This window comes from Aurantiacibacter rhizosphaerae, from assembly GCF_009807005.1.
Classification (GTDB): domain Bacteria; phylum Pseudomonadota; class Alphaproteobacteria; order Sphingomonadales; family Sphingomonadaceae; genus Alteraurantiacibacter; species Alteraurantiacibacter rhizosphaerae.
The window spans coordinates 224,303-339,645 of record NZ_WUBR01000001.1; the positions used below are offsets into that span (position 1 = coordinate 224,303).

The following is a 115,343-nucleotide window of genomic DNA, read 5'->3' on the forward strand; positions in this document are numbered from 1 at the left end:
ATCAGCGGGCCGACGGATGGCACGATGCCAATGCCCGCCACCACCGCATCGCAGGGGATCGTCTCTCCATTTGCCAGCGTTACGCCGGTAACGCGGGTTTCGCCTTCCAGCCGTTCGACATTGCAGCCCAGGCGCACGTCCACGCCCTGCCGCCGATGTTCCTCTGCAAAGAAGGTGGAAAGATCTTCCCCCGCAACGCGCGACAGCAGGCGATCCATCGATTCCACCAGCGTGACTTCGCAGCCCAGCTTGCGCAGCACCGCGGCGGCTTCCAGCCCGATATAGCCGCCGCCGATCACCACGAATTTCTTCGCGCCGCTTTCCAGATCGGCCATCAATTGCTTCACATCGCGCTGATCGCGCACGGCGTGAACGCCCTCCAGATGGGAGCCGGGGCAGGACATGCGCCGCGCATCGCCGCCGGCAGACCAGATCAGCCTGCCGTATCCAATGCGCTCTCCTGATGCCAGGTGCACTTCCTTGGCCTCTGGGTCGATCTTGCTGACCGTTTCGCCCAGCGTAAGGCCGATATTCTTGTCTTCCCAGAACTGCACCGGGCGGATCATGATGCGTTCGAAGGGCTTGTCTCCGGCCAGATATTCCTTCGACAGCGGGGGGCGCTCGTAGGGAGGCTTTGGATCGCGGCCGATCATCTGGATCGACCCTTCAAAGCCATTCTGGCGCAGGGCAATGGCCGCCTGCGCGCCTCCATGCCCCGTGCCCACGATCACTACATCATAGTTGCTCATACTGCGGAGCGATGACCACAATACCCCTATGCGTCAAGCGCAAGGCGACCGCGCGCATCACCCCTGCAGCAGGTTGCGCGCCTGACTGGCCACTTGTGCCAACATCGCAGGCGCGACGGGCGTTGCCGCCTGTGCACGCGCGATCATCCGGCGGAATTGCTTCACCGGCATCGCGTTTGCCTCTGCCCAATCATCGATCAGCGCCATTGGATCGCCAGCCGATTTGCCCCGCTTGCGAGCGAGGCCACGCAGGAATTCAAAGCGCATCGCCTGGAAATCGCGGGCAAGGCCAGCCACCAGCAGCCGTTCCCACGGATCCGATGGAGACATAATGGCCGCGCGCGATTGCGCCCAGTCGATGCCCAGCAGCGATCCCAGCTTGATGAAGGCATTGGCCAGTTCGATCGGCTGGGTATCCGTTTCCGCAGCAAGGCGAGCGATCCCGATGGCCCCGTCGATAGCGAACAATTGCGCCACCCTTGTGGCCAGCTTTTCCGGCGCGCCTTTTTCCACCATGCGCGCAGCGATGCCTTCCACGTGCCTGCGGGCCTCTTCACCCAGCAGCGTATCGACTTTGGCCGTAAGTTCTTCCACTGTGTCGCCCACTTCTTCGCGCAGGGCAGAAGGCGACATTGCGCCGCCGCCTGCACGCAGCAGGTCTGCGATATGGCCACGCAGCGCCAGTGCAGCCTGATCGAAGAGCATCAGGCGGGCCGTTTCCGGCATCTTCGTGGTATCCAGCGCGGCCCAGATTTCCTCCATGCCCAGAAGCTTGCTGGCAGCGACGAAGCCGCTGCCCACGGTATCCAGCCCGGCACCCTCTTCCTCAGCCAGTTCGAAGGGGTGCAGCATGCCCATGCGGTTCACGATCTGGTTGGCCACCACGGTGCCCACGATCTCGTTACGCAGGCGGTGATCCAGCAATTGGTTGCGGAAGTTTTCCTGCATCTGCGGCGGGAAATCGCCCAGCACCAGCTGGTCTGCCGCCTCGTCCTTCGCCAGCGGGCTGTCTTCAACGGCATCCTGCAACACCAGCTTGGAATGCGACAGCAGCACGGCGAGTTCGGGGCGGGTCAGGCCGCGCTCGTCTCCGGCGCGGCGCTTCAGGTCCTCGGCATCGCCAAGCCCTTCGTTATCGCGATCGAGGCCGCCCAACTCTTCCAGTGTTTCAATCAATCGCGCCTGCGCGCCAACCGTGCGGCTGCCGCCCTGCTCCGCGATGGACAGCGCCAGCGCCTGGAGCCGGTTATCCTCCAGCACCAGCTCGGCAACTTCCTCTGTCATGTCTTTCAGCAGGGCATTGCGCCGCTCTTCCGAAAGGCGACCGGCCTGCCGCGCGGCGGCCAGCGCGATCTTGATGTTCACCTCGTTATCAGAGCAATCGACACCGGCGGAATTGTCGATGAAATCGGTGTTGATCCGCCCGCCTGCCAGCGCAAATTCGATGCGCCCGGCCTGCGTCACGCCCAGATTGGCGCCTTCGCCCACCACCTTTGCGCGCAAATCCTCACCGTTTACGCGAAGCCCGTCATTCGCCGGGTCGCCCACATCTGCGTGGCTTTCGTTCGAAGATTTAATGTAGGTGCCGATGCCGCCAAACCAGATAAGGTCATTGGGGCTTTTCAGGATTGCGGAGATCAGGCTCTCGGGGTCCAGCCCGCCATCCTTCACATCGTCTTCCGCAATTCCCAGCGCGGTGAGAGCAGCCTTGGAAAGCGAAATCCGCTTCATGGTGCGCGGGAATACGCCGCCGCCCTTGGAAATCAGTTTCTCGTTATATTCGGCCCAGTTGGACCGTTCCATCTCGAACAATCGCTTGCGCTCTTTCCAGCTGGCGGCCGGATCGGGATCGGGATCGATGAAGATGTGGCGATGATCGAATGCGGCGATCAGCTTTATGGATTTGGACAGCAGCATGCCGTTGCCGAACACATCGCCCGACATATCGCCGCAGCCCACCACGCGCACGGGATCGGTCTGCACGTCCACGCCCATTTCCAGGAAGTGGCGCTGCACGGAAATCCACGCGCCCTTGGCGGTGATGCCCATTTCCTTGTGGTCGTATCCGTTGGAGCCGCCGCTGGCGAAGGCATCGCCCAGCCAGAAATCCTGCTCCATTGCGATGGCATTCGCCGTGTCGGAGAAGGTGGCCGTGCCCTTGTCCGCGGCAACCACGAAATAGGGATCGTCGCCATCGTGGATCACCACGTCCTGCGGGTGGATCACCTTGTCACCTTCGTAATTGTCGGTGATGGACAGCAGGCTGCGGATATAGAGCTTGTAGCTTTCCTTGCCTTCCGTGAACCACGCATCGCGGTCCACCGCGGGGTTGGGCAGGCGCTTGGGATAAAAGCCGCCCTTCGCGCCGGTTGGCACGATCACGGCGTTCTTCACCTTCTGCGCTTTCATCAGGCCCAGCACTTCGGTGCGGAAATCATCGCGACGGTCTGACCAGCGGATGCCGCCGCGCGCCACCGGTCCGGCGCGCAGGTGCACGCCTTCCACGCGGCGCGAATAGACGAAGATCTCGCGCCACGGCACGGGCTTTGGCAGGCCGGGCACCTGCGAAGAATCGAATTTGAAGGCCAGAGCCTCTGCCGCGAAGGGTGCAAAGGCGTTGGTGCGCAGGATGGCGCGCATGGTGATCCAATAGAGGCGCAGGATACGGTCATCATTGATGGCCGTCACTTCACCAAGACCGGCGCGGATTGCATCGTCCAGCGCCTTGGTCGCCTTGTCACGGTCACCCTTGGCGGCGGGATCGTGCAGCGCGGTGAACAGGTCGATCAGGCCGCGCGTCACCTTGGGCGCACCGGCCAGCGCATCGACAACGGTATAGATGGTGAAGGCGATATTGGCCTGCCGCAAATAGCGGTAGAAGGCGCGCAGCCAGTCCGTTTCCTTGGCCACCAGGCCGGACACGATCACCAGCCGGTTAAACACATCGTCCTCCGCCCGCTCGTTCAGCACGGCGGAGATGGCTTCCTCGATCTCGGTCGCGCGTTGCAGCACCTCGTCATGCATCATGCCCGTGGGCAGGGCGACGGTGAAATCGTGGATCGTGCCGGCGTCCTCCCCCTGCAGGCGGGATGGAATTTCGGACAAAACGCGGAAGCCGAAGTTTTCCAGCGCGGGCACCGCGTCAGAAAGCGGCAGGCTGCCGTGGTGCTGATACACCTTCAGCCGCAGCAGATCGTCGCCATCGGCATCGGAGTGATACAGGCGAACGTCGCGGCCTTCCTCGCTGTCTTCCGCATTGGCGGCAAGCTGGCGCAGGCGGGCGATATCGGCGGCTGCTTCGCTTGCGCTGTAGGTGTTGCGATAGAAAGTGGGGAAGCTATCGGCATAGCGCACGGCCAGCGCGGCGGCGCGGCTTGGCTCCTCGCTCTGCAACAGGGCATCCTCCACCGCATCGGGCCAGCCGCGCAACATTTCGCCAAGGGCTGCATCCACGGCGGCGGAATCGGCGGTGGTGCTCTTGCCGCGGAAATCCATGACATAGCGCAGCAGGGCAAGGTTGCCGCCCTCCACCATCAGGCTCCAGTCCAAGGTGGTGGCGCCGGTCTGCGTCTCCAGCATGTCCTGCACCTGCAGGCGCACGGCGGTGGAGAGCATATCGCGCGGCAGCCAGACGAAGCCGAACACATGGCGGCCAAGCGGCGCTGTTACCAATGTGGCGCGCGGGCGCGGACGGTCCGCCAGCCCCATCATGGCGGTGGCGACGCGGGTGATATCATCGTCGGAAAAGCTGATGATCACATCATGCGGCAGCGCGGTAAGCGCATGGACCAAAGATTTGTAATCATGGCTGCCGGGTTCGAAATCCAGCCGATCCATGATAATCTTCAACTGCTGGCGCAGCACGGGCACGCTGTCGGGCGAGGCGACCAGTGCCGCGCTTGTCCAGATGCCGGCATGCACGCTGAGCGCCTCGACGCGGCCCTTCTCCACCAGTGGCACGATGAAGATATCCAGCGGCACGCGGCGATGCACCTTGGACAGGCGATTGGCCTTGATGATCAGCGGCGCGCGGCCCTTGTGGCTCCCCGTGCCTTCGCCATCACCATCGAACCAGGCGAAGGCCTTGTCGAAGGCATCGTCTGCCAGCAGATCAGGCGTGGAGCGGCGGCAGATGCCGAGCGCGTCGGTCGTCTTGCCATCGCGGGTGCGGGTGACATGGCCCAGCAGGGTCATCATGCCATCGCCCAGCCAGCGCAGCAGCGCCGCGCCTTCGGCATCGGGCAGGCGATCCGCATCGGCGGCCATCGTATCGCGCATGTGGGACCAATCGGCCACGGTGGCGCGCACATCCAGGATGGCGGCCCTTAGTTCAGCCTCAAGCTCGCGGCGTTCCTTGGCATCGACGCGCGCGGTCTCGATATAGACCCAGCTTTCCTTCTTTTCGCCGGTGGCGTCGCCCTCCGGCACGTCCACCAGCGCATCGTCGCGTCGGCGCACGGGCAGGATGGGATGAACCAACACATCGATTGCCAGCCCGCGCGCGGCCATGGCAGCGGCAATGGAATCCACCAGGAAAGACATGTCCTTATTGATGATGGCGATGCGCATGTAACGCCTGCCATCCGCTTCGGAGCGGATCAGGATGGCCGGATTGCCGTCTTCCCGCGTGCGCGCGGCTTCCACCACGAAGGCAGCCGCTTCATCCAGGCGGGCCCCGTCCAGCAGCTTTTCACCGGGCAACAGGGAATCGCTGATCCTGTCTTTCAGCACGGCGGCGAAGCCCTGCTCCTGCTTGGTCAGTTCCTTGAAAGCCGCGGATTTGCTGCCAGTTTTCGCCATGCTTGTATTCTCCTCTAGAGCAGCGGTCCCACACCTGGCCCCGCGACTCCCTCTTCCAGCGTTATCGCATACCGGAAGTTCCCGCGCGCCTCTAACCTTGTGAATGCGGGGATGGAAGAATTTTGTTACATCGGTAACTATTTGTGTTTCATGCGCCGACCTCCGTCGGCGCGTCCTCGGTGCTGTTCGCTCCGCTTCGCTGCGCGGCACCTGCGGGCTGCGCATTCGCGCGCTGTCGGTCGCTGGTCGCGACCGATATGCTGCCGAATTTAACACACCGCGCAGGACACGGTCCGCGCCTAGCGGACCGCAAGGCCGACTGGCCGCCCGCAGCGGGCGCAGCTTGCTGCGCATCTAGCGAGGACGAAGCCGCGGAGGCGGCTTCGCAAAACAAACATTACCCCGCCACCGCCTCTGCAACCAACTTCAACGATTCCCGCCGTGCTGCCGGATCATGCGTTGCGCCTGACACGATAATCTCGTCCGCTTTCGTGCGATCGACGAAGCGCCCGATGGCCTCGCGCACGGTGGCGGGCGAGCCGACGGCCTTGGCCACGTCCAGGCTTTCCATCATGGCGCGGGCCTGCGGCGGCAGCGTGTCGCGGTAATTGGGAATGGGCGGCGGCAGCTTGCCCGGATCGCCGCTGCGCAGGCGCACGAAGGCTTGCTCCTGACTGCTGGCGAGGGTCTTCGCCTCCTCGTCCGTCTCGGCGCACATCACGCTCATCGCGGCCATGACATGCGGCTTTTCCAGCGCGGCGGAGGGGCGGAAATCCTGTCGGTAGATGCGCAGCGCCTCGTCCAGATGCATGGGCGCGAAATGGCTGGCGAAGGCGTAGGGCAGGCCCAGCTTTGCCGCCAGCTGCGCGCCGAACAGGCTGGAGCCCAGCATCCACATCTCCACATTCGCACCCAGGCCCGGCGTGGCGGTAATCGGCAGGTCCACATCGCCGGTCAGCAATGCGCGCAGTTCCACCACGTCCTGCGGGAAATATTCCGCCGCGCGCTGCAAATCCTTGCGTAGGGCCTGCGCGATAATCGGTGCCGAACCGGGCGCGCGGCCAAGGCCCAGGTCCACGCGGCCCGGAAAGAGTGCATCCAACGCGCCGAACTGTTCGGCGATCACGAAGGGGTTGTGATTGGGCAGCATGATGCCGCCCGAACCGATGCGGATGGTGCTGGTGACATGGCCGATATGGCTGATGATCACGGCAGCCGGGCCGCCCGCGATGCCTTCGCTGGCGTGATGCTCTGCCACCCAGAACCGCTTGTAGCCTGCTGCTTCTGCCGCCTGCGCCAGCTGGCCGGCCTCTGCAATCGCTTCTGAAACATTGCTGCCTTCGCGGATGGGCACAAGGTCGAGTACGGACAGGTCTATCATAGAATTTCCATCGTTTGCAGGAGCAGGGCAATATCGCCCTCGCGGCTAAGCCTGTGATCGCCGCCCTTGATCAGCGTTACCTGCACATCCGTGCTGGTGAGCGCGCGGGCAAGGCGCAGGGATGTTTCGGGCGGCACATCGGTATCATCCTGCCCGTGTATCAGGCGCACCGGCGCATCGATGCCAATTGCGCCATCCAGCAGCCTGTTCGCCTCCGCATCCTTCCAGAACAGGGCGTGAGTGGGCGTTGGATCATAGCCGTAATTGTTTTCACGATAGATGGTGGTGCCCGCGCGCAGGCTTTCCTTTTGCGTATCGGTGAAGCCCCAGTCGGAAAAATCGGGAGCAGAGGCGATGCCGATCAGCGCGTGCAGCCTTTCACCCAGCGCCATGCCCACCAGCAGCATCAGCCATCCACCCATGGAGGAGCCGATGATCAGCACCTTGTCGCTCGTCACCTTCGCATCAATCAGGGACAGCACTTCGTCCCGCCACTGGCTGAGCGAGCCATCGGCAAAATCGCCGTCGCTCTCACCGCAGCCCGAATAATCCAGCAGCAGGCATTCGCGCCCCTGTTCCACGCATCGGTCGAACACGGCGGTCGCCTTGCCACCTGCCATGTCCGACATGTAGCCGGGCAGGAAGATTACCGCCGGCCCGCTGCCTGCATTGTGGCGATAGGCGATCCGCTGGCCGCCCGTTTCGTGAAACTGCGTGGTCATCATCTAAGAATGGGCGCGAAAAGCGTCGCTACAAGGTGCATTGCAGACTTGGCGCACGGCCCCATCCGCACTAGGTGGCATTGCCATGACCGAATTAGTCCAGATCAGCCTTCCCGATGGTTCCAAGCGCGCGATGGAGCCGGGCAGCACACCCGGCGATGTTGCCGCCGCCATCGGCCCCGGCCTTGCCAAGGCCGCCCTCGCCGCGCGCGTGAACGGAGAGGTGCGCGACCTCAACCGCCCGTTCGATTGCGACAGCGAGCTGGAACTCATCACCGCGCGTGACGAGGATGATGCGCTGGAACTGGCGCGCCACGATTATGCGCACGTGCTGGCAGAGGCGGTGCAGTCGCTGTGGCCGGGCACGCAGATCACCTTCGGCCCGGCAACGGACGATGGCTTTTATTATGATGTGAAAGCGCCCGACAATCGCCCCCCCTTCTCCATGGACGACCTGCCCCAGATCGAGGAGCGGATGCGCGAGATCATCAAGGCGGACAAGCCCTTGGTGCGCGAGGCGTGGAGCCGCGAGCAGCTGATCGAAAAATGGGAAGCCGAGGGCGAGAGCTTCAAGGCCGAATGGGCGAAGGAACTGCCAGAGGACGAGGAACTGACCGTCTACTGGTCGGGCGAACCCAATTCCGACGGCGCGTGGCTGGATATGTGCCGCGGCCCGCATCTGCCCAGCACCGGCAGGCTGGACCCGCAGGCTTTCAAGCTGATGCGCGTTGCAGGCGCATACTGGCGCGGTGACCAGAACAACGCGCAGCTGACGCGCATTTACGGCACTGGCTGGCTGAACAAGAAGCAGCTGAACGCTCACCTCACCCGGCTGGAGGAAGCCGCCAAGCGCGATCATCGCAAGCTGGGCCGCGAGATGGACCTGTTCCACCTGCAGGAAGAGGCGCACGGCAGCGTGTTCTGGCATCCCAATGGCTACAAGATCTGGCGCGAGCTGGAAGCCTACATGCGCCGCAAGATGGATGGCGCGGAATATCGCGAGATCAAGACGCCGCAGGTGATGGACGCGCGCCAGTGGGAGCAGAGCGGCCACTGGGGCAAGTACCGCGAAAACATGTTCGTGATCCCTGACGAGACTCCGAACACCGAGGACGAGGGCGAGCTGGTGTCCAAGGATGCCGACTGGATGGCGCTGAAGCCGATGAACTGCCCGGCGCATGTGCTGGTGTTCAAACAGGGCATCACGTCCTACCGCGACCTGCCGATCCGCCTTGGCGAGATGGGCTGCTGCCACCGCAACGAACCCCACGGCGCGCTGCACGGACTGATGCGCGTGCGCCAGTTCACCCAGGACGACGCGCACATCTTCTGCACCGAGAAACAGGTGGTGGAGGAAGTGCGGTCCTTCATCGAACTGGCCGACAGCGTCTACAAGGATTTCGGCTTCACCTATGCCATCAAGCTGGCGCTGCGCCCCGAACAGCGATTCGGCAGCGATTCCGACTGGGACAAGGCCGAGCAGGAAATGCGCGACGCCGTGGCCGAGGCCGGGATGATGAACGAGGAATACGGCTGGGAAGAACTGCCCGGCGAAGGCGCATTCTACGCGCCCAAGCTGGAATGGCACCTGACCGATGCCATCGGCCGCACCTGGCAGGTGGGCACGATCCAGGGTGATCGCGTGCTGCCCGAACGCCTCGATGCGACATATATCGGCGAGGATGGCGACAAGCACCGCCCCGTGATGCTGCACCGCGCGATTTTCGGCTCGTACGAACGCTTTATCGGCATCCTGATCGAGCATTTCGCCGGGCGCCTGCCTGTGTGGCTGGCCCCGGTGCAGGCGGTGGTGGCCACCATCACCTCCGATGCGGATGGGTATGGCGAGGACGTGATCGCCAAGCTGAAAGCAGCGGGCATTCGCGTGGAAGGCGATCTTCGCAACGAGAAGATCAACTACAAGGTGCGCGAACATTCGCTGGCCAAGGTTCCGCATATGCTGGTGGTGGGCAAGCGGGAGGCCGAGGAAGGCACCGTTGCCATGCGCACGCTGGGTGAGAAGGAGCAGAAGTTCCTCTCTCTGGATGAAGCTATCGCGTTCCTGAAATCCGAGGCGACGCCGCCGGATTTGCGCGACTAGGCGCGGGCGCGGCTGGCTCTTGGAATTTCTCGCCGGATTCAGCGCGCTCCAGATTACGGTCGCCGCCATCGCCACGCTGGGAGCGGCCTTCATTCGCGGGCTGACCGGCTTTGGCTTTGGCATATTGCTGGTGCCGGTTCTGGCGCTGGCAATTACGCCGGTGGAGGCGGTGCTGGCGCTGAACATCATGGCCGGGCTGCTGGCCCTGAGCGAGATCCGTTATGTGCTGCGGGAGGCGGAACGATCCGCGCTGACGATTGGCGCGCTGGTGTTGCTGGCCACTTTGCCGGGGTTCATGCTGCTGGATGCAACGCCGCCCGCCATCGCCCGCCTGCTGATCGCGCTGGTTGCATTGTCCGCCTTCGTCGCCGTGCTGCTGCCGCGCCGCGGTGCGCATCTGCCGGGGCGGCTGACGACCGGGCTGACGGGTATCTCCGCCGGATTGCTGACGGGCTTTGCCGCCATGCCGGGGCCGCCCGTGGTCCCCTATTACGTGGGCCGCGATATCCCGCGCACCACGGCCAAGGCGAGCATGATCGGCATTTTCGGCGTGGCGGCGATGGCCGGTATCGGTTCAGGCGCGGTGGTGGGCGTGCTGCAATGGCGGATCGTAATCCTTGGCCTTGCGCTGTTTCCGCTGGTGATGCTGGGCAACTGGCTGGGTTCGCTGGCCTTTGGCAGGGTGGGTGACAAGGCGTGGCGCATATTCGTGGGCGTGGTGCTTGCGGCAGCGGCCGGTGCCGCGCTTTTCAAATTGTTGTAGCCCGGTTCGATCAGGCTGGCTGGCACCCTGGCTGGCACGTTGGCGTGGAGCCTACTGGTTTTCGGCCCCCGGCAATTTCCCCACCTTTCGCGCACCATCCATTGTGGTGACGAGAATATCGTCACCGTCTACCACGATCACCACATCCTTCAGGCCGATGGCGGAAACCCTTGGCCCATCGCTGTCGACATACACGTTCTCGCAATCCACAAGATCGGCATCGCCGCGCACGAGATTTCCGGCATGATCGGCTTCCTGCTCATCATACAGCGCCTTCCAGTTGCCGATGTCAGACCAGCCCATGTCGGCGGTGACCGTGGCGGCCTTCTGAGTTTTTTCCATCACGGCGTAATCGATCGAATCGCCTTCGATCTTCAGAAAGGGTTCGGCAGCCGGGTAGAAAAGATTTCCATCTTCGCGCCCTTCGGAAACGGCCTGTTCCACCAGGCTGACGATGTCTGGCCGGAACCGACGCAATTCATCCATGTAGGCGCCGGCTTTGAAAACGAAGATCCCGCCATTCCAGCTGAAATCGCCTTCAGCCAGAAAGGCCTTCGCCCGTTCAAGATCCGGCTTCTCGACAAAGCGTTTCACCTTATGGCCATGCGCAATTTCATTACCGTGCTGGATATAGCCAAAGCCTGTTTCCGGCGCAGTGGGGCGGATCCCTATGGCCACGAGTTGACCCTCGCCGGCGATCTTCGCTGCCGAGACGATTGCCGCGCGAAAAGCTTCTGTATCCTGGATATGATGGTCGCTTGAGCAGATAAGCATCATCGCATCTTCAGGCTGGCGCGCAGCCGCCAGGGCGATCGCAGGGGCGGTGTTCCTGGCACCAGGTTCCACGATAACTGATCCGCCATCGGACAATTGCGCGCGGATGTGCTCGATATGCGCCTCCCCCGCCACAACTAGCGGCGGCGCAAACATGGCTTTGTCAGCACAACGGGCCAGCGTGGCCTTGAACAGGGTGCTGTCACCCAGAAGAGGCAGGAACGGCTTGGGCTTTGCCTTGCGGCTGCGTGGCCACAGGCGGGTGCCATTCCCCCCGCACATTACCATCGGAACAATCTTTGTCATGGCTGCTCTCCATCCATGTGACGTCCGGCCACTAGGCAGACCGATCCTGCCTGAAAACCAATTTCGTCGATATTGGCTGCCAAAGCGCACTCGCCCGGCATAATCGTGTTTCCATTAACTTGTATGAATCCATTCGCCGCGCCGGGTGCATTTCAGATGGATTCCAGAACTAGGAACTCAGCATCTTGATGGCGGATACAGCCAGCATTGCGGCCAGGGCATAGCGCACGAGATTTTCGTTTATGAAACCACCAACCAGGGAGCCGACGACAATTCCCGGGATGGAACCGATCAACAGGCTTGCCAGAAGCCAACCATCCACATTGCCCAGAAAACTGTGCCCGGTGGCGGCGACAATCGTAAGCGGCACGGCATGCATGATATCGGTGCCGACGATCGACTTGGTGCTCAATCGTAGCGGATAAAGCATCGCCAGCAACACCGCCACCAGCGCCCCTGCACCGACGGAGGTGAGCGTCACCAGCCCGCCGATCACCGCGCCGCCCGCCACTGTCAGAACAAGCTGTTGCGATCGCATTCCCGGACCAATCCGATCTTTCAGCCTGCGCAGACCGGGCTGAATATGCGGTTTCAGCAGCATGAGGACGGACGTCAGCAGCAATGCCGCGCCCAAAAGATGCAGCAGGAAGGCGCTTTCCAGCCTTCCGTCCTGCATCAGCCACAGCCACAGCAAGGTGAGAACGGCAACCGGGATACTGCCTGCGGCCAGCCTGCGGACCAGGTGCCAGTCCACGGATCCGAGGCGATGATGAACGCCGCCGCCTATCGATTTCGTGATGGCGGCAAACCAGAGATCCGTGCCCACCGCAACGGCGGGATTGATGCCAAACAGCAGGATCAGGATGGGGGACATCAGCGACCCGCCGCCCACGCCGGTAAGGCCGACCAGAAAACTGACCAGGAGCCCCGCCAGGGAGTAGCCCAGGTCTATACCGCCCAGCATTGGGTCAGCCCGTGGCCAGATCCTTCACTTCGGCCAGCACCTTTTCCGCCCATTCGGGGCGGCAGATCAGCAGATCGGGCATATAGGTATCGCGCTGGTTGTAGATGAGCGGCGAGCCATCGATACGCGAGCAGTGCAGGCCGTGTGCGGCCGCGACTGCGGCGGGCGCGCAGCTATCCCATTCGAACTGGCCGCCCGAATGCAGATAGATTTCCGCTTCGCCCCGCACCACGGCCATGGCCTTGGCCCCCGCACTGCCCATGCCCACCAGCTCTCCGCCGATGCGTTCTGCGACGGCCACGGCTTCGGCAGCGGGCCGCGTGCGGCTGACGACGAGGCGGGGTTTTTCTGCCGCAGCGCCCAGCGGGCCGGGCTGATCCGTGCGCAACACCTTGCCAAGGCCCGGCAGCGCGACAGCGCCGATTTCGGGCTTGCCGTCGATTGCCAGCGCGACATGCACGGCCCAGTCGCTGCGCTCCTCGCCATATTCGCGCGTGCCATCCACGGGATCGACGATCCACACACGCTCCTTCGACAGGCGTTCTTCGGTGTCCTTGCTTTCCTCGCTCAGCAACCCGTCATCGGGGCGCTGCGCGCGGATGGCGTGGACCAGGAACTGGTTCGCAGTCTCGTCCCCCGCCTTGCCCAGTGCTTTCCCCTCGAACATGCCGGAGGCGCGCACTTCAAGCAGGATACGACCGGCACATTCGGCCAGATGGGCGGCAAGTTCGGCGTCTGTCATTGCAGATGTCATGGGTGCAATACTCACTTAAGGGGCAGGATTTGCTGAATGATGTAATCGGCGGCCTCTTCCGGCGTCATCTCCACCGTGTTGACGGTGATTTCCGGGTTTTCGGGCGCCTCATAAGGACTGTCGATGCCGGTGAAGTTCTTCAGCTGTCCGCTGCGCGCCTTTTTATAGAGGCCCTTCACATCGCGTTCTTCCGCCACTTCCAGCGGCGTATCCACGAACACCTCGATGAATTCGTGATCCTCCAGCATGGATCGCACCATCTGCCGCTCGGCACGGAAGGGGCTGATGAAGGCGGTGAGGACGATCAGGCCGGCATCGGTCATCAACCGGGCCACCTCGCCCACGCGGCGGATATTCTCGATCCGGTCCGCCTCGGTAAAGCCAAGGTCCTTGTTCAGGCCGTGGCGCACATTGTCGCCATCCAGCAGGAAGGTGTGGCGGTTCATCAAGGCCAGCTTTTTCTCCACCTCGTTGGCGATGGTGGATTTGCCAGAGCCGGAGAGGCCGGTGAACCAAAGCACGCGCGGCGTCTGGTTCTTCATGCCCGCGTGATGTTCGCGGGTGATGTCCGTCGCCTGCCAATGCACGTTCTGGCTGCGGCGCAGGCTGAAGTTCAGCATGCCTGCGGCGACGGTAGCATTGGTGATCTTGTCCACCAGGATGAAGCCGCCCATGGTGCGGTTATCGGCATAGGGTTCGAACACCAGCGGCTTGTCCGAATAGACTTCCGCCACGCCGATATCATTCAGCGACAGGGTCTTTGCCGCCAGCTCGTCCATGGTGTTCACATCGACGCGGTACTTGGGCTGCTGCACCGTGGCAGACACGGTCTGCGTGCCCAGCTTCAGCCAGTAGCCACGGCCGACATGCATGTCCTCGTCATTCAGCCAGACCAGCGTGGCCTCGAACTGGTCGGCGGTTTCTGGCGGATTGTCGGCCACGCACAGCACATCGCCGCGCGAGCAATCGATCTCGTCTTCCAGCGTGATAGTGACGGACTGTCCCGCCTGCGCCTCGTCCAGTTCGCCATCGAAGGTGACGATGCTCTTCACCGTGCTCGTCTTGCCAGATGGCAGCGCGCGCACTGTATCGCCGGGCTTTACCTGCCCGCTGGCGATCAGGCCGGAGAAGCCACGGAAATCCAGGTTCGGGCGGTTCACCCACTGCACCGGCATGCGGAACGGCTTGTCCGCCGCCACGTCAGACAGCACTTCCACGCCTTCCAGGTGATCGACAAGGCTTGGCCCGTCATACCACGGGGTATTCTCGCTGGAGGCGGCGGTGATGTTGTCGCCCTTGAACCCGCTGATGGGCATGGCGGTGAAGCTCTCGATGCCGATTTCCTCGGCAAAGGCGGAATATTCGGCCACGATCTTGTCAAACGTGGCCTGATCGTAATCCACCAGGTCCATCTTGTTCACGGCCAGCACGATATTCTTGATGCCGATGAGGTGGCACAGATACGAATGGCGGCGCGTCTGCACCAGCACGCCCTTGCGCGCATCCACCAGGATCACGGCGAGATCGGCGGTGGAGGCGCCTGTCACCATGTTGCGGGTGTATTGTTCGTGGCCGGGGCAATCGGCGACGATGAACTTGCGCTTTTCAGTGTTGAAGAAGCGATAGGCCACATCGATGGTGATGCCCTGTTCGCGTTCTGCGGCCAAGCCATCCACCAGCAGGGCGAAGTCGATTTCCTGCCCCTGAGTGCCCACCTTCTTGCTGTCGCTGCTCAGCGCTTCCAACTGATCTTCGAAGATCATCTTGGAATCGTACAGCAAGCGCCCGATCAGCGTGCTCTTGCCATCGTCCACGCTGCCGCAGGTGATGAAGCGCAGCATGGTCTTGTGCTGGTGGGTTTCCAGATAGCTATCGATATCCTCTGCGATCAGGGCATCGGTCCGGTAGACGGAATCGGTCGTTTGTTCGGTCATCAGAAATACCCCTCCTGCTTCTTCTTCTCCATGCCAGCGCCGCCGGCATCCTTGTCGATCACGCGGCCCTGGCGTTCGCTGGTGGTGGTGAGCAGGGTTTCCTGGATCACTTCGGAAAGGGTGGACGCCTCGCTTTCAACAGCGCCCGTCAGCGGGAAGCAGCCCAGCGTGCGGAAGCGAACGGAGCGGGTGGTGATTTCGGGCTTCTCGCCCATCACCTCTTCCAGCCGCTCGATATCGTCGGCCATGAACAATCCGCCTTCGTAGATGAAGGTGGGACGCGGCGCGGAGAAATAGAGGGGGACGATCTCGATATTCTCAAGCTGGATATATTGCCACACGTCCAGCTCGGTCCAGTTGGAGATGGGGAAGACGCGGATGCTCTCCCCCTTCTTCTTTTTCGCGTTGTAGAGGTTCCACAGTTCCGGGCGCTGGTTCTTCGGGTCCCACCCGTGGCTGGCCGTGCGGAAGGAGAACACGCGCTCCTTCGCGCGGCTCTTTTCCTCGTCACGCCGCGCGCCGCCGAATGCTGCATCGAAGCCGTAATGGTTTAGCGCCTGCTTCAGCCCTTCGGTCTTCCACATATCGGTGTGCAGCGGGCCGTGATCGAAGGGGTTGATGCCGCGCTCTTTCGCCTCAGGGTTCTGGTAGACCAGCAGTTCCATGCCCGCATCCTGCGCGGCCTTTTCGCGCAGCTCGTACATCGCCTTGAACTTCCAGGTGGTGTCGACATGCAGCAGCGGGAATGGCGGGGGCGAGGGGTAGAATGCCTTCTTGGCAAGGTGCAGCATCACCGCGCTGTCCTTCCCCACGGAATACAGCATCACGGGCTTTTCAGCCTCTGCCGCCACTTCGCGGATGATATGGATCGCCTCTGCTTCAAGGCGCTGGAGATGGGTGAGCGTCGCGGTCATTTGGCAAACTTTCGTATTTCTTCGACTCGCCTCATAGGCAGATCTACGGGGCTTTGACTTCCCATATGGGAGGTATAAACAAAGTAGTCATGCGAGTACCCAATCTTGGTGAGACGGAATTGTTGGTCCCCCTGCACGAAGGCATGTTCGAAATGCCCATGTGGGACACGTTCCTCAAAAGGCTGAAGCAGGTAACCGCCTGCGACAGCGCCAGCCTGCTGATCCACGCGCCCGATGCCGTTTCCGCTATCCAGCTTTCCGCAGGCTCCGCCACGCCCGCGCCAGGCTTGCAACAGCTGTTCGATGCGCGCCTCGATTCGGGACGGGATTCGGGACGGGATTCGGGACAAGATGCGGGACGGGGTGGGGCAGAACCGATGCGCGCGCGATCCATGCGCGAAGGGCGCGTCTATAGCCTGGCGGAGCTGCTGGACTTGGGGGAGGAGCAGCGCGATTTTGCGCGCAAGGTGCTGGATCCGCTGGACCTGCGGCATATGCGATCGGTGCGGCTGGGCGATCCCAGCGGCCTTGATGCCTGGCTGGTGCTGACATCGGCGGAGGAGATTGCCCCGTCCGCCAGCGCATTGCTGACCGCGCTCCTGCCGCATATGCGGGTGGCGCTGCGCGTGCTGGCCCGGCTGGAGCAGGAGAAGGCGCGCGCATCGATGACGGCGGGCGCGTTCAGCCACATCGATTTCGGCTGGATCGCGGTGGACCGGCGGTGCCGCGTGGTGGATATGGATGAACAGGCGCAGCGCTTCCTCAGCCGGTCCGCCGCGCTGCGGCAGGGGCCCTATGGCAGGCTGACCCCGCTATCGCCCGCGATTGACCGGCAATTGACGATACTGGTGAAATCCTTTGCGGAAAAGCCCGACGCCCGGCCGCGCGCGGTCAACCTCAGTCAGGACCCGTGGATCGACATTCTCGTCTCACCCGTGCGGGTCACGTCGCTGTCAGTCGGGGGGAAGGCGGTGGCCGTGGTGTATTTCCGCGGCGATCAAAGCTCTTCGGCAGACAGGTGCCAGCAATTGATCGACATGTTCAAGCTGACGCAGAGCGAGGCGCGCTTTGCATGGTCCATCGCGCAGGGCATCTCGATTGCCGACGCCGCCGAAAAACACGGCCTGACGATCGAGACCGCGCGCAATTATTCAAAGAAGATCTACGCCAAGACGGGTGCGCGCGGCCAGGTGGATTTCATGCGCCGCGTGCTGACCAGCGTGGTGGCCATCACGGTGCACTAAATTGTAAGCAAACCTCAGGCGGCGAGGATAAGGGCCAGCCCGCAGCCGCACACGATAATGCTGCGCATCAGATCCATCGGATCGGAGAGCGTTTCGCGTGTCAGGGCAAATGCGTGGGCCATGTTCAGCAGACTAGGCGCCAAATCCTAACAAATTGTTAATTAAGCCATAGGGACATGCTGGCTGGCGCAATGGAAGCTGCCGCCGCCCGTCAGCACGGCATCCGCACGCAGGCCCACTGCTACGCGTCCGGGGAAGAGATCGCTCACGGCGGCCACGGCATCATCATCATGCGTGCTGCCATAGGTGGGCACTACCACCACATCATTGCAAATGGCAAAGTTCATGTAGCTGGCAGGCTCTGCCTCGTCGCCTTCGCCCATCCAGCCGGGGGAGGGGATGTCACGCACCTCCAGCCCGAAATCCTGCGCGCGGGCGCGAGCGTCTTCATATACGGAAGTGTTGGGATCGTCAGCCGAAGTGGCGCGGGGAATGGCGATAACCCCTTCGCCCACCATGCGCGCCAGATTATCGACATGGCCATCGGTGTGATCGCCCGCCAGCCCATCACCCAGCCACAAGATACGATCGAAGCCGAGATCGCGCTGCAAATTGGCCCAGATATCCTCGCGGGTAAGCGAGGGGTTGCGATTGGGGTTCAGCAGGCATTGCTCCGTCGTCACCACCAGCCCGGTGCCGTCGCTCTCCACCGCGCCGCCTTCCAGTATCCAGTCGGCGCGTGAATAGGACAGGCCGCCCGCTTCGGCCAGCGAAGGTCCGGTATCCTGGTCCCCCTCCAGCAGGTACTTGCCGCCCCAGCCGTTGAAGCCGAAGCCCTGCGCGCGGCGCTGGCCATCGGGGCCGAGCACGGTCAGCGGGCCGGTGTCGCGGATCCAGATGTCGCCATAGGGGTGTCGCTCAAATTTCACCGCACCCGAAACAAGGTCTTTCGCGCGCATTTCGGCGGTCGCATCGCGCACCACCAGCCGCACCTGCTGCCCGGTTTCGGCAACGGCATTGGCGAAGGCTGCCATCTGCTCCTGCGCAGGGGAGAGGTTCTCCTCCCACAAGTCGCCATGGGCGGGGAAGCCGATCCAGATCCAGTCCTGCTTCGCCCATTCGGCGGGCATACGAAATGTCATGTGGTCAGCAGCCTTCTTCACTTGCAGCACAGCTTGCCTGACGCACGGCGCGGAATTCGTCACCCTCGTTCCATTCGGGCCAGTCGGTGGTGCTGCCCAACGCGCGGGCGAGGCGGTAATAGAGGTCCAGATCCTGCATCAGGCCGGACCAGTCCCAGTTCTCGTCATATTCATCGTCGGGCGCGTGATAGGCGCTGGCGCGGTATTCGGCTTCCAGGGCCTCCCCGCGCGCAGTGCCGCCGTCCACGAGGTCCAGCCCCGATTTCACATAGAACATCGGCACGCCGCGCTTCACCAGCGGGAAGTGGTCGGATCGGTAGTAATAGCCAGCTTCGGGTGCGGGATCGGGCGAGGCGGTGCGCCCCTGTGCCGCCAATGCGGCAGCGAGGTAATCGTCAAGCTCGCTTTTGCCGCCGCCGCGCACGTTTACATCGCGCGTCTCGCCGCGAACGGCGATGCCATCCATGTTGATGCCGCCCACCGTCTGGCTGAGCGGGTAGACCGGGTTGGCGGCATAATATTCCGCGCCCAGCAGGCCCGATTCCTCCGCCGTCACGGCCAGGAACACCAGGCTGCGATCCAGCGGAGGCGATTGGTGCTGCGCCTGCGCCAGGGCGACCAGCGCAGCGGTGCCCGTCGCGTTGTCGACCGCGCCGTTGCAGATATCATCGCCCGCATCATTGGGAATGCAGCGGCCAAGGTGATCCCAATGCGCGGTGTGCAGCACGATCTCGTCAGGCCGCGTGGCCCCCGGCAGAATGCCGATCACATTGTTGGAGGTGTAGCGGCGGGATGAATTGGTGAAGCTGGTGGCAACGGGCATACCGAGCGAAACCGCCTTGAAACCGGGCTGGCTGGCGGCTTGCACCATTGCGCCAAGGTCCATGCCTGCCGCCTGGAATATCGCGGCGGCGGTGTCGTTCGATACCCAGCCGTTCATCGCCGTCTGGTCCGATCCGTCGCCGCCGGTATCGGTATAGGCCTGCGCGCCGGTCCAGCTGCCTTCCACCACGTTCCAGCCGTAGCTGGCGGCGAAATCCTCATGCACGATCAGCGCGGCGGTGGCGCCCTGCCGCGCGGCTTCCTCGTATTTGTAGGTCCAGCGTCCGTAATAGGTCATCGCGCGGCCGTTGAAGGGGCCTTCCAGCGTGTCCTCCGCGAAATCCGCGTCGTTGATGAGGATCAGCGCGGTCTTGCCCGTCATGTCCACGCCGGCATAATCGTTCCAGCCGCGTTCGGGCGCGTTGATGCCGTATCCCACGAACACCAGCTCACTATCCGCGATGGTGGTGGCGGGTACCTGCCGATAGCTTACGCCGACCCAGTCCTTGCCATGCTCGAACGAAAGATCGCCCACGGTCAGCGGGGCGAAATCGCTGCCGGTGATTTCCACCAGCGGCACCTTTTGCAAATAGCTGTCGCCATTGCCCGGCTGCAGGCCTGCGGCGGCGAATTGCTGCACCAGATAGTCTACCGTCTTCTGTCCGCCGGGTGTGCCTGGCTTGCGCCCTTCGAACGCATCGGAAGACAGGGTGCGCACGTTTTCCTGCACGGTTTCCAGCGATATCGGGGCTGTCGGCGTGCCGGCAGGAACGGTGGCGCATGCGGCCAGCGAGAGCACTGCAAGCGGGCTTGTGAAACGGAGCATCTATTTCCTTTCAGGCGAAATCATTGCCCATGTGGCATTGGCGCAGCGCCGGAGCAAGCATCACGGGGCTTGAAGCAGGCAAGGCACGAGGGCAGGAGCCGTAGCGATGACATTTGACTGGCAATCCGCCCTGAATCGCGCCCGCGCGCACTCGCCCTTTCTGAAACGCGCGATGGAAAGCCGCGCCGAACTCGTATCGCTGATGGGCGATGGCAAGGGGGCAGAGGCGCTGGCGCTGGCAAAGGGCGCGGGGGAGGGGATCGAGGATACCGGCGTGGCCCTGCGGCGCGAGCGGCTGTCGCTGGCATTGGTGCTGGCGGTGGGCGATCTTGCCGGGGCGTTTGACCTCGACATGGTGATGGCAGAGCTTTCCGGCTTTGCCGACCGCGCGCTGGATGCAGCGATGCTGGCCGTGGTGCAGCGCCGGGTGGAGGGCGCGGACACCAGCGGCTTTTCCGCGCTGGCGCTGGGCAAGCAGGGCGCGGGCGAGCTCAATTATTCGTCCGACATCGATCCCATCCTGCTGTTCGATCCCGCACGGCTGGCCCGGCGGGAGCGGGACGAGCCGGCGGAGGCCGCGCAGCGCTATGCCCGGCAATTGGTGGAGCTGCTGGGGCAGCGCACGGGAGAGGGTTATGTGCTGCGGGTTGACCTGCGCCTGCGCCCGGCCAGCGAGGTGTCGCCGCTCGCCATCCCATTCAACGCGGCCATCTCTCATTACGAAAGCAGCGCGCTGGCGTGGGAACGGGCCGCCTTCATCCGCGCGCGCGCTGCGGCGGGTGATGTGGCGGCGGGGGAGCATTTCCTCGATGAAATCCGGTCCTTCGTGTGGCGCAAGAGCCTGGATTTCACCGCTATCGAGGAAGTGCGCCGCCTGACCATGCGCATCCGCGAGGCTTACGAGGGCACGCGCGAGGTTGGCCCCGGCTTCGATATCAAGAAGGGTCGCGGCGGCATTCGCGAGATCGAGTTCTTCGCCCAGACGCACCAGCTGATCTACGGCGGCCGCAATCCCGCCCTGCGGCGGCGCGGCACGCGTGCGGCGCTGGATGCCTTGGCCGAGGCGGAGATTATCGCCAGCGAGGATGCCCGCGTGCTGGGTGAAAGCTACGATGCCCTGCGCATCATCGAACACCGCCTGCAAATGGTGGACGACCGGCAGACCCATTCCCTGCCCGACACCGCGGAAAAGCTGGACAATGTCGCGCAATTGCACGGCCTGCCCGATGGGCCTGCGCTGGTGCAGCATGTGCACGCCATTTGCGAACGCGTGGCCGCGCGATACGACGATTTGCTGGGAGAGGACGAGGAGCAGACCTCCACCAGCGTCACCGTGCCGGCCGAGCTGCGCGAACGCTTCGATGCGCGCACACAGCATTGGCGCGGTTCGCTGCGGGCGCTGCGTTCGGAAGAGGCGCGCATGGCTTTCGATGCGATCAGCGACGATCTACTGTCGGCGCTGGCCGGGGCGCCCGATCCAGATCACGCGATGACGCGGTGGGAAACGCTGCTGGAACGCCTGCCCACCGCCATCAACCTGTTCCGCCTGTTCGAACAGCGCCCCGGCCTGCTGGACCGGGTGCTGCGCATTCTCACGCTGGCGCGCCCGCTGGCCGATGCGCTGGCGCGGCGTCCTGAACTGCTGGATGCGCTGATCGATCCCAATGCGCTGGACCTGCCCGGCCCGGTGGGCACGCTGGCCCAGCGCATGCAGGCGAGCGAGGACAGCGATTACGAATCGCGGCTGGACCGGCTGCGGCAGGTGGTGGGGGAGGAACGCTTCGCCCTTGGCGCGCAGATGGTGGAATGCCGCCACGATCCGCTGAACATCGCCGAAGGCCTGTGCCGCGTGGCGGAGGCTGCGGTGCAGACAGGCGCAGATGCCGCCATCGCCGATTTTCGCGCCAAGCACGGAGAGATCCCCGGCAGCGAGCTGGTGATCCTGGGCCTTGGCCGATTGGGCGGCGGTGCGCTGACCCATGCGTCAGACCTCGACGTGGTGTTCCTGTTTACCGATCCTGAGAAGAGCGGCGTTGAATCGGACGGCGATCGCCCCTTGTCGGTGACGCTGTATTACAATCGCCTCGCCACCCGCGTCACCGCCGCGCTCAGCGTGCCCACGGCAGAAGGAGCCTTGTATGAGATCGATACGCGGCTGCGCCCGCAGGGGAAGCAGGGTCCGCTGGCGGTGGGGTTTGAATCCTTCCAGCGTTACCAGCGCGAATCGGCCTGGACGTGGGAGCATATGGCGCTGGCCAGAGCCCGCCCGATTTACGGCAGCGATGAAGCGCGCGACAGATTGTCCGGCCTGATCCGCGATGTCCTGTGCGAAACGCGCGATCCGCAGGTGCTGAAGCAGGACGTGCTGCATATGCGCGGAGAGATGCTGAAGGCAAAGCCGCCGCGCGGCCCGCTGGATGTAAAGCTGATGCGCGGCGGATTGGTGGATTCCGAATTTCTCGTCCACTACCTGCAATTGCGGGAAGGGCTGGGCTTCAACCCCGCGATGGAAAAGGCGATTGCCACGCTGGCAGAACACGATCTGCTGCCGCAGGATTATGCCGGCCACCACCTTGCCATCACCCGCTACCTTGTGGCCGTGCGCCTGTTCGCGCCCGATGGTACGGAACCCGCGCCCGCCACGCGCGCCGTGCTGGCGCAGGCCTGCGGAGAAGACAGTTACGAGGCCCTGTTGCAATCGCTGGCGCAGGCACGCCAGGGCATTGCCGCGCAATGGGCCAGGCATCTTGGCGAAACACTGGAGATTTAAGACATGAGCGAGCAGCAATTACCGGGCGAAGGCGACATGATGCCGGACGTGGCGATGGAAGGCGCCGATGGCGCGGCCATCAAACCGTCGGACTATCGCGGGCAGAAACTGGTGCTGTTCTTCTACCCCAAGGACATGACGCCGGGCTGCACCACCGAAAGCGTGGAATTCAGCGCGGCAAAACCGGAGTTCGAGGCGGCAGGCACCGCCGTGGTGGGCGTATCCAAAGACCCCTACGCCCGGCATGAGAAGTTCATCGCCAAGCACGACCTTGCCGTGCCCCTTGCTTCAGACCCGCAGGAGGATGGGCTGGCCGATGCGCTGGGCATCTGGACCGAAAAGAAGATGTACGGAAAAACCTTCATGGGCATGGTGCGCACCACGTTTCTGGTGGATACCGAAGGCCGCATCGCGCGCGTCTGGCGCAAGGTGAAGGTGAAGGGGCACGTGGACGAAGTGCTGGCAGCCGCCCAAGCTTTGTAGAGCCCACCCGCGTGGCTGACCTTTCTGAGGCAATCCGTACTGCCCTGCTGACAGGCGACAAGCGCGCCAAGGTAATGGCCACGCGCGCGCTGGTGCGTGACTGGCGCAAGGGCAGGCTGCCCGGCGGCTTTACCGTCAGTATGCCTGATAGCCCGGCATGGCCGGATGGGCTGGAGGTGTTGCCGCCGGGCCGGATGCCAAAACGCGGGAAGGGCGGCAATGCGCGCAATCGCATCGCCTTGTGGCACAGCCTTGCGCATATAGAATTCGTCGCCATCGATCTGGCGCTGGATATCGTGGGCCGCTTTGGCGCCGAGATGGGCGATGCCTTCATCGCCGATTTTCTTGGCGTTGCGGCGGATGAGGCGATGCATTTCGCGCTGATCGATCGCCACCTTGCCACCATGGGGGCAGGCTATGGCGATCTGCCGGTGCATGACGGGCTTTGGCAATCGGCGATGGATACAGCGCATGATGCAGCGGCGCGGCTGGCCATCGTGCCCATGGTGCTGGAAGCGCGCGGACTGGACGTAACGCCCGCCACGCTGAACCGGGTACGATCGCAGGGCGATTCGCGCGGTGCGGCGATTCTCCAGCGAGTCCTTGACGACGAAATCCGCCACGTTTCTGCGGGCGCAAGCCATTTTACGAAGGTGTGCGTGCAGCGCGGCATAGAGCCGAAAAACCACTGGAAAAGGTTAGTAAAAACTTACTTTCGGGGGGTGCTGAAACCACCGTTCAACGACTCGGCGCGTCTTGCAGCCGGTCTGTCGCGCGATCTCTACGCTGGTATTGCGTAGTTAAGGAATCCCATCATACCTCACAATTATCGAGACGGCGGATGGTTCCGGGGGTCTCGGCAAAAAACAGATGCGAAGCGCCATTTGGGCCAGCTCGCCGCAAAATTGTAGGGCGCTTGAACAGCGCCTGACGAAGCAAAAGGGATCGTATGCTCGTCAAGATAGCAACCATTCTCGCCCTGGGCACTGCGGCTGTCGCCAGCCCTGCCATGGCTGAAGAAACAGGCGTGATCAACGCGGCAATCGTGGCTCAGACCCCTTTGGGTGATGCCAGCGAATTCAACGAACTTTTCGCCAGCTGGGAACAGCTTGAAGATGGTGGCCGCGTTACCGCCACCGGTGAAATCATCGCAGCGCCGCGCACCGCCGTTTCGGTTCCCTCGCGGATGCCGGTTGACGGTGTGAAGCTCACCAGCTCCTTCGGCATGCGTAACCACCCGATCCTGCGCCAGCGCCGCCAGCACAACGGCGTCGATCTCGCCGCCCCGCGCGGCACGCCGGTGTATGCCACGGCTGATGGCATGGTTGAAATGGCCCAGTACTATGGCTCTTACGGCAATTATGTGCAGATCGGCCACGGCGGCGACGTGGAAACGCGTTATGCCCACCTGTCCAGCTACACCGTTCAGGATGGTGAGCAGGTCCGCAAGGGTGACCTCATTGGCTATGTCGGTTCCACCGGCCGCTCCACCGGCCCGCACCTGCATTATGAAGTCCGCGTCTCCAGCGAGCCTGTGAACCCCATCCCCTACATGGTGGCTCACATCGAAACTTCGGATGACGAACAGGCTGCACGCGGCGGTCCTGAATAAGACCCACGCCAGAAGCGGCGCCTGTTACGGCGCACTCGACAATCTGAATTCGTGAAGCGGCTGCTAGTTTTCTAGCAGCCGTTTTGCCATGGCGCGTACATCCGCGCCCATATCCTCACGCTCCAGCGCCAGCGCCAGCGTGGCTTCCACGAAGCCCAGCTTGCTGCCGCAATCGAAGCGGCGGCCTTCGAATGTCACGGCGTTGAAGGGCTGCGTGCCGATCATCTTCGCCATCGCATCCGTCAGCTGGATTTCACCGCCGGCACCCTTGCCCTGGTTCTCCAGCGTACGCATCACTTCAGGTTGCAGGATATAGCGGCCCGATACGATCTTGTTCGAAGGTGCCTCGTCCACGGGCGGCTTTTCCACCAGCCCCTTCACCTCGGTCAGAGCGCCATTCGTTTCGCCGGGATCGATCACGCCATAGCTGGACACATCTTCATGCGGCACTTCCAGCACGGAGATCAGGTTTCCGCCAACCTCGTTATAGGCCTCTACCATCTGCGCCATGCATCCCGGTTCACCCACCATCATCTCGTCCGGCAACAGGATGGCGAAGGGTTCATCGCCCACGATGGCGCGGGCGCACCAGATCGCGTGGCCCAGGCCCAGCGGAACCTGCTGGCGAACGGTGATGATATCGCCCGGCGTTGCGCGGGTCGGGTCCAGCACGCTCATATCCTTGCCGCGTTCGCTCATCGTGGCTTCGAGTTCGTAGGCGACATCGAAATGTTCGACGATGGCGGTCTTCCCGCGGCCGGTGACGAAGATCATCTGTTCGATCCCCGCCTCGCGCGCCTCGTCCACGGCATACTGGATAAGCGGGCGATCCACGATCGGCAGCAATTCCTTGGGAATGGCCTTGGTGGCCGGAAGGAAGCGGGTGCCAAGTCCGGCGACGGGGAAAACGGCTTTGCGGATGGGTTTGCGTTCGGTCATGCCGGTTTTGTGCAGTGCGGCAGTCCCGTGGTCAACCGCCATTGGCATCGCAAATATGCAGGTCGTCTTATTCTGGAGCAATTGTGCAGAACTTAACTGCGGTCCGTGCGTTGAAAGGGAAAGGAAAGGATAAAGCCAATGCTTATCAAGCTCGCTGCACTCGGTGCCCTCGGATATGCCGGGTATCGCTATTATGAAAAGACCACGCGCCAGGACCGTAACGAGGCATTCGCCGCGAATCAGGCCGGTGGATCGAACCACCAGCAGATCCGCAACGCTGGCCCCGGCGCGATGGCCGATTCGCCCAAGAAGGACACCTGGGACGAAGTTGACGAGGAGCTGGACGAAAGCTTCCCCGCGAGTGATCCGCCAGCTAATTACTGATAAGGCTGATTACTGATCAGACCGTCGGCGCAAGTCGGCGACCAGCCACAACCTGATGGCTGTAGCGAGGCCGGGCGGATGCTCGGCCTCGATACGTTCGGCGTCTATTTTCGCCACCAGCGCATTTACCGGCAGCCCCGCACGTGCGGATGCCTCATGCAGCATGTCCCAGAACAAGGGCTCCAGACTGATGGAGGTCTTGTGCCCGGCAATCTCGACAGATCGCTTTCGCGGTGGGTGATAGGGCGTGTCGATCATGGATAACTCCCCTAGCCCGATCCGCGCCCGCTGACGAACCCGTGACCTACGAATTATTTGGGGTAGCTGCACCGCGCCCCGCGCCGTACCCCTTGCTGCATGTCACACGGGTACGAGGCATTGTCCGACAAGGAGAAGGAGACGCTGCGGCTGATCCTGAACAGGCACGATGCAAAATCCATGGCGCGGGAACTCGCGCTGTCGGTGCACACCATAAACGAACGGCTGCGCAGTGCGCGGCGCAAGCTACAGGTTACCAGCAGCAAGGAAGCCGCCCGCCTGCTGTTGCAGCAGGAGAGGCCGGTGCCTGCCAAAACCCTTGGGTACAAGCATTTGGGGGATGAACCGGTACATGCCTCTGCGGCAGACGATGGATCAGCAAGGGCGCGGAATGGCCGCGGCCTGATGATTGGAGCAATCCTGATGCTGACGACACTGGCGATCCTCACCCTCACCACAACGCTTCCCGCAAACCTTCCTGTAACGCAGGATGCCGCGCCCCACGCGGTTGCCGCCGATGACGCGGAAAAGGAGAGCGCCGCCCGCGAATGGCTGGCGCTGACTGACGCATCAGACTGGCAGGGCAGTTACGATGCCACAGGCTCCGCTTTTCAGGAGCTGAATACGGCAGAGGTGTGGGAGGCGGTTTCACTGGAAGCGCGCGCTCCGCTGGGTGCGGTCATCCGGCGCGATGCAATCAGTTTCCAGCATCTTGCCGCACCGCCGATGGGATATTGGCAGGTGCGTTTCAGCACCGATTTCGCAGAGCGGCAGGACGTGATCGAATCGGTGACGCTGGAACGGGAGGACGGCGCATTGCGCGTTGTCGGCTACATCATCGAATGATGCGGCCTCAAAAAGGGGGCGCCGCGAACACGGCGCCCCGCTTAATCAATACATGTGCTGCCCGCCATTGATGCTGAGCGTGGAACCGGTGACGAAAGCCCCCTGCTCGGAAGCGAGGAAAGACACGCCCCGCGCGATTTCGCTGGCCTGGCCAAGCCGGCCGACGGGGATCTTGGCTACGATCTTTTCCAGCACGTTCTCCGGCACGGCGGCAACCATGTCCGTATCGATATAGCCGGGCGCAATGGCGTTCACGGTGATGCCGTAACGCGCGCCTTCCTGTGCCAGCGCCTTGGTAAAGCCGTGGATGCCGCTTTTGGCAGCGGCATAGTTCACCTGGCCGTATTGGCCTGCCTGGCCGTTGATGGAGCCGATGTTGATGATGCGGCCCCACTTGCGATCCTTCATGCCTTCGAAGGTGGCCTTGGCCATGTTGAAGCAGCCGCCCAGGTTCGTGCGCATCACGTCCGACCAGTCTTCATAGCTCATGCGCATCAGCGTGCCGTCACGGGTGATGCCGGCATTGTTCACCACGACATCGATCGGACCCACGTCGCTGGCGATCTTTTCGCACGCGGCCAGTGTTGCCGCGTGATCGCCCACGTCGAACTTGTATGCGGCGATGCCGGTTTCGTCGGTAAAGGCACGCGCCTTTTCATCATTACCGGCATAACTGGCGACGACGGTGAATCCGTCCTGTTTCAGGGATTCGCAGATAGCGCGGCCAATGCCGCGCGTTCCACCGGTAACAATTGCTACGTGTGCCAAATCAGTCTCTCCAGCTAGTTTGTTAAACCCGGCCTCACGTTAGACACGGCTTGTGTCATCCGCAAAACAAAACCCCGCCGAAGCGGGGTTGAGTAAAACAAAATGTCTTGCAGGATCAGAAGCGGAACTGGGTGCCGATATACACGGCCTGGCTGTCCTGCTGTTCCAGATCCGGAACGGGAAGCAGATCGCGATCCTGTTCGTAACGAACACCGGCGGTGATATCCAGATTACGGGTCAGGCGATAGCTGCCTGCCACATCCAGCATCTGATCGGTGAGCGTTTCGCCGGAAACGGCCACATCGTCTGCAGCGCGATCTTCGTCCAGTTCGATCCGGGCGGCAAAGCGGCTGGGCTTGTCCTTGGTTGCAGCGCGCGGGGCGAAGTCCGAAAGATCGGGAATGCGTGCGCGCGAAAGATTGCTGGACAGATCCGGCGTGGCGATCTTGCGCGCCGGTGCCGCGCCCTGCGATGCAACCTGCGATTGGGCAAAGCTGGAATAGCCGCGCGCAAGGCCAAGATTGTAACGCGTGGATGCCACGCGGAGCCCGGCGGAGCGGTTGGCTTCGCTACGCTGCGAACCGATCGTGTTGTTGGCGGCAAGAGCATCTGCCGTCTGCTGGTCTACCCGAACGGCCACCGTGACGGAGCGCGCGCTGGGCGAATCGTCAGACCCGGCGGGCGTGAAGCGCATCATGCGCGAATCGCCATGCTGCTGCGCGATGAATTCTGCCAGCCGCGGATCGGCATTGGCGGGTGTGAAGGAGAGGAAGGTGTCCGGCACATCGACGGCGGCATTTTCTGCCAGCGCGCCAAAGGCGAAGCCTGCACTGGGAAGCGCGACGGCAAGCAGCAGTGCGGACGCGCCAAACGCCGCCTTTCCTGCCAGTGCTGTGCGCTTCTTTGTCATGTGTCCTCTTTTATCCCCATCCTGATGGACGCCGAATGAATACGGTGGTTCCCCGTTTTTGGCGAGTCGCATCGATCACTTCCATTGCTACGACTGAATTGTACAAAACGCCAGACATCGCTTTGCAACCCAACGGCTTTTTGCAGACTGTTGCAGCTTCTCCACAGCACGTGTCACGCATTGGCACGCTATCTGTCGCCATATTAAGCGGGTGTTCACGGCGATTCGCGGCATTTGTGCCCCCTTAGAAGGCCTCTATACAATGCTTCGCCTTGCCGCGGGCATCTTGCCCGTTATAGAGGCTGCTTGCAGCGACTTTTCGTGTTTACAGGACCAATGATGGCAATTTCCCCCGTTCGCAAATTTTCCCGCCAGCTTGCCGGTGCCGCCATGCTGGGCACGGCCTCGCTTGCCCTTTCCGCATGTGGCGGCGGCGATGATCAGCGCCTGCGCACCGATCTGGCCGCGGCGCAGGTCACCTCCATCGGGGTGAATTCCTACCTTTGGCGCGCCAGCCTGGAGACCTTGTCCTTCATGCCGCTGACGCAGGCAGACAGTTCGGGCGGCGTGCTGGTAACAGACTGGTATGCCGATCCCGCCAATCCCAATGAACGGGTGAAGGTATCGGTCGCCATTCTGGATCAGAACCTGCGCGCCGATGCGCTGCGCGTTGCTGCCAGCCGCCAGGTTCTGCAGGGCGGCACCTGGGTGGAGGCACCCGTGCAGGCCGCCACGGTGCAGCGTCTGGAAGACATCATTCTTACCAAGGCGCGCGATCTCCGGCGTTCCGCCATCGGCTAAACTCCCCTAGGGGCACAAACCATGACAGCTGAACGATTCGATCCGTCGAGCGCCGACGGTCGCTGGCAAGCCGCGTGGGACGAAGCCAAGTGCTTCGAAGCCGACAGCGCCAGCGACAAGCCCAAGACCTATGTGCTGGAGATGTTTCCCTATCCCAGCGGGCGCATCCACATCGGCCACGTGCGCAATTACACGATGGGCGATGTGCTGGCGCGCTATCACGCGATGCGCGGGCGCGAGGTGCTGCACCCCATGGGGTGGGACGCGTTCGGCATGCCGGCAGAGAATGCCGCCATGGAAAAGGGCGTGCATCCCGGCGGCTGGACCTACGATAATATCGCCACGATGAAGGCCCAGCTGAAACAGCTGGGCTTTGCGCTCGACTGGTCCCGCGAATTCGCCACCTGCGATCCTGAATATTACGGCCACGAACAGGCCCTGTTTATCGACCTGTTCGAGAACGGCCTGGTCTATCGCAAGGAGAGCGAGGTCAATTGGGACCCGGTCGATATGACCGTGCTGGCGAACGAGCAGGTGATCGACGGCAAGGGCTGGCGTTCGGGCGCGGAAGTTGAGAAGCGCAAGCTGAACCAGTGGTTCCTCAAGATCACCGATTTCGCCGAAGACCTGCTGGACGGCCTCGGCACGCTGGAGGATTGGCCTCAGAAGGTGCGGCTGATGCAGGAAAACTGGATCGGCAAGAGCCAAGGCCTGGAATTTTCCTTCGACCTTTCCAGCGGCGACAAGCTGCCCGTCTACACCACGCGGCCCGATACGATCTTCGGCGCCAGCTTCGTGGCCGTGGCTGCCGATCATCCGGTGGCACAGGCCGTGGCGGCGGATGATGCCACGGCGCAGGAATTCATCGCGCTGTGCAAGCGCGGCGGCACCACCGCGGCAGAGCTGGAGACGGCGGAAAAGCTGGGCTTCGACACCGGCATCACCGCGCGCCACCCGTTCACCGGGGCACAGCTGCCGCTGTTCATCGCCAACTTCGTGCTGATGGATTACGGCACCGGCGCGATCATGGCCGTACCGGGGCATGACCAGCGCGACTTCGAATTTGCGACCAAGTATTCGCTGCCCATCCCTCGCGTGGTCGCGCCTAGCGTGGACGAGGCGGGCAAGCCTTTCGATGGAGAGGCCGAGGCGGGCGAGGGCGTTCTCGTCAATTCAGATTTTCTCGATGGCATGGACGTGGAAAGCGCCAAGGCCGAGGTAATCGCCCGCGCTGAAAAGGGCGGCTGGGGCAAGGGCACCACGGTATGGCGCCTGCGCGACTGGGGCGTTTCGCGCCAGCGTTACTGGGGCACGCCCATCCCCTTCATCCATTGCGATGCTTGCGGCGTTGTGCCCGTGCCGAAGGATCAGTTGCCGGTAAAGCTGCCGGAGGATGTCTCTTTCGAACAGCCGGGCAATCCGTTGCTGCGCCATCCCACGTGGAAAGACACGACCTGCCCCAAGTGTGGCGGCAAGGCCGAGCGGGAAACCGACACGCTCGACACTTTCGTCAATTCCAGCTGGTATTTCCTGCGCTTCGCCAGCCAGCCGGCGGACAAGCCCTTCGACGCTGCCGAAGTCGCGCAATGGATGCCGGTAGATCAATATATCGGCGGTATCGAGCACGCGATCCTGCACCTGCTTTACGCCCGCTTCTGGACGCGCGCTCTCGCCCATTGCGGCAAGCTGGATGTGAAGGAGCCCTTCGCCAGCCTGTTCACGCAAGGCATGGTGACGCACGAGACTTACAGCCGCAAGGACGGCCCGCGAGAGGTGTATTACACGCCTGCCGAGGTTGATCGCTCAAGCGAAGGCGCGGTGCTGAAGGACGATGGCCAGCCGGTGCAGATCGGCAAGGTCATCAAGATGTCGAAGTCGAAGAAGAACGTCGTCGATCCCGAAGACATCATTCGCGATTACGGTGCCGATGCGGTGCGCTGGTTCATGCTGTCGGACTCTCCGCCGGAGCGGGACCTGCCGTGGTCCGAAGCCGGGATCGAAGGCTGCGGCCGTTTCGTGCAGCGCCTCTGGCGTCTGTTCGGACAATTCGACGATGGAGCGTCCGGCGAGGACAAGGATCTCGCTCGCAAGACGCACCAGACCATCGCCGCAATTGCCGAAGACATCGAGGCGTTGGCTTTCAACAAGGCGGTGGCGCGGATCTACGAACTCACCAGCGCGGCGGAAAAGGCCAAGCCATCGGCGGATCGCAACCACGCCATCCGCTCGCTGTTGCTGATGGCCTCCCCCATGATGCCGCATCTTGCCGAGGAAGGCTGGCACGCGATGGGCGGCACCGGACTTGTTGCCGAAGCAGATTGGCCCGAGGTCGACGAAAGACTGCTGGTAAATGACGAAGTCACTATTGCGGTGCAGCATAAGGGCAAGCTGCGCGATACGCTGACAGCGCCCGCCGATGCATCGAAGGATGATCTGGAGGCGCTTGCACTTGCCAGCGAGAAGGTTCAGCGTTCGATCGATGGTGCAGAAATTCGCAAGGTGATCGTGGTGCCCGGCAGGCTGGTGAATATCGTTACATGATGCGCGTTGCCGCCCTTACCCTGGCCCTTGCGGTGCCTTCCCTGTCCCTCACCGGGTGCGGGCTGCAACCTATCTATGCAGGCGGCGGAAACGGCTTTGTCGCGCGCGAACTGGCCGCCATCGACGTGCCGCCGATCCCCGGCCGCGAAGGCTGGCTGGTGCGCAATGCGCTGAATGATAGGCTGGGCCGCGGCGCAACAGGCAGCACCTCGCAATACCGCCTCGACATCGTGCTGGATGATGACCTGGAAGGCCTCGGCCTGCTGACCGATGATACCATCGGCCGCCAGCGCCGCATCCTGCGCGCGCGGTACCAATTGGTAGACGTTGCGACGGACACGATCCTTGTCGATGCCACCGCCGGCTCCGACGCGGGTATCGACGTTGTCGGCTCCGAATTCGCCACTATCGCGGCAGAGCAGACTGCGCTGGAAAACCTTGCACAGGAAGTGGCGAACCAGATCGTCACCCGCGTCACCCGCACCCTGCGCGAAACGCAGTGAGTCGCGGTGTGAGAAGCCACCCGTGAAGGCGACCCAGCGCGACTATGCGCAGGCCGCGCAAAAGGCAGGCAAGGCCCTGCGCATTTGCTTCTTTTGCGGCGCTGACGAAGCCGGTGCCTCTGCCGCTGCGAAGAAGGTGATCGCTACGTTGGACGAACCCGGAGAACGGGTGGAGCTGTCCGGGCAGGACCTGAAATCGGACCCGTCCCGCCTCCTCGACGAAGCGCGCTCCACCTCGCTTTTCGGCGATTCCCGCCATATCTACGCCCGCGTTTCCGGGGAGGATGCGCATGAGGCGATCAAGACCTATTGCGAGCTGGCCGACCTCGGCGATGCCGCTGGCGCGTGGCCGATCTTCATCGTCGCCACCTCCGCCACGGACAAGTCGCGCAGCGCCAAGCTGCTGATCAAGCGCGCCGATGCACTGGTGGCGATCTTCTACCCGCCAGACCTCAGGTCCGTGACCGCAGATGTGCGCGCGATGGCCGATGCGGCAGGTATGCGTCTCAATGGCAATCTGGCGGAACGTATCGCCCATGCAGCGGGCCTGGACGTGCGCCTCGCACAGTCCGAGGTCGACAAGCTGGCGCTCTATCTCGATGCCTCTCCGCAATCGCCGAAGCAGGCGAACCCGGACGATTTCGACATGATCGGCGCGTCCACCGAGGAAGACGGCTTCATGCCGCTGGTAAATGCCGCGCTGGGCGGCGAGGTGCGCAAGCTTCCGGGCGAATTGCGCCGCATGCGTGAGGTTTCGCTCAATCCCGTTGCCGTGACCCTGGCGCTGGAGCGTCGCGCGGCACAGCTGGCGCGGCTTTCGGCCAATCTGCGTCCCGGTGACGACATGCAGCAATTCCTGAAATCGCAAGGCGTGTTCTTTCGCGAACATCGCGAGATCGGCGACCAGTTGCAGCGCTGGAGCGGCGGCAAGCTGGAGCGGCTGGTGCCAAGGCTGACGCAGCTGCATCGGTCCTTGCTGGCCAACAGCCAGACGGCAGAACTGATCCTGTCGCAGGAATTGGCGCAGATTGCCCGATACGCCGCGGCGCGTCGCTAAAACTGGTAAAAAATACGTAAAATCAATGGCGCTGCGCGGATCGCTGCGCGGATCGCTGCGCGGGATAAGCGCATTCCAGTGTTGCAGCCTTGCGGCAGTATGTCCGACAATAGCAAGGCTCTACCGCACTTGCGAACGAACAGGCTGGATTTCAGGAACGATTTTGCTAGGTAATATTTCGTAGTTAAGGGCTGCACCCGTTGCAGCGCACAAAGCGGGGTGTGAAAAGTGGATCTGAGCCGCGGTGATCCGAATGTGATTCATGCCGGTGATGCGGCAGAAGTCACGTTCGACACAGCAGATCTGCAGGCGACCCGCAGGCATCCGATTGCGCCGACAGACGGGCTGGTGGGTTCGCTGGAGCGCAAAAGACTACAAATCTATCTTTTCCTGATCCTGGCTGACACCGCCGTTCTTTTCGGCACATTCCTCGCAGCGACTGCCATCTATTACGGCAGCGCGATCGATATAAACTTGATTCAGGATGGGCTTTTGCCCGCCTTCCTCCTGTTGCCGGTCTATCTGACGGTCGCCTTGTACAACGGCACCTATTCGCAATCATGCCTTACCGACACGAACCGTTCCGTGGTCCGCATGATCGCAGCCATGCTGATAGCAGCGGCATTGGTGAACTTCCTCGCCTTTTTTGCCAAGATGAATGCCGAGTTTTCGCGCGTGATCTTTACGGCTGGCATGGTTGGCGCGACCACCGCGATGGCGCTGGTTCGCTTCGGCACCTCGGCCTGGATTACCAGGCTCTGGGGGCCAAAGCCTGTAAACCAGCTGGTGATCCATGCAGGCGGACCGCGATTCACGCTGCCTTTCGCCTACCATATTGACGCGGAGACCCACGGTCTGAGCCCGGACATGAATGATCCGACCCAGCTGGATCGCTTTGCCAAATATCTCTGCAACATGGATGAGGTGATCATCAGTTGCGAGGACAGCGCTCGGCTGATGTGGGCAGAGATGTTGAAGGGTTCGGGCCGCCACGGAGAAATCATCTCGGAATTCACAAGGGCGATCGGCGCGCTTGGGGTGGTCCACCACGATGATGCCAATGTCAGCGGACTGCTGGTGTCCACCGGCCGCCTGGGCATGCGCTCGCGCGTGTTGAAACGCCTGTTCGATATCGCGTTGTCCTCTGTCGCATTGCTGGCGCTCAGCCCGGTGATGGCTGCCGTGGCCATTGCCATCAAGCTGCAGGATGGTGGTCCGATTTTCTTTCATCAGCGGCGCGTGGGCAGAGGCAACCGGTTCTTCAATATCTACAAATTCCGTTCGATGAGCGAATCTGATGCCAGGGGTGACCGGTCGGCGTCTAAGGATGACGATCGGATCACACCCATCGGTCGGTTCATCCGCCGTACCAGTATTGATGAGCTGCCCCAGCTCATCAATGTCGTAAAAGGCGACATGAGCCATCAACCCTGGATTACCCGCTGCGCAATCAGACGATCCTATGCGCAGGGGCCGTCTTCATCGTCCTGCTGGCCACCAACCGTAGGGCCGCGCAATGATCGCCCGCGTCACCATTGCGGGCCTGGCCCTGCTGATGGCGATCGTCGCCTGCTTTGCACAGCTTGATCAGCAATCGCGCCTTGATCCTTCATATGCGCTGATGGTGCCCGATGCCTTCAGCGGGAATGCGGCCCGCGAACGCGCGAAGATGGAGTTGCAGCTTGGGCAAGGGCAGGCCGCCCTCGCCAGCGCGACCATGCAGATAAAGCATCGCCCCTTACCCGCAGAGAGCCTTACGATTCTTGCCCTGTCCGCAATCAGCGCTGGTGAGGAAGAACCAGCGACCGATGCGCTATCGGCCGCCAGCCGCCGCGGATGGCGAGAGCCGATTGCGCAGTTGGCGAGTGCCGAATCTGCACTGAGCCAGGGCCAGTATCAGGGCGCCGCGCAAAGGATCGCCGCGCTGATGGCTATGGGAACGCTTTCCGCTCCGACGGAGGAGCTGCTGGGCCGTTTGTTGCAGACGCCAGAGGGACAGCAGGCATTTGCAGAGCGTCTGGCGGCGTTTGGCCGTTGGCAAAACAACGCGCTTCTCACCGGCTATCGTGCAGGCGGTGCCAGTGCATGGGCAAGCACGCTGGCGCGGGCCAATGAACTGGGCGCGGACTTCAATTGTAACCGCCTGGGTCTATTGGCCAAGAAATACGGCGGACATCAGAACGCGGCAGATCTGGCCAAATTCTGGCCGGGTGACTGCAAGAGCAGTTGAACGTCCGGCGTTTCAGCGAGCCCGAAAATCGTGCTGACCCGTATGCGGCCGACCGCCTTAATTGCTATCCGGAACGGCGAAAGAACCGGAAACCCGGCCGCGTTGTCCGCTGGCGGTATTGCCCGCGCCGTCCACGCTGGAGAGGCCTGAATTGAGATCAATCACGAGGCGGCCGCCATCCAGAGTATCGCCGCCGCGACGCAGGGCGACATTGCCGGAAAGCACGATCACGCGGCGGTTGAAATCATAGACTGCTGCATTCCCGCTGGCACGCTCATTCCCGCGTACAACGGTTACGCCGCCGGTCGCATCGATCCGCTGGATGCGCAGCGTGCCGGCGTCGGTATAGGCCACAGTCGTGCGGGCCGCAGTCAGTCGCAGATCGCCCTGCGTGATGACAACATCGCCGGACAGCACGACGCGGTTCTGCCTGTCCTGCAGCTCGATCCGGTCCGCTGCATAGCTGACCGGCTGATTGGAATTGAAGCCTGCGATGGATTGCGCACCGGCCACGGAGCCGAAGGACAAGGCGGCAAGGCCGCCAGCCAGCAGGCCACCGGCCAGCCCGCGCAGGGCCAGTTTGCCAAGGCCGAAGCCGGAAGGCGCAGGGCGCGATCGCTCGGTGGAATTCATCACTCGCTCCATCATTGCATCTCAGCGGGCAGACGCAGGCGTCCCGGCACCATGCGCAGCCGGGCATTGCCTACCAGGGAAAAGGTGCGGTTCTCCAGATCGGCACGCATGGAATTGGCGGAGAACGTGCCTGCCGGGATCTGGCCGTTCACCTGGCCTTGGCCCAGCAAGGTGCGCGAGGGCATGTCGATCGTCACGTTGCGGGCGACAAATTCATAGCCATCGGCAGCGGTGAACTGGACGATGCCGGGAATTGCCACCTGCTCGTCATCAATATCGTAAACGCCTCTGGGAGCGGTCAGCACGGCTGGCCCGCCCGACAGCACGATGCGCGCCGTCATGCCCTGCATCTCCACCTCCGGCACGGTGTTGCTCTGCTGCACGGCTTCGCCTGCCACCAGCGAGAAAGGTCGGCCTTCGCCGTCCTGCCCGCGATACATGGCGTTATCAACGCGCAAGCGGTCGTCAGCGATGGCAACCTTATTGCGGTCCAGCAGGAAGCTGATTTCTCCGCGCGGGGAAAGCGGGGTGATCAGCATCATCGCCGCGATCACGCCTACAAGTGCGGGCAGGCCAACCGCCAGCAGGCGCACGATCCGGTCGAGCGAACTGCCCGGAGCGGCGAATGCCTGGCGCCTGTTGCGCATCCTGTCGGCGGCTTTGGTCATCGAACTTGCCTAACGCACGAGATCATGACTCGTGGCTGAAAATATCCTTGTCTGCCCATCCGGCAATATCCAGCCGTGCACGGGCGGGCAGGAATTCGTAACACGCCTCTGCCAGCTCCAGCCGGTCCTCCCGCTTCAATCGCTCGATCAGGATCTCGCGAAGGCGGTGCAGGTATCGCACATCGGATGCGGCATATTCGCGCTGCGCATCGTTCAGTGTGGGCGCGCCCCAGTCGCTCGATTGCTGCTGCTTTGACATGCTTTCGCCCAGCAATTCTTCCGTCAGGTTCTTCAGGCCGTGGCGATCGGTGTAGGTGCGCGTCATTTTGCTGGCGATCTTGGTGCAAAACACCGGCGCTGCCACCACGCCGAGGTAATGTTCGATGGCGGCCAGATCGAACCGGGCGAAGTGATAGATCTTCACCCGCGCCGGATCGGCCAGAACTGCCTTCAGATTGGGCGCATCGTAATTGCTGCCCTTGGCGAAGCGCACCAGATGCTCGTCCCCCTGACCATCGCTGATCTGCACCACGCACAGCCTGTCACGCGGGGTTACAAGGCCCATGGTTTCGGTATCGACGGCCACGGGGCCATCGGCGAGCACGCCTGCGGGCAGGTCTTCTTCATGAAAATGTACAGTCATCGCCTGTCGCCTTAGGCGGATTGGGGATGGGAGGGAAGGGCTCACTGGAACTGCATCCGGCAAGCCCGTATCGCCGGGCGAAAGGATGGCGAGCGACGCATGACAGATTCGATACCCGATGCATGGGCACCCGTGCTTGCCCCGGTGCTGGACACACCGCAATCACGCCAGCTGGGCGGCTGGCTTCGGGCAGAGGAGGATGCGGGCAAGGTGATCTTCCCCCCGCGCGGCAGCCGCCTTCGCGCGCTGGAGCTAACCCCGCCGGACGATGTGCGCGTGGTGATCCTGGGGCAGGATCCCTATCACGGGCCGGGGCAGGCGCATGGTTTAAGCTTTTCGGTGCCTGCAGACGTTCCGCCGCCGCCTTCGCTGAAGAACATCTTCAAGGAGATGGAGAGCGATCTTGGCCTCACCCCGCCTGCTGCCGGCAATCTGGAAAGCTGGGCGCGGCAGGGTGCGCTGCTGCTGAACAACACGCTAACGGTGGAGCAGGGGCAGGCGGGTAGCCATGCGGGCAAGGGGTGGGAGGCCATTACCGATGCCTGCGTCGCCGCCATTGCCGCGCGGGCGGAGCCGACGGTGTTCATTCTGTGGGGCAGCCATGCGCAGGGCAAGGCCGCGCGCATTCCCGAATTGCGGGAGGCGGACCGGCACCTGTTGCTGAAAAGCCCGCATCCCAGCCCGCTTTCGGCCTATCGCGGGTTCTTCGGGTCCAGACCCTTCTCGCAGGCCAATGCATTCCTTGAAAAGAGCGGGCGCGGCACGATCGACTGGCGATTGTGAAATTTTGACAGCGCGCTGCGTGTGAGACACCTTGGCGGGCGATGACCGAGGATGACGCCCGCACCGTGCTGAGAGAGCGGCTTGCCGAACTGGCACGGCTGGACGCGCTGAGCGAGGAAGGCCGCGCGCCTGTAACCTTGCAGCAGGACAGCGTCGGCCGCCTCAGCCGCATGGATGCGATGCAGCAGCAGACCATGGCGCAGGCGGAGGAACGCCGCCGCAACGCCGAACGAACGCGGATCATCGCCGCCCTTGCGCGCCTGGACGAAAGGGAATGGGGCTATTGCGGCACATGCGGGGAGGAGATTGCGGAAGGCCGCCTGCGCAACGATCCCAGCGTGGTGCAATGCCTGCAATGCGCTTCCGCACGCGGCTGACGCGCATCCGCATCCGCGCAGTTTCCCCATTTGCCGGGAACGGTTCTTAAACCCTTCTGACCCTATGGTTGCCGCTGAATTAGGCAATCCGTGCGCCACCTGTTGGCAGCGCGCGAACAGGGATGACACATGTATATCAACCAGACGCATCTGGCCGACAGGAAAGGCCATGCCGAGGCAAGCGATGCGATGGTGGATCGCTTCGATGTGGCGATGATCGGCCTTGGCTATATCGGCCTGCCGACCGCCGCGATCATCGCGCGCGCCGGCCTCTCGGTGCGCGGCGTGGATATTTCGCGCCGGATTGTCGATCTCGTCAATCAGGGCGAAGTGCACATCCAGGAAACGGACCTTGATGCACTGGTTAAAAACGTGGTGACCGACGGGATGCTTACCGCATCCACAGAGCCGCCGGTGGCCGACATTTACCTGATCGCCGTGCCCACTCCGCTGGCAGAGGGCAACCAGCCCGATATTTCCATGGTACTGGACGCCGCGCGCCTGATCGCTCCGGTTCTGCCTGTGGGCGGCTGCGTGATCCTGGAATCGACCTCTCCCGTGGGCACCACGCAGCAGATCTGCGCCGTGCTGGCCGAATTGCGGCCCGACCTGTCCATTCCCGGGCACTGCGGCGACAAGGCGCCGGACGTGCATATCGCCTACTGTCCCGAACGCGTCCTTCCCGGTAAGATCATCGAGGAACTGGTGGCGAATGACCGCGTGGTGGGCGGCATGACACCCGAATGCGCGCGGCGCGCGCAGGCCTTCTACACCCGCTTCGTTCGCGGCGACTGCATCACCACCACCGCGGGCGTCGCCGAAATGGTGAAGCTGACTGAAAACAGTTTTCGCGACGTGAACATCGCCTTTGCCAACGAGCTTTCACTGGTGGCAGAGCACATGGGCATCGACGTGTGGGAAGTGATCCGGCTGGCCAATCGGCATCCGCGCGTCAACGTGCTGCAACCCGGCCCCGGCGTGGGCGGGCACTGCATCGCGGTGGACCCGTGGTTCCTCGTCTCCAGCGCGCCCGAACAGGCCCGCGTGATCCGCACCGCGCGCGAGGTTAACGATGCAAAGCCCGATCACGTGGTCGGTCGTCTGTCCGCCATGCTGGAAGGCAGCCCGGATGCAAAGATCGCGTTGCTGGGCCTCGCCTTCAAGCCCAATATCGACGATTTCCGCGAAAGCCCCGCGCTGGAAATCGCCGAGAAGGTGGCCGCGAAATATCGCGACCGTGTGCTGGTGGTGGAGCCATTTACGAAAGAACTTCCCGGATCGATGGCCAACAGCGGCGCTCGCCTGGTGAAATATGAAGAGGCGATGGCAGAAGCAGACCTCGTCGGCGTGCTGGTGGATCATGATGCATTCCGCTCCGCACCGCGCTATCTCAGTGCTGACAAGTTGGTGTACGATACCAGGGGCATGTGGGCACAATGAGTAAAACGGATACGGCGTTGCCGCGTATCCTCGTCTGCTTCGGCACCCGGCCAGAGGCGATCAAGATGTTTCCCGTGGTGCATGCCCTGAGGGCGCACGGCGGCATGGATGTGCGGGTGGCGGTGACGGCGCAGCATCGCGAAATCCTGGATCAGGTGCTGGAGATCGGCGGGATTGTGCCCGATATCGATCTGGACCTGATGCGGCCCAACCAGTCGCTCGACGAACTATCGGCGCGCATCCTCACCAAATTCGGTGCCGCTCTCGATGAATGGAAGCCTGACCGTGTGCTGGTGCATGGCGACACGCTGACCACCATGATGGTGACGCTGAGCAGCTATTTCCGCAAGATACCGGTCGGCCATGTGGAGGCAGGCCTGCGCAGCGGCAATATCTATTCGCCCTGGCCGGAAGAGGTGAACCGCAAGGTGGCAGGCGCAGTCAGTGATCTGCATTTCGCACCCACCGATGGCGCCGCCGCGGCGCTGCGCGCGGAAAACGTGCCGCAAAGCGCGATCCATGTCACCGGCAACACGGTGATAGACGCGCTGTTCGCCACGCGGGACAAGGTGGCGGCACAGCCCGCGCTGGCCGCCGGGCTGGACGACGTCGCGCAGCGATTTGCAGGCAAGCGCATCATCGCGCTGACCGCGCATCGACGCGAGAATTTCGGGCAGGGCATGCAAGATATAGCGCAAGCCATCGCCGATCTTGCAGACAGGCCGGATGTGGCGGTGATCTTCCCCGTGCATCCCAACCCCAATGTGCGCCCGGTGATGGAAGCCGCGCTGGGCGGGCGTGGCAATGTCGCCCTGATCGAACCGCTGGATTACCCGCATTTCGTGCGCCTGATGGAAATGGCGGACTTGCTGCTGACCGATAGCGGCGGCGTGCAGGAAGAGGGGCCGAGCTTTGGCAAGCCAGTGCTGGTGATGCGCGATACGACCGAGAGGCCGGAGGGCATTGCCGCGGGAACCGCGAAGCTTGTTGGCACAGATCGCGGGCTTATCGTTTCCGAAGCCACACGTTTGCTGGATAACCGGCAAGCTTACAAAGCGATGGCGCAGGCGCACAATCCCTATGGCGACGGCAAGGCGTCACAGCGGATTGCCAGCGTTGTTGCCGCGGCGCATGGTGCGCAGCGGCAGTCATAACCCGCGCACAGCAAACGGGCTGGCAGTGCCAGGACTGCCAATCGCCGGGTCGCCGTTTTGTTCAGATCAGAAAGGGCGGAACACGCTCAACAGAGGGACCGTCCGGATAATGTCGCGGAAGGTCTGGCGCGTCTGCGACCCGTCGACCACGATGATATCGCCGCGATAGATTGCCGGGTCAGGTTCCTGCCCGCGGCGGATCGATGTGAGGTCGAAACCTGCTGCCATGCGCTGTCCATCGATCTGGCGGAAGACGATGACGGTGCCCGCATTCGCATTCTCATCCAGGCCGCCGCCAAGGGCAATCGCCTGGATCAGGCTGATTTCCCCGAAGGTGGGGTAAATGCCCGGCCTGTTGACGGAGCCTTCGACCGTGACGGAACTGCCGGTCGCTTCCATGACACCCACGGTCACGTCAGGATCGCGCAGATATTGTTCTGAAAGGGCGGCGGTGAGGATTTCCTGGAATTCCACCGTGGTCTTGTCAGCCGCAGAGACGCTGCCGATCAGCGGCATCGCGATGTTACCGGTCAGATCGACCTGGTATTCGCCGGACAGTTCATCCACCTGGAAGACGCTGATCGACAGCTTGTCGAGCGGAGCGATACGATAATCGGGTGTCAGGCGGTTCATGGTGGGGGCATCGGGCCTGCCGAACCCTGCCGTGTCGTAGGAAACGTAATCGCTGCGCGAGTTTCCGGCGCAGGCGGACAGTGCCAGTGCAGCGCCCGCGAGAGCTGCCCACTTCACTGATCGCAAGGAAGCAGATTTCATACGACCAATCATCAAATTATTCTCCATTAAGGCACGTGTTTTCGCTTAGATAACGGCTCCCCGCAACCCAAAAATCACCCCTGTGGCCAAGAGTGGCCACTTATGGGGTGAATGTGGATGAGACCGCGTCATTCCTGTCATGCCAGTGAGGCGGTCGATGACAGTTTCGGCTTTGCCCTGCGCTGAACACCCGCCGGGGGCTAGGCCTCTTCAATGCAGAGGAAGCTGGCCAGCGGATAGCGCCCGATCTCGGCATCGTTGCAATCAAGCACGGTGATATCCTGCGCCAGGTGCAGCCGTCCGGTGCCGATTTCGCTGGCCGCGTAATGGCGGGCCACCGTCTTTGCGACGAGGCCAACCACTGTTGCGTCAGGCAGGTCAACACGCAGTTCCCGCGTCCGCCTGTTGCCGCGTTCGAGATAAAATCGGAAATCCGCCATGAAAGTCCCTTCGCATGGGACTCACAGCAATGGCATTACGGCTTGATGACAATCGTGATGCCCATCGGCGAGTAGAGTTTTACAGGCTTTGCGCTAAGGCAGCCGTATGGCCGCGCTTGGATGCTTGCTGTTTCTGATCTTGCCCATTCTGGGGCTGGTGCTGGGCGGCTGGCTGGCCGGGCCTGATGGCATGATCTGGGGTGCTGGCGGCGGGTTCGCCATTGCGCTGGGGATTACAGGCGTGATGTTTCACGCTCTGAAGCGCGCACGTCAAAGATAGGTGATGCGCTTCCAAGTCAGGAGCTGTCGCCCGCCGCAGAGAAACCGATGATCGAGTTACGGGCTGCCGACGGCTGAAGGCAACGACGGCGAGCAATCATCCAGATCAGTAGCTACGTGTACCTAGATCGGCAGACTGGTCGGAATCAGCTTTTCCTCGGCGCAACGCCTTCTTGGCCATGGAAACCACCGGTTGCGGAAGATGATCGCGAGCCGTGCGCTTGATCGCGCCCCAGTTCAGCTTGCCGCTAGCCAGTTCGAACAGTTCCCAATCGTGCGGTGGAAGATCGCCGACATCGCTGTGCCAGAGATTGCCATAAAGCTGGGTGCGCTGTCCGTCGAGATGGTCATAACGAGCGCGCACGGCGTGCATCGTATCATTGCCCGGAGCGAACAATACGATCGAATTGTTCTCGGGCTGGGTCTTCACCACGTCGCACCAATCCCAGGGAACCCAGCAGCGTTCCTTCTCCAGGTTTGCATCCCAGAACTTGCGGACGTGGGAATGCTCATCCTTCAACTGCAGATAGTGCGTATGGTGATCGCGCTCCTCCGAATCTGCGTGAGGGTTTATATTCACCATGAAGGTTGCAGCCTTGCGGCGAATATCGGGATGGGGACTGATTTCGTACCCGTCCAGATATTTCTGGATTCCATTATCAACCTTGCAATTTTCGAAGTCGAGATCGAATTTTTCCGCCAATGCCCGGTTGAATGCATCGCTGGAAAGGAAGGAAATCAATTCCTCAAGTATCGGGGTAGAAGGATTGTAAAGCCTTAGGGTCATGCCAAAGCCTTCACACGCCGAATGCACATACCGCTGCGACTTGCGGCTGCGATGCCAATCCATGTATTCCTGTTTGTTGGTAATGCACCCAGGAAATTGAATGGGTTTGTAGCCCTTTTGCTGCAGCACTTCGAAAAGCTCGCCATCACTGCTGACGGGCTCAACATTGATTTCAGGCGATTTCGTGATCGCCTTGAAATCCTCTTCGAGCAGAAAGTCAGTGATATAGACATGACGGAAGGGATGATCGAGAAAGTCCGCCTTGGAAATTTTCTCAATCAGATAATCAAATCGTGACATAACAGTGCCCCCTGAGTTTGGTCCTTCCTAGCGCGCAGACGGACTAAGTTAAACTACCTATATGAGCTTCGGCCAAGTGCGAATACGCCTCGCCCGCGGCGAAGGGGCTAGTTGAGCGGAACCTTGCGCATTTCCACGATATCGCCGCGAAGGCCGAATAGAAGGCCGTCATCGGTCTGGCGCAAAACCGATCCTGTCAGGTCTTCCACGCCAAAATCATTCGGCGTCAGAACGAAGCGCAGGCCGGGTTTGTGGCCGTCGAGATCGAAATACGCAGGGCCGATGTCGTGGATCGGCTCTTCCAGCAGGATCGAAACCGGCACCTCGCATTCACCAGGTACAAGGTTCCACCCGTCCGACTGCGTATAGTGAGAGATCCGCTTGCCATCGGCGCATTGTAACGTGAAATCGATTCCCTGGATGCCCTCTCCATTGGGCCAGCTTACGAACAGGAAGGGGGCGCCTTGCTCAGCATTGCTGTCGACCTGCTCGAAAAGCGGAGCCACGGGTTTTGGCGAAGTGGTGAGGACGACCTCGCCATCGCCGATCTGCCACGTGCCAACAGACCGGCGATCCAGCGCGCCGACCGAGAGAGCCCATTCATAGCTGCCGTCAGCATTCAGGCGCAGGCCGTGGAACATCTCGAAACTGCTGCGGTCGCGATATTCGCCCACCCAGCTTGCCCTCGCCTCTGCGCCGCTATCGGTTTGCGCAGGCGCGGCAATATCCTGCGCCAACCCCGCATCGGCAGGGGCGGCGACAGACATAGCAAGCAGCGTAGCCAGCAGGATGCGGGCTTTGGCTCCCACGTTTCTTAACGCTGCAGTTCGGTAACGCCCATCAGCGCTTCATCGACGGAAGCGGCGCACTGGCGGCCTTCGCGGATGGCCCAGACGACCAGCGACTGCCCACGGCGCATATCGCCGCAAGCATAGATCGACGGGTCAGACGTGCGGTAATCCTTCACATTGGCATCCACATTGCCGCGATCGGTCAGTTCCACGCCGCTCTGCTCCAGCATGCCCTGCTTGCGCGGATGGACGAAGCCCATCGCCAGCAGGATCAGGTCTGCGGGCAAGGTGAATTCGCTATCTGGCAATTCGGTCAGCTTGCCGCCGGACCAGTCTGCCCGCACGCACTTCAGGCCGGTTACGATCCCGTCTTCGCCTACCACTTCCTTGGTAAGCACGGCCCAATCGCGTTCCACGCCTTCTTCATGGCTGCTGGAGGTGCGCAGCTTCATCGGCCAGTCGGGCCAGGTCAGCAGCTTGTTCTCCTTTTCGGGAGGCTGCGGCATGATCTCGATCTGGGTCACGCTTTTCGCGCCCTGACGATTGCTGGTGCCCACGCAATCAGAGCCGGTATCACCGCCGCCGATCACGATCACGTGCTTGCCCGTTGCCGTCAGCGTGCCGCGCGGCGCGGCACGGTTCTCATCGTCGCCGGCATTGCGCTTGTTCTGCTGGGTAAGGAATTCCATTGCCAGTCGAACGCCGGGCATTTCTGCGCCCGGAATTTCCAGCATGCGCGGATGTTCGGAGCCGCCGGAGAACACGATAGCGTCGAAATTCTCCTTAAGGTTCTTCACCGAGATATCGACGCCCACTTCGGTGCTGGTGCGGAAGGTGACGCCTTCGGCCTCCATCTGCACGGCGCGGCGGTTGATCTGGCTCTTCTCCATCTTGAAGTCGGGAATGCCATAGCGCAGCAGGCCGCCCACGCGGTCGCTCTTCTCGAACACGGTTACGGAATGTCCGGCGCGCGCCAGTTGCTGCGCACAGGCCATGCCCGCCGGGCCGGAGCCGACCACGGCCACGCTCTTGCCGGTCTTCTTCTCCGGCACTTGCGGCTTGACCCAGCCTTCCTTCCATCCACGATCGATGATCGCGCATTCGATGCTCTTGATGGTCACCGGCTCGTCAGTGATGTTCAGCGTGCAGCTTGCCTCGCATGGGGCGGGGCAGATTCGGCCGGTGAATTCGGGAAAGTTGTTGGTGGAATGCAGCACTTCCAGCGCGTTCTTCCAGTCGCCCTCGTAGACGAGGTGGTTCCAGTCCGGGATGATATTGTTCACCGGACAGCCGTTGTGACAATAGGGAATGCCGCAATTCATGCAGCGGGCGGCCTGGTTCTTCAGGCCATCCTCGCTGTGCGGAATTACGAATTCCTTGTAATGCTTCAGCCGTTCTTCCGGCGCGTCATACCCGCGATCCTTGCGCTCGATCTCGAGGAAGCCTGTCTCTTTACCCATGTCTGTAGCCCTTATTCCGCCGCGACCGAGGCGGCCTCTTCGCGCTCAGCCTCAAGCTGCTTTAGCGCGCGTGCATAATCCTTCGGCATCACCTTCTTGAAGTGACCCACTACATTATCCCAATTGTCCAGCAACTCGCCTGCGCGGGCAGAGCCTGTGTGCAGCTTGTGCCGCTCCAGCAGGATCTTCAGGCGCGCTGCATCGTGATACAGCGGATCGCCCATGCCCAGATCGTCCACGGTGGAGGGGCGCTGCTGCGGCAGGCCCGTTCCTTCGGGATCGTCGGCATTGGTATCGATGGGCAAAAGCTCCACCTGCGCCATGTTGCAACGGGTTTCGAACGATCCATCGGGATCGTAGACATAGGCGACACCGCCGCTCATGCCGGCGGCAAAGTTGCGGCCAGTCTTGCCCAGCACGGCGACGACGCCGCCGGTCATGTATTCGCAGCCGTGATCGCCCGTGCCCTCTACCACCGCGACAGCGCCGGAATTGCGCACGGCGAAGCGTTCTCCTGCAACGCCGCAGAAATAGGCTTCACCCGAAATCGCGCCATAGAGGCAGGTGTTGCCGACGATGATATTGTTGGTGGGATCGCGCTTCACGCTTTCCGGCGGGCGCACGATCACGCGGCCACCTGAAAGCCCCTTGCCGACATAGTCATTGGCATCGCCCACCAGATCCAGCGTGACGCCATGTGCCAGCCACGCGGCAAAGCTTTGCCCTGCAGTGCCGGTGAAGTTGATGCGGATGGTGTCGACCGGCAGACCCTTGTGGCCATGCGCCTCCGCAATGCGGCCGGAAAGCATGGTGCCTGCGGTGCGATTGAGGTTGCGGATCGGGTAGGACAGCTGAACAGCCTCGCCCTTTTCGATGGCATTCTTGCAATCTTCCAGCAGCGTGTTGTCCAGCGCGGCGTCCAGCCCGTGATCCTGCGACAGGTGGTTCCACAGCGGAACCTCCGGTGCCAGCTCCACCTTGTGCAGCAGCTTTGACAGGTCAACACCGTCAGCCTTCCAGTGACGGATCGCGCGGTTCATATCGATCTTGTCGACGCGGCCGATCATCTCCTCCACCGTGCGGAAGCCCATTTCGGCCATGATGGCGCGCAGTTCTTCGGCAACGAAGAAGAAGTAGTTGATGACGTGCTCAGGCTGCCCGACGAAGCGCTTGCGCAATTCCGGGTTCTGCGTGGCAACGCCCACGGGGCAGGTGTTGAGGTGGCACTTGCGCATCATGATGCAGCCAGCCGCGATCAGCGGAGCGGTGGCAAAGCCGAACTCGTCCGCGCCCAGCAGGGCGCCGATGGCAACATCGCGGCCCGTGCGAAGCCCGCCGTCCACCTGCACGGCAATGCGGCTGCGCAGATCGTTCAGCAGCAGGGTCTGCTGGGTTTCGGCAAGGCCGATCTCCCATGGCGAACCCGCATGCGTCAGGCTGGTGAGCGGGGATGCGCCCGTGCCGCCTTCATAGCCGGAAATGGTCACATGGTCGGCACGCGCCTTTGATACGCCCGCGGCCACGGTGCCCACGCCCACTTCGGACACCAGCTTTACAGAGATACGCGCAGAGGGCTGCACGTTCTTCAGATCGTGGATCAGCTGCGCCAGATCCTCGATCGAATAGATGTCATGATGCGGCGGCGGAGAGATCAGGCCCACGCCCGGCGTCGCATGGCGAACGGCGCCGATGCGCTTGTCCACCTTGTGACCGGGCAGCTGGCCGCCTTCGCCGGGCTTTGCGCCCTGTGCCATCTTGATCTGGATATCGTCCGAATTGGCGAGATATTCGGTTGTCACGCCAAAACGGCCACTGGCAACCTGCTTGATCCGGCTGCGCATGGAATCGCCATTGTCCATCGGGACGAAGCGTTCCGGCTCCTCCCCACCTTCGCCGGTGTTGGAGCGGCCGCCGATGCGATTCATCGCGATGGCCAGCGTCGAATGCGCCTCGTGACTGATCGAGCCAAAGCTCATCGCGCCGGTGCTGAAACGCTTGACGATTTCCTCGGCACTCTCGACCTCGGAAATGTCGATGGGCTCATCCGCTGTCTTCAATTCCATCAGGCCGCGAATGGTCAGCAGGCGTTCGGCCTGCTCGTTGATGGATTTGGCGTATTCATTGTACTGATCTTGCGCATTGGCGCCCGGCTCGCTGCGCACGGCATGCTGCAATTGCGCGATATTGGCAGGCGTCCAGGCGTGTTCCTCGCCGCGCAGGCGATATTGATAGATACCGCCCACATCCAGCATGTTGCGATAGATCGGGTTGTCGCCATAGGCGGCGGCGTGGCGACGCACGGTTTCCTGCGCTACCTGCTCCAGCCCGATGCCCTCGATCGTGGTGGCAGTGCGGGTGAAATAGGCGTCCACGAACTTGGTGGACAGGCCCACCGCATCGAAGATCTGCGCACCGCAATAGGACTGGTAGGTGCTGATGCCCATCTTGGACATCACCTTGCGGATGCCCTTGCCCACGGCCTTGATGTAGTTCTGCTCTACCGTGGCGGCGTCCAGTTCGGGGAACTTGCGCGCGCGCAGGTCTTCCATCGTCTCGAACGCGAGATAGGGGTTGATCGCTTCCGCGCCGTAACCCGCCAGCACGCAGAAGTGATGCACTTCGCGCGCTTCGCCCGTTTCCACCACGATGCCGGTCTGCATGCGCAGGCCCTGGCGCACCAGCTGGTGGTGCACGGCGGCGGTTGCCAGCAGCGCGGGCATGGGAATGCGATCCGGGCCCTGCTGACGGTCTGACAGGATCAGGATGTTCTTGTCCTGCAGCACGGCCTCTGTCGCGGCCCAGCACATTTCCTTGATCGCCATTTCCAGGCCATCGGCTCCGGTTTCGGCGTCCCACGTGATGTCGATCGTGGCAGTGCGGAATGCGCCATCAAGGCTGGCCTCGACAGAGCGGATCTTCTCCATGCCCCGGTTGGTGAGGATCGGCTGGCTGATTTCCAGGCGCTTGTGCGTGCCGGCTTCCTGGCCCAGCAGGTTGGGCCGCGGGCCGACCATGGTCAGCAGGCTCATCACCAGTTCCTCGCGGATCGGGTCGATCGGCGGGTTGGTGACCTGGGCAAAGTTCTGCTTGAAATAATCGTACAGCAGGCGGCTGCGGCTGGACAGCACCGCAATCGGCGTGTCGGTGCCCATCGAACCGATAGGATCGTCCCCGTTCACGGCCATCGGCTCCAGGAAACGGGCGATATCCTCCTGTGTGTAGCCAAAGGCCTGCTGGCGATCGAGCAGGCTGACGGCGTGTTCCTGCACGGCGTCCTGATCAACCTCCATCGCGTCAAGATCGCGCAGCTTGTACTGCGCTGCTTCCAGCCACTCTTCGTAAGGCTGCGCATTGGCGAGCTCGGCCTTCAGCTCCTCATCCTCGACGATGCGGCCTTCTTCCAGGTCGATCAGCAGCATGCGGCCCGGCTGGAGGCGCCATTTGCGAGTAATATCTTCCTCGGCAAACGGCAGCACGCCGCTTTCGGAGGCGAGGCAGACGAGATCGTCCTTCGTCACGCAATAGCGTGCGGGGCGCAGGCCGTTGCGATCCAGCGTGGCGGCGATCTGGCGGCCATCGGTGAAGGCCACGGATGCAGGCCCGTCCCACGGCTCCATCAGCGCGGCGTGATATTCGTAGAAAGCGCGGCGCTTGGGGTCCATCAGATCATTGCCGTTCCACGCTTCGGGGATCAGCATCATCATGGCGTGCGCAAGGCTGTATCCGCCCAGCAGCAGCAGTTCCAGCGCGTTATCGAGGCAGGCCGTATCGGACTGGCCGTGCGGCACGATCGGCCACAGCTTGTCGAGATCGGCGCCCAGAAGGTCGCTCTCCATCGTGCGGCGGCGCGCGTTCATCCAGTTCACATTGCCGCGCACCGTGTTGATCTCGCCATTGTGGCAGGCAAGGCGGAACGGCTGGGCAAGGCGCCAGCTGGGGAAGGTGTTGGTGGAGAAGCGCTGGTGCACCAGGCCCAGCGCGCTTTCGCAATCGGGATCGCGCAGATCATCGTAGAAACTGCCCACCTGGTTGGCCAGCAGCAGCCCCTTGTACACCACCGTGCGGCTGGAGAAGCTGGGCATGTACAGCTTTTCAAGGCCGGGCATCTCGTGCTTTGCAGCCAGTTCCTTCAGCGGGTTCTGCGTCTGCTTGCGGATCACGATCAGCTTGCGCTCGAACGCGTCCTGATCGGCGCAATTGTCGCCCCTGGCGATAAAGCACTGGCGGATGACCGGCATCGAATCGAGCACGGCCTGGCCCAGCCCATCCTGCGTGGTGGGCACATCGCGCCACCCGATCAGGTGCTGGCCTTCCTTGGCGATGAATTTTTCGAACTGCGCGGTGATGAAGTCGCGCGCATCGTCCTGCGACGGCATAAAGCACATGGCCACGGCATATTCGCCGGCGGGGGGAAGGGTCAGCCCCTCTCCATCGGCCCAGCGGCGGTAAAGCTTGTCCGGAATCTGGATCAGAATGCCTGCGCCATCACCCAGCAACGGATCCGCGCCAACTGCACCGCGATGATCAAGGTTCGCAAGGATTTCAAGCCCTTGCGTAATAATGCCATGTGATTTCTGGCCCTTGATATGGGCCACGAAGCCCATGCCACAGTTATCGTGTTCGTTTACGGAGTCGTACAGACCCTGGGTAACGGGATATTCGGTCAATCTCAGCTTCCTGTTTCGCGTGCAGCCACAGGGCGGACCGATAGCGCGCTTCGAAACCGGTTTCATTGGCAACGAAACGCGAATCAACAGCCTAAGGCAGCACGAAAATTTCGCGAGATGGTGTCATGACGACACTAACCAATTTTTGCAAGTTTGCTGCACCGCAAAATGGCCTTGCGTGGCAAAAAATCCGTCGTTTTCGCTATTTGGCCATTCGCTGAAGATTCATCAGCGCTTCGCGCAGGGCGCGTTCGTTGTCGTCATTGGACGGTTTGGGCCGGTCCGCGCGTAGCTCAGCGCTTTCATTGCCGTGTGCCACGGGACGATCGAAGGCGCGCGGCGGGGATGCTCCGGCCTGCCTGTTGTCCTGATTGGGGAATAGCACGGCGGGCTGGGCGCTGTCTTCTTCCGGCTCCGGCTCTTCTATGCGGACAAATTCTTCTCCGGAGCGCTTGAACGGATTGACCGGCGCGGCGGCTGGAGTTTGTGCGGTTTCAACCTGCTGGTCGACTTGCGGACTGGCCGAGGGCGGTGGCTGGTCAAATGCAGGGCGCGACACTGGTGTCGGCGCGGTTGCGGGTGCCATCTCGGGCGCGGGTGCGGACTGTGACGCCTTCGTCAAAGGCAGGGCGAAGGATGCAGCCAGATCGACGATATCGTCCTCTTCATCCTCTCCCTCATCATAGGCATCCACTGCAGCTGCGGCGATGCCGGTCAGCGCGCCATAACGCTGAGGCGAATGGTCGGCAGTCTGGGCATTATCGGGCCGGGAGAAGTCCGGCGGTGAATTCTCTTGCTGCGGGGCCGCGGGCTGGGGCTGCTCAGCTGGTGTGGCCGCGGGGGAGCCGAAATAGGCTGCCATGGCCTGTGCTGCTTCCTCTGCCGCAGCGGGATCGAATTCGCGCGGAATTGGCGTATCTGCAGCAGCGCCATCGCCGCCGGTTATGGCATTGACATTGGCATTGGCATCGATCGCCAGATCGAAAGCAGGCGGAGCAGCAGCAAACTTCTGTGCGGCGCGTTCGGCGCTCCATTCGCGGTGCTTTTCAAGTGTCGAGCCGAGGCGCTGGACCAGCTGCACCAGGCCATCTTCCTGCGCGCCCATTTCCTGATTGGCGACTTCCTGATCGACGGTGTCCTCGACACTATTGTCTTGCGATCCGATGTCATGGGTCGTGGCATCGGGAGCGTTTTCCGGCGCATCCGCGGCTTCAAAAATCTGCTTGTCGGACACACTATCCTCGCTCTCTTCCCCGGACATGCTTTCCGGGGCGAAATTTTGCTCTTCGGTGGCATCGGGCGCGTCGGCATCGCCATCGATGGTTCTGTCAAGCCCGCCTTGCTGCGCCATGGATGGCGGCGAGAAGGGCAGTGGTTCACGTGCGGTCGCCTTCGCTTCCACCGGCGTGCTGTACTCAACATCTATCACCGGGCCGGCTGGACCGTCGCTGGCGACAAATTCCTGCCTCCCGGCGCGCACTTGCGGCGGACCGGCATTTTCCTCGACCAGTTCAGTACTGGGGTCGAGGTCGAGGGTATCATCCTCCTCGGCCTTCTCAGTCGCCTGAAATTCCTGCCTCTGCGGCCCGGAGCTTGCCGGAGTTGCTTCCTCGGCCACGTCCTCCGCTGCATCCTGTACATCTTCGGCACCCAGATCTTCGCTGAAGCCCGGAACCGGCGCGATATTGAGGAAATCGCTGGGGCCTTCTTCCTCCGCAATCGCCAGCGCGCGGCGTCGGCCAGCGGGTGCAGGGCTATCCTCACCGCCGAGGTACAGATCGTCGAAATCTTCTTCGGGATTGAGGGGCTTGCGCGAAGGCGCGGACCTGTCGGTAATCCGTTTCTGCCTTGGTTTCGCCAGCCGTTTGGCCAGCGCCATTCCAAGCAAGGCGCCAAAACCCGTGCCCACCAGCGCCACCAGCGCCCGCGCCGTGAAACCCAGCGGCGGGGCCGCCATCGGCAGGGCAGCAGAGAGGCCACTGGCCGTTACAAACCGTTCCAGCAGGGCAGCGGGCAGAATCAGGCTGCCGATACCCAGCAGGGCAGCAAACCAGAGCGCCACGATCCACGGGAAAGCGGGATTCGCGGTAATGGGCGGCTTGCCCGCTTTCGGGGCAGGCGCCTGCATCATCGCGTCAATATGATCCGGGCTGGATGCCACGTGCCAATCCTGTTCTTGCGCCGCTTCTTTCCAAAGCCGCGGCCCGATCAGGCAGCGGCGGGGATACGGCCATCGTCGGATTCGCCTAACAGGCGAAGGTAAACGACCTGATAACGCTGTGCATTGCGGGCCCAGTCATGATTGGTGCGGACATGCGCCCTGGCAGCCGTGCGAATGGCGTCCCAATCCCCTTTAGCGTCCACCAGATCGGCCAAGGCGGCGGCGCAGGCGGCGGGATCATCGGGTGCGAACAACACGCCGGTCTCGCCATCGCGGATCAGTTCACGATGTCCGCCAACATCGCTGGCAGCAACCAGCTGCATCTGGGCATTGGCTTCCAGCGGCTTCAGCGGGGTGACAAGATCGGTCAGGCGGCTTTTCTTGCGCGGATAGGCCATAATATCGGTGAGGGCATAGTAACGCTCCACCTCTGCATGGGGCACGCGGCCGGTAAAATGGATGCGCTGCGATACGGGCGAGGCTGCGGCCTGCGCGCGCAGATCGGCATCCATCGGCCCCCCGCCCACCAGCAGCAAGTGGGCCCCTTCGTGGCGCTCCACCAGCATGGGCATGGCGGCGATCAGGTCGTCCAGCCCCTCGTAATCATAGAAGCTTCCGATGAAGCCGATGACGGGGCCTTGTTCAATCCCAAGCTTCTGCGCCAGAGCCTCGTCACGCTGTGCAGGCTCTCCGAAGGTAGTCAGGTCCACACCATTGGGCATGATGCCGATCTTGTCGGCGGCAAACCCGCGCGACACCAGATCGGCCTTCAGCCCTTCGCATATCGTCATTACCGCATCGGCCCCGCGCACGGCGATATTTTCCAGATGGCGGGTGAAGCGGTATTTAAGCGAACCCTGCCTGCCGGTAAGATTGCCGACGGCGGCATCTTCCCAGAAGGCGCGAATTTCGTAGACGACGGGGATGCCCAGCTTCTTCCCGGCGCGCAGTGCGGCCAGCCCGTTCAGCGCAGGCGAATGGGCATGCAGGATATCGGGCCGCCACTCGCCTGCCAGCGCGACGATTGCATCGGCCAGCGCCTGGATTTCCCGCCACTCCTTCACACCGGTTGGCCCCTCTGCCTTGCCCGGCGTGCGATGGAAGATCAGCCCGTCCACCGTCTCAACGGATGGGCCGGGTTCAACATGGCGCTGCCCGGTAATGCCGCGCACCTCCAGCCCCAGCCCCTGCTGCGCACGCAGGATGGCGCGCGTGCGGAAAGTGTAGCCGCTGTGCATCGGCAGCGAGTGATCGAGTATGTGCAATATCCGTGTCATCGCCCGGCTTCCTGCCAGAACAGACTTAACGGCGCGTCAATAGCTTGGCCCTAAAGCGGCTTTTCGCACGCGAGGACGCTTTACCGGTGATCGACTATTTCTCCATTGCGCTGACGCACGGGCTTATCCTGCTCGCTTGCTGGCGCCTGCTGTTCCGCGCGGACCTTGATGAAGAGGGCGGCGCGGCGGCGCAGGCGGAGAAGCCGTGGCTGCGGGATCGGAACCGGGATCAGGATCAGGAGCACGCAGCTGATGCGTGATCTTGTCCTGCTGGCCTTTGTTGCAGCGGTGGTGGCGATGGGATTTCGCCGCCCGTTCCTGTGGGTGCTGCTATATATCTATGTCGATATCGTTGCCCCGCAAAAGGTGGGCTATGGCATCATCACCAGCATCTCCCTCTCGATGCTGTGTTTCATGGCGGCCTTTGCGGGATACATCCTGCTGGACAGCAAGAAGGGCAACAGCTTCTCCTTGCGGCAGGGCTTGATCCTTGCCTTGCTGCTGTGGTGCGGGTTCACGACCTTGACCGCTGATTTCCCCGAACCTGCGGCAGAGAAATGGGACTGGGTCTGGAAAAGCCTGGTGTTCGCCGCATTCCTGCCGCTGACCTTGCGAACGAAGCTGCGGCTGGAGGCGGCGGCGCTGGTGATGGTGCTTTCGGCGGCCTCGATCATCATTTCCGCCGGAATCAAGACGGTGCTTTCGGGCGGGGGATACGGCACGCTTGTATCGCTGGTGCAGGACAATTCCGGCCTTTACGAAGGCTCCACCCTTTCCACCGTCGCCATTGCCATGATCCCGCTGATCTTCTGGGTGGCGCGGCATGGCACCATCTTTCCGGAGCGCAAGCCGGCGATGGTGTTTGCAGCGGCGCTGGTGTTTGCCGCATTGCTGGTGCCCATCGGCACGCAGACGCGCACCGGGCTCATCTGTATCGCGGTGCTGGGCGTGCTGGTGATGCGCACCGCGCGATACCGTTTTCTCTACGCCGGGCTGGCGGGCGCGGGCCTGCTGCTGGCGCTGCCGTTCCTGCCTGCCAGCTATACAGAGCGGATGACGACCATCACCGAGTATCAGGCGGACGAGAGCGCCTCCACCCGCGTGGCGGTGTGGCGCTGGACGCTGGATTACGTGCAGGACAATCCACTGGGCGGCGGTTTTGACGCGTTTCTGGGCAACAGCTTTACCTACAACATGCGCCAGACGGTGGAGATCGGTAACACAGAGACGGTGGTGTATGAAGAGGTGACGGACGAGGGCCGCGCCTATCACTCCGCCTTCTTCGAAGTTCTGGGAGAGCAGGGCTATCCCGGTTTCCTGATCTGGGCCACGCTGCAGGCATTGGGCCTCATCCAGATGGAGCGTATTCGCCGCCATTATAAGAACAGCGATAGCGCGGAGGAAAAGCGCTGGCACGCCTTGGCCACGGCCTTGCAGAACGGGCAGGGGGTGTACCTTGTCGGCGCGCTGTTCGTGGGCGTGGGGTATCAGCCCTTCATGTTCATGCTGCTGGGCCTGCAGATCGCCTTTTACAGCCTGATGAAGCGGGAATGGGCCGGATCGCAGGCGGACAGTCGCCCGTGGCTGAAGGACAAGGCACCGCACGGCGCAGCGGCGGGCAGCGCCGCGTGATCGCGCCGCCCATCCCCCCGCAAAGACAGCGCATACCGCATCTTGCCGCGTTGACGGGCTTGCGCGGTATCGCGGCGTGGTTCGTGGTGCTCTACCATGCGCGCCTCTCGCTTGCCGAGTGGATGCCCGGTGCCGGCATCGCCATCGCGGCGAAGGGATATCTGGCGGTGGACCTGTTTTTCATGCTTTCGGGCTTTGTCATGTGGCTCAATTACGGTGCGCGACTGCGGCAGCAGGGGCTGGCTGGCGCGCCTGCTTTCTGGTGGCGACGCGTGACGCGTATCTGGCCGCTGCATGGTGCAGTGCTGGGTGCGCTGGTGGTGTTTGCATTGGTGCTGCTGGCAACGGGGCGGGATATGGCGAACTATCCTTTCGCGCAGCTTCCCCTTCACCTGCTGCTGATCCAGAACTGGGGCCTGACGGCAGAGCTTTCGTGGAACCACCCGGCATGGTCCATCAGTGCAGAACTGGGCGCATATCTGCTGTTCCCGCTGGCCGTGGCGGCGGCGCGCTGGGAGGAGATGCGGCCCGCCGCGCTGGTGGCGGGCGTAGCGGGTGCCGCGCTGGCACTGCACGGAGTGTTCGCGCTGGCGGGGGCAGAGACGCTGGGGGAGCAGATACCAAGGCTGGGGCTGGTGCGCTGCATCATCCAGTTCGGCATCGGCATGATGCTCGCCAATCTATGGCTGGCGTGGCGTGATCGGCGCGGGCGGGCCATGGCATGCGCGATTGTGGCGGCGCTGGCCTCTGCGGCGCTGTGGCTGTTTGAGCTGCCGGAAACGCTGGTGATTCCGCTGGCTCTTGCCGCGATGCTGCTCGCGCTTGCGCTGGATAGCGGGCCGGTGGCGCGGGTGCTGTCTGTCAGGCCGCTCGTCTGGCTGGGCGATGTCAGCTATGCGACTTACCTTGTGCATTTCCCCTTGTTGATCATCTTCAAACTGGTGGCCGTGGACGAGGATTTGCAGATCTCACCCGCGGTCTTCGCAGCCTATGCGCTGGTGCTGCTGGCGCTGTCCGGCGGGCTTTATCGCTGGCTGGAAAAACCGGCGCAAAGCTGGCTGAACGGGCGCATGCCCAAGAGCGCGAAGCCCGCCTCGGCCTGATTCTGCTCGACAGGTCCGCACCCGCGCTCAATACTCGCGGGCCATGGAAACCGCTGCGTCCCTCCCCATTGTAGAGGTGCTGGGCATTGCCGCCAGCGCCAGTCTGCTGTCGGGCTGGCGGCTCTATCTCGTGGTGCTGGCCACCGGCCTTGCCATGCGCAGCGGCATGGTGCCGCTGCCCGATCACTTGCAAAGCCTGCAGGCGCTGGCCAGCCCGTGGGTCATCGGGATCGCCGCCATCGGCACGCTGGCAGAGTTTTTCGCCGACAAGGTGCCATGGCTGGATAGCGCGTGGGATGCGGTGCACACGCTGGTGCGACCGGTGGGCGGCGCACTGCTGGCGCTGGCCATCGTCGATCCGGGAGAGCCGGCATGGCAGATTGTCGCCTTTCTTCTGGGCGGCGGCGGTGCGTTGCTGGCGCATGGCGGCAAGGCGGGAGCGCGTGCCGCCATCAACACCAGCCCAGAACCTGTCAGCAACATCGCCGCGTCCACGGCAGAGGACGTGGCGACCGTAGGCCTGCTATGGCTTATCTATGAATACCCGTGGGCAGCGGCAGGCGTGGCTGCGCTGCTACTGGCGCTGACTGTCGCCCTGTTGCTGGCGATACGGCGGCTGATGCGCCGGATGTTCGGCCCGCGCAGTCCGCGGGCCGAGGATGCGCAGCCCTAGCCTAGCCCTCTGACTTGGGGTTGGCGCGCATCCATTCTTCCACCACCGGCGCAATCATCTCGCGCCATTTGCTGCCGTTGAAGATGCCATAATGGCCGACCTTGGGGGCCATCAGGTACTTCTTCTTGGCCATGGGCAGATGCTCCGCCAGATCCAGCGCCGCGCGCGTTTGGCCGATACCGGAGATATCGTCATTCTCGCCCTCGATAGCGAGCAGGGCGGTATCGCGGATGGCATCGGGATCGATGGCCTTGCCGCGGTGGACGAACTCGCCCTTGGGCAAAGAATGTTCCTGGAACACGTGCTTCACCGTTTGCAGGTAAAATTCCTCGGTCATGTCGCAGACGGAGAGATATTCGTCGTAGAAGCTCTTCGTGCGATCCGCGCTGTCCTGATCGCCCACGGTCATGTGTTTGAACATTTCGTAATGGCTCATCATATGGTCCGACAGGTTCATGGAGATGAAGCCTGCCAGCTGCAGAAAGCCAGGGTAGACCTTGCGCCCTGCGCCCGGATAATTCAGCGGGACTGTGGCGATCACGTTGTTTTCGAACCAGCTCAGCGGCTTGTCCATCGCCAGGTCGTTCACCCCGGTGGGGCTGGCGCGTGTGTCGATCGGGCCGCCCATCATGGTGAGCGAGGCGGGGCGGCACTTGTCCTTGTTCGCCGCCATCACGGCCGTGGCCGCAAAGGCGGGGACGGAAGGCTGGCAGACCGCAAGCACATGCGTATCCGGCCCAATGAATTGCAGAAATTCGATCAGGTAGTCGATGTAATCATCCAGATCGAACTTGCCCTCGCTGGTGGGCACCAGCCGCGCATCGGCCCAATCGGTGATCCAAACCTGCTGATTTTCCACCATCCGCTGCACCGTACCGCGCAGCAGGGTGGCGTAGTGGCCGCTCATCGGCGCAACGATCAGCAATTTTGGTGCATCGTCCGGCAATCCATCGCGCACGAAGCGGCGCAAATTGCCGAACGGCTTTTCCAGCACCACGGTTTCGCTGACGTAATGGGTTTCGCCATCGGATTCGACCGGCTGAATATCGAAATCGGGCTTCCCGCGTTCTTCGTAAAGATGGGCGAACACCTTCAATGCGGAGGCGAAGGCAGGGCCTACACCCATATATCCCATTGGCAGAGAAGGATTATCCAGCAGGCGTGCCCCGACAGAGGCCCAGTTGCTGGCCGAGCCGAGCATGGCGCGCTGCATTTCATAGGCTGAATAAAGCAATGTTGCGTTCCCCTTGCGGCGCCCGTTTTCGGGCGCGATTGGATCGGGCTGCGTTTGCCGCATGTCCGCGTGTGAATAGAAGAATGGGCCCTTTTACGCCATGTTGCAATGCGGCAAGGCCAGAAAATGTGCCGCTGGCTCCATTCTGGGCAATGCGAGCAAAGGGTGCTTCAAAGGCGGGGATCTTTGGTCTAGTGCCCCTTCCATCATGGCGATCCAATCAGAAACGAAAGAGCCGGTGAAGGCCAAGAACCTTGGCCCGCTGGTGATGATATTTCGCGAGGGCAAGAAATACCCGCTGCAGGCGACCTTCGCTGTCCTCGCCCTCCTGATCACCGCCACCATCACCTCTCTCGCCCTTCCCAGTGCGCTGCGCCTGATCATCGACAGGGGCTTTACCGGCGATGGAGAGATCGGCCGCTGGTTCCGTTACCTTCTGGTGCTGGTCGGCGTGCTGGGCATTGCCACAGCCGTCCGGTTCTACTTTGTCAGCTGGCTGGGGGAACGCGTGGTCGCCGATATCCGGCGCAAGGCATATGATAATTTGCTGGGCCTCTCGCCATCCTTCTTCGAGGAGAACAGCCCCAAGGAAATCAGCAGCCGCATGGTATCCGACACGGCGATAATCGAGCAGGTGGTGGGCACCACCGTCTCCATCGCCTTGCGCAATATCATCATGGCGCTTTTTGCCACCGGTTACCTGTTCTGGCTGGCGCCGCAGCTGGCCATCTGGCTGCTGGTGGGGCTGCCCGTCGTCATCATTCCCATCACCATCTTCGGCAGGCGCCTGCGCGCGATCAGCCGCACCAGCCAGGATCGGGTGGCCGATGTTGGCGCGATGGTGACAGAGACACTGTCCGCCATGAAGATCGTGCAGGGTTTCAACCAGGAACGGCGCGAGGGCGCGCGCTTCGGCGTCTCGGTGGAAAATGCCTTCGAAACCGCCAGAACCCGCATCAAGATCCGCGCCGTGATGACGGCAATGGTCATCACGCTGGTGTTCGGCGGCGTAACCGGCCTGCTGTGGCGCGGCGCGGTGCTGGTAACCACGGGTGAACTGACCGGCGGCACCATCGGCGCGTTCATCTTTGCCAGCGCTATCGCCGCATCGTCCTTCGGGGCGTTGACGGAAGTGCTGGGAGATCTGCTGCGCGGCGCCGGGGCGGCCAGCCGGCTGAGCGAGCTGATCGACGAGAAACCGGCCATCATCGCACCGGCCCGCCCACAATCCCTGCCGCAGCCGCCGCGCGGCAGCCTATCGTTCCAGAACGTCACCTTCAGCTATCCAACCCGCCCCGGTGAAAAGGCCATCGCCGATTTCACCCTGACGGTGGAGCCGGGCGAAACCGTGGCCATCGTCGGCCCGTCGGGCGCGGGCAAATCCACGATCTTCCAGTTGGCGGAGCGTTTCTACGATCCCACCAGCGGCATGATCCGCATGGATGGCGTGCCGCTGACGCAGGTCGATCCGGCAGAGGTGCGCCGCCGCATGGCACTGGTGCCGCAGGAAGGCATCCTGTTCGCCGCCAGCGCGCGCGACAACCTGCGCTATGGCAATTGGGATGCGGAGGAGGAGGCGATCTGGGAAGCCGCGCGGGCTGCCCATGCCGATGGCTTCCTGCGTGATCTTCCCGATGGGCTGGACACCTTCCTTGGTGAAGGGGGAGCGCGGCTTTCGGGCGGGCAACGCCAGCGGCTGGCCATTGCCCGCGCGGTGTTGCGCGATTCGCCGATCCTGCTGCTGGACGAGGCGACCAGCGCGCTGGACGCGGAAAGCGAGCGATTGGTGCAGGATGCGCTGGAGCACCTGATGCAGGATCGCACCACGCTGGTTATCGCGCACCGCCTGGCTACCGTGCGCGCGTCAGACCGGATCGTGGTGATGGAAGGCGGCCGCATCGTGGAGCAGGGCGATCACGCCAGCCTGACGACGGAGGGCGGCCTCTACGCCCGCCTTGCCTCCCTGCAATTCGCAGACCAGGCCGTCGCCTGAGATGCCTGGGCCTCCGTGCCGGTGATGGTTAAAAGCGCGACATCGACAGGACGTTCATGTCTTGCGTCGAGCGGAATCTGCCCTACATCGATTTCGTAACGACAGTAACCGCTTCGCCCATTCTGGCGAATGCGACAAAAGACAGATTCACCTGCCAGACGAGGAACGCCTACCTTATGATCCGCAAGCTGCTAGTCACTTCGGCATCCGTATTCGGACTTGCCACCGCCGCACCCGCTATCGCTCAAGATGATACCGCGGCGCCGACCATGGATTTCGGCACCTGGGGTGTCGATCTTTCCCAGCTGGATCAGAATGTCGATCCGGGCGATGATTTCAACGCCTACACCAATGCCAAGTGGGTGACGGCGAACGAAATTCCTGCCGACCTTCAGCGATATGGCGCCTTTGAAATGTTGCGTGAGGAATCGGTCCACGATGTCGAAACGCTCATGCGCGATCTGGTCGCTTCCAATCCCGCACCCGGCACCACCGCGCGCCGCATCGTGGATGCCTACAACTCCTACGTGGACGTAGAAGCCATCGATGCCACCGGCCTGGCACCGGCGCAGCCATATTTGCAGGAAATCTTTTCCGCCCCCGATCTGGAAAGCCTGGTGCGGCTGTTCCCGCAGGCTCCCTACAGCAGCATCGTTTCGGCGGGCGTGGGCGTGGATGCGCGCAACCCTACCGAATATGTCGTCTCGCTGGGTTTTGACGGTATGGGCCTGCCCGACCGGGATTATTACCTCGTCGATTCAGAGAGCAATCTGAAAATTCGGGCCGCCTACAAGGATTACCTGACTTTCCTGATGGAAAAGGCGGGATATGCCGATGCGCGCGGAGCTGCCGAAGCTGTCTATGCCTTTGAGCATGACGTTGCAGAGCTGGAATGGGCACGCCAGATGTTCCGTATTCCGCAGCTGACCTATAACGAGCTGTCGCCGCAGGAATTGACCCAACTGGCCGGTGATTTCCCGATTGCCGCACTGCTTGAAGAGGGGCATTTCTCCGATCAGACCCGCTTCCTCGCCCCGCAAATCCCGCCGACGCAGGAAGAAATCGACGCGCTTGGCCTGACGCCGGATCAGCTTGCCATGATCGGCGGCGGATTGCCGGCGATGATGCAACTGGTGACGAAGACGCCGCTGGCGACGCTCAAGGCCTATATGGCGAAGAGCTTCCTGTCCGGTAACGCGCCCGTTCTTTCCAGCGAACTGGATAATGCCAATTTCGATTTCTTCGGCCGCACAATCAGCGGGCGTGAGCAGCAGCAGGAACGCTGGAAGCGCGCTATCTCAGCTGTCGAAGGGCAATTGGGCGAACAGCTCGGCGCCCTTTACGTGGAGCGTTACTTCCCGCCTGAGAGCAAGGCGCGCATGGATTCTCTGGTTGCCAACCTGTCCCTTGCGATGGGCGTCGCACTCGATAACAATGATTGGATGACGCCGGAAACCATTGCGCAGGCCCGCGCCAAGCTGGACGGCTTCGTGCCGATGATCGGCTATCCGGATGAGTTCGAGACTTATGACGGCCTCGAAATCAGCGCCGACGATCCCCTGGCCAACCGCATCAATGCCGCGCGCTGGGCAATCCAGGACAGTCTGGATCACCTGGGGACCAAGGTCGATCCCAGCGAATGGGGCATGCTGCCCCAGACGGTGAACGCCTATTATTCGCCGCTCACCAACCGCATCGTGTTCCCCGCCGCGATTCTGCAGCCGCCGTTCTTCAATGCCGAAGCGGACCCTGCCGTGAACTATGGCGGGATCGGCGCGGTAATCGGTCACGAAATCGGCCACGGTTATGACGATCAGGGATCTCAGTACGATGCCACCGGAACGCTGCGCAACTGGTGGCAGGATTCCGATCGCGAAGGGTTCGAGAAATACACGGCCAGCATGGCGGAATATATCGAGTCCTATTGCCCGGTAGACAGCCCTGAAGGCCCGGTCTGCCTGCGCGGTGGCCAGTCCATGGGTGAAACGCTGGGCGATGTCGTGGGCTTGCAGATGGCCTATCGCGCCTATCGCATGTCCCTGAACGGCGAAGAGGCACCCGTGATCGATGGCCTGACCGGCGATCAGCGATTCTTTCTGGGCTTTGCGCAGGTATGGCGCGGGATGGAGCGTGAGGCCAGCCTGCGCAACCGCGTGATGACGGCAAACCACCCGCCGGGTGAATTCCGCCTCAACAACGCCGTGCGCCATCTGGATGCATGGTATGACGCGTTCGACGTCGGGCCGGACGATGCGCTGTACCTGCCGCCGGAGGAACGTATCTCCATCTGGTAGGCAGCCGAACGGATATTTGAACCATTGAACGGGGGCGAGGCTTGACTTCGCCCCCGTTTTGGTTGGAGGCGGGTACGCTCAAGACCTACAGCGACGGACCACACCCAGCGATGACTTTCCTTGAAATGCTGATCCTTGCCATCGTGCAGGGGATCACCGAATTCCTGCCGATCTCGTCTTCCGGCCACCTGATCCTGGTGCCGATCTTCACCGGGGCGGACGATCAGGGCCCGATGATAGACATCGCGGTGCACATCGGGTCCCTGCTGGCGATCATCGTCTATTTCTTCAAGGACGTGTGGGGCCTTGCCCGCGGCGGCTTTGCCACGGTTGGCATCGGCCATGCGCCAGAGCAGAAGCGATTGTTCTGGTGGATCCTGCTGGGCACCATCCCTGCTGTGATCGTTGGCCTGTCCATCAAGCTGGGCGCGTTCAATTCCGTGGCGCAGGACTGGTTCGGCCTCACCGTGATGAATGACGATCTGCTTGCATCCCTGCGCTTTACGGATCTGATCGCCTTCAACCTCATCGTTTATGGCATCTTGCTGGGCCTAGCCGACTATTTCGGCCGGGAAGACCGATCCTATGAAGATCTGACCTGGCGGGACGGCTTGCTGGTGGGCATGGCGCAGGCATTGGCGCTGATCCCCGGCACCAGCCGATCGGGCGTCACCATGACGGCGGCGCGTTTCCTCGGTTTTGGCCGGGTGGAGGCCGCGCGCTTTTCATTCCTCCTGTCGATCCCGGCGGTGGCCGGTGCAGGCATACTGATCGTGCCGGACCTGGTGGAAGCAGGCGGAGAGATGGTGCGGGAGGCGCTGATTACGGGCGTGCTCACCTTCATCGCGGCGTTTGGCACCATGGCGTTCCTGATGAACTTCCTGAAGAAGGCATCGATGATGGTGTTCGTGATCTATCGAATCGCGATGGGCATCCTGCTGCTGTGGATGTTCTAAGCCTAGGGTTAACTCTTGGGTAACGATAAAAATCCTTCCGAATCAGCGGCATTTTACCCTTAATCCCTTGCGATCCGCCGCATGAATTAACCTGTTCATGGAACAACCGCGCCGCCTGCCGAGTTATGTCGGGCAAGGAGGATTGTGACGTGGGCCTTGTATTCTTGATCGTAGAGGGAGCCATTCTGGGATGGCTGGCTGCGTTCATCCTGCGCGCCGAATCCTCGCGAAGCCTGAAGATAAATATCGCCTCCGGCCTTATCGGAGCTTTACTGGCGGGGCTGGTTATCAGCCCTGCAATGTCTGCCGGAAATCTCGCTTCGGGAACTTATACGGTGGATGCGATGTTTATTTCCATGGCTGGCTCGCTGGCAGCGCTTTGCGTAGCGAATTTTCTGCGCTATCGGAAAGTCTTGTAAGCGGGTCGCAAAGTTAATGAGGGCCATAAACAATGGGGAGCGGGCCCGCAGTATCGCTCCTGATGAACAAGGAATTCCAAATGAAGAAGATCGTAGCATTCGCCTCCGCCGCCGTACTCGGCCTCGGCCTCGCAGCATGCGACAGCGCTGCTGAAAACCAGGCTGAAGAGAACATCGAAGAGATGGAAGATGCACGTGACGCTGAAGTCAACCAGATGGAAGCTGACGGCGTGATCACCGACGAGCAGGCCGACGCAATGGACGACCAGACCGACGCCATGGAAGAATCCATGGAAGAGCAGGCCGACAACATCGACGGCATGTAATTTCGGTTTAACCGATTACGAAAAGCCGGCGCTGGAGCGATCCAGCGCCGGTTTTTTGTTGCCCTGCACAGATGTCAGATGACGCAGATGCGGGCAGCTCTGCCAAAAGCGAAGTTAGACAGGCTTCGCGCTTGAACCCCTGCCGCCACGCAGGAAATACTCCTGTGAACCGCGATGCAACACGTTGTCGACATCGATCACGGCAGAATTGGCATAGGTAAAGCTGGCACCCAGGTTCTTGTACAACCTGTCAAAATCGCGCTCCACCGTCTGCCGATAGAGATCCTCGAAACTCTCGATCACGAAATAGGTCGGCTGCAGATCGTCGATCACGTAATCCGTGCGCATTACCCGGTCGACATTCAGCATGATCCGGTTGGGGCTTTCCCCCTCCAGCGCGAAAATCGCCTCCGTCGGGCCGGACAGAATGCCTGCGCCATAGATGCGCGGCTCTCCCGCCTCCAGCATCAGGCCGAATTCCACGGTGTACCAATATAGCGAACCAAGCGCCTTCAGCCTGTTATAGCGCATGGCCTTCCACCCGGCGCGCCCGTATTCCTGCATGTAATCGGCAAATGTCGGATCGGTCAGCAGCGGCACGTGGCCGAACACATCGTGGAAGACATCGGGTTCCTGAATGTAATCGAATGTTTCGCGCGTGCGGATGAAGTTGCCCGCAGGAAAACGGCGATTGGCCAGATGCCAGAAGAACACGTGATCGGGGATCAGCATGGGCACGGGCACCACGCTCCACCCGGTCATTCCACCCAGCTCTTCCGACAGGCGGCCAAAATCGGGGACGCCGCCCTTGCCCAGATCAAGCTTTTCGAGTCCTGCCAGCATGGCAGAGCACGCGCGGCCGGGCAGCACGCCCATCTGCCGGGCGAACAGATCGTCCCAGATGGCGTCATCCTCTGACGTATATTGCGTTTGCTGAGGCTCCAGCCAGTCCTCCCCGATATGGGGCGGGCGTTTCAGCGGGGCCGTGAACACGCCGGCGTCCACATCGGGCAGCGTGCTGAAATCTTCATCTTGGGCGGCGTGCTGTTTTACGGCCGCCTGCGGGGCCGGTTCGGCAAGGTCAGTCATGTTGCAGATGATACCACATGCCGCGGCTCCGCGCCAATCAGACTTGCGCCAATCGGCCACGCGCCAATCGGATTGTCTTATGGCTGCGGCGTTTCGGTGGAGGCGGGCTGAGTCGATTGTGTCACCGGCTCGCGCGCGTCCAGCATCTGCGCCGCATCGTCCAGCGCAGCCTCTTCATCCTGTGCGGCCGGTGCGGGGCCGGACCCGGCATCGCCGCCGCATCCGGCGATGCATAGGAAAAAGGCCAGGCCCGCCAAGGCCCGGCCCTTTCCAGTTGGCGTGCAATTGCCAATCAGATTGCCAATCGCATTAAGGATCACTGCGCGTCCTGCGCAGCATCGGCCATTTCGTCCTGTGCAGCTTCGGCAGCGGCCAGGGCGTCGTCCACGGCGTTTTCGGCGGCATCGCCGGCGGCTTCTGCAGCAGCTTCGTTCTCGTCGATCTCGGCGTCGATCTCTGCACTTTCGTCCGTCATCGCGGCATCGTCGGCAACGGGATCGGGCACGCCGTCCATCGCATCATCAGCGGGCACTTCGACAGTGTCGGCCACGGCATCATCGGATGCATCCGTGGTGTCGCCGCAGGCGGACAGCGCCAGGATGGCGGTGCTGGCAATAAAAGCTAGTTTCTTCATGGCGCGAATGGCCCTCTCACTCCAGTTGATGGGAAAATCGCCAATAGCCCAGCCGCGCGCGCGTGGAAATGCCATATCCGACGGTAGCACCGCGGCTTGCGACCTGTCACAGCGGTGATGATGCTCCAGACACTCGATCTTGCCCCGGCGCGCGATGAATTGCGCCGCCTGTTCGGCTTTCCCGATTTTCGCGGGAAGCAGGCAGAGGTGGTGGCGCGTGTGCTGAACGGCGAATCCACGCTGGCGGTGATGCCCACGGGCGCTGGCAAATCGCTGACCTATCAGCTGCCTGCCACCATGCTGGATGGCACCTGCGTGGTGATTTCGCCGCTGATCGCCCTGATGCATGACCAGCTGCGGGCCGCGCGCGCCAACGGCATCCGCGCCGCAACCCTCACCAGCGCCGATGCCGACTGGCGCGAGACGATGGATGCCTTCCGCGCGGGCGAGCTGGACCTTCTGTATGTCGCGCCCGAACGCGCCAGCCAGCCCGCCTTCCGCGATCTGCTGGGATCGGCAAAGCTGGCGCTGTTCGCCGTGGACGAGGCGCATTGCGTATCCGAATGGGGGCATGATTTCCGCCCCGATTACCGCCAGCTTCGCCCGCTGATGGATGCCTTTGCCCATGTGCCGCGCCTGGCGCTGACAGCAACGGCGGATGCGCACACCCGCACCGATATTCTCACCCAGCTGGGCATCCCTGCCGACGGGTTGATCGTGGCGGGCTTCGATCGGCCCAATATTCGCTACGCCATCAGGCCGCGCGATTCCCTGCCGCGCCAGCTGGAACGATTGTGCCAGGAACAGCCCGGCCCCGGCATCGTCTATGCCCCCACCCGCCGGAAGGTGGAGCAATTGGCGGAGCAGCTTGGCAAGGCGACGGGCCGCCCCGTGCTGCCCTATCATGCTGGCCTTGCGCCAGAGGTGCGCGCGGCCAATCAGGCGGCCTTTGTGTCTTCTGAAGACATGGTGATGGTGGCGACGATTGCGTTCGGCATGGGGATCGACAAGCCCGACGTGCGCTTCGTTGCCCATGCCGGCACGCCCAAATCGATAGAAGCCTATTACCAGGAAACAGGCCGCGCGGGCCGCGATGGCGATCCGGCAGTGGCGCTGATGCTGTGGGGGGCGGGCGATTTCGCACAGGCCCGCGCCCGCGTTTCCGAAGTGGAAGAATCGCGCCAGCAGGGGGAAAGGCAGCGGCTGGATGCGCTGGCGGGGCTGGTTGAAACCGCCGGATGCCGCCGCGCGGTGCTGCTGCGACATTTTGGCGAGGACCCGCCCGAAAACTGCGGCAATTGCGACAATTGCCTGGACCCGGCAGAGACGATCGACGTGACGCAGCTGGCGCAAAAGCTGCTGTCTGCGGTTTACCGCACGGGACAGAGCTTTGGCTTCGGCCACCTGCAAAAAGTGCTGACCGGCGTTGCTGACGAGCGGGTGCAGGCAAAGGGGCACGATCAGCTGTCCGTGTTCGGCATCGTGGAGGGGGAAGAGGCCGCGCTGCTGCAACCCGTGGCCCGCGCCCTGCAGGTTCGCGGGCTGCTGACGCAGACGGAGCATGGCGGCCTGCAACTGGCGGGCAATGTGCGCGAGATCCTATCTGGCGAGGCGAGCATCGGCATCACGCGGCCCCCGCAGCGCAAGAAGGGCCGTTCCCGGCGCAACGATTCTACGCCCAATCCCACGGGCGATCCGCTGTTCGATGCGCTGCGCGCCCTGCGCCGCGATCTGGCGGTGGAGGCGGGCGTGCCGCCCTATGTGGTGTTCCACGATGCCGTGCTGCGCGCGATGGCGGCAGACAGGCCTGCCAACCTGTCCGAAATGTCCCAGATTCCGGGCGTGGGGGCAAAGAAGCTGGAGGCCTATGGCGCCGCCTTTCTGAAAGCCATTGCCGCCAACTGAGATCAGCCGGCCTTACCGGCGATTAACCATTGTCCGCTACGCCTGCGGGCATGATCAGCACCACCCTTCGCGCCGCCCCGCATCGCATTTCCCTGAAGGTGATCGGGGCCGTGGGCGCGATTGCCGTGGCTGCCATCCCGGCAGCGGCACTCCTCGCGCAGGATCGCGCCGCGGCCTTTACCGTGGTGGAAACCGGGCAGGGGTATGATCGCCTGCAGGATGCCGTGGATGCCATCGGCAATGCGCGCGGCACCATCGCCATCGCTCCGGGCCGATACGAACAATGCGCGGTGCAGGAAGGCGGAGACGTGTCCTTCTTCGCAACGCAGCCCGGTTCCGCCGTGTTCGACGGCGTAACCTGCGAAGGCAAGGCTGCGCTGGTGCTGCGCGGCCGCAGTGCGGAGGTTTCCGGCATCGTTTTCCAGAACATGCGCGTGCCCGATTACAACGGTTCGGGCATCCGGCTGGAGCAGGGCGACCTGACCGTTGCCGAAAGCTGGTTTCGCGATAGCCAGCAGGGCATTCTGACGCATAACGACACCGGCAGCCAGTTGGTGATCGATCGCTCCACCTTCACGCGGCTGGGCACCTGTGAAGGGTCTGGCGGTTGTGCGCATTCCATCTACACCGGCGAATATGGCCAGGTCCGCATCACGCGCAGTCGGTTTGAGCAGGGGCGTGGCGGACATTATGTGAAGGCGCGCGCGGTTCGCGTCGATATCGCCTCCTCCAGCTTTGACGATGCTGCCGGGCGCGGCACAAACTACATGATAGATCTGCCGGGCGGCGCTTCGGGCCAGATCAGCAACAACTGGTTCGTGCAGGGGCAGGACAAGGAAAACTACGCGGCCTTCATCGCCGTTGCCGCAGAAGGGCGCGCGCATGACAGCGCCAACCTCTCCGTGGTGGGCAATGATGCGCGCTTTGCCAGCGGAGTGGATCGGAATTCCATCTTCGTGGCAGACTGGTCCGGCGACATGGGCGGCGTTGGCGAAAACGCGCTGGATAGCCGGTTGACCCGGTACGAGGTTATCCGCTGACACCACTCGCCGGGTCGCTACCGATGTTCAGCCTCGCGAAAGCGCGGCTGGATGATACTCCATAACATGAAATGCGTCCTTCCCTTTCTTGCTGCTGCGACCACGCTGCTTGTTTCCGCACCATCGCAAGCTGACAGTTTCATGCCTCCTTCGGTGCAGGAGGCAGTATCAAGCGACGGATCGATAGCGGTAACGGTAATCCCCGCCATGCTGTCGTGCGCACCCGGGGAAACTGAATGCGTAGCCGCTGCGCGGGCCATCGTGGAGCGCGTTCATGGTGGTTACCGCGGCAATTCGCGCACCATCCGGCTCGTGAACCCGCAGGCTCCGGGCCGGGTGCTCGTCACCGACGATGGCGAACGGCTGCTGACCCTGGATGACTATGCCAGCTACGGTTTCGGCGACAACGTGCTCGTCATCTATGGCGCAAATGGCGAAGTGATTGCGCGGCTTGGCCTCCATGATTTCCTGCCGGAGGACTACATCGCAGGGTTGCCGCGCACGGCCTCTACCCTGCGCTGGTGGGCAGCGCCCGCGCGGATCGAACCGGGCACGCACCGCGCCGTGGTGTCGGTGATTGCCGTACAGGCCGCCGACAGCTGGCCTTCCCCCGGTGCTTCGGGGTTTGAACTGGACCTGGATCTCGACACGGGCGAGATCGAGAGTCCATCCGGCCCGGACTGGCAAAACGCACTCAACTGCGCCCGCGCGCAACGCTGGCTTGTGCCCGATCAATCCGCCAAGCGCGAGCGGGACCGCTACCGCGCCCTCTGCCGATAGCCGGAACATCGGGTACGTGCTGGCCGTTGGTCAGGCAAGGAGCAAGATTATGGCAGGCGGTTGGTCGCGCGATGGCGCGGTACAGGATCAGATAGACGATACGGTCAGCGATGCTGTCGCTGCCGCCCGCGCACGCCTGCCACGGGGCGAAAGCGCCGAATATTGCGATATCTGCGGAGAGGACATCCCGGAAAAGCGCCGCATCGCCGTGCCCGGTGTGCGCACCTGCGTGGCGTGCCAGTCCGGACGGGATGAGGCGGTGCGCCATTCGTCCATCAATCGCCGGGGTTCCAAGGACAGCCAATTGCGCTAGGGCGCGGGGATATCATGACATCACCATTCATCTGGCTGCAGCATGCGCTGCCGCATCACGCCGTTTCCCGCTTCGCCGGCAAGTTTGCCGGAAGTGAGACCACTTGGCTGAAGGATCGGCTGATCCGCCGTTTCATCGATGCATATGATGTGGACATGGCGGAGGCCGCCCGCCCGACAGAAGCCTATCGCAGCTTCAACGACTTTTTCACGAGAGAGCTGAAACCCGGCGCGCGCCCACTGGCGGACGCTGCCGAACACGTCCTCTCCCCCGCCGATGGCGCGATCAGCCAGATCGGGACAATCACCCAAGGCCGCATTTTTCAGGCCAAGGGACGCGAATTCACCGCCACGCAACTCTTGGGCGGCGATCCGGTAATCGCCGAACGGTTTGAAGGCGGCGCATTCGCCACGATCTACCTCAGCCCTAAAGACTATCACCGCGTCCATATGCCCGCCGCAGGGGAATTGCTGGGCACGGTCTATGTGCCGGGCGACCTGTTCAGCGTGAACCAGGTGACGGCAGAGAACGTGGACGACCTGTTTGCCCGCAACGAGCGATTGGCCTGCCTGTTTGACGGCCCACGCGGAAGCTTCGCCAGCGTGATGGTGGGCGCGATGATCGTGGCCGGGGTGGAAACCGTGTGGGGCGGTCGAGAGACTGCCCACGCGGGGCAATTGCGGTACCGCACCTTCGCCGATGGAGAGCACGATCTGGCGGCGGGCGATGAGATGGGCCGCTTCTTCCTTGGCTCTACCGTCGTTCTGTTGTTCGAGCCGGGACGCGTCGAATGGCTTGAAGAGTTCAGCGCTGGAAATTCAGTGCGCATGGGGCAGGCGCTTGGCCGCTGGGCCTAGTCAAAATCAGGGCCGAAAGCGGGCGCGTATCGAATCGTTGCCGATGGAATGGGCGCACCGAAGCTTTTCACCTGAAGATATTCGCCCAGCTCGCCCTCCAGCCCCAGCGGCGTGTGCTGCACATAACCGAACCGCGAATAAATCTGCGGATCGCCGAGCACGGTGATACCCTTGGCGCCGCGCGCCCGCATCTCCTCCTCGCCAGCCTCCAGCAATGCCCGACCGATGCCTTCGCCTTGCCGTTTGGGCTCCACGCTGATCGGGCCTAATACCATCCAGCCTTCTTCCCCGCTTGAAAGCTTGGCGGCGGAATAAGTGGCCTGGCCCAGGATTTGCGCTCCATCCACAGCCACCAGAGACAGCACCAAATCTCCATCTTCGCGCAAGCGATCTATCACGTCCGCCTCGCTCCCGTCAGAATGGGGATGTCTTGTAAAGGCCCGCAGCGTCATCGCGCGAATGGCTGCCGTGTGATCGGCGGCCTCCTCCCGAATGGACCAGCTCAAGTCAGGATATGCCCGGCGCGATCTCGCTTGGTGGCAAGATAGCGGGTGTTGTGCGGGTTGGCTGGCAGTTCGTGCGGTACGCGCTCGATCACCGTCACGCCCGCATCCTCCAGCGCGACCACCTTTTCCAGATTGTTGGTCATCAGGCGCAGCCGATCCACGCCCAGCAGATCCAGCATGCGAGCGGCCAGGGGGAAATCGCGCGCTTCTTCGGGCAGGCCGAGGCGGCGGTTTGCTTCCAGCGTATCGAAGCCTTCATCCTGCAGGCGATAGGCGCGCAGCTTGTTCACCAGCCCGATACCGCGCCCTTCCTGCCGCATGTACAGCAGCACGCCCCAGCTACCATCGGCAGCCGCGGCAGACATTGCCGCCAACGCGCCATCCAGCTGCGGGCCGCAGTCGCACTTCAGACTGCCGAAGATATCGCCTGTAAGGCATTCGGAATGCAGTCGCACCAGCGGCGGAATATCGATCATGCGCCTGCCCAGCACCAGCGCCACATGCTCCCGCATGTCACCGGGGGAGCGGAAAACGATGATCTCGGCATTTTCCTCCGCCGAAATGGGCAGGTGCGCGCGTGTGGCGATCACCAGATTGTCAGGATCGGACCATGCCGCAAGGTCCACAGATTTCAGCGCAACAGCCTCTCCCGCAGGCTCCGCATCAACAAGGAATGCGGGCAGGATACCGGCGATCCGCGCCAGTTCCATCGCGGTGCGGGCGGCTGTCATCCATTCCAGAGTCACAGCCTGGAACGGGCCTTTCAGGGGATTTGCCGGGTCCAGCGCAGGGTCTGCCACGGGCAGTGCGCCATGAAGATCCAAGGCGTCTGCCGCGCGCATCAGCACGGGCGAATGGCCGTCTGCCGCCGGGCGCTGATTGGTGATTTTCAGCGTTTCCGCGCGGGCGTGGGAAATCAGCAGGTGATCGGATCGGCTTGTACGGTCCAGCGCGGTTTCCACCGGCAGCAACACGGGCGCATCGCCCACCTTGATGGGCCAGCCATGGCGCAAGGCGTCCACCGCCTGCGCCACGCGCCGCTGCGCCGACGGAGGCGTCCAGTCGCTCAGAGGTCGAACTCCGTCATCAGCGGCACATGATCGCTGGGCTTTTCCCAGCTGCGGGCATCCTCGAATATGGAATGGCCCACCACCTGTTTCGCCAGATCGGGAGAGGCCCACATGTGATCCAGTCGCCGCCCGCGATCATTGGTCCTCCAGTCCTTGGATCGATAGCTCCACCAGCTGTAATAGCGTTCGGGCGCGGGGATCTGCTCCCTGCCGATATCGCTCCAGCCGTGGGCATCCATGAAGCGTTGCAGACTCTCCACCTCAACCGGCGTATGGCTGACGACTTTCAGCAACTGCTTGTGATTCCACACATCGCTTTCCAGCGGGGCAATGTTGAAATCGCCCACGATCATGGTGGGGCGATCGATGGCATCGGCCCAGCGAGTCATCCGTTCCAGGAAATCCAGCTTCTGCCCGAACTTGACGTTGATTTCGCGATCCGGCTCGTCACCCCCGGCAGGCACGTAAACATTTTCCAGGATCATGCCGCCCGCCGTGGGCAGTTCCACGCCCACATGCCGCGCCTCGCCATTGTCCTGCCAATCGTGGCGGGAAAATTCCTTCAGCGGGATACGGCTGACGGTGGCGACGCCGTGATAGCCCTTCTGGCCGTGCACGGCGGTGTGTTCATATCCCAGTTCGGCAAAGGCTTCGTAGGGGAACTGGTGTTCCTGGCACTTGATCTCCTGCAGGCACAGCACATCGGGTGCGTGTTCCTGCAGATAGCGTGCAACGATCGGCATGCGCAGGCGGACGGAGTTGATATTCCAGGTGGTGATTTTGACCATCGGCGATGCCTAGTCCGGGAGCGCAGATAAAAAAACCCCCGTCGCGGGGGCATGATGCGACGGGGGTTCATTTTTCGAGCGTTCGTCACGCTTCGCAAGAAACGCAGCTTTTACGAGGATCAGGGCAACAGGGGGGAAACCCGCCTCACCGCGTCTCTATGTCTGTAGAAGTAGGCTGTTAACCCTCGCATGGCAATAAATGACATTTGTAATTTGTCGTAAATTTACAACCGTTCGCCTTCCGGCTGTTTACCCCGGACGACGGGACGAGCGGCGCGGATCACGGAATCGGAACTCGCCGTCCGATACAGACATTCCATACCGATGGTTTCGCAGTCGCACCGTGGTGCGCTGATTCTGCGAATCGAGTGCCACCCAGCTGTTCAGCTCCAGCCCGCCGGGGGCCGACGCCTTTTCCAGGAAAATCAGCGTGATCGCCGGAAATTCCGGGCGATCCGGGTCGCTCACCTGAATGCTGACCACACCATTGCCCGTGCCGCGCTGCACCTTGCCATAACGGCGGATGTCGCGATCGGGGTTCAGCAGCGCGCCCAGCGGCGAATCGCCCACAGGGTAACGCTCCACCTGGCTGACGTCGTAATCGATGATGGAAAGCGCGCTGCCGTTGGAAACGACCAGCATGTTCACATCGTCCGAATATTCGAAGCGGATCTTGCCGGGGTTTTTCAGCGTCAACTCGCCGCCGATCACGTTGCCCAGACGGTCTGTCTGGGTGAAATCGGCGCGCATCGTGGTGATGCCGCGCAGAGCCTTTGCAGCGCGCTGCAACTGGTCGGTCTGCGCCTGTGCGGCCACGGGCGTGGCAGCCACGCTGAATGTAGCAGGAAGTGCAACCGCCATCGCGCCGGCAAAGGCGGCGAGGGCGGGTTTGCGGAGGTAATTTTTCAAGACGTTCATACTCTCACCAGTTAAGATACCGGGGTACAGGTGAGGCGTTGAACCGTCAGTGAACCTTGAAGGTTCCCGGCGTTCAGCAAAGGCGCTGATCAGAAAGGGGCCAGGTGGCCTCTTACTTGATCTTGCCTTCCTTGTACTCGACATGCTTCTTGGCAATCGGATCGTACTTGCGGAAGGTGAACTTTTCCGTGTGGTTACGCGGGTTCTTCTTGGTCACGTAGAAGTGGCCGGTGTCCGCGGTGGAGTTCAGGCGGATCTTGATGGTTGCGGGCTTCGCCATGGTCTTGCTTCCAAATCTATCGAAAGGGCCCCCAACCAGGGTAATGGCCCGAAAAAACAGGGGCGACGCCAAGCGCCGCCCTTCCAGCGCGCGCCTCTGCTAGAGAATCGGGGGAAAGTCAAGGCTGCCGACTATATGTCGACCTTGCCGCGCCATGCCTTTTTCTCGCCTTGCGCCTTCTTGTTGGCCAGACGCTTGCGCTTGCCCACGCGGTTCACCCGCGTCTTTGCGCGTCTTTTGGGTTCCTTGATCGCTTCTTCGATCATCTTCGCCATGCGTTCTCGCGCGTCCCGCCGATTCGCATCCTGCGTGCGGTGGCTGCGCGCATCGATCACGATCTCACCCGCCTGGTTCAGGCGATTGCCCGCGATATCCGTCAGCCGGTTGAAGATGCGCGGCGGCAGGCCCAGCGCATAGATATTCACGCGCAACTGTACGGCGGTGGCCACCTTGTTGACGTTCTGCCCGCCGGGGCCAGAGGCGGCGATGAAGGCCTCCTCCGCAATCTCGTTTGCCCGGTCGAGTATCCTGCCCATCAGCCAGCCCCAAGAGCCTCAAAATCGGCGGGCAGCGGGGCTTCGGCCGCGATATCGGGCTTGCCATCGCGCGGCATCACAATGGCGCTGGCGTGCAGCATGGTGCGCTTTACGCGCCCATCCTTGTGCCCATAGACAGGATCGCCCAGCAGCGATTTGCCAAAGGCATGTTCGGCGTGCACGCGAATCTGGTGGGTGCGGCCCGTTTCCGGGCGAAATTCCACCAGCGTCAGCCCGCCCGGCAGTTCCATGCGCTTGGTCCAATGAGTGACGGATGGCTTGCCCTTCTTCGCCACGATCATGCGCCAGCCTTTGGCCTCGCTGCTGATCTTGGACAGGGCCAGATCAATGGTGCCTTCCTCGTCCGCCACCGGCCCGGCAACGATGCCGAGATAGGTTTTCGACACGGTCTTCGCCTCGAAAGCGGCGTTGAACCGTTTCAGCGCCTTGGGATTGCGGGCCAGCAGCAGGCAGCCGCTGGTATCGGTATCCAGCCGGTGCGCAGGTGCGGGCGCGCGCTGGAAGCCCAGCTTCAGGTCTTCCAGATGATCGGCCAAGGCAGGGCCGCCCTTGCGCGGGGTTTCGATCGGCAGGCCGGACGGCTTGTTGATGACGAGTGATTCGCCATCTTCGAAGAGAATGGGAATCTGTGTCATGAAAGCGCCTTTTCTATACGGTCCAGCGCCTGGGCCAGAACGGCCTCATCTGCTGCGAAACTTATGCGAAATCCGTCGGCCCCGCCAAACGCGCTGGCCGCCACGGTGGCCACCCCGTGATTGAGCAGGTGGAGCGCCAGCTTTCCATCGTCCCCATCGAAGCGGGACATCAGGGGTGCGGCGTCGATCAGGCAGTAGAACGCGCCATCGGGAACGGGCGTGGACAGCCCCTCTATCGCGTTGATCCGCTGCACCACCATGTCCCGGCGGCGGCGAAAAGCCTCGCGCCAGTCGGCCAGGAAATCCTGCGGACCGTCAAAGGCGGCAACGGCGGCAGCCTGAGAGATGCTGCAGGGATTGCCGCTGGAATTGCTTTGCAGGCGGCCCATGGCAGAGATCAGCCAATCCGGCCCCGTGGCAACGCCAATGCGAAAGCCCGTCATCGCGTGGCTTTTGGAAACGCCCGACACGGTGATGATGCGGTCCGCCAGATCGGGGCATTCCACCGCCAGCGTGGCGTGCGGAGCATCGCTGTATCGCAGGGGCGCGTAGATATCGTCGCTCATCACCAGCACTTGCGGATGGCGGCGCAAAACCTCTCCGATGCCGCGCAGCATCTCTGCCGGATAGACGGCACCGGTGGGATTGCCGGGCGAATTCAGCAGCAGCCAATTGGTGCGCGGCGTGATCAGCGCCTCAAGCTCGCTGGGATGAAAGCGATAGCCATTGGCGGCCGAGGTGCGCAGCGGCACCACCGTCCCGCCGCAAAAGCGCACCATCTGCGGATAGCTGACCCACCACGGGGAGGGCACGATAGCCTCGTCGCCCGCGCTGATCGTGGCTGCCAGCGCCTCGAATATCGCCTGCTTCCCGCCCGCCGTTATGATGACCTGCGAGGGATCGGTTGCAATGCCCAGATCGCGGCGGAAGTGCAGTGCCGCTGCCTCCTTCAGGCGCGCGGTGCCGGTGACGGGGGTGTAGCGCGTGTCGCCTGCATCCAGCGCATCCTTGGCGGCCTGGATGACGTGAGGCGGCGTGTCGAAATCCGGCTCTCCCACGGAAAGGGAGATGACATCGCGGCCCTCGGCTCGCAATTCGCTGGCACGGTCCGTCATCGCGGTGGTGGGGGAGGCTTCGATGCGTTGCAAAGCCTGGCTCAGATGCTGTGTCATGGTACGTCCAAGGTAGCAGGCATCAGGCCGCGCAGGGCGTTGCCGATGAAGAAGCCGCCTTCCAGATCCCCCAGCGTCAGCACCGCTTCGCGCGCCTTGCCATCCTCTATCAGCGAACGGCGCAGGATGCCGGGCAACAGCCCTGCGGAAAGCGGCGGGGTGAGCAGAATGCCATCGCGTTCAACGAAGATATTCGTCCAGCTACCTTCCGTCACCTCGCCATCGCGCACCAGCAGGGCTTCCACTGCGCCCACGCTTTTCGCCACGTCCAGCGCCTCTGCATAGAAACTGCGGTCGGTGCTTTTATGCTGCAAACGCCAGTCATGCGCCACGGTGGGGTGGGGCAGGGCGATGCAGGGTGCCGGGTTCGGCAGGGCCGCGGGCAGGGGATGGGTTTCCAGCGTCACCGCGCCGGAGCGGGAGAGGAGCAGGCGCAGCTTTGCAGGCTCCTCCAGCTCAAAACACAGGGCCTGGATGCGGTTGCGCGTTTCGTGGCGATCGAATGAAAAGCCCAGTTCCGCCGCGCTCGCCTTCATGCGTTCAAGGTGCATTTCCAGCAGCGGCATGCCGCCTTCGGGATCAAAGCGCATGGTTTCGATCAGGTCGTGCCCGCCCGCCGCGCCGCGCACGAAAGCGCCTTTTACCAGGCATTCGCGCCATTCTTCCATGCCATCGCTATCGGCAACGATCGCACCGCCAACGCCCAGCACCGCCTTGTGGCGCAGGTTTTCGCCCGGTGTCAGGCGGATAGTGCGAATGGCCACGTTGAAGGCGGCATCGCCATTGGCATCGATACGCCCGATGGCGCCGCAATAGGGGCCGCGCGCATCGCGCTCCACCTCGTCAATCAATTCCATCGCGCGGATCTTTGGCGCGCCGGTGATGGAACCGCAGGGGAAGATCGCGTGCAGAACGTCAACCGCGCTTTTGCCCTCTGCCAGTTCGGCAAGGACGGTTGTCGTCATGGTGTGCAGCGTGGGATATGTCTCCACTGCGAAGGGATGCTCCACCCGCACGCTGCCCGCCTGTGCCACGCGGCTCAGATCGTTGCGCATCAGGTCCACGATCATCAGGTTCTCAGCCTTGTCCTTCACCGACTGGCTGAGCTCTTCCTTCAATGCCGCGTCCTGCGCCGCCGTGCCGCCGCGCGGACGGGTGCCTTTCATCGGCTTCACCTTGGCCGCGCCATCGCGCAGCGCAAAGAACAGTTCCGGGCTGAAGGATAGGAGCCAGTCCGATCCATCGAAAACCAGCCCGCCGTACCCGGCAGAGGCAGTGGGACGAATCTTGGCATACAGCGTAAGCGGATCGCCCGAAGCCGGACCGGCCAGCGGGAAGGTGAGGTTGGCCTGGTATATGTCGCCCGCGCGAATCCCCTCCTGCAGGGTATCGAACGCATCGAGATAGGTGCCGGTGGAAACCTGCGGATCAAGCGGGCCGATACTGGCCTGACCGGTGCAGCGTGACGCCAGCCAGCCTTCAACCTCGGCGGCGGGAATGATTTCAGGATCGTCGAACAGGCCCAGCCACACCAGTGGCCCCGCACTGCCGCTGCGCGTGGCGGCCAGCGGGGCGAGCCGTTCCTCCAGCGCAAGGCCCGCTTCATAAGCGAGGTAGCCCGCCAGGTGCTTGCCGGTTTCGCGCCGTGCGGCGTCAGCCTGTTCCAGCACGCGCACGACATCCTCTGCCCGCCGCGCAACGAAAATCTGCTGCGGCTGCGTGAAGCAATGCGCATCGCTCGCACCCTGAGAGCGCGCGTCATCAAGCAGGACGAAGGGGGACTTGCCATCCATCAGCCCCGCTCTAGGGTCACTCCCCGAATACGGCAACAATCGAATAAGGAACGGGCTAAAGTGAGCGAACAGGCGGAGATTTTCCTCGGCAACGATCTGGACGGCAACCGGCAGGCGCTGGCCCTGTCGCGCGCCAACCGCCACGGCCTGATCGCGGGCGCCACCGGCACCGGCAAGACGGTGACCTTGCAGGGCATGGCGGAAAGCTTTTCCGCCCATGGCGTGCCGGTGTTCGTGGCCGATGTGAAGGGCGATCTGTCCGGCATCGCCATGCCGGGATCGCCCACGTTTAAACATGCCGACAAGCTGGAAAGCCGCGCGAAGGAACTGGGCATGGAGGACTATGCCTATTCCGATAATTCCGTCGTGTTCTGGGATCTGTACGGAAAGAACGGCCACCCGATCCGCACCACAGTTTCGGAAATGGGCCCGCTGCTGCTGTCCCGCCTGCTGGATCTGAACGACACGCAGGAAGGCGTGCTGCAGATCGTGTTCCGCTATGCCGATGAGAACGAGCTGCTGCTGCTGGATTTCGAGGATCTGCGCGCGATGCTGGCCTGGGCCTATGACAATGCCAAGGAACTGTCGGGCGCATACGGCAATGTGTCAAAGCAATCGGTGGGCGCGATCCAGCGGCAATTGCTCAGCTTCGAATCGCAAGGGGCGGATAATTTCTTTGGCGAGCCCGCGCTGGAAATAGACGATTTCCTGACCGTGGACGAGCAGGGGCGCGGTGTGGTGAACGTGCTGGCCGCAGAACAACTGATGCGCAGCCCGAAGCTTTACGCCACCTTCCTGCTGTGGCTGTTGGCCGAACTGTTCGAAACGCTTCCCGAAGTGGGCGATCCGGAAAAGCCCAAGCTGGTGTTCTTCTTTGACGAGGCGCACCTGTTGTTCGACGACGCGCCCGATGCCTTGCAGGAAACGATCGAGCGGGTTGTGCGCCTGATCCGATCCAAAGGTGTGGGCGTATTTTTCGTGACGCAGAACCCCATCGACATCCCAGAGGAAATTGCCGGGCAACTGGGCAACCGCGTTCAGCACGCGCTGCGGGCATTCACCCCGCGTGACAAGCGCGCCATCAAGGCGGCAGCTGAAACCTTCCGCATCAATCCCGATCTCGATGTGGAGCAGGCAATTACCGAGCTGAAGGTGGGTGAAGCGCTGGTTTCCACTCTGGATGAGGAGGGCGCTCCCACCATCGTGCAGCGCACGCTGATAAAGCCGCCGCGCAGCCGCCTTGGCCCGCTGACGGTGAAGGAGCGCGCGATCATCCAGTCCGTCAGCCCGTTTGATGGCAAGTACGATGAGGAAGTTAACCGCGAAAGCGCGGAAGAGGTGCTGCTGAAAAAGGCGCAGGACGCCGCGAAGACCGCAGAAGAGGTGGAGAAGAAGGGCCGCGAGGAAGTCGCCAAGCAGCCGCGCAAAACGCCGTCAATGTGGGAGAAGGCTGGCAAGGGCGCGGCGCGGGCAGCGGCAGGCTCGCTCGCCTCCATCGCCGTTGCCACTGCATTGGGTAAAAAGTCCAGTGCCAACCCGCTGCGCACGGGTGCAACCGCGTTCGTGCGCAATATCCTTGGCGGCCTGATGCGCTGATGATTGCCAGATATTCCTCGGAGCTGATTCCTCCGCTTAGCTGGAGACGACCGATACTCTCTTTTCGGTAGCGATTGCGATGGAAACGGTCCGCGTCTAGCGAACCGCAAGGGCAAGCGCCCGCCCGTAGCGGGCGCAGCTAGCTGCGCGCATAGCGAGGACGAAACCGCGGAGGCGGGTTCGAAAACTAGATGGGCAAACGCAGCTCCACCACCAGCCCTTCGATGCTGCCGTTCTCGCCAATGTGATTGGCCACCACCAGCCTGCCGCCGTGCTGTTCCGCGATTGCGCGCGCCAGTGTCAGGCCGAGCCCTGCGCCGCCGGTCTCCCGGCTGCGGGACGATTCGCCGCGTGAGAAGGGCTCCAGCATGAGTGCGATCTGGTCCTCGGCGATACCGGGGCCATTATCGGCGATGCGGACAATGGCCTCTGTATCGGTGCGGGAAAGGCTGACGCGCGCCTGCCCGCCATAGCGCAGCGCGTTGCCGATGAGGTTGCGCAGGGCGCGGCGCAGCCAGGTGGTGCGCAGGGGCAGGGCAACGCGCTGCGTCTCGCCCAGCTCCACGTCCTCGCTCATGTCCTCATATTCTTCCACGACGGAGGCGACGAGCGCGGAAAGCTCCGTCCGCTCCAGTGGGTCGCTGGGCCTGCCTACGCGGGCGAGCGAGAGAATATCGTCGAGCGAATTGGTAATATCCTCGATCGTGTCGGCCATGCGTGCACGTTCCGTGTCGTCTTCCACGCTTTCAATTCGCACGCGCAGCGCGGCCAGCGGGGTTTTCAGATCATGCCCGATGGCACCCAGCATGACGTCCTTCTCATCCAGCAATCCGGCGATGCGCGCTTCCATGGCATTGTGCGCGGTGATCAGGCGGCGGGTATCGTCCGGGCCGGACGGCTCCATCCGTGGCCCGCCATCCACCGTGCCGCCAAAGCGTTCCACGCGCTTTGTCAGCGCGGCCAGTGGGCGGGTGATTTCGCGCAGCAAGATGGCAAGCCCGCCAACCAGCACGATATACAGGATCAGGGTCTGTAGGATGACCCCGCGCATGGCGCCCACATTGCGCGGCGGCACCGGGGCGCGCGCAACCAGCCATTCATCCGCGCCGTCACGCTTCAGGCCGGCCAGCACGATCTTTCCATCCGGGTCGAACCGCGAATTGGGGCCCAGGGACACGCGATCTTGCAGGGCGCGTGAAATATACCGGTCACGGGCAGTTTGCCGCGTGATGACCACCAGCTCGTCAATCGCGATGGCCTGTTCCTCCAGCACGGCGCGCAAAGCCGCTTCGCGTGCGGGATCGCGGGCCTCCTGGCTGGTGAGGGGAGATTGCAGCGCGCGTTCGATGCGAATGCGGCGGCGATGCGCGCGGCGTTCGCGCCCCGGCCTCCCGTCGCGCAAGTCGACCTGCGGATCGCGCACCAGCTGGAATGCCAGCGAATTCACCAGCCGCGCTTCCTGCCGCCGCTCTTCCGCGCGGAACAGCAGCACGCCCGACAACACCTGCGCCACCAGCAGGCCCAGCGCGACGGAGAGCAGCATCTGCCCTTGCAGGCTCTTGGGAAGAAAGCGGCGCATCGCGTGCCGGATCAATCCGCGTCCGGCACGAAACGGCGCACTTCGGCCGCCAGCATGTAGCCGCCGCCCCACACAGTCTGGATCAGCTTGGGATCGCTCTTGTCGATCTCCACCTTGCGGCGCAGGCGGCTGATCTGATTGTCCACCGCGCGGTCAAACAGATGCGCTTCTCGCCCCTGCACCATGTCCAGCAGGCGGTCCCGGTCCATCACCTGGTTGGGGTGATCCAGCAGCGCGACCAGCAGGCGGAATTCAGCGGTGGAAATCGGCACGACGGTGCCTTCCGGGTCGGTCAGGCGGCGTTTGAGCGGATCGAGCTTCCAGCCTTCGAATTCATAATGGGCGTCTGCGGTATCGTCCTGTGACGCGGCACTCTTGCTGGCCCGTCGCAGAACGGACCGGATGCGCGCCACCAGCTCGCGCGGTTCAAAGGGTTTGACGACGTAATCATCGGCGCCGATTTCCAGCCCCACGATCCGATCCGTGGCTTCTCCCCTGGCGGTGAGGAAAATTACCGGCAGATTGCGGCTTTCCACCAAATGGCGGCACAGGGATATGCCATCCTCGCCCGGCATCATGATATCCAGCAGCACCAGATCCGGCGTCTCTTCCAAGAGGGCGGAGCGCGCCTTTGCCGCATCGGTGGCCTGCCGCACGGCAAACCCCTGGCGCGACAGGTAGTCGGCCAGGGGTTCGCGCAAGCTGGCTTCATCATCCACCAGCAGCAATTTTACAGGCGTGTCGCTCATCCGCGGTTGCGGCGCTGGGCGCGGCGTTCCTGCCGCTGTTCGCGGCGCTCTTCGGCGGTGACGGTGCCATCATTATTGGCATCGGCGCGTTCAAAGCGGGAGAGCGCGGCGGTGGTGAATTCAGCCTGGCTGATCGAGCCGTCATTATCGGTATCAGCTTGCGCCATCATCGCGCCGCGCATTCCGCCACGGCGGCCCATGCGGTGCCCGCGTCGGCCTTCGCCGCCACGTTCCGCACGGCGTTCCTGTCGCATCTCCTGCCTTGCTTCACGGGCAGCCTGCGATTCCTCGAATGTCAGCATGCCATCGCCATTGGTGTCGGCGCGGTCAAAACGAGCGCGGGCGCGGGCCTCGCGGTCGGCGGCGTCGATCACGCCATCGCTGTTGACGTCCATGCGCGCAAAGCGTGTCGCAGCGCGCTGCTCTGCATCGGCGCGGGTCATGTCTGCACCGCGTTCGGGCCGGTCCTGCGCCACGGCAGCGCCGCCAAGGGTCAGTCCGGTTGCGGTCAGCGCAAGGATGAGGGTCTTCTTCATGTCTCTACTCTCCAGTTCGTATGAGTAGAGCAACGGGGCGCCGGCTTGAAGGGGGGAGGGAGGACCCGGCACCCCGCCACTCTGAAACAACGTTATAGGCTGTCAATGTCTCAGGAGTTTGCCGGTAGGCTGGAGATTTGTCGCAGTTTGTCGCGCCAGCGAACGCGCGTTCATCTGGCGCTTAGAAACTGGCGCGTCACAGCGGTTTGCACGCCTCTTCCAGCCACGCCAGCACATCGCCTTCCAGTTGCGGAGCCAATACCTCGCGCACCTTTGCGTGATAGGTGTTCCACCAGTCGATTTCTGCCGGGCTGAGCAGGCTCTTGTCCACCAGCGTGCGGTCTATGGGCGCGAAGGTGAGGGTTTCGAAGCCCAGCCATTCGCCTTCCATGCCGTCGATCTCGCGCGGCTCCACCAGCACCAGGTTCTCGATGCGGATGCCGTATTCATTCGCCTTGTAATAGCCGGGCTCGTTCGAAAGGATCATGCCCGCCATCAGCGGCTGGTCCGTTCCGGCCTGCGATCCGCGCGGCTTGGCGATGCGTTGCGGCCCTTCGTGCACGCCCAGGAAGCTGCCGACGCCGTGACCGGTGCCATGGGCATAGTCCAGCCCTGCCATCCACAGGTGCTGGCGAGCCAGCGCATCCAGCGCAGAGCCGGGGGTGCCGGGCGGGAAGGTCTGCATGTCCAGCGCGATATGGCCCTTCAGTACGCGGGTGAAGCGGTCGCACACCTCGGCGGACGGGGCATCGGGTCCGGTCCAGATGGTGCGGGTGATATCGGTGGTGCCGTCAGGATACTGTCCGCCTGAGTCCACCAGATAAACGCTGTTCGGCTCCAGCTTGATATTGCTGTCTTCGTCCACGCGATAATGCGGGCTGGCACCATTGGGGCCGGCGCCGCTGATCGTGTCGAAGGACAGGTCGCGCAGCTGGTCGCTGTTCTGGCGGCGCAGTTCGTGCAACTTTGCAGCGGCGGTCAGCTCGTCAACCTCGCCGGTGGGCGCTTCTACGGAAAGCCAGTGCAGGAAGCGGGCAATCGCCACGCCGTCGCGCGCCTGTGCATCGCGGTGGCCCTGCTGTTCGGCGGGGGTCTTGATCGCCTTGGGCAATACGGCGGGATCATCTTCGCTCACGATCTCGGCACCGACATCGTCCAGCCGCTGGAAGATCGCTGCGACCGATCGGGCGGGGTCGGCGGCCACGCGCCTTCCTGCCAGCTTTTCGAAGGCGGCGGAAAATTCGTCACGCGGGTGTATGCGTACGGCATTGCCCAGCGCCTGCGCCACTTCGGGTGTGACCTTGTCCGGCGCGATGAACCAGTCTGCCGTGCCATCGGCCTGCACCATCAAATAGGAGAGGGCGACCGGCGTGTGATCCACGTCCTTGCCGCGAATGTTCAGCGTCCATGCGACCGAATCGAGTGCGCTGATCACCACTGCATCGAGCTTGTTCTCTTTCAACCACTCGGCAATCTGGCCGCGCTTTTCGGCGCTGGAGCGGCCCGTCAGCGCATCGTCCTGCACGAATGCCTGCGCGTCGGAAGGCTCCGGCTGGTCTTCCCACACGGCATCCAGCGGATTGCTGTCGACCGGCACCAGTTCAGCGCCCACGGCTTCCAGCTTCTTTGCCACCGCATTCGCCCAGCCGCGCGTGTGCAGCCACGGATCATAGGCGATGCGCGCCCCTTCGCCGGCGTTCGCGGCCAGCCAGTCGGCCATGGAATCGTCGGGCACGGATTTGTATTCGTACAGCTGCCCGCTCACCTGCTGGCGCACCTGCAGCGTGTAGCGGCCATCCACGAACATGGCGGCCTTGTCCTTCAGCACGGCGGCGCTGCCGGCCGAACCGCCAAAGCCGGTCAGCCATGATAGACGCTGCGCATAGGCGCCCACATATTCGCTCAGATGCTCATCGCTGATCGGTATCACGAAGCCATCCAGATTGCGGCGCGCAAGCTCCTTGCGCAGGGCATCGAGGCGGGCTTCGTGGGTTTGCATCAGCATGTCGTCATATTCCCGGTTTCAGAGGAAACAAAATTCATTTAGGCACGTCACATAAGCCTTCGGCGTGCAGGTTTCCACCCGCAGCACGGCAGGCAGACAATAGAATGGGTCGCGCAATTGCAAACTATACGGATGATCGCCCTTGCCGCTGTGGCAAGCCTTGCTACGGCACTGCCTGTAAATGCACAGGATATCGAATTGACCAAAGACACGATTCAGCCGCCACGCGCAGAGCAGCGTGAGCACAGCTATACCCACCACGGCATCACCATTTCAGACCCGTGGGCGTGGCTGCGGGACCAGAGCTATCCCACCATCGATGATGAGGACGTGCTGGACTATGTCCGCGCCGAAAACGCCTATTTCGAGGCGAAGATGGCGGGTCAGCAGGATCTTGTCGAAGAGCTGTTCACAGAGATGCGCGCCCGCATCAAGGAGGACGATTCCAGCGTTCCGCAGAAGGATGGCGACTACCTCTACTGGTCCGAATTCGAGACCGGCGGACAATATCGCAAATACTACCGCCGCCCTGTGGCTGGCGGCGATGCGGAGCTGATCCTTGATAGTCCCGCACTGGCAGAGGGGCTGGAGTATTTCAGCCTTGGCGCAATGTCGGTGAGCGAGGACGGGCGATATCTGGCCTACACCACCGATACCACCGGCGGCGAATTTTACACCGCCTATATCAAGGACCTGCAAACCGGAAAGCTGCTGGAAGACCGGATATCCAACGTCAACAGCGGCCTGATCTGGGCAGCGGATGACAGCGTGCTGGTGTATGGCCGCGCGAACGAGAACTGGCGGGTTGACCGCATCTTCGCCCACACCATCGGCCAGCCCTCTGATGATGACGTGGAAATCTACCACGAGGAAACGCTGGGCTACACCGCCTCCCCATCCGTTTCCGCCAACCGCCAATGGCTGATCATCGCCACCGGCGATAACGAGACGAGCGAGGTACTGTTCACCTCCATCGACGATCCCATGGGCGATCTGAAGGTGGTGCGCCGGCGCCAGGTGGGCGTGGAATATGGTGCGGATTTTCGCGATGACACGGTGTTCATCTGGACCAATGACGACCACGTGAATTTCCGCCTCGCCACAGCGCCCATTGCCGATCCGTCAAACTGGACGACCCTGATCGAGGGGTCCGACGAGTTTTACCTGACGGGTTTCGACCTGTTCAAGGATTTCTACATAACCGAAGGGCGCCTGAACGGCCTCGACCAGGTGCAGCTGCGTTATTACGACGATCCTGACCGGGTGGAGACGATCGCCTTTCCCGAAGCGACCTATTCTGCGGGCACGGGCAACAATCCCGAATGGGAAATGGACCGTATCCGCCTCACCTACGAAAGCCCGATCACGCCCGATACGGTGTATGATTATCACGTTGCCAGCAAAGATCTGGAGACGCTGAAGGTGCAGGAAATACCCAGCGGCTTCGATCCCTCGCTCTATACGGTGGAGCGGCTGGAGGTGCGCGCGCGTGACGGGGCGATGGTGCCTGTCTCCATCGTCTATCGCAAGGACAGGCCGATGGGCGGCCCGCTGCATCTCTATGCCTATGGCGCCTACGGCTTTGCCTATCCGCCCAATTTCTCCACCACGCGTTTCAGCCTGATCGACCGGGGCGTTGCCTATGCGATCGCGCATATCCGCGGCGGGGACGATCTTGGCCGCAACTGGTATCTGCAAGGCAAGATGGCGGAGCGTACCAACACCTTCAACGATTTCGTCGATGTGGGCCGTGGCCTGGTGGACCTTGGCTACACGGCGGAAGGCAAGGTGAGTGCCAGCGGCGGCTCTGCCGGGGGCGAGCTGATGGGCGCCATCGTCAATCAGGACCCGGCACTGTTCGGGGCCATCGTGGCGCATGTGCCTTTCGTCGATGTGCTGAACACCATGCTGGATGACACCCTGCCGCTAACGCCGGGTGAATGGCCGGAATGGGGCAATCCTATCGAGAGCAAGGCCGCCTTCACCCACATCCTCAGTTATTCGCCATACGATCAGGTTACGCGGCAGGGCTATCCGCCGATGCTGGTGACAGCCGGGCTGAATGATCCGCGCGTCACCTATTGGGAACCTGCAAAGTGGGTCGCCAAGCTGCGCGAGTACAAGACCGACGACAATATCCTGCTGCTGAAAACCAATATGGGCGCAGGGCACGGCGGCAAGTCCGGCCGGTTCGAGGGCCTGCGCGAAACGGCGGAGGAAGCGGCCTTTATCCTCTGGCAGCTGGGCCTGAACGGGCAAGACTGACAAGCTGCGGGGGAAGCGATACCTTGTAGGCCAGCGCTTCCTCCACCAGCTGCGTGACGATTTCCTCCATTTCCGGACCCAGCATCGCCAGCATGGCGTAGAATTCGGGCACCGCGCGGATCAGGCCAAAGCCCGCCTCCTGACCGAAACGCGGGATTCTGGGCGGGAGCGGTTTCATGTCCAGATCCGGCGTGAGCGCCCACACCATGCCGACGATGCGGCTGTTGAATATCGCCATCACCCGTCCGTAATCGGCCGCCAGCAGCATTGGCGGGATCGCGGCGAGATATTTGCAGGCAGCCACAGCAGCATCACGCTGACGCTGCGCCAGTGCCATTTCCAGCCACCCCAGCGCGCGGCGCACATCCTCTCGGTCTGCCGTGTCGGTGTGGCTGACCAGGTACTGATAGCCCTTCATATTGGCATTCCAGCTGGCAGGATCATGCGCCACCTCCGAGCAGAACAGATCGACCGCATCGGCCAGCGTGTGCAGCTTGCCATCTTTCTGAATGAAGGCGCCTTCCGGCGTCATGATGAAGCTGCGTGCGCCCTTGCGCTTGCCGTTCATCTGCACATTCGGCTTGAAGCCGCGTTGCCTGCGCTTCTCGGCTTCGTTGTCGTCCATCATGCCCTCTTCGCCGGCGCTGCCTGAGCAGAAAGGTAATTCGCAGCGATTAAGAATGTCTGACATGCGGCAGCTTGTGTGGATGCGGCGGGCCGGATAATTGTGAGGCCATATGAGCAACCGCTTCGAAACCACCTTCACCGCACTGCCGCAGCACATTGATGAGAACGGCCACGTCAACAACACCGTGTGGGTGCGGTGGATGGAGGAATTGTCGGTTGCGCATTGGCAGGCCGATGCCTTGCCGGATCATGTCGACGCCTTCGCCTGGGTCGTGACGCGGCACGAGATCGATTACCGCGGCAATGTGGGCGAAGGCGCGCAGGTGACGGGCGAGACGATCATCAAGGACGGCCCGCGCGGCGCGCGTTTTGACAGGCATTACGAATTTCGCGATGCGGACGGCAAGATGCTGGTGCGCGCCAAATCCACCTGGGCAATGGTGGACCGCGAAACGGCCCGCCTGATGCGCGTGCCGCCTGAAGTCGCCGCGCCGTTCCTGCCGCCCGAAGGTGAGGCAGGATAGGTAACCTCATCAACAAGCCCGCAGCTTATTCCGGCTGGAACAGCGACAGATCGATGCTTTCGCCCACCGCGCGCAGCCCTGCGTCGGAGCCGTGCAGATAATCGCCCATGTGATAATCTGCGCGCATCTGTGCAGGATCGTCCGGATCGGCGAAGGCGGTATCCAGACGCACCACCGCGTCAAACTCGCCGGAATTCACGATCCAGTCGTTGACGGCCTGCCGCGCTGCTTCGCCTTCCTCGGTCCAGTACATCGCGCCCTTGTATGGGCCGATGGGGGAGCCGATGACCTTGATCCCTTCTGCATGCGCGCGGGCAATGATCTGGCGGAAACCGGCGATCATCTGGTCTGCATCGATATCGGGCTGGTCCATGTCCATGCCCAGGAAGCCGCCGTCCGGATTATCGAACGCGCCGCCAAAGCGATTGCCGATATCGTTCACGCCGACGAATACGATCATATGCGTGACGTTCGGCAGGCTCAGCACATCCTCGTCCAGCCGCGCCAGCGCGCTTTCGCCCAAGCCGGGGCTGAGCACGCGGTTGCCGCTGATCCCGGCGTTGGCGACGGCATATTCAAGGCCTGCCGCCTCCAGCCGCTCTGCCAGTACATCGGGCCAGCGGCGATCTTTTCCGGGCGTGGAGCCGACGCCATCGGTGATGGAATCGCCATAGGTGACAATTGTGCCCAGCGCATCATCCGAATACACTTCCACCACGGACAGGAAGGCGCGGTGATTGCCGGTGGAGGCTGGCTCCCATTCCTCGCCCACGTGATTGCCTTGTGCCGATACCGCTAGTGTATCCAGCCCGGTAAGGTGACAGGTACAGGGGCCGGTGGCTTCCGGCAGGTAGAACTCCACCTTCACCTTGTCGAAATCCTGCGTGTCCAGCGCCACAGTATCACTGGCGAAAGGCGCGCCGCGCGGGATGACGGCGGCTGCCTGCCCGCCAAAGGTGAGCGGGCGGCTGCTGCCTGCAACCTCCACGCCATCGGCATCCAGCAGCACGATGCGCGCCTGCCCGATATGCAGCGGGTGCTCGCCATAGCGATTGGAGAGGCGGACCCGCAGCCTGTCCCCGCCTTCTGAAAGGCGCAGCACCTGGCTGATGGTGACATCGTCATATTCGGCAGCGGCGAACGGCCCTTCACCGCCTAGCGGTGCGTGCGGGGACGCGGTCCAGCTGGCAACCCAGTTATCTTGCGCTGAAGCGGGTGCGGCCAGCGCAAGAGCGGCGGCGCAGATGGCAAGGCGAGCAGTGATCGGCATGGCATTCCTCATTGGCTTGCGCATATTTGCGCCTGACCGCGAGCTTAGCCAGTCAGGGCCAATGGGCAAGCGCGCTCAGGCCATCACATCCTCTATGCCGGGGATGGTGATGGTCCGGTCCCCGCCGAAATCCTCGTGCACGGAGATCAGGCCGGTCTTCTCCAGATGCTCCAGCAAACGGCGGATTCTGCCGGGGGAGGCCGTGCCGTAGACGCGGGCAAGGTGATCCTCGTCCGGCGTGCCGTGGCCGCGCGCGGCGGAAATCACGATGGCGAGATAGGGGGCAAGCACATCGTCCGCCACGTTCTGCGCCATGGCTTCCACGCGCTCTCTCTGCTGTTCTTCCAGCATGCCGATACCGGCGCTGGCAAAGGCGAACATGCGGCGAAAGGTGGGCATATCGATATGCGCCGAAGCCACGCCCTGATGGCGGCAACGGGTGGCGAAATCGCGAAAGGATGTGGCGATAGGGCGGAAGGTGGCGCCTTCCTCTGCCGCCATTTCGGCCAGCACGCTGTCCACATCACCCGCCGTGGTTTCGGCAGAGAGCGTTTCTTCCGGCTCTGCCTTGGCGGCCATGCTCTGCGCCAGTTCCTCCACCGGAGGCGGCGCGGGCGGCGGTGGCGGGGGCGGCTGGTGCACCTTTTCCGCAGCTTCTTCCGCCAGATCGGCATGCAGCAATTCGCCCATTGCCGCAGCATCGGCCTGCGGCAGGGGTGTAAGCGCCGCCGCGCCATTCTTGCCGCCCGATTTCACTTCGCCGATATGCACGGCCACAGGGCGACGGCTGACCGCCGGGCCAAGGCCGAGGAAATGGCCGCGCTGCAGATCGCGGATACGCTCTGCCTGCTTGCGGTCCATGCCCAGCAGGTCCGCCGCGCGCTGCATGTCGATATCGAGGAATGTGCGGCCCATCAGGAAATTGCTGGCCTCTGCCGCCACGTTCTTTGCCAGCTTGGCCAGCCGTTGCGTCGCCACGATCCCGGCAAGCCCGCGCTTGCGGCCACGGCACATCAGATTGGTCATCGCGGACAGCGTTAGGCGGCGCGTGTCCTCTGCCATTTCACCGGCAGCGGCGGGCGCGAACATTTGCGCCTCGTCCACCACCACAAGGGCGGGAAACCAGTGTTCGCGCGGGGCATCGAACAGGGCGGTGAGGAATTGCGCGGCGCAGCGGATCTGCTGCTCCACCTCCAGATCCTCCAGCGCCAGCACGACAGAGGCACGGTGCTGGCGGATACGGCCTGCCAGCGCCTCTATCTCGCGCGAGGAATAGCTGGCGCCTTCCACCACCACGTGATCGAAATGGTCTGCCAGCGATACGAAATCGCCTTCAGGATCGATGATGACCTGCTGCACCATACCGGCGCTCTGTTCCAGCAGGCGGCGCAGCAGGTGGGATTTGCCGCTGCCGGAATTGCCCTGCACCAGCAGGCGCGTGGCGAGCAATTCCTCCACGTCCACCGTCACGGCGGTGCCGTGCGCGTCCTTGCCGATCTCGATTTCCGCTTTCACGCCAAGAGGGATAGGGGGCGCTGCCGATTCGGCCTAGGCACGATGGGTGGTTTATCCAGCGATTGTTCTGCCACTATCGCACCAGCCGCGCCGAAACGCCTGTGATAACCCGCGTCCCGCATCTATTCGGGCAGACAGGAGAGGGGATATTTCCGACTGGCCGCTTGCCCTTGCCGCGCCAGTGGGGAATCCCTGCCGCATGGCTATACTTTCAGACAAATGGATTCGGGAACAGGCGCAATCGAAGGGCATGATAGAGCCGTTCGTGGAAAGCCAGCGGCGCGACGGGTGCATCTCCTACGGCCTGTCCTCCTTTGGCTATGACGCGCGCGTGGCGGACGAGTTCAAGATCTTCACCAATGTGAATTCCACTATCGTCGATCCCAAGGATTTTGATGGTGACAGCCTGGTGGACCGCAAGACCGATGTCTGCGTTATCCCGCCCAATTCCTTCGCCCTGGCCCGCACGGTGGAATATTTTCGCGTGCCGGAGGATGTGCTGGTGATCTGCCTTGGCAAAAGCACCTATGCACGCTGCGGCATCATCGTGAACGTCACCCCGCTGGAGCCGGGCTGGGAAGGGCACGTCACGCTGGAATTTTCCAATACCACACCGCTGCCCGCGCGCATCTACGCCAATGAGGGCGCGTGCCAGTTCCTGTTCCTGCAGGGCAATGAACGGCCCGAAGTCACTTATGCCGACAGGGCGGGCAAATACATGGGCCAGCGCGGGGTGACGCTGCCGCGCCTGTGAGGTAATCCTTCCTCGCAGGAGAGGAGGATGCACATGCCGACACCTGAGGAACTGCTGGCCCGGATCGAGGCGCTGGAAGCGCGCGCGCTGGCGGCGGAGGACTATCGCGAACTGGTGAACCTGCAGGGCGCCTACGGCTATTATGTCGACAAGGGATTGTGGGACAAGGCGGCGAACTTGTTCGCCGACGAGGGCACGCTGGAGATTGCCGGGCGCGGTGTCTACGTGGGGCGGGCGAGGGTGCGCGAATACCTTGGCCGCCTGCCGGAATATGGCGACGGCACGATCTACAACCACATGCAGTTGCAGCCCGTGCTGCATATCGACAGCGCGGCCGGCACGGCAAAGGGCCGCTGGCGCACGCTGATGATGGTGGGCTTCATCGGGCGCGAGGGGCGCTGGGGCGAAGCGACTTACGAGAACAGCTATGTGCGAGAGCGCGGCAAGTGGCGCATCGCATCGCTGCACGGCATCATCAATTTCTACTGCGAATATGACGAGGGCTGGCACCGGGGCGGCGTGCCGCTGTTACGCTCTACCGAGGGCGTGCAGCCCGACAGGCCACCAAGCTTCGAATATGAAGCGCACCCCAAGGCGGTCATCGCGCCGTTCCATTACGACGAGGTTTGAATGATTTTCGCAGTGTGAGTCCGGGCGCGCATCTGCGCTTGCGATCGCTGCGCTCCCGAGGCTCAAGATGGCAGGCTCTCTAGAAGCTTGCCCTTGCGGTCAGCTTGAAGTTGCGGCCCACCATCGGCACGAATTCCTTCGTGAAGCTGGTGTGGCGACGCCCTTCGACATCGAAGATATTGTCCACCTGCGCGATAAAGGTCAGGTTCTCGCGCCCTTCGAACGGGTGCCATCCCAGTGATGCGTTGACCATGGTGAAACCATCGGTCGGCGTTTCGAACGGGGCGATCTTGGTCTGATCGTCATACCATTCCACTTCGCCGCGCAGATCGAAATGCTCCCACCGGCCTTCCAGCGCGCCATACAGGCTGAGCGGGGGAACGCGCGGGGCGTTGGTGCCATCGTCCAGTTCCACCCTGGTGTAGGCGCCGCGAAGATCGCCCAGCAGGGAGAAGTCTCTCCCCTCGATCACCGGGAAGGTGATTTGCGCTTCCGCGCCCCACTGGTCTGCATCCTGCTGCAGGAAGGCGAAGACGGGCAAATCGTCTTCCTCTTCTCCCGTGGCGACAAGGTAGATGAAATTGTCGAACCAGTTGCGATAGACGCTGGCGTTTACCTTCACTTCGCCGATTTCGCCGCGGACATAGCCTTCTGCGCCCCAGCTGCTTTCCTTGGTGAGCGAGGAATTGCCGATCTCGAACTGCTGCGTCGCGATATGCGGACCTTCGGCGAACAGTTCCGCCGCAGTGGGCGCGCGTTCGGTGCGGGAGACATTCAGCCCGGCGCGGAAATCATCGAACAGCGTGTAGCCGCCGCCGATGGAGCCGGAGAATGTATCGAAGTTGCGTTCCAGCCCCAGGGTCGAAGCGTCGATAGACGTGTTTTCGTAGCGGGCGCCCGCTTCCAGCTCGAAGGGGCCGAAGTAGAGTTCCTGCAAGGTGAAGAGCGCGAGCGATTCCACATTGTTGGGCGGGATGTAGGCTTCTGCGCCGGTGGCGACGAAATCCTGCGCGGAGAATTGCACGCCCGTTGCGCCGCCCCAGTTGCCGCGGCGCGATTGCACCAGTTCCAGCCGGCCTTCAACGCCCTCCACATCGAACACGGTGCCGACCTCGGCGCCCTCGAATTCGGTGTGGGTATAGTTGGAATAGCCGACACGGGACTGGAGCGCGTCGAAGAACCCGTCACCCAGATCGATGTCTGCGCGGAAATCGGCGCGATAGCGTTTCAGGCCGATGGAGACGTTTTCCTCCCCCTCGTCCCCGCCATGCTCTTCCTCGTGATCGTGATCATCTTCGCCTTCGTGGTCATGCTCTTCTTCGGCATGGTGATGATGGCCAACGCCGGGCGCGCCGGGCACGCCGTAATTGGTGTCATAATAATCGAAGGAGACGCCGAAGTTGCTCTCGCCGGAGAACAGGGCGAAGCCGGTGCCGGCAGACCATGTTTCGGTATAGGTGTTGGGCACGGTGCCAGAGATATTGGCAGCCTCGCGCAATTCCTCTGCTTCCTCGAACTCACCTTCGTCCTCTTCCTCTGCGGCATCGGCCAGCAGATCGGCGCGCAGGTACTTGGAGGCGGCAAAGCCCGGAATCTCGATATCGTCGGTGTTGCGATATGATCCGTCCACATGGAACACCAGATTGTCCGTCACCTTGGTGTCGAGCGATACGCCGCCTTCCCACAGGCCGGTGGCGCTGTCCACGCCGCCCAGCATATCGAGGTGGAACGGTTCATCCGGAATGCCGGGCGGGATACGCTTGGTAATCACGTTGACCGCGCCGCCGATGGCCTGGCTGCCGTACAGCAGCACGGCGGGGCCGCGCAGAACCTCGATCCGTTCCGCGATCAGCGGATCGACGGCCACGGCGTGATCGTCTGACGCGCCGGAGGCATCGATGGTGCCGATCCCGTCGATCAGCACGCGCACACGATCACCGCCAAAGCCGCGCAGGATGGGGCGGGATGCACCGGGAGAGAAGCCGCTGGCCTCCACGCCGGGCAGACTGGCTAGCATATCGCCGACCTGGCCCGTGCTTTCGCGTTGCAAGTCCATGCCCGAAAGCACGGATGTGCCCGCGATCACGTCCAGCCGGTCCACGCCGCTGGCGGTGACATAGATGGTGCCGTGGAAATCATCATTGCCCGGTTCGATGGCGGGGTCCGCGCTGTCGCCCTGTTGCTCTCCGGGCTGCTCTTCCGGCTGCGGCGAAGTTTGCGGCACCTCCTGCGCCATCGCTTGATACGGGAGGGCGATACCGGCCAGAAGCAGGGCAGATTTACGGATCATTGGGGGGCCTTCGCGGTTGCAAGTTACGTTGTATCATCGCGCATCTAGTGGCTGCGCGCTTAACGTCAAGTGAGCAACTGCAAAAAGATCAGCCTGCTGCGGTGCGCAAACGCGCGCGCGCCTCGTCCTGCCCGATCAGCGGCAACAATTCGGCCATGTCCGGGCCGTGGTTCATGCCCGTCAGCGCCTGCCGCAGTGGCAGGAACAGCGGCTTGCCCTTGCGGCCCGTGCTCTGCTTCAGGCTGGCGGTGAGATCACCCCAAGGGTTGTCAGACCAGACAAGCGCCTCTGCCGCCTGCGCCAGATACTGGCGATCTTCGGCTTCGAATGCAGGCTGCTCCACCGGGCCGGTGACGATGCCCCACCATTCCGCCACATCATCCACCTTTTCCAGATTGGGCCGGATGGCGTGCCATGCCGCCTCATCCATGCCGCCGGGCAGGCGATCCTTCACATCGGCATAATCCAGCTGGTGCACGATGGCGGCATTGATGCGATCCAGTTCTGTATCGTCAAACTTGGCGGGCGCGCGGCCGAAAGTCGAGAGATCGAAGGTGTCCACCAAAGCCTCGCGCGCGGCAATCGGTTCCACCGGCATGCTGGTGCCCAGCCGGGCCAGCAGCGCGATCAGGGCTTCGGGCTCTATGCCGCGCTCCCGAAAGGCGTCACACCCCAGCGAACCTAAGCGCTTGGACAGCTTGCCCTCCTTGCCCACCAGCAGCGCCTCATGCGCGAAGCGGGGCGGGGCGGCGTTCAGCGCGGTGAACATCTGCACCTGCACGGCGGTGTTGGACACGTGATCCTCCCCGCGCAGCACATCGGTGATGCCCATATGGATATCGTCCACGCAGCTGGGCAGCATGTAGAGCCATGATCCGTCTGCGCGGCGGATCACCGGGTCCGAAAGCTGCGCCGCGTCGAATTTCTGCGGGCCGCGCACGCCATCTTCCCAGGTGATGGCCTCGTCATGGTCCAGCTTGAAACGCCAGTGCGGGGCGATGCCCTCTGCCTCCTTGGAAGTGCGATCTTCGTCGGTCAGCTTCAGAGCACCGCGGTCGTAAATCGGCGGCAAGCCGCGGCCCAGCTGTATCTTGCGCTTCAGCTCCAGTTCCTGCTGTGTCTCATATGCCGGATATATGCGGCCCGCAGCGCGCAGGGTTTCGAACGCCTGATCATAAAGAGCCAGCCGCGCCGACTGCCGTTCCTGCCCTTCAGGCTTGATGCCCAGCCATTCCAGGTCTGCGTGGATGGCGTCGACATAATGCTCTTCACTCCGCTCTGCATCGGTATCGTCGATGCGCAGCATGAAGCTGCCGCCATGCTTTTGCGCCAGCATCCAGTTGTGCAGCGCGGTGCGGATATTGCCGACATGCAGGCGGCCCGTGGGCGATGGGGCGAAGCGGGTTTTCACAGTCATGCGCGCCCCTCTAGCGCGGTATCTTGACGATGACGAGATGCCCTGTCGGGGCGAAGCCGTGAATGCTCGGACCGTCTATTGCGAGAACAACAGCACCGAGTGACCGCCGCCTTCTATGAGCACGCCGTTGGAAGGTGTGCGTCCCACCGTTTCCGCCAGATCCAGCGCCCGCGTCACATCGGCAAGGCGCGCCGGTTTGCCGACCGTGCAGATAGGCGGCGGATTTCCATCCGGCCCGACAGTAGCGAAGGATTCAGCAGTACCGGTTTCCAGATTGAGGCCGTCGATCCGATAACCAAAAGCGACGTTCGCGCAGCGCGGCTCCCACCAGATATCTGCGTCATCCGCACTGAGTGCCAAGCCATAAGCTTCATCCAGTTCCTCCCCGTCGATGCCCGCAACGCGCCATTCTCCAGCCAGTGTTTCAATGGGAGAAATTGGAGTGGTCGGCGGGGCAGGGGGCGGGTTCTCTATTCCGCCGGGCGCGGGAAGCGTGGCGACCTGCTCCTCTGGCTCACTCTCTGAAGAGCAGGCTGCCAACGCGAGGACGGCAGTTGCAAGGGTGGCAATCTCGATCAGTCTCATGGCAATCCAATACTCCAGGCCCAACACTCCGGGCAAAGAAAAAGGCCCCGGCGGATCGCTCCGCCGGGGCCTTTTACATGTTTGCCGAATGATTGGCGATCAGCCTTAGCTGTCGGAATCGTCATTCTTGGCGATAGCTTCAGGCTCGGTGCCTTCGTCTTCGCGCTTGTACTCGCCTGCATCCGCATCGGTGCCTTCACCGCTATCCACCATGGTGGCCATGGTGGCATCGCCGGTTGCGGCATCTGCCGGATCGCGGGCCAGTTCCGCCTCGTGCTGTTCTTCCGCGGAGTTGGCCGCAACTACGGCCTCTTCCTTGGCAGCTTCTTCGGCGGCGACCAGCGCGTCCTGCATCTTCTTGTACTGGGCGCGCAGAGCCGCGTCGCGTGACGATGCCGTCACCCGCATACGGTTCATGCCCGCGCCGGTACCGGCAGGGATCAGGCGGCCAACGATCACGTTTTCCTTCAGGCCGACCAGCGTATCCTTCTTTCCTTCGACCGCCGCCTGCGTCAGCACGCGGGTGGTTTCCTGGAACGAAGCGGCAGAGATGAACGAACGGGTCTGCAAGCTGGCCTTGGTGATGCCAAGCAGGATCGGCGTGCCTTGCGCCGGGGTCTTGCTCCGTGTCAGCTTTGCGTTCTCTTCCTTCATTTCTTCCAGGTCGACCTGTTCGCCGGGCAGCAGCACGGTGTCGCCACCATCGGTGATCTCAACCTTCTGCAGCATCTGGCGAACGATCACCTCGATGTGCTTGTCGTTGATGCGAACGCCCTGCAGTCGATAGACTTCCTGGATTTCGGTGCAGAGGAATTCCGCCAGCGCTTCAACGCCCATGACCTCTAGGATGTCATGCGGGTTGGGCGAGCCGGAAATCAGCGTGTCGCCCTTCTTGACGAAGTCGCCTTCCTGCACGTCGATCACCTTGGTCTTGGGGATCAGGTACTCGACTGGTTCGCCCTCTTCCGGAACGATGGCGATCTTGCGCTTGGCCTTGTAGTCACGGATGAATTCCATCCGGCCACTGATCTTGGCGATCACGGCTGCATCCTTGGGAATACGCGCTTCGAACAGCTCGGCAACACGCGGCAGACCGCCGGTGATGTCGCGCGTCTTGGCGGCTTCCCGCGATGCACGGGCAAGAATGTCACCCGCCTGCACGGCCTGGCCATCTTCCACAGAGAGCGTGGTGCCCGGTGCCAGCATGTAACGCTGTGCCTCGGTATCCTCGTCCTTGCTGGATGCGCCCTTGGCATCGTCTTCGCCGATCAGGGTCATACGCGGACGCAGGTCTTCCTTCTTGGAACGACCGGCGGCGCGATATTCGATGACCACACGCTGGGCGATACCGGTGGCTTCGTCCACGCGTTCTTCCAGCGTCTTGCCTTCGACAAGATCCTGATAGCGCACGAGGCCGGCCTGTTCGGTGATGATTGGCAGGGTGAACGGGTCCCACTCTGCCAGGCGATCGCCTTCCTTCACCTTCTCTCCGTCCTCGAACATGAGCACGGTGCCGTAAGGCACGCGGTGGATCGCGCGTTCGCGGCCCTCCGCATCGACAACGACCATCTCACCGTTGCGGGCCAGCGACAGGCGGCGGCCCTTCTTGTCGGTGATGGTGGGCATGTCGCGATACACGATCTTGCCGTCGGAGATGCTTTCCAAGTGGCTGGTTTCGTTCACCTGTGCCGCGCCGCCGATGTGGAAGGTACGCATGGTCAGCTGCGTGCCCGGCTCACCGATGGACTGTGCAGCGATAACGCCGACAGCTTCACCGATGTTCACCGGCGTACCGCGAGCAAGGTCGCGGCCATAGCAGGTGGCGCAAACGCCCATCTCGGCTTCGCACACCAGCGGAGAGCGGATCTTCGCCTGCTGCACTTCGGCTTCCTCGATGGCGGCTGCCATCGGTTCGTCCACCATGGTGCCCGCTTTCACGATCACCTCGTCCGTGGCGACGTTCACGATATCCTCTGCCACGGTGCGGCCCAGGATACGCTCGCCCAGCGATGCAATCACGCTGCCGCCCTGGACGATGGCGCGCATCTCCAGTGCATTGTCGGTCTTACAATCGTTCTCGACGATCGTGCAGTCCTGCGACACGTCCACAAGGCGGCGGGTCAGGTAACCCGAGTTTGCCGTCTTGAGCGCCGTATCCGCCAGGCCCTTACGCGCGCCGTGGGTGGAGTTGAAGTATTCAAGAACGGTCAGGCCTTCCTTGAAGTTACTGATGATCGGCGTCTCGATGATCTCGCCCGAAGGCTTGGCCATCAGGCCGCGCATACCAGCCAGCTGCTTCATCTGTGCCGGGCTACCACGTGCGCCGGAGTGGCTCATCATGTAGATCGAGTTGATCTGTGCCTCGCGGCCGTTCTCGTCCTTCGGTGTCGCCTTGATCTCTTCCATCATGGCGGCTGCCACCTGGTCGCCGCAACGGCTCCACGCGTCGATGACCTTGTTATACTTCTCCTGGCCGGTGATGTAACCGTCCTGGTACTGCTGCTCGTAATCGGCAACCAGCGCCTTGGTTTCATCGATCATCCCGTCCTTGGTGTCCGGAATGATCATGTCGTCCTTGCCGAAGGAGATGCCGGCCTTGAACGCGTGGCGGAAGCCCAGCGTCATGATGGCATCGGCAAACAGCACCGTGTCCTTCTGACCGGTGTGGCGATACACCTGGTCGATCACGTTCTCGATGTCCTTCTTCGTCAGCAGCTTGTTGACGAATTCGAACGGAACCTTGTGGCTCTTGGGCAGGCATTCGGCGATCAGCATGCGGCCCGGCGTGGTCTCGACGCGCTGCATGTAGGTCTTGCCTGCCTCGTCCGTTTGCGGGACGCGGGTGGTGATCTTGGAGTGATAGGTAACCGCACCAACGTGCAGTGCCTGATGCACCTCGTCGATATCGCCAAGGATCTTGCCTTCGCCCGGCTCGCCTTCGCGGTCCATCGAAAGGTAATACAGGCCCAGCACCATGTCCTGCGAAGGCACGATGATCGGCTTGCCGTTGGCGGGTGACAGGATGTTGTTGGTGGACATCATCAGCACGCGTGCTTCCAGCTGGGCTTCCAGCGAAAGCGGCACGTGGACGGCCATCTGGTCACCGTCGAAGTCGGCGTTGAAGGCCGAGCAGACGAGCGGGTGCAGCTGGATGGCCTTGCCCTCGATCAGCACGGGCTCGAACGCCTGGATGCCGAGACGGTGAAGCGTCGGTGCGCGGTTCAGCAGCACGGGATGTTCGCGGATAACCTCGTCCAGGATGTCCCAGACTTCCTTGCGCTCCTTCTCCACCCACTTCTTCGCCTGCTTCAGGGTCATGGAGAGACCCTTGGCATCGAGACGGGCGTAGATGAACGGCTTGAACAGCTCCAACGCCATCTTCTTGGGCAGGCCGCACTGGTGCAGCTTCAGCTCAGGACCGGTCACGATGACCGAACGGCCCGAATAGTCGACGCGCTTACCCAGAAGGTTCTGGCGGAAGCGGCCCTGCTTGCCCTTCAGCATGTCGGACAGCGACTTCAGCGGACGCTTGTTGGCACCCGTGATCACGCGGCCACGGCGGCCGTTGTCGAACAGGGCGTCGACCGATTCCTGCAGCATGCGCTTTTCGTTACGCACGATGATATCGGGCGCGCGCAGTTCCATCAGGCGCTTCAGGCGGTTGTTACGGTTGATAACGCGGCGATACAGATCGTTGAGATCGGAGGTCGCAAAGCGGCCACCGTCCAGCGGCACCAGCGGGCGCAGCTCAGGCGGGATGACCGGCACGACTTCAAGGATCATCCATTCGGGGCGGTTGCCCGATTCGATGAAGCTTTCAACCACCTTCAGGCGCTTGATGATCTTGGCAGGCTTCAGCTTGGACTTGGTGGTCTCCAGCTCATGCAGCAGATCGGCCTTTTCCTGTTCCAGGTCGAGGTCCATCAGCATGAACTTGACTGCCTCGGCACCGATGCCGGCGCTGAAGGCGTCTTCGCCATATTCGTCCTGCGCTTCGAGAAGCTCGTCCTCGGTCAGCAGCTGGAACTTTTCCATCGGCGTCAGGCCGGGCTCTGTAACGATGTAGCTTTCGAAATACAGCACGCGCTCAAGCTGCTTGAGCTGCATGTCGAGCAGCAGGCCGATGCGCGAAGGCAGCGACTTCAGGAACCAGATATGCGCAACTGGCGCGGCCAGTTCGATGTGGCCCATGCGCTCACGACGCACCTTGGTGACGGTGACTTCAACGCCGCACTTTTCGCAGACGACGCCCTTGTACTTCATGCGCTTGTACTTGCCGCACAGGCACTCGTAGTCCTTCACGGGGCCGAAAATGCGGGCGCAGAACAGGCCGTCACGCTCAGGCTTGAACGTGCGGTAGTTGATGGTTTCCGGCTTCTTGATCTCGCCGAAGGACCAGCTGCGAATACGCTCTGGCGACGCGATCCCGATCTGGATCTGGTCAAAGGTTTCCGGCTTGGCCAGCTGGTTGGTGAATTTGGTCAGTTCGTTCATTTTTCGAATTCCCTTGGGGGGATTAACACAGGGTGGCGGGGAGGCGGCCCGATCCGATTGGTTTGGGGCCGCCTGACCCTGTTATTCAGCCGCGATCTGGCCGAAGCCGTCCTCGTCCTCTTCACCATCGGTGAGCGAGGAGAGTTCGACGTTGAGACCCAGCGAGCGCATTTCCTTGACGAGCACGTTGAAGCTCTCCGGAATGCCGGCCTCGAAGGTGTCGTCGCCCTTGACGATGGCTTCGTAGACCTTGGTGCGGCCGACCACGTCGTCGGACTTCACCGTCAGCATTTCCTGCAAGGTGTAAGCGGCGCCGTAGGCCTGGAGTGCCCAGACCTCCATCTCGCCGAAACGCTGGCCACCGAACTGCGCCTTGCCGCCCAGCGGCTGCTGAGTAACGAGCGAGTACGGGCCGATCGAGCGGGCGTGGATCTTGTCGTCGACCAGATGGTGCAGCTTCAGCATGTAGATAATGCCCACCGTCACCTTGCGGTCGAACGCCTCGCCACTGCGGCCATCATACAGCGTGGACTGGCCCGATGAATCGTAGCCTGCCTTCAGCAGCATGTCGGTCACGTCGCTTTCACGCGCGCCGTCGAACACGGGCGTACCCATCGGCACACCGGTTACGAGGTTACCGGCGAGTTCGGCGACTTCCTCGTTAGTGCGGCTGTTGATGTCGTCGTAATACTTCTCGCCATAGACATCGCGCAGCTTGTCCATCAGCACCTCGGGCGGCTTGCCCGTGGTGATGTCAGGATTGTTCACGCGCCAGTCTTCCAGCTGTTCCTTGATCTGCAGGCCCAGGCCGCGCGCGGCGAAGCCAAGGTGCGTTTCAAAGATCTGGCCGACGTTCATACGCGAAGGCACACCCAGCGGGTTCAGCACGATATCGACGGGCGTACCGTCTTCGAGGAACGGCATGTCCTCTTCCGGCAGGATGCGGGAAATCACACCCTTGTTGCCGTGACGGCCGGCCATCTTGTCGCCCGGCTGCAGCTTGCGCTTCACCGCGACGAACACCTTGACCATCTTGAGTACGCCCGGAGCCAGCTCGTCACCGCGCTCCAGCTTTTCCTTACGGTCTTCGTACTTGTCCTTGATGGCCTTCACGGCCTCGTCATACTGGCCCTTCACCGCTTCCAGCTGGCTCTGCATGTTGTCGTCGGCGACGGCAAACTTGAACCAGTCGATGCGATCCACGCTGTCCAGCACCTCGTCGGTGATTTCCGTGCCCTTCTTCACACCCTTGGGAGCAGCCGAAGCGGTCTGGCCGTTCAGCATGTCACGCAGGCGGTTGTAGGTGGCGCGGTTCAGGATGGCGCGTTCGTCTTCGCTATCCTTCTTGAGGCGTTCGATTTCCTCGTTCTGGATGGCACGGGTACGATCGTCGATCTCGATACCGTGACGGTTGAAGACGCGAACTTCCACAACCGTACCGGCAACGCCCGGCGGCAGGCGGAGCGAGGTGTCGCGCACGTCGCTGGCCTTTTCACCGAAGATGGCACGCAGAAGCTTCTCTTCCGGCGTCATCGGGCTTTCGCCCTTCGGCGTGATCTTGCCGGCCAGGATGTCACCCGGATGCACTTCTGCACCGATGTAGACGATGCCCGCCTCGTCGAGGTTGCGCAGGGCTTCCTCGCCGACATTGGGAATGTCACGCGTGATGTCTTCCGGGCCAAGCTTCGTATCGCGAGCCATGACTTCGAATTCCTCGATATGGATCGAGGTGAAGACGTCGTCCTTCACGATACGCTCGGAGATGAGGATGGAGTCCTCGTAGTTGTAGCCGTTCCAGGGCATGAAGGCGACGAGCGCATTCTTGCCCAGTGCCAGCTCACCCAGATCGGTGGAGGGACCGTCGGCAATGATATCGCCGGCCATCACGCTCTCGCCCACCTTCACCAGCGGACGCTGGTTGACGCAGGTGTTCTGGTTGGAACGCTGGAACTTCTGCAGCGTGTAGATGTCCACGCCGGGGTTGGTGGTGTCCACCTCACCCGATGCGCGGATCACGATACGGCCAGCGTCGACCTGGTCGACGATGCCGCCACGCTTGGCGGAAATCGCGGCGCCGGAATCGCGGGCCACGGTTTCTTCCATGCCGGTGCCAACGAAAGGCGCTTCGGCCTTCACCAGCGGCACGGCCTGGCGCTGCATGTTCGAACCCATCAATGCGCGGTTGGCGTCATCGTTTTCCAGGAACGGGATCAGCGATGCGGCGACCGAGACGAGCTGCTTTGGCGAAACGTCCATCAGGGTGACGTTTTCGTTCGGGCTCATCGCGAATTCGCCGTTTTCACGCGTGGAGACCAGCTCTTCAACGAAGCGGCCGTCTGCATCCAGCGCGGCCGAGGCCTGCGCCACGGTGTGCTTCTGCTCTTCCATCGCGGAAAGGTAGTTCACCTCGCTGGAAACCTGGCCGTCCTTCACGGAACGATACGGCGTTTCGATGAAGCCGTACTTGTTCACACGAGCAAAGGTGGAAAGCGAGTTGATCAGGCCGATGTTCGGGCCTTCCGGCGTTTCAATCGGACAGATACGACCATAGTGCGTGGGATGAACGTCGCGGACTTCGAAGCCTGCACGTTCACGCGTCAGGCCGCCCGGCCCAAGTGCCGAAACGCGGCGCTTGTGGGTGACTTCCGACAGCGGGTTGGTCTGGTCCATGAACTGCGAGAGCTGCGAAGAACCGAAGAACTCACGCACCGCAGCCACGGCAGGCTTCGCGTTGATGAGGTCGTTCGGCATCACGGTGGACACGTCCACGCTGCTCATGCGCTCCTTCACGGCGCGCTCCATGCGCAGCAGGCCGACGCGGTACTGGTTTTCCAGCAGCTCACCCACGGAACGCACACGGCGGTTGCCGAGGTTGTCGATATCGTCAACGTCGCCCTTGCCGTCCTTCAGATCGACAAGTTCCTTCACCACGGCGAGGATATCTTCCTTTCGCAGGGTGGTGACGGTGTCTTCAGCATCCAGGCCAAGGCGCATGTTCAGCTTCACGCGGCCCACGGCGGAAAGGTCGTAACGCTCGGCATCGAAGAACAGGCCTTCGAACAGCGCTTCGGCGGTTTCCTTGGTGGGCGGTTCGCCCGGACGCATGACCTTGTAGATCGCTTCCAGGCCTTCTTCGCGGTTCTCGGCCTTGTCAGCTTCCAGCGTGTTGCGGATCCAGGCGCCGGTGTTGACGTGATCGATATCCAGCAAGTCGATCTGATCGATCCCTGCACCGTCCAGCTTCTCAAGGTTTTCCGGCGACACTTCGTCGCCAGCCTCGATGTAGATGCGGCCGGTCTTCTCGTCGATCAGGTCCACGCTGGCATAACGGCCGAAGATTTCCTCGGTCGGGATCAGCAGGGTTTCAAGCCCGTCCTTGGCTGCCTTGTTGGCAGCGCGGGGCGAAACCTTCTGGCCGGCGGGGAATACTTCCTCACCGGTCTTGGCATCCACCAGCGCGAAAGCGGGCTTGGCACCGCGCCATGCTTCGGCGACGAAGGGAATTTCCCAGCCGTCCTTGCCGCGCTTCCAGGTCACGGTGTCATAGAAGTGATCAAGAATGCCTTCGCTATCGAGGCCCAGGGCATAAAGCAGCGCGGTAACCGGCAGCTTGCGCTTGCGGTCGATACGCACGTTCACGATGTCCTTGGCGTCAAATTCGAAATCCAGCCACGAACCGCGATAAGGGATCACGCGAGCAGCGAACAGGAACTTGCCGGAGGAGTGGGTCTTGCCGCGGTCATGATCGAACAGGACGCCCGGCGAACGGTGCATCTGCGAAACGATCACGCGTTCCGTGCCGTTGATCAGGAAGGTGCCGTTGCCCGTCATCAGGGGCATATCGCCCATGTAGACGTCCTGCTCCTTGATATCGAGCACGGAGCGGGTTTCGGTTTCCTGGTCCACCTCGAACACGATGAGGCGCAGCGTCACCTTCATCGGGGCGGCATAGGTGATGCCACGCTGGCGACATTCAGTGGTGTCGTACTTCGGATCTTCCAGCACGTAATGCACGAAGTCCAGCTCCGCCGTGCCTGCGAAATCGCGGATCGGGAAGACGCTGCGCAGCGTCTTTTCCAAACCGGAAACATAGCCGATCGAGGGATCGGACCGCAGGAACTGCTCATAGCTTTCGCGCTGAACCTCGATCAGGTTCGGCATCTGCACCACTTCGTGGGCGTCGCCGAAAATCTTGCGGATGCGCTTCTTTTTGGTGCCGGTGGTCGCCGGAACGGACTGGGTTGCCATATGAAAGCCGAGGCCTCTTCTTCGCGTGTAGGCAGTGGCGTGTGCCGCTGCCGGAAAAATCTTGTCGGATGCGGGAAAGCCGTGAGACGCCATCGGCCCGGAAGGGCAGACGCACGAAAGGCCGCATAAAGGCGCACCACAGGAGGTGCCGCCGTTGCAGCCTTGATTCGTTTTATCTCACGCAGATGCCGGAACTTCCTTCCTGGGCAGTGCCCCCGCGTAAAGGCACACCTTGCTCGAAGCTATCCGGCGTTGCAGGCGATATAGGCATAGCAGGGGGCACGGTCAATGCCGGAGTGCCCCCATATCATATCGACCGCGTGCCTAGGCAGCCTGTGCAGCCTCGATCTCGCGGATCACGTCCACGCCTTGCTCTGCATGAACCTTCAGCTTGGCAAGCGAGTTGTGGCATCCAGCGGTGATCATGGCGATTTCATGATCGTAATGCTTCATCTTCATCGGATGGAAACAGGCCGTCACCACCAGCGTGACCTTGCACCTGTCATCGCCCAGCGGTTCGATATCCGTGCGCTCAACCGTCTTGTGCAGCCGCGCGCCCAGCTCTTCCGGTAGGATGCTTTCGATGGTGTAGCTGCGACCCGGCACCGCCTCCATCTCCGTAATGGGGAAGATCAGGCCCGGCAGCATGTCCAGCGCCATGTCGAAGGTGTCGGAGCCGGTGCGCGTCACCGTGCCAACAGCGGCCTTGTGATTGCGCGGATCGTCGAAATCCACCATCGGATAAACTTCCGCTGCGGGCCGCTCGATCTCAACTTCCTTGGTGATTTCCACGGGGCCATCGGGAGCCATTTTTGCTTTGAACAGGCCGAACATACGCGAAATTCCCCCCAGAATGATTGGTGGCGGGGATTAGATAGACACGCGGTTCGTATCGCCTTTGCGGATATGGTTGACGCCGCGGCAAGACATGCGGCGATCCGGCAAGGCTAGGTGCAGCTACGCACCGTGAAATCCTGCTGGATGATATCGCCGCTGGGGGGCACCGTCACGGTGTTCTCGTTACCAAGACAAATGCCCAGCCGCTCTGCCTGCTCCGGGTCGATCACCACCTCATACTGGCCGGGCAATACCTGCTCGTAGAAGAAATAGCCGCCGCGTTCCGACCGTGCCCAGAACTCCTTGTCATCCTCCAGGCCTTGCAGCTTGATACGCAGCCCCGATACGCCGCGCCTGTTCTCGCCCTCCACGAAAAACACGGTGCCCTCTATCTCGCTCAGCTCCACGATCGGAAATTCCAGCACGTGGAAGCGGCCCGGTCGCGGCACGATCTCTATCCCGCGGTCGACAGGGGCCATGGCGATATCCGGCAGGCTGGAAGGATCCACCTGCACGGCAACGGGATTGCCGTTCCCCAGTTCGCCAAGCCTTGCGAACCCCTCGTCATCGGAGGTGGAGGTTTCGTTGAAGGCGATGAAATTGACATCGGGCAAGGCCACATCACCGGGACCATAGACGCGATCCCCATCCAGATCCTGAAACGCGCGCAGGGAAACCGCGCCCGACGATGCCTGCCCCGGCGAAGCGATGAAGAAACGCTGGCGAAGCGGATCGCGGCCAAAGCTAAGGCCCAGGCGCAGTGCCGCGGAATAGGTGCCTTTCTGCGGTGAATATTGTCCATCCAGCGCCAGCGTGAACCTGTCAAATTCCCGGATGCCGGAAAGGCCGACGGTCACCTCGTCATTCCTCAGGGAATAGCCTGCAGATGCGCGCAGCACGGTCCTGTCGTCCAGTGCGTGATCAACATCGCCGGAAATCTGCGTCAGTTCCAGCTGCGGCAGGATCTGGTAGCCCAGCGATGCGCGGAACTGCGTGCGTGACTGATTGAAGGTGGCAAGGTTGAAATCGCCCGCCAGCTGGCTGAACGTCCGCCCGCCGGGAGAGGAGGAGCGCCCATATTCGAAGGTGTGGGATGCAAGAAAGCCGGGCAGGCGGGCCGACCCCCTCAAGGATGCATCGATCTGCCGCCGGCCATTTGCAAATTCTATATGGCGCGCGCGCAAATTGATCGGCAGCGAGTTGCCCAGCACGCCGCTGGCAAGGCCCAGCGAGGTGTTGAAATCCAGTTCTGTCGACCGGCGCAGCGCATCGCTTGTGAAACTGCGGACTTCATCGATAAAGCCGCCGCCATATTCGAAGTGGGAGAGGGAGAACGCGCCGCCCAGCGCCTGCCCACCAAGGCCCAGACCCGTGGCATAGCCTCCGCCATCGGACATGCCCGCATCCGCGCGCAGGGCAAGGCCCGCCACCCCGGTGCGCAGGCCAGCGGCAGCAATCCACCGCGCTTCGCCATCATCCTCGAAGAATGCCGCGCTTGCCACGCCGGTTAGGCCAGCATTGAAGCCATAGGAAACCTCTCCCACGGCCTGCCAATCACCATAGCGAACGGACGGCCTGAAATCGGGGCCGCGCACACCCAGCACGTTGGTACCGTTCTGCACGGCACCAAAGGAATATTCCAGCGCGCCGGGCGACAGGCGTCCGTCTCCCACGCTGATCCGGCGCACTTCCTCGCGCCGCTGCCCCTGCGGGCCGTAGAACACGATACGGAACACGTTGACCCCGTAATCGACCGGCACCTGCAGGAATTCATACTGCCCGTTCACGGCCTGCGCAGTGGACCCCAGCAGCACGCCGTTGCGATAAAGCTCCACCTCATATCCATCCGGCAGCACGCCGCGCAGATCCACCTGATCGAAGACGGAGAAGCTTTCGAAAGGCTGGTTGGTAACATAGGCGCCGCGCCCGGACGTGCCGCGAAGACCCATTGGCATGGGCGCGGTGGCCACATCGCCAAAGGCAAACTCCGTCGCGCCCAGCGGCCCCAGCAGATTGCCATCGACATCCCGCCGACCCATTTCGATGAGCGAAGCCACCAGCCCATCGCGCGAACTGGCGCTGAGATAGACCTGCGCAGTCATCCAGGCGAGATCGCCGGCCAGGCGCACATCCGTTTCCGCGCGGGTGCCCTTCTGGCTGTCGGACACCAGCCGCGCATCGAGATCGCCGATGGGCACCGACAGCGGCAGCCACGCAGTTTCCTCGCGCGTCCAGAGCTCTCGTTCCGATCCCTGTCCGCCCTTTTGCGAGAGCCGCGCCCTGTCCGCTTCGCGCCGCATCCTCTCCTCGAACGGGAAAGGCTCCCGCGTGGTGAGCAGGACGGACTGGGATCGCAAATCGGGCTCGATATCCATGGGCAGGATCGCGGCGAGGGCCTCTGTGCGGATGTACAATTCACCCTCGAACGCCTGTGCCAAGCCGTCTTCCAGCTCGAATGTCCCGTCGGGGGTGGTCAGCAGTCCCTGCCGCAGATCGATGGTGACGGTGCGATCTTCCGACAGGAACCAGCCGCTGGCATAATTGCCATCGTCGCTGACACGGATCGCCAGATCCAGGATCATCGCCAGTTCTCCCAGCGGCAGATAAATCGCCTCCCGCGTGCCGAAGGCGATGATGGTGTCGGTCGCATTGATCCCGCGCACCTTCACCTGCAGGATCAGCTCGTCATCCAGCGTAAAGCCGGGGCCGCCTTCGGGGATGGGAAAGGTCTGCTGGCCGGGCGTCAGATCGAAAGAGCGGGAGGCCTGCTGCGCCAGCGGGGTCGGCAATCCGCCAGCCGCCGCAGCTGTCGCAGCGGCCAGAGCTGGGCCGTCGGATGCGGGCGCATCTGCTGTGGGTACTGGGGCGGCTTCGCTTGGGGATGGTGACGCTGGGGCCAATGGCACTGAAGTGATTGCCGCCGTGGGTGCCAGTTCTTGCTCGATCGTCGGAGCTGCAGAAGATGGGGGCGAAAGCGCGGCGGCTGGTGTCGCATTTAAAGGATCGGCGGCGGCTGGCGGCGCCTCGGCTGCGATGCTGGCGAGATTCTGCGCAACCGGCACAGCGACTGTGACCAATTCCGCAGTTTCGCTTTCGTCAGGCGCACCCGCTGGCGCGAGTTCGGCAATAGGTACTGCCGCCAGTGCAAGGGCTGGTTCGCTCACTTCCGGTTGCAACGTGGCCGAGGTCACGGTGCTTTCGACTGGAGGCAAATTGCCTGCCAACGTCGGAGGAGACAGGAACTGCACGGAATCCAGAAGCTCCGGCGCGAGCAGGGGGATCGTGCGCCAGCCATCCGGCAGTGTCAGCCCCGGCGCGGTATGCCCCGATGGTGCAACGGTCGTTGCGGCAGCACCGGGTTCTGCAGACTCTGCGGCGGAGGCAAGCTGCTGATCCCCGCGCAGGTCCGTTGGCATCGCCGTAACCATTGGTTCTGCCGGACTGCCGATTGCGGACGCAAGCGCGCCGATAGAGGTTTCGCCAACGGGCAGCGGCTCTGGCACTGAATTGCTGCCGATAACGCGGACCTGCGGATCGGCGGCAATCTCTCTGCCACCGGCAATTTGTATAGCGGAGCTATCGGCAGAACGCTCCGCAGGTTTGAAGATGGAGTCCACCAGCTCTCGCGGCACGACGTGGGGGATCTTGTCAGGGTCCAGCGGTGTCAGGTCCAGCCCGATGGCGTCTTCCGACACCTGGTCAGACCATGTTTTGGCGCGAACGAAATTCAGGTCTATCGGCGCGGCTGCCAAGGATGCTGCGTCGCCCTTGCGCTTCTTTGCGGACCCGCGCTGGGGCTTCGTCAGCCCATCATGGGTGGCGGCCTGTACGGTGAGATCGACCCTTTGGGGTTCCGGCTGCCGCGAGCACAGCGAGACCCCGAGCAGCGCCGAGCCGACGGTGATCGGCGCCAGGAGCCTGAACGCGGCCTGCGCGCTCACGGCACGCTGAAGTTACTGCTGGCTAAAGTCTCGCCGGGAGCAAAGTCATCATCGATATAGGTCACGGTCAACGTCGTCCCTGGGGTGAGGAGCGAGGTATCGAAATCCTTGTTCAGACCCAGCATGATTTGCCGGGAATCGATTTCCGGATACACGCCCACGCCGCGCGCAATGGCCACGGGCTCGTCAACGCCGGGCGCGGTCACGATCAGATCGCCAAAGGCAGATCGCGTGCCGGAGCGTGAAATGGTGACGGCAATGGCCAGCCCCTCCGGCGTTTCCACGAAACCGCTGTCGAGGCTGACATCCAGAGTGGTTTCACCCACGCGCACGATCACCGGGATGGAAATGCCGAACCTTGGCCGGATGGTAACGCCGATGTCGGGGCCGGTGGTTTCTCCGCCGTTTACCGCTTCATTGATGGAGAAGCCTTCGTCGATATCCTGCGGTACGGAGACGGCAAGGAAGTGCGACCTGTATTCCCCATCGGGCAGATCGGCGGGCGGGCGGGCCATGATGCGCACGGTTTGCGCTTCGCTGCCCAGCAGGCGCACGCGGCGCGGCGACCAGCGCAGGAAATCGCTGGCAGTGCGCAGCCTGTCTGTCGGAACGTCAGACGGCAGATTGTCGAGCTGGAAAACCTCCCCTGTGGGAGACATCACCATGTCCATCACGGAAATCTCGTACTCGCCGGGGTCGATCGTCCGGTTGTACAGGCCGATGCTGGCGATCCGCTGACGACGATCGATCACCACGCGCTTTGGATAAAGGTTGATATCGCCCATGCCGCCAACGGAGCCTTCGGGCACCTGCGGGGCAACGATATCGGATGATGCCGGTGCATCCTGCGCGGCGGCAGGAAGGGGGGCAAGCGCGGCCGTCGCGGCAGCGACCAGCGAAAAGATCGGCAGAAACATACGCTTCCGCTTCTGGGCTGCAGTAATCATGAATTTGCTCCGACCCCGACCTGGCTCTTGGCCTCTATGTAAAAACACCGAATCTCTGGCAAGTGAAGATCAGTTAAAAAGCACAGTTACCGTGAACTCTCCGCGGTAATTGCCGGGCTCCTGATTGGCGTTGACGTTCAACGTTCCACCGATCTGATAGATATAGCGGCCATCCTCATCCAGGATCGCGCGGCCGCGAATATTGTCGCTCATCTTGTCGACCATCATCGTGCTGGTGCCATTGGTGATCGTGACGCTGCGCGGAAAAAACGGAACGAAAGCCCGGTTGTCCGTGCCCTGGATCCGGAACCGCGCCGGTCCGCGCCCGCCGGGAGAGGTGAACGCGTTCATCGTGGTGGCGACTTCGCCCGTTGCGGAGACGACACCGTCTGCGGTGATCGTCATCGTTGCGGCAGCCGTGGGGCTGGCAAAGGCGGCGAAGCGCAAATCGTCCAGCCGGGTAATTGCGCCGGGCTCGATAATCTCTGCCGAGGTCGTGCCTGACTGGGTTGCCGTGTCCCCCGGCTCCGCAGCAGCGGGCACCGCGATGGCACACATCGCGAGGCTGGCAGCCGTAAGTGCAGGAAAGGACAATTTCATTATCGTGTCAGCCAGACGCAATTAGGGCGCGAAGTGCCGACAGGCAGTCCGCGCCCCGATGTGCTTAGTTATAGGTGACGGTTACGGAGTAGGAACCGGTGTAGACACCAGCCGGCTCGCCACCGATAACAGTCAGCGTGCCGCCGACGGAGAATGCTGCGTCGCCAGCCGTGTCCAGCGTTTCATTGGCGCGGGCATCGGTGGTGAAGTCCATGGTGACGGGCGTAGCCGCGCCGTTGGAAACCTGGCCAGCACCGGTGGTGATGGAGAAACGACGACCCGGATCGCCTGCAACGGTGAACTGGTCGGATGCTTCGACCGAACCCTGCACCAGCGTAACGTCGCCGGTTGCGCTGCCATTGCCGGCGCGCGTCACGACAACCGTACCGCCGTTGTCGCCGGTGGTGAAGGTGCCGAAGTCCAGCGTGGCGCCGGTGGTGTGCGTCAGCGTGATCGGAGCAACAACTTCAGCAGTGGCGGCACCGAGTTCGGTATCGCTGTCACCCGGAGCGGCGAGGGCAGGATTTGCGAGCGCTGCAACGGCGACTGCCGAAAGAATGGCAAACTTTTTCATAGTCAATAAACCCCTGTGTCTCTCAATTATTACCCGTCTTCGAATATTCGGGCGCAGCGAGCAGATTGGTTAGCTATCCTCTCGCCTTGAGATAGGTGTTAATCCGTATGAGTTAACAAGCTGTTGACCGTAGGCGTAGAAATGCGCTCGCCAGTTCGTGGCGGTTGCAGACCTGCTTATGCTTCGGGATGTGCCGGGGCGTTGCCCGGTATGGTCAGTCGTAGAAGACGGAGATGGCCAGTTCGGCGCGGAACGTATCCGGGCGCGTGGCGGCGGGCACATGCAGCACGCCGCCGATGGCAAATTCATCCCTGCCCTGGGCATCCAGCGTTCCGCGCCAGCCTTGCGACGCCTGATTCTGGCTGCGCATTTCAAGTTCAGACACCGCCAGCTCCTGCCCCGAATCGCTGCCGCGCGCCTGTATGGTGCCGGGCAATTGCACGCGGTAGGATCGATCCGCCTCGCCGGTGACGGCAAACAGGGCAGGGTGCGGCTGGCAACCTCCCAAGGATCCGCACGCGGGCGTAACCGTGCCGCTATAGTCCGCCTGAGAGGCCGACGAGCTGACGCGCACTTCGCCGCCTGCGCTTTTTCCCACGGTCAGCGTGCCGAACGAAAGATCCTGCAGGGGCCGCGCGCTCAATGGCTTGATGATCGTCGCGCTGGCGCGCCCCTGCGCCTCTGCCAGATTGGCCTGCGCGGCGGCGGGCACGATCAACGCCAAGCACGCGATGGCAGCAGACGTGGCGGCCAGCCTCATTACAGGGTCAACGCCCCTGTCTTTCGGCGGAGATCACGGTGACATCCACGGGGATCGGTATCACGAGGTTTGCCCCGCCAAACTGGCGCGTAACATCCAGCCTGGCACCCACACTGAAACTGACGGAGCAGACGCGCGTGCGGCAATTGCGCAGCTCCACCCGGATGGGTTGCCCCGGCGCAAGGCTGCCGGTGTTGGCAAGGTCCGTCTCGAAAGCGGACAATTGGCCCTCCACCCCGCCATCGCGAACCCTGGGGGGCGTGGAGATCACCATCTCCAGCTCTATGTCGAGGACATGCTTGCTTTCATTGCCGCGATCATAGCTGACGGTGAAGCGCGCGGGGCCGGTGGGATTGCCCTCCAGCGCCACCAGCGAGACATCGGTGACATTGCCGGTGTAGCTAACATTGCGCGAACCGCTGCCGAAAACCATGAAAGTGCCGAAGCGCAGATCGCTTTGCGCATTCACGATTACTTCCGGCGTCTTGGCAGCAGCGACGGCGGGCAGGAGCACGGCGCCAGACCCGCCGACAATTCCGCCGAGAAAGGCAGCCACACTGGCAATGCTCTGAAATCGCTTCGTCAATTGTTGCCTAGCCATAAAACGCACTCTTGGGCCTGATCATACCATATGCTGCAAACAAGCTCCATTGCGCCAAATCCCGCATGCATGGGTTAACGCTGTTTCGGCAACAGCGGGA

96 protein-coding genes and 1 pseudogene (1 of these 97 cut by a window edge) are annotated in these 115,343 nt (G+C 62.5%); 39 read left to right on the forward strand and 58 right to left on the reverse strand.

The window, feature by feature from the left end; translation table 11 throughout:
* The 4 genes from GRF63_RS01140 to GRF63_RS01155 form a co-directional block, all read right to left on the reverse strand.
* A protein-coding gene (locus GRF63_RS01140) for an NAD(P)/FAD-dependent oxidoreductase (RefSeq protein ID WP_160484184.1) crosses the window boundary here: on the reverse strand, positions 1-749 show its 5' portion. Its footprint begins 475 nt before the window's first position; the window shows 749 of its 1,224 coding nt (coding positions 1-749); it begins with the start codon at positions 747-749; its stop codon lies off the left edge, out of view.
* A 57-nt stretch (positions 750-806) separates the two neighbouring features.
* Entirely contained in the window at positions 807-5,549 is a 4,743-nt protein-coding gene (locus GRF63_RS01145) for an NAD-glutamate dehydrogenase (RefSeq protein WP_160484185.1), read from the reverse strand.
* A gap of 397 nt (positions 5,550-5,946) precedes the next feature.
* Positions 5,947-6,930: an LLM class flavin-dependent oxidoreductase gene (locus GRF63_RS01150; RefSeq protein ID WP_160484186.1), complete on the reverse strand. Its 984-nt coding sequence runs from the start codon at positions 6,928-6,930 to the stop codon at positions 5,947-5,949.
* Positions 6,927-7,655, reverse strand: coding sequence for an alpha/beta fold hydrolase (locus tag GRF63_RS01155; RefSeq protein WP_160484187.1), 729 nt, complete (start codon positions 7,653-7,655; stop codon positions 6,927-6,929). Before GRF63_RS01155 ends, GRF63_RS01150 begins: the two co-directional genes overlap by 4 nt.
* An 82-nt stretch (positions 7,656-7,737) precedes the next feature.
* On the opposite strand from GRF63_RS01155, the gene thrS reads away from it, so the two are divergent.
* Together thrS and GRF63_RS01165 are read left to right on the forward strand one after the other, a co-directional pair.
* Positions 7,738-9,753 (forward strand): threonine--tRNA ligase, encoded by a 2,016-nt coding sequence (gene thrS, locus GRF63_RS01160; RefSeq protein WP_160484188.1) that lies wholly within the window; start codon positions 7,738-7,740, stop codon positions 9,751-9,753.
* A 19-nt stretch (positions 9,754-9,772) separates the two neighbouring features.
* Positions 9,773-10,516, forward strand: coding sequence for a sulfite exporter TauE/SafE family protein (locus tag GRF63_RS01165; protein ID WP_160484189.1), 744 nt, complete (start codon positions 9,773-9,775; stop codon positions 10,514-10,516).
* A 51-nt stretch (positions 10,517-10,567) separates the two neighbouring features.
* Here GRF63_RS01165 and GRF63_RS01170 read toward each other — a convergent pair whose 3' ends face one another.
* The 5 genes and pseudogenes from GRF63_RS01170 to cysD all read right to left on the reverse strand — a co-directional run.
* Positions 10,568-11,596 carry a mannose-1-phosphate guanylyltransferase gene (locus GRF63_RS01170; protein WP_160484190.1) on the reverse strand — a complete coding sequence of 343 codons (1,029 nt, stop codon included), beginning with the start codon at positions 11,594-11,596 and terminating at the stop codon, positions 10,568-10,570.
* 169 nt (positions 11,597-11,765) lie between these two features.
* Positions 11,766-12,560: a sulfite exporter TauE/SafE family protein gene (locus tag GRF63_RS01175; RefSeq protein WP_160484191.1), complete on the reverse strand. Its 795-nt coding sequence runs from the start codon at positions 12,558-12,560 to the stop codon at positions 11,766-11,768.
* Between the two features lie 4 nt (positions 12,561-12,564).
* A complete protein-coding gene (locus GRF63_RS01180) occupies positions 12,565-13,302 on the reverse strand; it encodes a 3'(2'),5'-bisphosphate nucleotidase CysQ (RefSeq protein WP_160484192.1) in 738 nt (245 codons plus the stop codon).
* 23 nt (positions 13,303-13,325) lie between these two features.
* Positions 13,326-15,248, reverse strand: coding sequence for a sulfate adenylyltransferase subunit CysN (cysN, locus tag GRF63_RS01185; RefSeq protein ID WP_160484193.1), 1,923 nt, complete (start codon positions 15,246-15,248; stop codon positions 13,326-13,328).
* A pseudogene (cysD, locus tag GRF63_RS01190) lies at positions 15,248-16,183 on the reverse strand (sulfate adenylyltransferase subunit CysD); the annotation flags it as partial. The pseudogene cysD and the gene cysN, both read right to left, overlap by 1 nt.
* 68 nt (positions 16,184-16,251) lie before the next feature.
* Between cysD and GRF63_RS01195 the strand changes: the two are divergent.
* On the forward strand, positions 16,252-17,406 hold the full coding sequence (locus GRF63_RS01195) for a helix-turn-helix transcriptional regulator (protein ID WP_160484195.1): 1,155 nt from the start codon (positions 16,252-16,254) through the stop codon (positions 17,404-17,406).
* Between the two features lie 161 nt (positions 17,407-17,567).
* Here GRF63_RS01195 and GRF63_RS01200 read toward each other — a convergent pair whose 3' ends face one another.
* On the reverse strand, positions 17,568-18,548 hold the full coding sequence (locus GRF63_RS01200; RefSeq protein WP_160484196.1) for an agmatine deiminase family protein: 981 nt from the start codon (positions 18,546-18,548) through the stop codon (positions 17,568-17,570).
* A gap of 4 nt (positions 18,549-18,552) precedes the next feature.
* The gene (locus GRF63_RS01205) at positions 18,553-20,196 is read right to left on the reverse strand and encodes a M28 family metallopeptidase (RefSeq protein ID WP_160484197.1); all 1,644 of its coding nucleotides are present in this window, start codon (positions 20,194-20,196) and stop codon (positions 18,553-18,555) included.
* A 106-nt stretch (positions 20,197-20,302) separates the two neighbouring features.
* Between GRF63_RS01205 and glnE the strand changes: the two genes are divergently transcribed.
* From glnE to GRF63_RS01225, 4 genes are all read left to right on the forward strand, one after another.
* Positions 20,303-22,966, forward strand: a complete 2,664-nt coding sequence (gene glnE, locus GRF63_RS01210; protein WP_160484198.1) for a bifunctional [glutamate--ammonia ligase]-adenylyl-L-tyrosine phosphorylase/[glutamate--ammonia-ligase] adenylyltransferase — start codon at positions 20,303-20,305, stop codon at positions 22,964-22,966.
* Between the two features lie 3 nt (positions 22,967-22,969).
* Complete coding sequence (locus tag GRF63_RS01215; RefSeq protein WP_160484199.1) at positions 22,970-23,449, forward strand: peroxiredoxin; 480 nt, start codon at positions 22,970-22,972, stop codon at positions 23,447-23,449.
* Positions 23,450-23,460: 11 nt separating this feature from the next.
* Complete coding sequence (locus tag GRF63_RS01220) at positions 23,461-24,249, forward strand: DUF455 family protein (RefSeq protein WP_160484200.1); 789 nt, start codon at positions 23,461-23,463, stop codon at positions 24,247-24,249.
* A gap of 209 nt (positions 24,250-24,458) precedes the next feature.
* The gene (locus tag GRF63_RS01225) at positions 24,459-25,061 is read left to right on the forward strand and encodes a M23 family metallopeptidase (RefSeq protein WP_237392246.1); all 603 of its coding nucleotides are present in this window, start codon (positions 24,459-24,461) and stop codon (positions 25,059-25,061) included.
* A 63-nt stretch (positions 25,062-25,124) separates the two neighbouring features.
* Here GRF63_RS01225 and galU read toward each other — a convergent pair whose 3' ends face one another.
* Positions 25,125-26,042: a UTP--glucose-1-phosphate uridylyltransferase GalU gene (gene galU / locus GRF63_RS01230; RefSeq protein WP_419865940.1), complete on the reverse strand. Its 918-nt coding sequence runs from the start codon at positions 26,040-26,042 to the stop codon at positions 25,125-25,127.
* A gap of 96 nt (positions 26,043-26,138) precedes the next feature.
* Here galU and GRF63_RS01235 point away from each other — a divergent pair, with 96 nt between their 5' ends.
* The gene (locus GRF63_RS01235; RefSeq protein WP_160484202.1) at positions 26,139-26,384 is read left to right on the forward strand and encodes a hypothetical protein; all 246 of its coding nucleotides are present in this window, start codon (positions 26,139-26,141) and stop codon (positions 26,382-26,384) included.
* Positions 26,385-26,393: 9 nt separating this feature from the next.
* Here the strand turns inward: GRF63_RS01235 and GRF63_RS01240 are convergent, their stop codons facing one another.
* Complete coding sequence (locus tag GRF63_RS01240) at positions 26,394-26,639, reverse strand: ribbon-helix-helix domain-containing protein (protein WP_337189628.1); 246 nt, start codon at positions 26,637-26,639, stop codon at positions 26,394-26,396.
* 102 nt (positions 26,640-26,741) lie between these two features.
* Between GRF63_RS01240 and GRF63_RS01245 the strand changes: the two genes are divergently transcribed.
* Positions 26,742-27,488: a DUF4019 domain-containing protein gene (locus GRF63_RS01245; protein WP_160484204.1), complete on the forward strand. Its 747-nt coding sequence runs from the start codon at positions 26,742-26,744 to the stop codon at positions 27,486-27,488.
* Positions 27,489-27,533: 45 nt separating this feature from the next.
* Here the strand turns inward: GRF63_RS01245 and phbB are convergent, their stop codons facing one another.
* Entirely contained in the window at positions 27,534-28,256 is a 723-nt protein-coding gene (gene phbB / locus GRF63_RS01250; RefSeq protein ID WP_160484205.1) for an acetoacetyl-CoA reductase, read from the reverse strand.
* Between the two features lie 115 nt (positions 28,257-28,371).
* Positions 28,372-29,166, reverse strand: coding sequence for a hypothetical protein (locus GRF63_RS01255; RefSeq protein ID WP_160484206.1), 795 nt, complete (start codon positions 29,164-29,166; stop codon positions 28,372-28,374).
* A gap of 339 nt (positions 29,167-29,505) precedes the next feature.
* Between GRF63_RS01255 and GRF63_RS01260 the strand changes: the two genes are divergently transcribed.
* The 6 genes from GRF63_RS01260 (at position 29,506) to GRF63_RS01285 (ending at position 36,298) form a co-directional block, all read left to right on the forward strand.
* Entirely contained in the window at positions 29,506-29,967 is a 462-nt protein-coding gene (locus GRF63_RS01260; RefSeq protein ID WP_160485322.1) for a DUF3576 domain-containing protein, read from the forward strand.
* Between the two features lie 21 nt (positions 29,968-29,988).
* The gene (gene leuS, locus GRF63_RS01265; protein WP_160484207.1) at positions 29,989-32,508 is read left to right on the forward strand and encodes a leucine--tRNA ligase; all 2,520 of its coding nucleotides are present in this window, start codon (positions 29,989-29,991) and stop codon (positions 32,506-32,508) included.
* The gene (gene lptE / locus GRF63_RS01270) at positions 32,508-33,011 is read left to right on the forward strand and encodes an LPS assembly lipoprotein LptE (protein WP_160485323.1); all 504 of its coding nucleotides are present in this window, start codon (positions 32,508-32,510) and stop codon (positions 33,009-33,011) included. The genes leuS and lptE overlap by 1 nt, the downstream gene beginning before the upstream one ends.
* Before the next feature lie 22 nt (positions 33,012-33,033).
* Entirely contained in the window at positions 33,034-34,068 is a 1,035-nt protein-coding gene (holA, locus tag GRF63_RS01275) for a DNA polymerase III subunit delta (protein WP_160484208.1), read from the forward strand.
* A 228-nt stretch (positions 34,069-34,296) separates the two neighbouring features.
* Complete coding sequence (locus GRF63_RS01280) at positions 34,297-35,655, forward strand: sugar transferase (protein WP_160484209.1); 1,359 nt, start codon at positions 34,297-34,299, stop codon at positions 35,653-35,655.
* A complete protein-coding gene (locus GRF63_RS01285) occupies positions 35,585-36,298 on the forward strand; it encodes a hypothetical protein (RefSeq protein WP_160484210.1) in 714 nt (237 codons plus the stop codon). The genes GRF63_RS01280 and GRF63_RS01285 overlap by 71 nt, the downstream gene beginning before the upstream one ends.
* A 57-nt stretch (positions 36,299-36,355) precedes the next feature.
* Here the strand turns inward: GRF63_RS01285 and GRF63_RS01290 are convergent, their stop codons facing one another.
* The 3 genes from GRF63_RS01290 to GRF63_RS01300 are packed head-to-tail and all read right to left on the reverse strand — an operon-like array spanning position 36,356 to position 38,242.
* The gene (locus GRF63_RS01290; protein ID WP_160484211.1) at positions 36,356-36,931 is read right to left on the reverse strand and encodes an LptA/OstA family protein; all 576 of its coding nucleotides are present in this window, start codon (positions 36,929-36,931) and stop codon (positions 36,356-36,358) included.
* 11 nt (positions 36,932-36,942) lie between these two features.
* Positions 36,943-37,599: an LPS export ABC transporter periplasmic protein LptC gene (locus GRF63_RS01295; RefSeq protein WP_160484212.1), complete on the reverse strand. Its 657-nt coding sequence runs from the start codon at positions 37,597-37,599 to the stop codon at positions 36,943-36,945.
* A 22-nt stretch (positions 37,600-37,621) separates the two neighbouring features.
* Complete coding sequence (locus GRF63_RS01300) at positions 37,622-38,242, reverse strand: ribonuclease D (RefSeq protein ID WP_160484213.1); 621 nt, start codon at positions 38,240-38,242, stop codon at positions 37,622-37,624.
* A 99-nt stretch (positions 38,243-38,341) separates the two neighbouring features.
* Here GRF63_RS01300 and GRF63_RS01305 point away from each other — a divergent pair, with 99 nt between their 5' ends.
* The 4 genes from GRF63_RS01305 (at position 38,342) to wecB (ending at position 41,996) form a co-directional block, all read left to right on the forward strand.
* Positions 38,342-39,025, forward strand: a complete 684-nt coding sequence (locus GRF63_RS01305) for a uracil-DNA glycosylase (RefSeq protein ID WP_160484214.1) — start codon at positions 38,342-38,344, stop codon at positions 39,023-39,025.
* A gap of 41 nt (positions 39,026-39,066) precedes the next feature.
* Positions 39,067-39,402 carry a TraR/DksA family transcriptional regulator gene (locus GRF63_RS01310; RefSeq protein WP_160484215.1) on the forward strand — a complete coding sequence of 112 codons (336 nt, stop codon included), beginning with the start codon at positions 39,067-39,069 and terminating at the stop codon, positions 39,400-39,402.
* A gap of 189 nt (positions 39,403-39,591) precedes the next feature.
* Entirely contained in the window at positions 39,592-40,842 is a 1,251-nt protein-coding gene (wecC, locus tag GRF63_RS01315) for a UDP-N-acetyl-D-mannosamine dehydrogenase (RefSeq protein WP_160485324.1), read from the forward strand.
* Positions 40,839-41,996, forward strand: coding sequence for a non-hydrolyzing UDP-N-acetylglucosamine 2-epimerase (wecB, locus tag GRF63_RS01320; RefSeq protein ID WP_160484216.1), 1,158 nt, complete (start codon positions 40,839-40,841; stop codon positions 41,994-41,996). The genes wecC and wecB overlap by 4 nt, the downstream gene beginning before the upstream one ends.
* Positions 41,997-42,062: 66 nt before the next feature.
* Here wecB and GRF63_RS01325 read toward each other — a convergent pair whose 3' ends face one another.
* Positions 42,063-42,746: a polysaccharide biosynthesis/export family protein gene (locus GRF63_RS01325; RefSeq protein WP_160484217.1), complete on the reverse strand. Its 684-nt coding sequence runs from the start codon at positions 42,744-42,746 to the stop codon at positions 42,063-42,065.
* Positions 42,747-42,970: 224 nt separating this feature from the next.
* Positions 42,971-43,210 carry a hypothetical protein gene (locus tag GRF63_RS01330; RefSeq protein WP_160484218.1) on the reverse strand — a complete coding sequence of 80 codons (240 nt, stop codon included), beginning with the start codon at positions 43,208-43,210 and terminating at the stop codon, positions 42,971-42,973.
* A 124-nt stretch (positions 43,211-43,334) separates the two neighbouring features.
* Between GRF63_RS01330 and GRF63_RS16345 the strand changes: the two genes are divergently transcribed.
* Positions 43,335-43,490: a hypothetical protein gene (locus GRF63_RS16345; RefSeq protein ID WP_202131651.1), complete on the forward strand. Its 156-nt coding sequence runs from the start codon at positions 43,335-43,337 to the stop codon at positions 43,488-43,490.
* A gap of 105 nt (positions 43,491-43,595) precedes the next feature.
* On the opposite strand, the gene GRF63_RS01335 is transcribed toward GRF63_RS16345, so the two are convergent.
* The 6 genes from GRF63_RS01335 to GRF63_RS01360 form a co-directional block, all read right to left on the reverse strand.
* Positions 43,596-44,576, reverse strand: a complete 981-nt coding sequence (locus GRF63_RS01335; protein ID WP_160484219.1) for a hypothetical protein — start codon at positions 44,574-44,576, stop codon at positions 43,596-43,598.
* Between the two features lie 107 nt (positions 44,577-44,683).
* Positions 44,684-45,385, reverse strand: a complete 702-nt coding sequence (locus tag GRF63_RS01340) for a hypothetical protein (RefSeq protein ID WP_160484220.1) — start codon at positions 45,383-45,385, stop codon at positions 44,684-44,686.
* Between the two features lie 5 nt (positions 45,386-45,390).
* Positions 45,391-46,827, reverse strand: a complete 1,437-nt coding sequence (locus GRF63_RS01345) for a glutamate synthase subunit beta (RefSeq protein WP_160484221.1) — start codon at positions 46,825-46,827, stop codon at positions 45,391-45,393.
* 11 nt (positions 46,828-46,838) lie between these two features.
* Positions 46,839-51,494, reverse strand: a complete 4,656-nt coding sequence (gltB, locus tag GRF63_RS01350) for a glutamate synthase large subunit (protein ID WP_272914638.1) — start codon at positions 51,492-51,494, stop codon at positions 46,839-46,841.
* A 202-nt stretch (positions 51,495-51,696) separates the two neighbouring features.
* Entirely contained in the window at positions 51,697-53,655 is a 1,959-nt protein-coding gene (locus GRF63_RS01355; protein ID WP_160484223.1) for a hypothetical protein, read from the reverse strand.
* 47 nt (positions 53,656-53,702) lie between these two features.
* Complete coding sequence (locus tag GRF63_RS01360) at positions 53,703-54,932, reverse strand: TIGR04063 family PEP-CTERM/XrtA system glycosyltransferase (RefSeq protein WP_160484224.1); 1,230 nt, start codon at positions 54,930-54,932, stop codon at positions 53,703-53,705.
* 86 nt (positions 54,933-55,018) lie between these two features.
* Here GRF63_RS01360 and GRF63_RS16350 point away from each other — a divergent pair, with 86 nt between their 5' ends.
* The 4 genes from GRF63_RS16350 to GRF63_RS01375 are packed head-to-tail and all read left to right on the forward strand — an operon-like array spanning position 55,019 to position 58,340.
* Positions 55,019-55,192, forward strand: coding sequence for a hypothetical protein (locus GRF63_RS16350; protein WP_202131652.1), 174 nt, complete (start codon positions 55,019-55,021; stop codon positions 55,190-55,192).
* Positions 55,185-56,564, forward strand: a complete 1,380-nt coding sequence (locus GRF63_RS01365; protein ID WP_160484225.1) for a DUF5935 domain-containing protein — start codon at positions 55,185-55,187, stop codon at positions 56,562-56,564. The genes GRF63_RS16350 and GRF63_RS01365 overlap by 8 nt, the downstream gene beginning before the upstream one ends.
* Positions 56,513-57,667, forward strand: coding sequence for an acyltransferase family protein (locus tag GRF63_RS01370; RefSeq protein ID WP_337189592.1), 1,155 nt, complete (start codon positions 56,513-56,515; stop codon positions 57,665-57,667). Before GRF63_RS01365 ends, GRF63_RS01370 begins: the two co-directional genes overlap by 52 nt.
* 43 nt (positions 57,668-57,710) lie before the next feature.
* Positions 57,711-58,340, forward strand: coding sequence for a DUF4126 domain-containing protein (locus GRF63_RS01375; RefSeq protein ID WP_160484226.1), 630 nt, complete (start codon positions 57,711-57,713; stop codon positions 58,338-58,340).
* 1 nt (position 58,341) lies between these two features.
* Here the strand turns inward: GRF63_RS01375 and GRF63_RS01380 are convergent, their stop codons facing one another.
* Entirely contained in the window at positions 58,342-59,574 is a 1,233-nt protein-coding gene (locus GRF63_RS01380; protein WP_160485326.1) for a polyhydroxyalkanoate depolymerase, read from the reverse strand.
* Positions 59,575-59,782: 208 nt separating this feature from the next.
* On the opposite strand from GRF63_RS01380, the gene GRF63_RS01385 reads away from it, so the two are divergent.
* The 5 genes from GRF63_RS01385 (at position 59,783) to GRF63_RS01405 (ending at position 65,562) form a co-directional block, all read left to right on the forward strand.
* Entirely contained in the window at positions 59,783-61,567 is a 1,785-nt protein-coding gene (locus tag GRF63_RS01385) for an ABC transporter transmembrane domain-containing protein (RefSeq protein WP_160484227.1), read from the forward strand.
* Between the two features lie 176 nt (positions 61,568-61,743).
* On the forward strand, positions 61,744-63,861 hold the full coding sequence (locus GRF63_RS01390) for a M13 family metallopeptidase (RefSeq protein WP_160484228.1): 2,118 nt from the start codon (positions 61,744-61,746) through the stop codon (positions 63,859-63,861).
* 110 nt (positions 63,862-63,971) lie between these two features.
* Positions 63,972-64,817: an undecaprenyl-diphosphate phosphatase gene (locus GRF63_RS01395; protein WP_160484229.1), complete on the forward strand. Its 846-nt coding sequence runs from the start codon at positions 63,972-63,974 to the stop codon at positions 64,815-64,817.
* 125 nt (positions 64,818-64,942) lie between these two features.
* Complete coding sequence (locus GRF63_RS01400) at positions 64,943-65,236, forward strand: DUF2254 domain-containing protein (RefSeq protein ID WP_160484230.1); 294 nt, start codon at positions 64,943-64,945, stop codon at positions 65,234-65,236.
* Between the two features lie 80 nt (positions 65,237-65,316).
* Complete coding sequence (locus GRF63_RS01405; RefSeq protein WP_160484231.1) at positions 65,317-65,562, forward strand: hypothetical protein; 246 nt, start codon at positions 65,317-65,319, stop codon at positions 65,560-65,562.
* Between the two features lie 114 nt (positions 65,563-65,676).
* On the opposite strand, the gene phhA is transcribed toward GRF63_RS01405, so the two are convergent.
* The 3 genes from phhA to GRF63_RS01420 all read right to left on the reverse strand — a co-directional run bounded on the left by phhA (position 65,677) and on the right by GRF63_RS01420 (position 67,360).
* Positions 65,677-66,567 carry a phenylalanine 4-monooxygenase gene (phhA, locus tag GRF63_RS01410; protein ID WP_337189629.1) on the reverse strand — a complete coding sequence of 297 codons (891 nt, stop codon included), beginning with the start codon at positions 66,565-66,567 and terminating at the stop codon, positions 65,677-65,679.
* Between the two features lie 161 nt (positions 66,568-66,728).
* Positions 66,729-66,971: a hypothetical protein gene (locus tag GRF63_RS01415; RefSeq protein WP_160484233.1), complete on the reverse strand. Its 243-nt coding sequence runs from the start codon at positions 66,969-66,971 to the stop codon at positions 66,729-66,731.
* Entirely contained in the window at positions 66,968-67,360 is a 393-nt protein-coding gene (locus GRF63_RS01420; RefSeq protein ID WP_237392247.1) for a hypothetical protein, read from the reverse strand. Before GRF63_RS01420 ends, GRF63_RS01415 begins: the two co-directional genes overlap by 4 nt.
* Before the next feature lie 42 nt (positions 67,361-67,402).
* On the opposite strand from GRF63_RS01420, the gene recQ reads away from it, so the two are divergent.
* From recQ to asd, 5 genes are all read left to right on the forward strand, one after another.
* Positions 67,403-69,190 (forward strand): DNA helicase RecQ, encoded by a 1,788-nt coding sequence (recQ, locus tag GRF63_RS01425; RefSeq protein ID WP_160484234.1) that lies wholly within the window; start codon positions 67,403-67,405, stop codon positions 69,188-69,190.
* Positions 69,191-69,240: 50 nt separating this feature from the next.
* A complete protein-coding gene (locus tag GRF63_RS01430; RefSeq protein ID WP_160484235.1) occupies positions 69,241-70,230 on the forward strand; it encodes a right-handed parallel beta-helix repeat-containing protein in 990 nt (329 codons plus the stop codon).
* 66 nt (positions 70,231-70,296) lie between these two features.
* Positions 70,297-71,010, forward strand: coding sequence for a hypothetical protein (locus GRF63_RS01435; protein ID WP_160484236.1), 714 nt, complete (start codon positions 70,297-70,299; stop codon positions 71,008-71,010).
* 49 nt (positions 71,011-71,059) lie between these two features.
* Complete coding sequence (locus GRF63_RS01440; RefSeq protein WP_160484237.1) at positions 71,060-71,323, forward strand: DksA/TraR family C4-type zinc finger protein; 264 nt, start codon at positions 71,060-71,062, stop codon at positions 71,321-71,323.
* A gap of 14 nt (positions 71,324-71,337) precedes the next feature.
* On the forward strand, positions 71,338-72,180 hold the full coding sequence (gene asd, locus GRF63_RS01445) for an archaetidylserine decarboxylase (protein WP_160484238.1): 843 nt from the start codon (positions 71,338-71,340) through the stop codon (positions 72,178-72,180).
* Here the strand turns inward: asd and GRF63_RS01450 are convergent.
* From GRF63_RS01450 to pabB, 9 genes are all read right to left on the reverse strand, one after another.
* Positions 72,177-72,686 (reverse strand): GNAT family N-acetyltransferase, encoded by a 510-nt coding sequence (locus tag GRF63_RS01450; protein ID WP_160484239.1) that lies wholly within the window; start codon positions 72,684-72,686, stop codon positions 72,177-72,179. The genes asd and GRF63_RS01450 overlap by 4 nt on opposite strands.
* Positions 72,683-73,720, reverse strand: a complete 1,038-nt coding sequence (gene ribA, locus GRF63_RS01455) for a GTP cyclohydrolase II (protein WP_160484240.1) — start codon at positions 73,718-73,720, stop codon at positions 72,683-72,685. The genes GRF63_RS01450 and ribA overlap by 4 nt, the downstream gene beginning before the upstream one ends.
* A 32-nt stretch (positions 73,721-73,752) precedes the next feature.
* Entirely contained in the window at positions 73,753-74,544 is a 792-nt protein-coding gene (xth, locus tag GRF63_RS01460; protein ID WP_160484241.1) for an exodeoxyribonuclease III, read from the reverse strand.
* 249 nt (positions 74,545-74,793) lie between these two features.
* Positions 74,794-75,462: a LolA family protein gene (locus GRF63_RS01465; protein WP_160484242.1), complete on the reverse strand. Its 669-nt coding sequence runs from the start codon at positions 75,460-75,462 to the stop codon at positions 74,794-74,796.
* A 112-nt stretch (positions 75,463-75,574) separates the two neighbouring features.
* Positions 75,575-75,742: a 50S ribosomal protein L33 gene (rpmG, locus tag GRF63_RS01470; protein ID WP_047003840.1), complete on the reverse strand. Its 168-nt coding sequence runs from the start codon at positions 75,740-75,742 to the stop codon at positions 75,575-75,577.
* Between the two features lie 131 nt (positions 75,743-75,873).
* A complete protein-coding gene (gene arfB, locus GRF63_RS01475; RefSeq protein ID WP_160484243.1) occupies positions 75,874-76,278 on the reverse strand; it encodes an alternative ribosome rescue aminoacyl-tRNA hydrolase ArfB in 405 nt (134 codons plus the stop codon).
* Positions 76,278-76,934, reverse strand: a complete 657-nt coding sequence (locus GRF63_RS01480; RefSeq protein ID WP_160484244.1) for an RluA family pseudouridine synthase — start codon at positions 76,932-76,934, stop codon at positions 76,278-76,280. The genes arfB and GRF63_RS01480 overlap by 1 nt, the downstream gene beginning before the upstream one ends.
* Entirely contained in the window at positions 76,931-78,106 is a 1,176-nt protein-coding gene (locus GRF63_RS01485) for a pyridoxal phosphate-dependent aminotransferase (RefSeq protein WP_237392248.1), read from the reverse strand. Before GRF63_RS01485 ends, GRF63_RS01480 begins: the two co-directional genes overlap by 4 nt.
* Positions 78,103-79,899, reverse strand: coding sequence for an aminodeoxychorismate synthase component I (gene pabB / locus GRF63_RS01490; RefSeq protein ID WP_160484245.1), 1,797 nt, complete (start codon positions 79,897-79,899; stop codon positions 78,103-78,105). The genes GRF63_RS01485 and pabB overlap by 4 nt, the downstream gene beginning before the upstream one ends.
* On the opposite strand from pabB, the gene GRF63_RS01495 reads away from it, so the two are divergent.
* Positions 79,834-81,495, forward strand: coding sequence for a helicase HerA-like domain-containing protein (locus GRF63_RS01495; RefSeq protein ID WP_202131535.1), 1,662 nt, complete (start codon positions 79,834-79,836; stop codon positions 81,493-81,495). The two genes, pabB and GRF63_RS01495, sit on opposite strands and share 66 nt — an antisense overlap.
* A 187-nt stretch (positions 81,496-81,682) precedes the next feature.
* Here GRF63_RS01495 and GRF63_RS01500 read toward each other — a convergent pair whose 3' ends face one another.
* From GRF63_RS01500 to GRF63_RS01515, 4 genes are all read right to left on the reverse strand, one after another.
* A complete protein-coding gene (locus GRF63_RS01500; RefSeq protein ID WP_160484246.1) occupies positions 81,683-83,074 on the reverse strand; it encodes a sensor histidine kinase in 1,392 nt (463 codons plus the stop codon).
* 11 nt (positions 83,075-83,085) lie between these two features.
* Entirely contained in the window at positions 83,086-83,823 is a 738-nt protein-coding gene (locus GRF63_RS01505) for a response regulator (protein WP_160484247.1), read from the reverse strand.
* Positions 83,820-84,359 (reverse strand): EF-hand domain-containing protein, encoded by a 540-nt coding sequence (locus GRF63_RS01510; RefSeq protein ID WP_160484248.1) that lies wholly within the window; start codon positions 84,357-84,359, stop codon positions 83,820-83,822. Before GRF63_RS01510 ends, GRF63_RS01505 begins: the two co-directional genes overlap by 4 nt.
* 196 nt (positions 84,360-84,555) lie before the next feature.
* The gene (locus GRF63_RS01515; protein ID WP_160484249.1) at positions 84,556-86,364 is read right to left on the reverse strand and encodes an aminopeptidase P family protein; all 1,809 of its coding nucleotides are present in this window, start codon (positions 86,362-86,364) and stop codon (positions 84,556-84,558) included.
* Between the two features lie 132 nt (positions 86,365-86,496).
* On the opposite strand from GRF63_RS01515, the gene GRF63_RS01520 reads away from it, so the two are divergent.
* A complete protein-coding gene (locus GRF63_RS01520) occupies positions 86,497-88,629 on the forward strand; it encodes a S9 family peptidase (protein WP_160484250.1) in 2,133 nt (710 codons plus the stop codon).
* Here the strand turns inward: GRF63_RS01520 and GRF63_RS01525 are convergent.
* Complete coding sequence (locus GRF63_RS01525) at positions 88,592-89,257, reverse strand: hypothetical protein (protein ID WP_160484251.1); 666 nt, start codon at positions 89,255-89,257, stop codon at positions 88,592-88,594. The two genes, GRF63_RS01520 and GRF63_RS01525, sit on opposite strands and share 38 nt — an antisense overlap.
* A 109-nt stretch (positions 89,258-89,366) precedes the next feature.
* Between GRF63_RS01525 and GRF63_RS01530 the strand changes: the two genes are divergently transcribed.
* A complete protein-coding gene (locus GRF63_RS01530) occupies positions 89,367-89,780 on the forward strand; it encodes an acyl-CoA thioesterase (protein ID WP_160484252.1) in 414 nt (137 codons plus the stop codon).
* A gap of 25 nt (positions 89,781-89,805) precedes the next feature.
* Here GRF63_RS01530 and GRF63_RS01535 read toward each other — a convergent pair whose 3' ends face one another.
* Both GRF63_RS01535 and GRF63_RS01540 read right to left on the reverse strand, forming a co-directional pair.
* Positions 89,806-91,050 carry a GDSL-type esterase/lipase family protein gene (locus GRF63_RS01535; RefSeq protein ID WP_160484253.1) on the reverse strand — a complete coding sequence of 415 codons (1,245 nt, stop codon included), beginning with the start codon at positions 91,048-91,050 and terminating at the stop codon, positions 89,806-89,808.
* Between the two features lie 75 nt (positions 91,051-91,125).
* Positions 91,126-92,565 (reverse strand): helicase HerA domain-containing protein, encoded by a 1,440-nt coding sequence (locus tag GRF63_RS01540; RefSeq protein WP_160484254.1) that lies wholly within the window; start codon positions 92,563-92,565, stop codon positions 91,126-91,128.
* Between the two features lie 199 nt (positions 92,566-92,764).
* Between GRF63_RS01540 and dcd the strand changes: the two genes are divergently transcribed.
* The gene (dcd, locus tag GRF63_RS01545; protein WP_160484255.1) at positions 92,765-93,319 is read left to right on the forward strand and encodes a dCTP deaminase; all 555 of its coding nucleotides are present in this window, start codon (positions 92,765-92,767) and stop codon (positions 93,317-93,319) included.
* A 33-nt stretch (positions 93,320-93,352) separates the two neighbouring features.
* Positions 93,353-93,949 (forward strand): nuclear transport factor 2 family protein, encoded by a 597-nt coding sequence (locus tag GRF63_RS01550; RefSeq protein WP_160484256.1) that lies wholly within the window; start codon positions 93,353-93,355, stop codon positions 93,947-93,949.
* A gap of 79 nt (positions 93,950-94,028) precedes the next feature.
* On the opposite strand, the gene GRF63_RS01555 is transcribed toward GRF63_RS01550, so the two are convergent.
* From GRF63_RS01555 to GRF63_RS01610, 12 genes are all read right to left on the reverse strand, one after another.
* Positions 94,029-96,239 carry a TonB-dependent receptor gene (locus GRF63_RS01555; RefSeq protein WP_160484257.1) on the reverse strand — a complete coding sequence of 737 codons (2,211 nt, stop codon included), beginning with the start codon at positions 96,237-96,239 and terminating at the stop codon, positions 94,029-94,031.
* A gap of 88 nt (positions 96,240-96,327) precedes the next feature.
* Positions 96,328-97,656: a glutamate--tRNA ligase gene (gltX, locus tag GRF63_RS01560; protein WP_160484258.1), complete on the reverse strand. Its 1,329-nt coding sequence runs from the start codon at positions 97,654-97,656 to the stop codon at positions 96,328-96,330.
* 75 nt (positions 97,657-97,731) lie between these two features.
* On the reverse strand, positions 97,732-98,241 hold the full coding sequence (locus GRF63_RS01565) for a hypothetical protein (RefSeq protein ID WP_160484259.1): 510 nt from the start codon (positions 98,239-98,241) through the stop codon (positions 97,732-97,734).
* A 105-nt stretch (positions 98,242-98,346) separates the two neighbouring features.
* Positions 98,347-102,735 (reverse strand): DNA-directed RNA polymerase subunit beta', encoded by a 4,389-nt coding sequence (gene rpoC, locus GRF63_RS01570; RefSeq protein WP_160484260.1) that lies wholly within the window; start codon positions 102,733-102,735, stop codon positions 98,347-98,349.
* An 81-nt stretch (positions 102,736-102,816) separates the two neighbouring features.
* A complete protein-coding gene (rpoB, locus tag GRF63_RS01575; RefSeq protein WP_160484261.1) occupies positions 102,817-106,983 on the reverse strand; it encodes a DNA-directed RNA polymerase subunit beta in 4,167 nt (1,388 codons plus the stop codon).
* Between the two features lie 324 nt (positions 106,984-107,307).
* The gene (locus GRF63_RS01580) at positions 107,308-107,793 is read right to left on the reverse strand and encodes an SRPBCC family protein (protein ID WP_160484262.1); all 486 of its coding nucleotides are present in this window, start codon (positions 107,791-107,793) and stop codon (positions 107,308-107,310) included.
* Positions 107,794-107,930: 137 nt separating this feature from the next.
* Entirely contained in the window at positions 107,931-111,761 is a 3,831-nt protein-coding gene (locus GRF63_RS01585; protein ID WP_160484263.1) for a hypothetical protein, read from the reverse strand.
* A complete protein-coding gene (locus tag GRF63_RS01590) occupies positions 111,758-112,708 on the reverse strand; it encodes a fimbrial biogenesis chaperone (RefSeq protein ID WP_237392249.1) in 951 nt (316 codons plus the stop codon). Before GRF63_RS01590 ends, GRF63_RS01585 begins: the two co-directional genes overlap by 4 nt.
* Before the next feature lie 69 nt (positions 112,709-112,777).
* Positions 112,778-113,308 carry a DUF4402 domain-containing protein gene (locus tag GRF63_RS01595; RefSeq protein ID WP_160484264.1) on the reverse strand — a complete coding sequence of 177 codons (531 nt, stop codon included), beginning with the start codon at positions 113,306-113,308 and terminating at the stop codon, positions 112,778-112,780.
* Positions 113,309-113,372: 64 nt separating this feature from the next.
* On the reverse strand, positions 113,373-113,882 hold the full coding sequence (locus GRF63_RS01600) for a DUF4402 domain-containing protein (protein ID WP_160484265.1): 510 nt from the start codon (positions 113,880-113,882) through the stop codon (positions 113,373-113,375).
* A 214-nt stretch (positions 113,883-114,096) separates the two neighbouring features.
* A complete protein-coding gene (locus tag GRF63_RS01605) occupies positions 114,097-114,642 on the reverse strand; it encodes a DUF4402 domain-containing protein (RefSeq protein ID WP_160484266.1) in 546 nt (181 codons plus the stop codon).
* Positions 114,643-114,649: 7 nt separating this feature from the next.
* Entirely contained in the window at positions 114,650-115,228 is a 579-nt protein-coding gene (locus GRF63_RS01610; RefSeq protein WP_160484267.1) for a DUF4402 domain-containing protein, read from the reverse strand.
* Between the last annotated feature and the right edge of the window lie 115 nt (positions 115,229-115,343).

What these genes read in the sequence shown, in the direction of transcription:
- GRF63_RS01235 (WP_160484202.1), top strand. Translation starts at nt 26,139, where the DNA reads ATGCTTATCAAGCTCGCTGCACTCGGTGCCCTCGGATATGCCGGGTAT.
- GRF63_RS01430 (WP_160484235.1), top strand. Translation starts at nt 69,241, where the DNA reads ATGATCAGCACCACCCTTCGCGCCGCCCCGCATCGCATTTCCCTGAAG.
- GRF63_RS01590 (WP_237392249.1), bottom strand. Translation starts at nt 112,708, where the DNA reads ATGATTACTGCAGCCCAGAAGCGGAAGCGTATGTTTCTGCCGATCTTT.
- GRF63_RS01155 (WP_160484187.1), bottom strand. Translation starts at nt 7,655, where the DNA reads ATGATGACCACGCAGTTTCACGAAACGGGCGGCCAGCGGATCGCCTAT.
- GRF63_RS01515 (WP_160484249.1), bottom strand. Translation starts at nt 86,364, where the DNA reads ATGCTGATGCAAACCCACGAAGCCCGCCTCGATGCCCTGCGCAAGGAG.
- GRF63_RS01255 (WP_160484206.1), bottom strand. Translation starts at nt 29,166, where the DNA reads ATGACAAAGAAGCGCACAGCACTGGCAGGAAAGGCGGCGTTTGGCGCG.
- GRF63_RS01405 (WP_160484231.1), top strand. Translation starts at nt 65,317, where the DNA reads ATGAAGAAGATCGTAGCATTCGCCTCCGCCGCCGTACTCGGCCTCGGC.
- recQ (WP_160484234.1), top strand. Translation starts at nt 67,403, where the DNA reads ATGATGCTCCAGACACTCGATCTTGCCCCGGCGCGCGATGAATTGCGC.
- xth (WP_160484241.1), bottom strand. Translation starts at nt 74,544, where the DNA reads ATGGTCAAAATCACCACCTGGAATATCAACTCCGTCCGCCTGCGCATG.
- GRF63_RS01305 (WP_160484214.1), top strand. Translation starts at nt 38,342, where the DNA reads ATGACAGATTCGATACCCGATGCATGGGCACCCGTGCTTGCCCCGGTG.
- GRF63_RS01195 (WP_160484195.1), top strand. Translation starts at nt 16,252, where the DNA reads ATGCGAGTACCCAATCTTGGTGAGACGGAATTGTTGGTCCCCCTGCAC.
- GRF63_RS01150 (WP_160484186.1), bottom strand. Translation starts at nt 6,930, where the DNA reads ATGATAGACCTGTCCGTACTCGACCTTGTGCCCATCCGCGAAGGCAGC.
- GRF63_RS01555 (WP_160484257.1), bottom strand. Translation starts at nt 96,239, where the DNA reads ATGATCCGTAAATCTGCCCTGCTTCTGGCCGGTATCGCCCTCCCGTAT.
- GRF63_RS01290 (WP_160484211.1), bottom strand. Translation starts at nt 36,931, where the DNA reads ATGAATTCCACCGAGCGATCGCGCCCTGCGCCTTCCGGCTTCGGCCTT.
- GRF63_RS01170 (WP_160484190.1), bottom strand. Translation starts at nt 11,596, where the DNA reads ATGACAAAGATTGTTCCGATGGTAATGTGCGGGGGGAATGGCACCCGC.
- GRF63_RS01390 (WP_160484228.1), top strand. Translation starts at nt 61,744, where the DNA reads ATGATCCGCAAGCTGCTAGTCACTTCGGCATCCGTATTCGGACTTGCC.
- GRF63_RS01365 (WP_160484225.1), top strand. Translation starts at nt 55,185, where the DNA reads ATGCGTGATCTTGTCCTGCTGGCCTTTGTTGCAGCGGTGGTGGCGATG.
- GRF63_RS01375 (WP_160484226.1), top strand. Translation starts at nt 57,711, where the DNA reads ATGGAAACCGCTGCGTCCCTCCCCATTGTAGAGGTGCTGGGCATTGCC.
- GRF63_RS01360 (WP_160484224.1), bottom strand. Translation starts at nt 54,932, where the DNA reads ATGACACGGATATTGCACATACTCGATCACTCGCTGCCGATGCACAGC.
- rpmG (WP_047003840.1), bottom strand. Translation starts at nt 75,742, where the DNA reads ATGGCGAAGCCCGCAACCATCAAGATCCGCCTGAACTCCACCGCGGAC.
- GRF63_RS01520 (WP_160484250.1), top strand. Translation starts at nt 86,497, where the DNA reads ATGATCGCCCTTGCCGCTGTGGCAAGCCTTGCTACGGCACTGCCTGTA.
- GRF63_RS01300 (WP_160484213.1), bottom strand. Translation starts at nt 38,242, where the DNA reads ATGACTGTACATTTTCATGAAGAAGACCTGCCCGCAGGCGTGCTCGCC.
- GRF63_RS01565 (WP_160484259.1), bottom strand. Translation starts at nt 98,241, where the DNA reads ATGAGACTGATCGAGATTGCCACCCTTGCAACTGCCGTCCTCGCGTTG.
- GRF63_RS01600 (WP_160484265.1), bottom strand. Translation starts at nt 113,882, where the DNA reads ATGAAAAAGTTTGCCATTCTTTCGGCAGTCGCCGTTGCAGCGCTCGCA.
- GRF63_RS01550 (WP_160484256.1), top strand. Translation starts at nt 93,353, where the DNA reads ATGCCGACACCTGAGGAACTGCTGGCCCGGATCGAGGCGCTGGAAGCG.
- GRF63_RS01180 (WP_160484192.1), bottom strand. Translation starts at nt 13,302, where the DNA reads ATGACAGACGCCGAACTTGCCGCCCATCTGGCCGAATGTGCCGGTCGT.
- GRF63_RS01285 (WP_160484210.1), top strand. Translation starts at nt 35,585, where the DNA reads ATGATCGCCCGCGTCACCATTGCGGGCCTGGCCCTGCTGATGGCGATC.
- GRF63_RS01245 (WP_160484204.1), top strand. Translation starts at nt 26,742, where the DNA reads ATGTCACACGGGTACGAGGCATTGTCCGACAAGGAGAAGGAGACGCTG.
- GRF63_RS01595 (WP_160484264.1), bottom strand. Translation starts at nt 113,308, where the DNA reads ATGAAATTGTCCTTTCCTGCACTTACGGCTGCCAGCCTCGCGATGTGT.
- GRF63_RS01200 (WP_160484196.1), bottom strand. Translation starts at nt 18,548, where the DNA reads ATGACATTTCGTATGCCCGCCGAATGGGCGAAGCAGGACTGGATCTGG.
- GRF63_RS01295 (WP_160484212.1), bottom strand. Translation starts at nt 37,599, where the DNA reads ATGACCAAAGCCGCCGACAGGATGCGCAACAGGCGCCAGGCATTCGCC.
- GRF63_RS01500 (WP_160484246.1), bottom strand. Translation starts at nt 83,074, where the DNA reads ATGCGCCGCTTTCTTCCCAAGAGCCTGCAAGGGCAGATGCTGCTCTCC.
- GRF63_RS01260 (WP_160485322.1), top strand. Translation starts at nt 29,506, where the DNA reads ATGGCAATTTCCCCCGTTCGCAAATTTTCCCGCCAGCTTGCCGGTGCC.
- pabB (WP_160484245.1), bottom strand. Translation starts at nt 79,899, where the DNA reads ATGGATGGCAAGTCCCCCTTCGTCCTGCTTGATGACGCGCGCTCTCAG.
- GRF63_RS01175 (WP_160484191.1), bottom strand. Translation starts at nt 12,560, where the DNA reads ATGCTGGGCGGTATAGACCTGGGCTACTCCCTGGCGGGGCTCCTGGTC.
- GRF63_RS01335 (WP_160484219.1), bottom strand. Translation starts at nt 44,576, where the DNA reads ATGTCACGATTTGATTATCTGATTGAGAAAATTTCCAAGGCGGACTTT.
- GRF63_RS01440 (WP_160484237.1), top strand. Translation starts at nt 71,060, where the DNA reads ATGGCAGGCGGTTGGTCGCGCGATGGCGCGGTACAGGATCAGATAGAC.
- GRF63_RS01420 (WP_237392247.1), bottom strand. Translation starts at nt 67,360, where the DNA reads ATGGCATTTCCACGCGCGCGCGGCTGGGCTATTGGCGATTTTCCCATC.
- GRF63_RS01580 (WP_160484262.1), bottom strand. Translation starts at nt 107,793, where the DNA reads ATGGCTCCCGATGGCCCCGTGGAAATCACCAAGGAAGTTGAGATCGAG.
- GRF63_RS01225 (WP_237392246.1), top strand. Translation starts at nt 24,459, where the DNA reads ATGGCTGAAGAAACAGGCGTGATCAACGCGGCAATCGTGGCTCAGACC.
- lptE (WP_160485323.1), top strand. Translation starts at nt 32,508, where the DNA reads ATGCGCGTTGCCGCCCTTACCCTGGCCCTTGCGGTGCCTTCCCTGTCC.
- GRF63_RS01505 (WP_160484247.1), bottom strand. Translation starts at nt 83,823, where the DNA reads ATGAGCGACACGCCTGTAAAATTGCTGCTGGTGGATGATGAAGCCAGC.
- thrS (WP_160484188.1), top strand. Translation starts at nt 7,738, where the DNA reads ATGACCGAATTAGTCCAGATCAGCCTTCCCGATGGTTCCAAGCGCGCG.
- GRF63_RS01145 (WP_160484185.1), bottom strand. Translation starts at nt 5,549, where the DNA reads ATGGCGAAAACTGGCAGCAAATCCGCGGCTTTCAAGGAACTGACCAAG.
- wecC (WP_160485324.1), top strand. Translation starts at nt 39,592, where the DNA reads ATGGTGGATCGCTTCGATGTGGCGATGATCGGCCTTGGCTATATCGGC.
- GRF63_RS01530 (WP_160484252.1), top strand. Translation starts at nt 89,367, where the DNA reads ATGAGCAACCGCTTCGAAACCACCTTCACCGCACTGCCGCAGCACATT.
- GRF63_RS01435 (WP_160484236.1), top strand. Translation starts at nt 70,297, where the DNA reads ATGAAATGCGTCCTTCCCTTTCTTGCTGCTGCGACCACGCTGCTTGTT.
- dcd (WP_160484255.1), top strand. Translation starts at nt 92,765, where the DNA reads ATGGCTATACTTTCAGACAAATGGATTCGGGAACAGGCGCAATCGAAG.
- GRF63_RS01215 (WP_160484199.1), top strand. Translation starts at nt 22,970, where the DNA reads ATGAGCGAGCAGCAATTACCGGGCGAAGGCGACATGATGCCGGACGTG.
- GRF63_RS01400 (WP_160484230.1), top strand. Translation starts at nt 64,943, where the DNA reads ATGTCGGGCAAGGAGGATTGTGACGTGGGCCTTGTATTCTTGATCGTA.
- GRF63_RS01330 (WP_160484218.1), bottom strand. Translation starts at nt 43,210, where the DNA reads ATGGCGGATTTCCGATTTTATCTCGAACGCGGCAACAGGCGGACGCGG.
- GRF63_RS01465 (WP_160484242.1), bottom strand. Translation starts at nt 75,462, where the DNA reads ATGAACGTCTTGAAAAATTACCTCCGCAAACCCGCCCTCGCCGCCTTT.
- GRF63_RS01510 (WP_160484248.1), bottom strand. Translation starts at nt 84,359, where the DNA reads ATGAAGAAGACCCTCATCCTTGCGCTGACCGCAACCGGACTGACCCTT.
- leuS (WP_160484207.1), top strand. Translation starts at nt 29,989, where the DNA reads ATGACAGCTGAACGATTCGATCCGTCGAGCGCCGACGGTCGCTGGCAA.
- GRF63_RS01480 (WP_160484244.1), bottom strand. Translation starts at nt 76,934, where the DNA reads ATGACACAGATTCCCATTCTCTTCGAAGATGGCGAATCACTCGTCATC.
- GRF63_RS01345 (WP_160484221.1), bottom strand. Translation starts at nt 46,827, where the DNA reads ATGGGTAAAGAGACAGGCTTCCTCGAGATCGAGCGCAAGGATCGCGGG.
- gltX (WP_160484258.1), bottom strand. Translation starts at nt 97,656, where the DNA reads ATGACTGTGAAAACCCGCTTCGCCCCATCGCCCACGGGCCGCCTGCAT.
- GRF63_RS01205 (WP_160484197.1), bottom strand. Translation starts at nt 20,196, where the DNA reads ATGCTCCGTTTCACAAGCCCGCTTGCAGTGCTCTCGCTGGCCGCATGC.
- arfB (WP_160484243.1), bottom strand. Translation starts at nt 76,278, where the DNA reads ATGGGCAGGATACTCGACCGGGCAAACGAGATTGCGGAGGAGGCCTTC.
- GRF63_RS01495 (WP_202131535.1), top strand. Translation starts at nt 79,834, where the DNA reads ATGCGCATCGCTCGCACCCTGAGAGCGCGCGTCATCAAGCAGGACGAA.
- GRF63_RS01395 (WP_160484229.1), top strand. Translation starts at nt 63,972, where the DNA reads ATGACTTTCCTTGAAATGCTGATCCTTGCCATCGTGCAGGGGATCACC.
- GRF63_RS01385 (WP_160484227.1), top strand. Translation starts at nt 59,783, where the DNA reads ATGGCGATCCAATCAGAAACGAAAGAGCCGGTGAAGGCCAAGAACCTT.
- asd (WP_160484238.1), top strand. Translation starts at nt 71,338, where the DNA reads ATGACATCACCATTCATCTGGCTGCAGCATGCGCTGCCGCATCACGCC.
- GRF63_RS01525 (WP_160484251.1), bottom strand. Translation starts at nt 89,257, where the DNA reads ATGATGGACGACAACGAAGCCGAGAAGCGCAGGCAACGCGGCTTCAAG.
- cysN (WP_160484193.1), bottom strand. Translation starts at nt 15,248, where the DNA reads ATGACCGAACAAACGACCGATTCCGTCTACCGGACCGATGCCCTGATC.
- wecB (WP_160484216.1), top strand. Translation starts at nt 40,839, where the DNA reads ATGAGTAAAACGGATACGGCGTTGCCGCGTATCCTCGTCTGCTTCGGC.
- glnE (WP_160484198.1), top strand. Translation starts at nt 20,303, where the DNA reads ATGACATTTGACTGGCAATCCGCCCTGAATCGCGCCCGCGCGCACTCG.
- GRF63_RS01535 (WP_160484253.1), bottom strand. Translation starts at nt 91,050, where the DNA reads ATGCCGATCACTGCTCGCCTTGCCATCTGCGCCGCCGCTCTTGCGCTG.
- rpoC (WP_160484260.1), bottom strand. Translation starts at nt 102,735, where the DNA reads ATGAACGAACTGACCAAATTCACCAACCAGCTGGCCAAGCCGGAAACC.
- GRF63_RS01485 (WP_237392248.1), bottom strand. Translation starts at nt 78,106, where the DNA reads ATGACACAGCATCTGAGCCAGGCTTTGCAACGCATCGAAGCCTCCCCC.
- galU (WP_419865940.1), bottom strand. Translation starts at nt 26,042, where the DNA reads ATGGCGGTTGACCACGGGACTGCCGCACTGCACAAAACCGGCATGACC.
- GRF63_RS01310 (WP_160484215.1), top strand. Translation starts at nt 39,067, where the DNA reads ATGACCGAGGATGACGCCCGCACCGTGCTGAGAGAGCGGCTTGCCGAA.
- rpoB (WP_160484261.1), bottom strand. Translation starts at nt 106,983, where the DNA reads ATGGCAACCCAGTCCGTTCCGGCGACCACCGGCACCAAAAAGAAGCGC.
- GRF63_RS01605 (WP_160484266.1), bottom strand. Translation starts at nt 114,642, where the DNA reads ATGAGGCTGGCCGCCACGTCTGCTGCCATCGCGTGCTTGGCGTTGATC.